Here is a 111,924-nt window from a genome sequence, read left to right as displayed (position 1 = left end):
AGCAAGGATTTCAGCGAGGCGTCGAAAATCTCGGTGGCGCGTTGGGTGCTGAGACCGACCGCGGTCAGGTTGCGGGCGTTGATGTCCCGCGTCTTCATCAGATCGTTGATGGAGTTGAGGTAGTCCCGGCCCAGCGCCGTATTGAGCTGGCGGTTGGCATCGTCCTGCACACTCGCCTTGATGCGGGCGCGGGTCTCCGCCTCGATCTGATCGACAGTGGCAGCCAGGGCTGGGTTGAGCTGCTGATAGGCCTCCCGCAGCGCCTGGAACTGGCCGGTCAGGGCGGCCATGTCCTGTTCGGCCTGGGTATAGTCCGGCGGGTTGCGGAGCTGGTCGAGGTAAGCGTTCAACTGATCGGTGGCGAGCCTCACATACTCGCTGCCCAGGTCCAGCCCCTTCGCCCGCTCCAGTTCGTCCAGCATCGGCTTCAGCGATTCGGCGGTCGCTTCCTTGGCCGCCTTGGTGAAGCTGGCGAGCGACTTGTCGAGGGCGGCCAGGGCGGTGGTGCCGGCATCGATGCCGGCACCCAGCGCGATGTCCTTGGCGGCATCCTCGTAGCTGGTCGCCTTGGTGTTCCGAATGGCCTTGGTGACGGCAGCCCCGGCGTTGGTCAGGCCGCCGGCTTCAAGCAGGGTGTAGCGCAGCAGGTTGCCCAGCGCGTCGTCCCCTGTGCCGAACTCCTTGTAGGGTACGCTGCCGCCGACGTAGAGGCCCTTGGCCGCGGTCTGGCCGATGCCGAAATCCTGCTTCAGCGTGCCGCCGCCGGCCGCTGCCGCGGTGAAGATCGTGCTGAAGGCGGTGCCCAGCTTCTGGGCATCTTCGATCTTGCCGTCGTTGTCGACCTGGAAGTTGCCCGCCGTGGCGCTCTTGCCGCCGGCATTGATGGTGATGTCCGCCGATGCGGTGGGACCGACGGATGCCTTCTGGGTGCCGATCATGCCCATGATCAGACCGACCACGGCACCGATGGCCGCTCCCACCGGCCCGCCCAGCGACGACAGGCCGATGACGGTCGAGAGGTAGCCCGCCCCGGCACCGGCCAGAGCGCCAGCAGCCCCGCCCACGACCTTGCTGTTGGTCTTGGTGCCGAGCCAGCCGCCGACCAGACCGCCGCCCAGGGCACCGGCCCCGGCGGCACTCAGGTAGGCCGAGAGGCCGCCCGTGATGCCGCCGACCGTGGTGCTTCCGGTCGCCGCCGCGTTGCTGACACCGCCCAGCGTCGGCATGACGCCGATGTCGGCAGCCAGCCCGCCGGCTGTGGTGGTCATCATGGTTCCCTGGGTGCCGGCCATCGTGCCGATTCCCAGGGTCGAGTAGCCGAACTTGTCGATGGCGTTGGTAATGCCGCCAGTCAGCCCCAGCTTGTCCATAGCCCAGCCGCCGGCCTTCGACACGGCGGTGTTGGTCAGGCTGCCGGTCAGGCTGTTGGTGGCAGTGCCCGCCGCGCCCGTAGCCCCAGACGGCGCGGTGATGCCGAACAGCGACGGCATCGCGCCCACGACCTGGGTGACGATGGGCAGGACGATGTTGGCTTCCAGGGCGGCGATGGCGATGCGCTTGAAGATGGACTTGAAGACGTCCACCACGCTGGTGGCCTTGCCTGGGTCCATCAGCCGGTCGTACAGCGCCTCCGAGATGTCGCCGCTGATTTCCTTGGCTGTGGCTTGGACCGCCTTCAGATAGTCGATCATCGCCCGCTTGTCGGCGATCTGTTCCTGCCACGCCAGCCACTGCCGCGCCCCATCCTCGCCCAGTTCCGCCACCTTGCGGGCGGCTTCCTGCTGGTTGCGCAGGGCGGTCATGGCCCGCTCACGCACCGGCTCCGCCTGCCCCATCAACTCCAACTCACGCTGGGCAAGGGCAAGGTTGTCGTTGGCGCTCTGGCGTTCCTGCTGAAGCCGGTTGTTGTCGTTGGCCGCCCGGTTCTTCCGGTAGGCGTCCATCGCATCGTTCAGCGCCTTTTGGGCTTCGGTGCCGGCGACAGTGGCGTCGGCGCCGAGCTTGCGGATCAGGGCGAGCTTGTATTCCTCTTCCTGCGCCACCCGCACCGCCGCACCGCCGGACGCCATGGCAAGCGTCAGCGCGTTGGTGTTCGCCGTCTCCAACTCCAGCGTCCGGACCGTCTCATTCCGGATCTGAACGATGGCCGCGGCCTCTTCCCGGCGGTTGGCGGCGGCAACCGCCATGACGTTGCCGTTCCCCTTGGCGGCTTCCTGGGCCAGCTTGGTGGCATAGGCCGCCTGTCGCGTTGCAGCCTCGCCCAGCCCGGCGGCCTGCGCCATGACCATCTGGGCATCGGCGGCCAGCAAGATATCCTTGCCGGCCTGACCGGCGGCTGCACCGGCTTCGGCGATGGCGACGGCGTAATCCTGGGCGGCATTGGCTTCGGCAACCTTCCGGTCTGTACCGCGGGCCACCATCTGCTCCACCGCCTTCTGGCGGTTCAGATCGGCAACCTGGGCAGCGTTGCCGGCGGCCTGCGCCCGTGCGATCTGCTTGTCGAGGTCAAGCACCTTGGCGCGGGCGGCGGTGGCGGCTTCCACCCGCTTGGTTTCCACCTCCTGCGCCTTGCCCAGCAGTTGCAGATACTCCGGACTGACCGTGGTCAGCGGGGCCTTGCCTTCCTTCTCCCGCTGCTGATTGATGCCCTGAAGCACGGTCAGCGCCGTGCGGGCGGCACCCTCCGCCGCCCCGGCCTGGGCCAGTTCGCGGTTCATGTCGGCGATGGCCGATGCGACGGGATCGATCTTCAGCTTCAGCGCGGCCATGATGCCGGCGATCTGCTGGGCATCGGTGCCATAGGTGCGGAGGAGTCCCGACCCGGCCTTCAGCGCCTGCCCCAGTGCGGTGACCGCCTTTTCGGTTTCGGCCTGCTCGTTGGTCATCAGCCGGCCCGACTGGACGGTCAGCCCGGCCTGCTTCAGCGCATCCCCCGTTGCGGTATTCAGCGCGTTGAAGGCGGCGGTGCCGCGGGACAGCTTGCTCGCCAGCTCCAGCCCAACCGCGTCGCCGGTCTTCTGCGACACCGACATCATGCCGTCGAGCACGGCGGCAGTGGCTTCCACTTGCTTGCGCGCGGCGGCGAGTTGCGCTTCCAACCTCTTCAACCCTGCATCGCCGTTGCCGAAGAGGTTGGAGAACATGCCAGCGGTTCCGCCGGCTTCGGACGGATCGGCAGAGGCGCGCTGTTCGGCAATCAGCGCCTGAAGGGCAGCGACCTTTTGCGCAGCAGCATCGGCCGCCGCCTGCGCCGCACTCAGTTCGTTCCGCTGCTCTTCCCTCAACTGGTTGGCCCGCTCGCGCGACGCGCCGGTCAATTCGTCGATGCGGCGGCGACCTTCGGTCAGCGTGCGATTGTAGAGTTCCTGCGCCTTGTCGGCTTCCGACGTCCGGGTCGCCAGATACGCGACCGCTGCCCCCGCCGCCAGGAAGGCCGCACCCCATGGGCCACCCACCAGCCCCAGCAGTGAGGACAGCCCGGCCCCCGCCCGCGACAGCAGGGTCGCGGCAGCGGTGGTGCGGGCGATGGCGGAAGCCTGCGCCTGCGACGCCATGTTGACGGCGATGGAGGTCTGCGCGACGCGTTCGTCGGCAGCGGCGCGGGCGAGGCGGGCCGCTGCCAAAGCCTCTTCCGCCTGGACGAGGCGGGCGGTCTTGCCGATGGCGGCATCCAGCGCCACCGCCGCTTCATACTGAGCGGCACGGGCGGCCAGATCGGATCGGGCCTTGACCGCAGCCGCTTCGGCGGCGGCCAGATCGGCGGCGGCGGCCTGGGCGGCAGCAGCAGCCCCGGCCCGAAGCGCCGCCTCCTTCTGAAAGATATGGCCGGTGTTCCGCACCAGCTCGCCGCGAAGCGCAATCTGCGCCTTGGCGAACTCCAGCCCGGCGGCGATTGCCGGCACCAGCCCGCGCGCCACATAGACGCTTGCCATGGCCGTGCCGACCGCCGTCACCCCGGTGGCGACGGCGTTCAGGTTCTCGCCCAGCGCCTGGATGCCGCGGGCCAAGGTCGTGGTGGCACCGCCTGCTTCGTTCGCCTCGCCGATCAGCTTGCCCATGGCGTTGTCGAGGGTGGCGAGCGACCGGGCAATGGTCGGCACCGTCTTGTCGAACTCCGCCTGGATTTTCGGAATCTGCGCAAGGAAGGCGTCGAAGAACTGCTTGTTGGTGACCTTGCCGTCGTTGATGAGCTGTTTCAGCCGCGAGACGGAGCCACCCGCTTCGGTCAGCCCATCGGCGACCGCCTTCGCCACCCGCGGGGCACCATCAAGGATGGAGTTGAATTCCTCCGCCTGGACGCGGGTGGAGCCGAGCAACTGCCCGAGCTGCTGCGTCGCCCCGGATGCTGCGTCGGCACTGGTGGCGGAAACGGCAAGCGCCTGGGCGACGCCACCGGAGAAGCGGGTCAGTTGTTCCTGGGACGCGCCCAGCTCGCCCGCCGCCTGGGAGGCGCGGCTGTAGACGTCCACCACTGATGCCATCGACACGCCCGCCTTCTGGGCGGCCTGAAAGAGCTGTTCCTGCGTCGCCTTCATCTGGCCGGCATCCTGCGACACCAGCCGCAGGCGGTTGCCGACCTGGGTCCAGGCTTCGGCATAGGTGAGGGTCTTGGCCGCCATGGCAGCGAGGCCGCCAACCCCGATCACGGCGGCGAACTGGGTGAGCCGCTGCGTCACCAGGGACGCGGAGCGGTTGACCTGCGCCATCGCCTGATCCATCCGGCCGGCGGAAGCCGTCAGCGCCCGTTCGGCGCGGGCAACCGACTGCTCCGCCGACCGCATGCCGCGGTCCAGCCCGCCGGTATCGGCGGTCAGAGAGACGGAAAGGCCTTCGAGTTCAGCCATGGATGGATTCCGGATGGAGGAAGGGCGCCACGGCATGACCGGGCGCCCTGCGGGTCGGACTCAGGCTGTCGGCTTCCGGTAGCGTGGACTGCTCCGGAGGATGGCGATCAGCCGGTCGGCGGCTTCTTCCTCGGAGGCGGCGGCAGGGGTTTCCTCCTTCGCCGCGCCCCAAGGGTTGGTCTTCTTCAGGAAGTCGACGCGACCATCCAGGGCCAGCTCGATCTGGGGAATGGGAGTGTCCCAGAAGACATCCGGCACCCATCCGAGCCATCCCGTCGCGTACTTGAAGAGTTGTTCCAGATACGCGTCGAGGGTCAGGCCTCGCCGTTTCCCTCATCGTCCTCGTTGTCCTCGGTGGACGGCATGTCGTCCGGGCGCTTGCCGCCGTTCATCAGGATGACGATGAACTCGATCAGGGGGGCGGCCAGATCGCTGATGCCGGCGGTGAAGACCTTGTCGTTCAGGCCCTTGGCAGCCTCGCCCTTGATGCCGGCACCGGCCGCGATGATGAAGGAGGCGGCGGCGATGTCATGGCCGGCGACGCGCGGCACGGCACCCTGAAGGCCGGTGAAGTGGTTGCTGATCGCCATCGCGGCGCGCGGGGTCGGCTTCAGCACGACCTTTTCGCCGTCGAGGGTGATGGTGACGGTGCCGGAGTTCAGCTTGGACATGGTCGAATTTCCTCTTGGTCAGGGGGAAGAGTGTCAGGGCGGATGAAAAAGGCCGGTGGCGCCCTGACACGCCACCGGCCCGCTGAACCGCCACCGGAGCGCTGCCCCGGCCGGCGGTGTGCCGTCAGGCGACCCCGCGGGCGCCTTCGATGATCCCGCCGTCGATGCCGATATTGATCACGGCCTTCACGACCTGATTGGCGTCGCCGAACTGGTTCTTGTAGGAGAAGATTTTCGCCGGGAAGAAGAAGCGGGTCGGCTTGGCACCTGCTCCGGCCGGCTTGTCGTTCATCTCGACCTTGATGTTCACGTTCTCGTAGCTGTCGAGACCGACCAGCACGTCGCCCTGACCTTCGTCTTCCGGGTTGCGGGCGACGGTGATGGAGAAGGTGCCGTTGTCCAGCGCGCCCTTCAGGCGGCGAACGATGCCGTCGTCGATGGTGGTGTAAGTCACTTCCTGGAACTGCGCGCCGAACTCGCCGACGTCCAGTAGGTTGCCGACGCGCACCCAGGTCAGCGCATCGAACTCGGCCAGCGTGTCGGCGGCGGTACCGGCTTCGATGAAGACCTTCATCTTTGCGGTGGAAATCGCACCCATGGGGGTTCTCCTCAGAAAAAGAGCCGCCCCATGGGCGGCCCGGAAGCTCCGGCAATGCCGAAGACGGTCAGGCGCTCTGAAGCAGAGCGCGGAAGCGGATCACGCCGTGACGGGTCAGCCCGTCCGGCTCCAAGAAGACGGCTTCGAAGGCGAAGCGCAGGGTCACCAGTTGCGGACCGTCGACCGGGAGCGGCTGCTGGTGCAGCGCTGCCTTGATGGTGCCCATCAGCTCCTTCACCTCACGCTTGCCGGAGTAGCGGCTCCAGACGTGGATGACGGTGTCGATCTCTTCGGCTTCGTCATCGCCCAGCATCGGCCAGTCGGTGACGGTGTCTTCGCCGATCACGACATAGGGGAAGGCCTGCCCTTGCGGCACGTCGTCCAGCACCGGCACGGCATCGCCCAGCGCCGCCGTCAGCGCGGTGAACAGGGCCTTCTGGAGCGGCCAGGATGCGGCGCTCACGGCTTGCCCCCTTGCCGGGCGGCGGCACGCGACAGCGCCTCGTTCACCGCGGCGCGGATCAGCTTGACGCTGTGCGCCCGGTGTCGGCGGTAGGCCGGGAACAGGAAGGGCTGGGCCGGCGCACCGGGATGGTGGATCACCCCGCCGTCCGGCATCCGGATGTCGTGCGGGGCCGCACCGAACTCCACCAGATGGATGTGCCGGGCGCGGCGCTTGCCCCAGGACCCGACGCGGGCTTGAAGGCCGTTCCGGCTGATCATGAGCCGCAGCTTCCGCTTCAGCTCGCCCGTGGCATAGGGATGTTCCGGGCCGGGAGCGGCAGCCAGGGCATCGGTGAAGATCGCGGCCCCAGCCTGGGCAATGGCCTGGGTGACGCCGTCCTTGATGTCGATCGGCAGCTTGCGCAACGCGGCGCGGAGCGCCCGGCCGCCCGACACGGCGGATTTTCTAGCCATCAGATCGCGACCCCTGCTTCGGCGTCGATGGTGAGGAAGCCGGAGCGCGGCCCGGCATCGGCGATGAAGCGGACGTTGTGCGCCCGCCCGTTCCAGACGATCCGCATGCCGTCGGTCAGGTCGCGGCGGTGGCGCAGCTTGAAGCGCATCATGGTGGCGGCTTGGAGCTGCTGCGCATCGGCGCGTTCCTGCCCCGACACCGGCCAGACCTGCGCCCAGACAGTCGCCACCGGCACCCAGGCTTCGACGGCACCGCCGCCGCCATCGGCGACCCGGCTCTTGGTCTCGATGCGGATGCGCTGGTCGAGAGCGCCCGCACCGGTCTTGGCCCCAGTCATGCGAACGACCACTTGCGGTAGGGGGACAGCAGCCATTCAACGGTTTGGTTTTCCGTGCGAATGGTTCCCGTCACCGCCGCCTCTCTGGTGGCGTAGAGGTCGCCCAGGATCAGCAGGACAGCGGCCTTGACCGGGGCAGGAACAGGCACCTCCGCGCCGGCCTCGTCCGTCCAAGGCACAGATCGGTTCAGCGACTCCGCTACGGCACCTTCGGCCGCCATCAACTTCAGCGTGATGTCTGCGTCGTCGGCGTCGCCGTCGACGCGCAGATGTGCCTTGGCTTCATCCAGGGTGATGATCGTCATGGAGAGCGCTCCAAGAGAAACGGGGGTGCCGGACAGCACCCCCACACAGATCAGACCGGCGGATTGGGCGTCGGGACGAGCTGCGGATGCCCCAGAACGGCGATGGCCGCCAGATAGACGTTGCCGCTGTCGTTGCCGGAGGGGGTGACGGTCAGGCGGACATACCGCTTGCTGCCCAGGTAACCGATCTTGCGGGTCTCGCTGTCGTCGGCATAGGTCATGTCGGCGAGCACTTCGGTTCCCAGCAGGTTATCGTCGGGAACCGCCATGGCATCCGACAGGGCCGCGTCATCGCCATGCTCGACCAGCACAGCGAAGGTGGCGTTCGTGTCCGTCAGCGCTCCCGAGAGGATCACGAACGTCAGGCTGTCAAAGCCCTGCACGTCGATGATCTGGGAGACGAAGGCGGTGTTGTCCGTCCCAGCAGCCTGCGGGCTGATGGCCCGCAGGGGGTGGATATGGTTCATCAGGTCGCGCATGCGTTGGCCTCCTTCAGGCCGGAAAGCGAAGCGGCGCCACGAAGGGCGCCGGCTTTGCAGAGATAGCGGTGATGGGGATGGATCAGCTTGCCGCGAACTTCAGCAGCTTGATCGCATCGAAGTTTTGAACGTCGCCGCCGACGCGCTTGGTCGTGTAGAACTTCACGAACCGCTTGTCGGTGTAGGGATCGCGCAGCACCCGGATGCCCTGCCGGTCCACGACGATGTAGCCGACCTTGAAATTGCCGAAGCCGATGGGGAAGGCGTTGGCGGCGATGTCTGGCATATCCTCCAACTCTTCGATGCCATACCCCAGCAGCGACTGAGGCTGGCCGGCGGCGATGTTTCCCATCGACCACAGATAGTTGCCGTCACCGTCCTTCAGCTTGCGCACTTCCGCCACAGTCGCCCGGTTCATCGTCCAGACAGCCCCCGTCCGGTAAGCCGGATGGAGCGCATGGACGAGATCGATCATCTTGTCACCGGGATTGGTGTCGGCAAAGCCACCCGCCTTCCCGGTCGCGATGTACTGAAGCTTGCCCCACGGCCGGCTGGTGTCCTTCGTGGTCACCGCATTGGCACCATAGCTGAGGAAGCCGCGGGGCTTGCCGACGCCGTCGCCCAGCACGAACGCGGTGTTCTCCACCCGGATCAGCTTGTCCGCGATCTTGCCCGACAGCCACGCCTCGACGTTCACCGCCGCATCGTCCAGCAGGCGCTGGGTGATGTGCGGCTCGGCATACTGCTCATGCACCGGGATGCGGTGGGAACCGACCTGCGGCGTGCCGGTCTCCGAACGGCTGTCCTTCTCGCTGACCCAGCCCCCGGTGGATGCCTCGTCCTTGTCATACGGGAACTCATAGGCATCGGTGGTGATGGTGATGTTGTCGGCGATGCTGCGAACGGGGGAGGTCTCGAACAGCCGGGTGCGGACATTGCTGTCCATGCTGGCCGGAACCCACAGACCGCCGTCCGGGTCCGAACCGTACGACAGCTCATTGCGCATGCCTTCCGGCAGCAGCTCGCCATTGGCACCGCCCCGGCGGACATGGGCGAGGAAGGCAGCGGTGTAGGCGTTGTAGCGCTCCACGTCGCCTTCGGGCACAGCCTCGACCGGCTTGCCGGTGCGGGCGGCGATGAACAGGCGGGCTTCGTTGCGCAGATCGTTGCCTTGCGGATCGCCGTTGCCGCCACCGACGGTCAGACGGCCGATGTCCTTTGCCTGCTTGTCCAGCGCCGCCTGAAGCTCGGTGATGGCAGCGTTGATCTTGTCCACCTTGGCGAGGGTCTCGGGAAGGGCCTGTCCGCCCTTCTCAATCTCCGCAAGGCGCTGATCGTTCGCGGCCTTGAACTCTTCGAAGGCCGTCCCGATGGCGGCAACCAGTTCCACCGGATTGGTCGGGTTGTTGTGCGGGGCAGCCGGGCCGGCGAAGACGGCGAGCGAACTGCCCCGCTTGATGTCGAGAAGCGTCTGCATGGGTTCTTACCTCTTGATGGTCGCGTGGAGCCGCGCGAGGGCGGCGGTCAGTTCAGCGTCGTCTTCACCAGCGTCCTGCATGGCTTCGACGGCAGAAAGGCCGGAGCGCAGCAGCGCCCGAGCCTGGGAGCGGGACAGCCCAGCGTCACGCGTGAGCACCCGCTCGAAATCCCGTTTGGTGTTGGCCGGGCCAACCTGAAGCGCCCGAAGCGCGGCCGGCACGTTGGCGAAGACGGTCAGATCGAAGGCCGCCTGGGCGGGGGTCTCGCCACCCTTGGCCTGGGCAAAGCCCAGCTCGACGGCCTGATCGCCGCTCATCCAGGTTTCCGCATCCATCATGGCGCGAACGGCGGCAGCGTCCTGACCGGTTCGCTCCGCATAGGTTTTCGCCAGAGCGGTATCGATCTGCTCCAGCACCCCGGACGCTTCGGTCATGGCCCTGCGGTCACCGGCCACCACGGTCCAGGCGTTGTGGATCATCAGGAAAGCGTTGGATGGCACCGTGATATGGTCGCCGGCCATCGCGATCAGGCTCGCCGCCGAAGCGGCAAGACCGACCACCTCGACTTCGACACGGGCCGGATGGGCCTTCAGATCGTTGTGCATGGCGATGCCGTCGAACACGTCACCACCGGGCGAATTGATCTTCAGGTGGATCGTGCCACCCCTGATGCCGGCGAGCTGGGCGCGCAGATCGGACGCACTGACCCCCCACATGCCGATTTCGTCGTAGAGGGTGATTTCGGTTCGGTCGCCAGATGCGTTGACCGCAAAGTCACGGCCGGCAGCACGATTGAAAAAGGGCCTGCGCGTTTGCGTCAGACCCTCGGGAGCGTCGATGCGGTTGAAGATGGCGAAGTGATTCATGACTGGGTGCCTCCGGGTTCGACCGGCATGCCGCCGGTTTGCCGGACCATGTTCCCCTCGACGATGAATTCGTCGCCGCCCAGGTCCGTTCGCGGGTTGCGGTCTTCCAGCGCCCGCCACTCGTTTGCATTGATGACGCCGTTGCGACGCTGGATTTGCAGAGCTTCGGCCCGGCTCTTGCTGTCGCCACGCAACAGGGCATCGACGTTGTGTTTCACGTACAAAGACGGGTCGTTGTCGAGCAAGTCACGTCCAATGCATTGCTCCCAGCAAACCAGCCAGGGGGCCAAGCTGTCGGTGACGAATTCAAGCGCTTGGTGCTCGATGTTGTTGTTCGTGGAACGGTCAAGGTCCGCGATCTTGTGCGGCGGAACGCCGAAGATGCCTGCGATTTCCGAACGGTTGAATTTCCGGCCTTCAAGATACTGCGCGTCTTCCATGGAAATGCTGACAGGCTTGTACTCAACCCCTTGATCCAAGATCGCCACCCGGTGCGCGTTCTGCCCACCGGCATAGAGGGATTCGAAGTCCTGCCGCATCTCCGCCTTGTTGCCGATCTTTCCGGCGGCCTGAAGGATGCCAAGGGGCTTTGCCCCGTTTGAGAAGAAGCGCGACCCGTGCTCACGCATTGCCAGACCGTCGCCGATGGTCTCGCGATGGAGCCGAATTGGGTTAAGGCCGGTCACGCCATCATCACTGTCCGACCAGAGATGCAGGACGTCCTGACGCGCCAACTCCACCCGCCGTCCATCGGCACGGGTGTAGACGTAGGAAACGGCGAGGGTGCGCTCGTCTTGCTTGGGCTGGACACGATCCGGATGCAGGCGTAGCAGCTCTTGGACATCACCCCGGAAGCCACGGACCTTCAACGAGAAAGCATTGCCCCGGTACAGCAAATCGCGCTGCTTCAGCTTCCGCCACTGGAAGCTGGTCTGCCATTCGTTCGGGCGGTCGTGCAGCAGGCGGTAAACCGGCAGGTCGGTGGCCGGCTGCCGCTCCGAAGAGGTTTTCCGGAACAGCACCAGGGGAAGGTGCGCGATGCTGTTGGTCAGCACACGCACACAGGCGGCCACCGCGGCGAAGCGCTGGGCGGAATCCACCGTTACGGCAGCGCCCGACGCCGACGTGTAGCCCCCCAGAAGCTGACTGATCACGGTTTGCAGATCCGTGGGTTCGGTGATTTCGGCCCGGTGGCGGCGGGGGCCGTTCCGCTTCGTCTTCTTCATGCGGCTTCTGCTCCCATCACCCGAACATGCCACCGGACTGGTAGTCGATCTCTGTGCCGCCATCGGCGTGGAAGACGATGGCGCGGCCAAGCGCCATGACGGCGGCGACAATGCCGTCGATGCGCTCGCCGCTGGTCGCCTTGTTCGGCTTGATGTTGTCGGCGGCGTCCCGGTCGATGGCGACGTTCTCCGCCATCCAGTCCAGCACCGGGTGGCCGCCGTGCGCCAGCTCGTGCCCCACGACCATGGCTTCGAAGCGCTTGGCCGGAGCCGACATCGATGCGAAGCCCTGCCCGAACGGCACCATCGGCAGACCGTCCGCCGTCAGGTTGGTGACGAGCTGGGTCGCGTTCCAGCGGTCATAGGGGGCTTCGATCAGGCTGTAGGCGCCCGCATCCTCGCGGATCGCCGCTTCGACCGCGCCATAGTCCACCACGTTGCCGGGGGTGGCGGTCATGGCCTTATCCCGCGCCCATAGGTCATACGGCACCCGGTCCCGGCGAGACCGCAGGTCGATGTTGCGTTCCGGCACGAAGAAACGGGGCACGACGAACCACGGATCGTCGTCGCCCTGCGGCGGGAACAGCTTCAACCAGGCGGTGATGTCGGTGGTGCTGGACAGGTCCAGCGCGCCGAAGCACGGACGGCCAAACAGGAAGCGGGGCAGTTCCTTCCAGCCGACCGGGCCGACGCATTGCCGCCAATCGGCCATCGGCAGCCAGCGGGTGTCCTGCTGCGTCCACATGTTCAGATGCAGGCGCTTAAAGGTGTTCTCGTAGCCCGGCACCCGCTTGGCGTGGGCGCATTCCTGCATCAGGTATTCGAGCGACACGGCATCGCCCACGGACGGGTTGGCCTTCGCCCAGGTGCGCGGATCGGTCCAGTCGTCCGCCTCGTCCGCCATGAACAGGATGGGCAGCAGTGACGGATCGTCATCGACGCCGTCACGCACCCGCACAGCCTGTTCATGCACCTCCCAGCAGATGCCCTGACGGCGGGAACCCGCCGTGGTCATCAGCGCCTCCAACGGCTCTTCGCGGGCGCCCACCGCGGTGTGCAGAACGTCCAGCAGATCCCGGTTCGGCTGGGTGTGCAGTTCGTCGAAGATGATGCCGGAGGGGTTCAGCCCGTGCTTCGTCTCCGCGTCGGACGACAGAACGCCGTAGCTCGCCATCAGCCGGGCGCAGATGACGGACCGCTTGAACACCTCGCAGGCGCGCGAAAGCTGGGGCGAAGCCAGCACCATGCTGGCCGCCTCGCGGAAGACGATGCTGGCCTGTTCGCGGTCTGCGGCGGCGGAATAGATTTCGGCCGACCGCTCGCCGGCCAGCAGCAGCAGCAGCGCCAGACCGGCGGCGAAGGTGCTCTTGCCGTTCTTGCGGGCGATGAACAGGTACGCCCGCCGCACCACCCGCCGGCCGGTGGATGCCCACTTGAAGCCGAAGATGATGCTGACGACGCGGCGCTGCCAGTACTTCAGGTGGAAGGGCTTGCCGGCCAGCCGGCCCTTCGAATGCCGCAGGAAGGTGGGGAAGAAATCGCATGCCTTGTCCGCCGCAGCCTTGTCGAAGACGAAGCGGGGATCGTTGGCATAGCGCTCCCAGAGCCGGTCCACCACGGCGGCGGCGTGGGCTTCCGCAAACGCGATCACCTCCGCCTCAGTGGGCGGGGTGACGGTCACGGCATCACTGGAGCCAGCCGACTGGATCGTCATGATTCGCCTGGGGCTTGGGGGCATCGGACGAATGCGCCGTGGGGGACGGCGCATCGGGGAGCGGCAACTGGTACTGGCGCGCGGCGCCGAGCTGCGCCGCGGTGCTGATCCGGGCCTTGGTGTTCTGGGTCAACTGGTCGCTGTACTTCGCCATCAGCCGGGCTTGGGCGTTCATCACGCCCACCTCCGGCCGGGTGCGCACATAGCCCGTCTCGGTCGTGTAGGTGATGCCCTTGCGGTCGACCACCTTCTTGCAGCGCAGATACAGAGCGCGGGCCTCGCAGTAGGCGCGGAAGGTGGTCAGGTCGGACGGACGCCCCAGGCCGGTGGACAGGAAGCGCGGCAGCTCTTCCAGCCACACCTCCCGCTCGCCCTTGGTCAGGGAGGCGGGAGGCGCGAACTCCGATGCCGGCTCCGTCGACGCGACGGCAGGCGGGGCCTCCGTCGCCGGGGCCGCCGCTCGCTTGCGCCGTCCGGGGTTGCCGGCGAGGGCATTCAACGCCTCCGCCTTTGGCTTCCTTCCTCTCGTCACCGCCTTGGCTCAGAAAAAAAAGTTATTTCCCAATTTCGCGAACGTGCGCGCGGGGTTAAGGCACCGGTCCGTGGGGCGAAAGGTCCCAAGGATCAGACTCCCCCCATCCGCCGGGGGCACCGGCCGGGAGCCGGCTGCCCAGCGCGGGCCGCCGCCCGCTCCGCCGCCTGTTTCGGCCCGTCGTGGCAGGGCTTGCACAGGCTTTGGGTGTTGTCGCGGCTGAAGAACAGCGCGCGGTCGCCGTGGTGCGGCTTGATGTGGTCGACCACAGTCGCCGCGACGGTTAAGCCGTGCTCCCCGCACATGCGGCACAGCGGCTCCACCGACAGCCGCCACGCTCGGATGTCCAGCCACGACTTGACCTTGTACCAGCCGCGCCACGGCTGCGCTTCTTGACGGGCGCGGTCGTGGCGTTGGCGGTCTTCGGCAGCGTGGGCATCGCAGAAGCGGCTATCGGTCAGACGACCGCAGCCGGGACGGGCGCAGGGTTTTTTTGGCTTCCAGGGCATATCGGGGAGGGTTGAAACGCAGTGCGCCCGGCTCGGGTTACCCCGGCCGGGCGCACTAACTCAATCTAGTGGGGAAGCTAACAGAAAACCGCCCGTGTCCGTCAAGAGGGATTTTTTGGCACAGCGAGACCAAATGTTGCGGCGTAGCCCGCCAGCACCTTCAACACCGCGTCGCGGGTCCGGTCTTCCCGCACACCCAGAAGCTTGTCCAGCGCGGCCGGTGACGCTTCACCGGTCAGCACCTTGACCGTGACCACGTCGAGATAGAGCGCGTCATGCCGGCCGCGCAGCAGCCCCGCCTTGCCGGATGCGCGCACCGCCGCCCGCCACTCCGCCACCCGTCGCGCCGGAGCCGACACCGCCCACGATACGGTGCCGCCGGACGGAGCCAGCGGCGGGCTGGTGCGGTTGCCGCCGTCGACCGCCAGCCGCGACGGATCAATCGCCCGCAGCCCCGACGCCGTCCCGATCTCGGTCGCCAACCCACGGCCGATGTCGACGGCAGCAGCGAGCTGCGCCACGTCCATCCGGCCACGGGCATACATCAGCGCCACCCAACCGCGCCCACACACCAGCCCCGGCACCGCCGGGTCGCCCCGCTCCGGCAGGTCGCGCAGCCGGCCGGTGATCAGCCCGTCACTGTCGCCTTCACCCCTGCCCGGTATCACCGCTCCGCCATCCATGCCCGAATGCTCCCTGTTGCTCCCCGCCCGGCGGGAATGCTCCCTCTCTGAACCCCTTGGAAAATCTCGTTTTAGGGAGGATAGGGAGGATAGGGAGCAATAATCGGAGGTCTGCCATACGCGCCCGCACGCCCCCGCGCACACACATATGTGAGACCCCCGAAAATCGCTCCCTATCCTCCCTATGCTCCCTAAACCCAGCATTTCCGCGCCTTTCCCCAAGGTAGCCATGCCCGCGATTGCTCCCTCTGGGGTCGATTGCTCCCTGTCCCGTCAGAGTTCGGGGGGCGGGGCATCGACGTTCTGGGGCAGCCCGTCCAGCAGGCACAGCCCCACATACTCGTTCACGCCGCAACTCTTGACTGTGCGGAAGCCGCGATCCTTCATTTTTCGCCCGAACCCGTTTTGTTTGAGAGGTTCTTGTGCATTTCTTTCGCACCACTTCGTGTAGGCTTCGTACAGCGCCGTAGCCGTGACGCGCCGATCCCGCAGGGCCGCCGTCTCCGCTTCGAGGAAGTCGCCCAGCGGGTCCTGATCGCGCCGGTACTCTTCGACCGCTGCCATGATCTTCTCGGGCGGGTCCAGGCCCTCTTCCAACCACAGCCACAGCCCATCCAGCAGCCAGTTCAAGACCCCGTCCTTCTCCGCGACCAGCTTGTCAAGGATGTGCGGGTCGCGCTCATCCGGGGTGATGAAGACTTCGAACGGCACCAGGATCACGCGGCGCCAGATGCCCACGTCCTGTCCCCGGATGATCGGCCGATGGTTGGTGACCATGATCGGCGTGAACTCCGGCCGGAACTCGAACGGGTCCTTGTTGAGCTTGCGCGTCTCCATCGGTTCGCCGCCGGTCACCTCTTTGACCAGACCTTCCGACAGGGCCTCACCCTTGTCCGGCTCGTTCATCAGCACCAACCGCACGCCCGGCAGCTTGGCGATGGAAGGCTTCGGCCCGTCCGCCTTCTTGTCCTTTCCGTCGAGGAAGACGCCCACCGGGATGGTGGCGGCATAGTCCCCGAAAACCTTCCGGATCAGGTCAACCAGCTTCGACTTGCCGTTCTTGCCGGTGCCGTAGAAGATGACAAATATCTGTTCAGATGTGTCGCCCGTTAGGCAGTATCCAAGCAGCTTTTGCACGAATTTCCTCACATCTTCATCTGGAAGAATGCGCTTGATGAAACGGTCGAACTGCGGCGCACTCGCCTGTGGGTTGAAGGCGGCACCGGCAAGCCGGGTGATCAGGTTCGCCTTGCGGAAGCCGCCCAGGTGCATCTGGTCACGGCTTTCCGGCTTCTGGCGCAGGTCCAGCGTGCCGTTCTCAGCCGTCAGCAACCAGGGGTGCGCGTCCATCGCCCGCATCGGCTTCGACAGGTAGGGCTTGGCCTGTTCCAGCGCGCCCTTCACCTTCGGCGTGTCGCCGCTCTTCACGGCGAATTGCTCGAACGCCTTCAGGCCGCGTTCCCAGTCCTTGATGCGTTCCAGCCGCAGCTTGCCCTGGACATTCGGATCAAGCTCTTCGGTCTCGGTCGGAGGTGCCGGCGGCGGCCCCAGGTCGCGCAGCTCCTTCACCTCGTCCCGCAGCTTCTCCACCATGCGGTGGCACAGCTTCGTGGCTGCCGCCTCGCCCAGCTCGTAGCCGAAGCGCTTCCCGTCCCAGACCGCCCAGCCGTTCTGATCGACGAAGACAAGGTCACGGCCGAACCGCTGAATCAGCCGCTCCCCATTGCCCTTGTCAGACTTATCGTAAGTTGCAAGCTCTCGGTCAGGCGGCGGTTCACCCTCGTCATCGTCCGGCGGCTGGGCGACGCCACTGCCGCCCGTGCCGGCATCGACCACGACCGCGCCGTCGATCTGCTGTCGCAGGTCTTCCAGCGTGTCGGGCAGGTCCGCCGGCACGATCTTGGAACCGTCATCGGGCATCACGCACCTGAAAGCCTCTGGCACGCCCATCGGGCGCCCAATTTGTGAGGGGGGCGGGGGGAGGCGCGGAGGGGTGCCAGCGGGTCATGAACCCACCTCCCCGGCGTCCGCCGTGAATTTGTCCGTCTGGTTCCCCCAGACGTCGAAGCCCAGCCAGGATTGGCGGGCGAATAGCTCGCACGCGGGACCGCTGGGGATCAGCCGGCGCGCCATGGCGTATTGCTCATCAGGCTTCCGGGAATGCTCGCGCGTGACCGCGTCCAGAGCGTCGCCACCGTCCAGCAGGATGCCGCGTTCCGACGTGCAGCCCGGCCCATAAGGCGGTTCACCGATGGCCCACAAGGTGACATGCTCGGTCGAGACCCGGACGACATAGCCGGGGCCGAAGGCCAGCTTGCCGGAGGGGGTGCGCTTCACCCAGGGGAAGCCGGTGACGTACCGGAAGCCCCACACCTCCCCCACGGCGATGGCCTGGGGCAGCATCGCCCATGTGCCCCACATCCACAGCAGGCAGCCCCGCGGGTTGGCGAGCTGCTGCACCGGCAGAGCCTTGATGGCGTCCACCGGCATGCAGGCGTAATGCGCCACCGGGTTCTTGCCCTCGCCCTTAGCGGAGCGGTTGTAGAAGCGCCACGGCGGGTCGGCCATGATCAGGCGATACGCCGCGGGGGCGAGGTTGCCCCACTGCCACGATGCAGGCTTGCCCGACAGCGATACCGCCCGAGAGGGAGCATCGCCCCCAATCGCAGGAAGATCGAACAGGAGGGGGCCAGGGGAGGTTGACTTGGTCACGCGGCGGCCCTCGTTCGGTCTTGGTCGAATGTCACCGCAAGCTGTTCAGCGGCAGCCACCTGCCGGGCGATGCCGGCGGCGAAGGTCTCGGAGTCGGCGATCAGCACGACCAACAGGTCGAAGGCATCCGACCACAGGGCGGCGCAGTCGCGACGGCGCTCACGGTGCCCCAGCAGCCGGCGACACCAGCAGTAGACGTCGGGCGCACGGCGTGCGGTCGTGCTCATGTAGCGGAAGGCCAGCAGGCGCGCGGCGGCGTCATCCATGGCCGCCCCCATTCCGCGCCCGGCGGGGAGGGAAGCGCACCGTCACCCGGCCATCACCGCCCAGCGCCCGCGCCACCCGGCCGCGCAGCTCGTCCGACGCGGCGTCCGCGCCGATCACGATCACGTCCCGCACCGTCTCCGGCAGCGCCAGATGCAGCAGCGCCGACACCGGCCCGCCGATCCACACCGGCACGCCCGGATAGGCGTTGCGGGTCTGAAGCCCGATCACGGCCCCAGTGGTCAGGTGCAGCCGCTCGCCCGAGACCTTGCCCAGGCGCACCGCCGCGCCCTGCCAAGCGCCGATCAGGCGGCGGGACGGCAGCACCTCCCCTGTGCTGGGATCGGCGATGGTCGCCATCCGGCCATCCGGCGACAGAAGGGTCGCCAGCACGGCGCGCACCTCCGGCTTGCCGTCCCGGTCAGGCCACCGCGCCATGCCGGCCAGCAGAGCGGGCCACCGGCCGATGCACACCGGCTCCGCCCCGTCCGGGCCATGCAGGTATTCCACCTCTCCGAAGCCGAACCACGGGCCAGCGGTCGCCGGGTCCACGCCGCTGGCAGCGAGGAAGGTGGTGGCGGGCGTATCGGTCAGCGATGCGGCGCGGGCATTCCACACCGCCCGGCCGGCGGCCATCTGCACGCCCAGGGCAGCCGGAGACGGGGCGCCGCCACGGTGCCGGCGCTGGGGCTGATAGCGCCGCTGTTGCCGCTCCGGGCGTTCTGGCACGTCGCGCGGGTGGTTCCGTCCGGCCGCAATGCCGCCGTCGATGATCTTTTCCAGATGCGCCGGGTCCCACCCGCCTTTGCGCGGGTCGATGCTCCATTGCAGAGCTGCCGCCATCAAATGCTGGCGCACCAAGTCTTCCGGTAGGGCGTTCGTCGCCACCAGCCCGCCCAGCTTGAAGGCGGCTTCGTTCAGCGCGTTGTTCTGGTTGCCCGGCCCGGTCTGGCGGACGGTCTTCACCTCGTCATCAAGCGCGGCGCGGGCATAGGCGGAGATGCGTTCGGTCTTGGTCGAAGGGGCACGTGCGGCAGCCTTCGGCACCGGCTGGCCGATGCGCTTGGCGAGGAAGGCCGGCAACTCGCGCCCATCGAGGCGCAGGCGCAACCAGTCAAGGTCTTCCGGCTCTCCCATCAGCAGCCGGATCACCCATTCCGGGGCTGGCACGACGGGGGTGGAGTCTGGGCTGCCGATCCAGGCATATCGCCCGCCGTTCGGATGGATCGACGGGGCGGCGAGGATGTACCCGCCGGTCGACCGGGTGTCAAGACCCGGCCCCAGGCGCGACCGCGCGCTGTTCTTCACCGGGCGGCCCGGCCAGCGGAACAGCCAGTGCCGCCCGCCGCTGGGGGTGTTCTGCCCCAGCGTCTGCGGCAGCGGCTCCCCGAACAGCTCTTCCAGGATCTGCAACGTCTCGAAGCCGTTCTCCGCCGGCTTGTCGCCCACCGCGTCCTTGATGTCGGCGTCCATCACCCAGAAGCCGGACTGTTCGCCAGCAGCCAGCCCGACATTTGCCCGCGGCCAACGGGTCCAATACTGTTTCACCCAATAGGGGGAGGTCTTGGCGTCATTGACGCCATGTTCGAAGAAGTCCTTTTCCTTGTAGGGCAGCTTGTCCCCGGCCACGCACGGGAACACTGCCCAGCCGCGGGCTGCGTAGGCCGCCGCCGCCTCGAACAGTTCCGGCCCGGCAACTTCGGTCATGGCCGGTTACCCTCCGCCCGCTCGCCCGCACGCAGGCGGTAGGACACTGCGGCGATACCGAACACGCACCCGCGTACGGCATCGTCCATCGGCTTCGTCGGCTGCCAATCCTCCGGTTCCAGCGGCCACGAGTCGGACGGCTGACCCGGCGGGAAGTCGTCCCGGCGGTGATAACCGGCATGGGACAGATATTCACCACCGGCCGAGTCCAGCGTGCCGGGCGACAGTTCGTCATCGGCCGCCGCGCCGTCGTCTACCGCTTTCTGAGCGGCGGCCAGCTCGCGCACCACGATGGACAGAGCGTTAATGTCGGACCCCGTCAATCCCTCCGGCAGCGTCAGCACCAGGCGGCTCTGCACCTTCGGCAGGCCCGGCAGTGACCGGACACCGATCCCCGACACCCAGGTGTGGCCCTGCTGATCCAGCTCGGGCTTATAGCCGTGACGGGACAGGCTCCGGCCGAAATTGGCCCGCGTCAGGGGGCGCAGACGCTTGCTATTGCAGAAGACGGAGTAGGCGTTGAACAGATCGCGGACACGAACGGAGGCTTCGCGTCCCTCGCATGCACTGCGGAGGAACGCGTTCAACGTGGCGGGCATGGGTCAATCCTCCAGGGCTTGGGCCACTCTCGCGGCGTGGGTTGCGGGCGCGAACAGCGGCATGTCATCGACAGCGCGTTGCGCCGGATCGAGGCGCCGGTTGGCGCAGAAAGGGGCGTTGAAGTTGGCGAGCGCCACGGCCAGAGCGTGGTTGTCGAGACCGCCGGCCAGCCAAGCGGCGGCGACCTGGGCCAGTCCGCGCGCGGCGCTGTCGATGTCCGGCACCGCGGCGATTGCTCTAACCAGGGCGTCGCGGTCGGCGTCCTGGGGACGGCCGATCAGCACCCGGCCGCAAGCCAGCGACAGGGCGATGCCGGGATCGAGATCACGGGAGCCGGCCGGGGCGGTCATGCAGGCACCTCTTGCGCCGCATGATCCGGCCGGCAGGCTTCCAGATGGCCGGCGAGCGCCGACACCATGCTGTCGGCGTCAGCCCAACCGGACGCCCAGCCCCAGCCGCTGACGGTGTCGGGCAGATAGGGATTATCGGTCAGGGGACGACCAGAGAGGCAGGCGGCAGAGCCGTCCCCCCAGGCCGTAAGGAACCGCACGTCGGTCGGATGCTCCATCCTGCCGGACAGCATCATGGCAACGCCCCCGGTGGTCAGCAGCGCGGTCATCACGCCACCTCTACGGCACGGGGGCCAGCCGGAATGGAGGCGGTCACGTCCCTCTCCAGGGCGTCGAGCACCCCGCGCAAGACGGCCAGCTCGCGCAGCACCTCGCGGCCTTCTTCCGCCGTGATCTGCCTGCCGCCGTCACTCTTGGGGCAGCGGGCCTGCCGGACGGCTTCGGCCACGTCGCCCAGCTCCACCATGGCTTCGGCAAGCCGCGCCATCGGGTCGCCCGGCACCGCGGCACCATCGGCCGAACGGCGCAGCTCCGCCTTATAGGCGGTCAGGATCGGCGGGGCCTCGCCACGGCCAATCATGGCACGATCCAGGCGCAATGCCTGGAACAGGGGAATGCGGTGCGCGTCGTCGTCGGGGTCCGACCACATGCGAACGAGGCGCGCGCTCTTGCTGGTAACGGCCTCGACCTGGGCGTCACCCAGAGAGGCATGGACGAGAAACACCGCGTCCTCTAGGGACAGCGGATCACGGCGCTTGGTCATTGTCCGGTACTCGCGTGTCGATGGAACAGGATATTTTTAGTTCGCGCGTTCATACTGCGGTTCTGTCGACAGCTGCTCTCCACCCAGGACAGGGGCGGCGCAACGCGGCGCAAGTCGCCGTGTTCGCAGCAGCTTCGAGACGAAGCGTCGTCGCGAATGGGAGCCGTGGTGATGCGAGGCGATAGCGTCGGTTGGAGCAGCGGCGGCCATGTAAGCTTCAGCGCGCTCAATCACGGTCAGGGTGATGCCTGCACCTTCGGTGAGACGCTTCACAAACTTGTGGTCGCCTACGGCATCGAGTCCGAAGCGGGCTGCGGTGAGTCCGTGCAGACGCAAAAACGCCTGAACACGAACCAATATGTGCTGTCGCGTATGCATGGTCCCGGATGTTCGGATAAATTTACCCCTTTTGGCAAGGGTAAATTTATCCGTTCGGGTATCGAGGATGCTCGGGTAAGTTTCCCCAATGGCTAAGAATCAGGTTAGACCTTCCGAGACACCCATTGGCCGCGAAATTAGGCGCCGAATGGATATCTTTGGCTGGAGTATCGCAGAGTTAGAGCGCCGGGCCGAGTTGAGTGAAGGCGGCGCTAAGAACATTATTTACGGAAAGTCTAAGAACCCCCGCGCAGATACGTTAAAGAAGATTGCAAAAGCGCTGGGCTGCACGACTAATGACTTATCTCGCGATGATATCGGCGAGGACACTATTGCTAATACTCCAGATGTTCCTGCGGATGTATTTGGCGGGTCGAGCGACCACATCTTAAACGGCGGGATGCCCATTACTGAACTTGATGTTCGGGCTGGAGCTGGCCCAGGAACTCTAACCGAGGAAAATACTGCGACGCACACATGGCGTGTGCCCACGGAAGTAATTCGCGGGTACACGTCTGCTCCATCTGAAGAACTCAAGATCATTACGGTTTATGGTGACTCAATGGAGCCAACCTTGATGCCAGGGCAGCGCATCATGGTTGACATCGCTGACAGAACACCGTCACCACCAGGGCTATTTGTTGTTTGGGACGGTCTTGGCCTTGTGGTGAAGCGGCTGCAGGTTATCCCTCACAGCGATCCCGTTTGCGTCCGCATTTCCTCGGACAATCCCCGATACGAACCTTATGAACGCACGCTAGAGGAAGCTCATATCCAGGGACGTGTCATTGGTGGCTGGCGTTGGATGTAGTGTGTTCACCGGTAGAGTTGATGGTTTTGAAGGGGCGTGGAGAGTCAGATAATGGATTCTCCACACCCAGATTTAAATTTAAGCTTTAGACACTCCGACGATTTCTGCAACTTTATCCACAAAACACACCGTTCCATCGTCGATGGAATACCGTAGTAATCGGATTCCTAGTTGATGCAGAACCTCGCGGTCTAACGGTGTGGGGTCGCCGGGTAATACAACAACGAGGACGCCAGGACTGCTAAGTAGGGCTTTGTAGAAAAATAATTGTCCAATAGCAGTGTATATCGAATATGGCGTTACCTCCGTTTTCACTTCAAACAAACCAATCGCTTTTCCCTCGTCTCCGTAAAAGAGGTCAGGCCCACGCCGCATCTGGCGTTCATCAGATGGGGAAAGGCCTATTATTGTTAGCTCCTCCGCTAGAGCATTAACAACAACATCGTGAACTGGATCGACAGTTCTAGGATCTCTCGCCGGAATTTCATATCTCTTCGGCAATTTGGCTTGAAACAAACTGTGGTTTGTTTTTCCCTCTGCACCCGCTTCAATGTCTTCCCAATAACGCCTTACGCGGGCGCAAGCTTTAATATAGTCTTCTATATCATCAAGAAAGTTTTCATCATCTAAGCATGCAACTTTGTAGTATTCTCTCGAAACTTTGCTGCTAAGCTGGACATTTTCTCTCTTTGTCCCAAGGTCAAATGCCCTATCGAACATATCTGTTTTGATCGCCTTAGGTTTAGCTTTTAGGTACCCCCAGTGCAGTAACCAGCGTTTAGCGCCATCCTGAACAAGCTGGCCCGTAAAACCTTCGCGAGTCCCAGAAAATGGCATATTGATCTGAACAACACGTTTAGTAGGCTCATTACCGCGTAGGAGACCGAACTCAAACCAGTGCTTTTCACCATTCTTGTCTGCCCAATAGTCCATCCAGATTCCACGATCTGGTACCCCAAAACGCCCGCTGCGGCCAAAGCGGAATGCACTTGGAGCGGTGCGGAAAAGGGATTTCAGATCATCAGCGGCCTTAATCAGGCTTCTTTCTGCGCTCACGGGCTTCAACATGCTGCATTTACCTATTCTGAGTTGCTATTAACGAGATAGGTACACATTAATTTGCTTTCTCTTGTCCGTCTACTCCAACGATGTAATCCGTTGGCTCGCACGATCTGTGCGTGCTGTAGCGGTCTGATAGGCTCAAGCCTTATATCTCGAACACACGAGCTGGCAAAAATTGGGTATAGATACCCCAATCACGCTTGACAGGGTATATTTACCCGAATTAGACCTTGCTTGGTCGCTCGGCTTAGCCCCGATGCGTATCGGCTCTGAGACCACTCATAGATATCAGGACATTCAGCATGAAGCACCGCCGTATAATGCGCAGCCCTTCCGCCCTACATGCCACCGCCCGCGCCATGGGCCGCAAGATTGCCGACCTGGGCGGCTCCGGCGACGCGGTGACGGAAGCCGACCTGCTGACCGACTTCAGCGCCGCCGACATCGCCGCCCATGCCGAAGCCGCCCGCGGCTACGCGCGGTCAATACTGGGCAGTCGCTCCGTCGCCTGACCAGGCCGGCGACCCGAGCGGGTGCGGTTCAGCCGCGCTCCCTCTGACCGCCGCCGCAGCAGGCAGCGTGCGCGGTCGGCGCTATCCGGCCATACGAGTGCCCCAGCGTGAGACCCCCGGTTTTCGGCGAAAGTGCCGGGGGTCGCTGGGACCATCCCCGAGACATCGACAATGACCGACGCCACGGTTCCGGTGGACGGCGGAGCTTTGCCCGCCGTGCCCCAGACGCACCACCCCGACTTTGAAGCGATTTACCGCCTGTGGATCGACATCATCCGCGAGGCGCGCATGCTGGGTGGCCGCGACGCCGCCCGCCGACTGTGGCGGTCTTCGCCCCTGCCGCCGTTGGACGCGCACAGCAAAGGGAAGGACACCCCTGGCTGGGTCGAGTCCTTCCTCTCCGACAGCACGGAACCGGCTTCTGGTGCCCGCCTGAAGGCGGAGGCGCTGTGGACCGCCTATGTCGCTTGGTGCCAGCCGCGCGGCCTGGAACCGATCACCCGCGCCGGGCTGATGCGCCAGCTCGCCCGCCATGGCCTGCGGCGCCAGAAGGCAAGCTGCATCTACTTCCTGAACCTGCGTCTGCGGGTCCAGTGATGCCGAAACCCAGCAAATCCGCGGCGTGTACACGCGTTCCGTCAGATGCCCCAGGAGTGGCCTCTGCGCGCCCGGCCTGTGGATCGGTCTGCCGCGAGTGCGGAGCCATCTACACGGCCTCCGATCTGGCGCAGGAATTCTGCCGACCCGCCTGCCGCGTCGCCTGGAACAACCGGGCGCGGCTGCGCGGAGCGAAGCTCTACGAAGCGGTGATGACGTGGCGCGTCCTTCGCCAGCCCGGCGGCTTTGCCGCGGTCACCGCACTTGTCTCTGCCTTCCTCGACGAAGACCGCACCGCCGGCCGGCGGTGGCGGCCCCGCACCTACGACCCCAAGACCGGCCGCCGCACGCGCCGGAAGTGAGGAACCATGACTGTGATCGGCCATTGCCATGACTGCGGCGAATACACTCTGATCAACCGCACCACGCGCTTGTGCGACGTGTGCACTGAGGAGGCGGAGTTATTCGCCGCCCTCCCGTCGCGCGAAGACACCATCGCCCTGATCGGCCGTCAGTTCCTTCCTAAGAGGGGCGATCACCATGCCTTTTGAGCTTCTGCCCGCCCTGATCTTTACCGCGATCCTCGCCGGCAGTGGTGGCGGTTTCGTGCGGTTCATGCGTGCGTGCGGGCGGTGAAGCCATGACCGCCGCCAAAGCACGCCCTTCCGAGTTGCCCGGCTGGCCGCGCCTGCTGTCGCGCGAGTTGGCAGCGGCCTACATCGGCCAGTCGCCGAACGTGCTGGACCGGCTGGGCATCACCTTTCACAGGATCGGCTCCCGGCGGATGTACGACCGGACCGATCTGGACCGCTGGGTGGACGATTTGGCGGGCCACCGGCAGGATGGAGCACCTCAATCCTGGACGGAGCGAATTTCCCAATGCGGAACGTGAAGCGGGTCACCGCCAAGGGGCGGGCCTACTACTATCACCGGGGCACCGGCATGCGCCTGCCGGGCGAACCCGGTAGTGCTGAGTTCGAAGCCGAATACCGGCGGCTGGAAGGCATCGCCGTCGAGAACAGCGACGCGGCTGCCCCGGTGGTCTGCAAGACGCTAGGCGCGCTGCTGATCGCCTATCGGGGCAGCCCGACCTTTGCCGAGAAAGCCGATTCAACCAAGGCCGACTATCACGAAGCGATGGATTGGTTGAAGCCGCTGCACGACATGCCGTTGGACCGGATTGACACCCCGACCATGACCCGGCTGCGCGATCAGGCGTACAAGACGCGCAAGCGGTGGTTCGCGAACCACCTGCTGCGCTTCATGTCGGCACTGTTCAACTGGGGCCGCCCCTACGGCTACATGGACGCGAACCCCTGCGAGAAGGTTCCGAAGATCCGAAAGCCGCGCGGTGAACGCGTGGTCAACCGCCCGTGGACCGACGAAGAGTTCGCCAGGGTTATGGCAGCGATGCCGCCGGAGCTGCGCGTCGCTGTGGCGCTGGGTGCACATGCCGGCCTGCGCGAGGGCGACGCCATCCGCTTGACGTGGTCAGCCTACCGTGGCGGCGTGATCGAGTCGCGACAGGCGAAGACCGACGACCCGATCTGGGTGCCGGTGCATTCGGAGCTGAAGACGATCCTCGACGAAGCACGCGCCCGCCTGCCGGCTCTGTCGGCGAAGCTGGCGGCGAAGAACCGCCCGGTGCCCATGACCATCGTCGTCGGACAACGCGGCGAGCCGTTCACGGAATCTGGCTTCCGTGCCCGGTTCTTTAAGGTGATTCGGCAGCTGGTGGCTGAAGGCAAGGTCCAGCCCGGCCTGACCTTCCACGGCCTGCGGCACACGGCTGCCACAAAGCTCGCGGATGCCGGCTGCGACACCCGCGACATCATGGCGATCACGGGGCACAAGACCGAAGCGATGGTCGCCCGATACACCCGGTCGGCAGACCAGAAGCGGCGCGCGACTGCGGCGATCATGAAGCTGGAAGGGGTGGGGAGGAAGGCGTGACCAGAGCCAGAACAACGGTGGAAAACCGTTTGGAAAACTCTGGAAAACTAGGTCAGAAGCGCTGACCGTTCGACACCATCCAACCCGCTGATTTTAAAGGAGGGAGGGTGGTGCCCAGGGACGGAGTCGAACCGCCGACACGGGGATTTTCAGTCCCCTGCTCTACCAACTGAGCTACCTGGGCATCTCTGCGCCGCTTGGTGGGTGACCGTTTCGGTCGGTGCGGCGCGTCGTGTGGGGCGCTTTTTAGAGAGGTTCGGACAGGCTGTCCAGAGAAAAATTCAGAAAAATTTGGACCCCCTTACGGCTCGTCGTCAGGGTCGGAATCGCGGGGCGGAAGCGGGGATTCGGAGCCCGGAATGCGATAGCCCTCGCCCAGCCAGCGCGACAGGTCGATATCGGCACAGCGCTTGGAACAGAAGGGGCGGGTGGCCGGTTCGGTCGGGCGGCCGCAGATCGGGCACTGGGTGCCTTTCTCGCCGATGGAGCCCGCCTTGGCGCCGGCATGGGAATGCTCATGGGAATGGGGGCGCTGTTCGGCGCCGAGGGATTGGGGATCGGACAAGGGACGGTCTCCGTAACGAACTACTGCTGTAAGCGGCTAGGGACGCAGCAGGGCGGCCAGCGGCGTGCCGCGGCGGGCGCGGGTCAGCTCCACCAGGCCAAGCTTCGACATGCCATACACTTGGGTCTGCACCGGGTCGCTTTCCACCGCATGCGACAAGGCGGCCAGCACGCGCTCGGCATCGCCGCGGCCGCGCATGTTGACGAAATCCACCACCACGATGCCGCCGACATTGCGCAGGCGGAGCTGGCGGGCGATCTCCGCCGCGGCGTCGATGTTGACGTCCACCGGGTTGCCGCGCTCCCCGGCATTGACGTCCACCACCGTCAGCGCCTCCGTCCGCTCGATCACCAGCGAACCGCCGAGCGGCAGCGGCACCCGGACGTCCAGAAGCTCCGCAATCGCAGAGTCGAGGTCGCGCAGGTCGAACAGGCGCTGGGAGGCCCTGTGGGCGGTCAGCCGTGGCAGCAGGTCGGGGGCGTGGCGGTCGCACCAGCCGCGCAAGGCCGACAGCAGCGGACCCTCTCCGACGGCGATGCCGCCGGCCGGGGCCGGGTCGTCGACGATGATCGACTCGGGTGCCGCGGCGCCCTGCTCGATCAGGGCGCGGGTGGGGGCGTCGGGGCCGGGATGAAGCAGGCGTGGGGCGGAACCGGCGCGGGCGTCGTCGCGGATGGCGCGCCATTGCAGGTGCAGCGCCTCCGATTCGGCGGCCAGAAGATCGTCGGACACTTGGGCGGCCCCGGCGCGGACGATCCAGCCGGCGCCGGTGACAAGCTCTTCGATGCGGCGGCCGAGCGCCGCGCGCTCCGGCCCGCTGCCCAGGCGCTTCGACACCGCGATGTCGCGGCCGAGCGGCGCATGCACCAGAAAGCGGCCGGGCAGGGTGACGTCCATCGTCAGCGACGGACCCTTGGCCCCCGCGGCATCGGCCTTCACCTGCACCACCACCGGCTGGCCGGCGCGCAGCAGCGCGCCGATGGCGGCCGGCTTCGACCCCGGACGGGGATGGGAGCGCGATTGGGGGGAGTCGTCGTCGAGAACGGGGCGGCGCACGTCGGTGGCAGGCAGCAGGCCGGACAGACCGCCGCCAAGATCGATGAAGGCGCCGTTCAGGCCGGTGGCGATTCGCTCCACCCGGCCCAGGATGACGGCGCCCAGCAGCGACGGGCGGTCGGCATGGTCGATGTGCAGGTCGGTCAGGCGGCCGTCGGCCAGCACCGCCGCCCGCGTCAGCGGACCGTCGCGGTCGACCAGCAGCTCAAGCCTGTTCATTGCTCAGGCGGGGCAGGGGGAGAAGGCGGGAAGCCGGCGCCGTGCAGCATGCCGGCGACCTCGTGGAGCGACAGCCCGACGACATTGCTGTAGGAGCCGCCGATCCAGCGCACCAGCGCACCCGCCCGGCCCTGGATAGCATAGCCGCCGGCCTTGCCCTTCCATTCGCCGGACGCGATGTAGGCATCGGTTTCCGTCCGGTCGAGCACCTTGAAGGTGACGTCGGTGCGGACCAGCCGGTCGATCCTGCGGTGGCCCTCTCCGCCAGCGTCGGGGACCAGCAGGACGATGCCGCCCAGCACCCGGTGCCGCCGGCCGGACAGCAGGGACAGGCAGCGTCGCGCCTCCTCCTCCCGCTCGGCCTTGGGCAGGATGCGGCGGCCGCAGGCGACCACGGTGTCGGCGGCGAGAATCCACGAATCGGGATGGCGCGCAGCAACGCACGACGCCTTCTCCGCCGCCAGACGCATGGCGTGCTGGGGCGGGAGTTCGTCGCGCAGCGGCGCTTCGTCGAGATCGGCGGGATCGACCGCGTCGGGCACGATGCCGATCTGGCGCAACAGGTCGAGCCGGCGGGGCGAGGCCGAAGCCAGCACCAGCCGGGGCGCCTTGGACGGGATCGTCACGGGGAACCGCGATGCAGCAAGGATGCTACTTGAACCGGAAGGTGATGCGGCCCTTGGTCAGGTCGTACGGCGTCATTTCCACATTGACGCGGTCGCCAGCCAGGACGCGAATCCGGTTCTTACGCATCTTGCCCGAGGTGTGCGCGAGAACCTCGTGATCGTTGTCGAGCTTCACCCGGAACATCGCGTTCGGAAGCAATTCGACGACGGTCCCGGAAAACTCGATCAGATCTTCCTTTGCCATAGGCCCTTATGTCCGTCCTAATAGTTTCGCGGCAATAACTGACCTTCCAAAGCCGCCGGGTCAAGTGGGATTCCCACCGCCGATGCGTTCGGCCGCAGCCCAGCCGCGCGGGGCAGCCCCGCGTTGCGGGTCGGACAACCCTCCGGCACCGCTTCCGCTGGCCCTTCGGTCAGACCGACTGATGGGGGTTGAGCGGCGATGCGCTGCCCTCGTCCAGGCGGCGCGGCCGTTCCAGCGCTTGGCCGATGGCCGCGAACATCTCGCGCTGGTCGATCTCCATGCGCCGCGTCAGGCGGCTCACGGTTTCCGCCGCGCTCAGGGCGCGGCCGCTGGACCGGTCGTGAAACAGGTTGTGATTCGACTTCGCGGCGCTGGGCAGCAGGTCGGCGGCGACGGCGCCCGGCGTCGATTCGGCGGCGCGAATCAGCTTCGCCGCCCCGCCGGAGCCCAGAACATAGGCCATGCGGCTCTCCGATTCGCTGGCCTGGCGGCCCAGCCGCTTCTCCAGCGCGTCCCGCCCCTCGGCCAGATAGCGGGCGGCCATGCCGGCCGACAGGTCGACATCGTGGCGCAGTTCCAGGATCTGGCGGCGGATCGCCGGGTCCTTGACGCTGGACACGCCGTTGCGGACCTGGATGTGCGAGGCGAGTTCACCTTGCCCATAGGCGGCGCCATGGCGGCGGAACAGGTCGAGCCAGGTGGATTCCAGGAACTGGAACGGCCCGGCGGCGGAGCTGCGGCTGTTCTTCGCCGCGCTGTCCAGCCCGCTTTCCTGCGTCGCCTGGGCCAGGATGGCGGTGAAGCTGTGGCCGGACAGGCCGGCGACCTGCTGCGAGGCGACCAGCACCCGCGCTGCGGTCGGATTGTCGGAGGTCACCGCCTCCACGGCGTTCGCGACCCTGGCGGAGCTTGGCACCGGGGCCGGAACCGCCGGTTTAAGTCCGGGCAGTGGCGCGCGCGGCGCCCCCGCGGTCGCCGGGCCGGCCTCGGCAGCCAGCAGGACGGGTGCCGCGGGCTTGGCGGCGGGCACCGGCACGGCCGTGCCGTCGGCCAGCCGGATGGGTGTCACCGGCTTCGCCGCAGGAAGGGGAACCTGGGTGCCGTCGTCCAGCAGGACCGGGGCCGCCGGCTTGCCCAAGGGCATGGGCGGTGCCTTCTGGCCGTTGACGAGCCGGCCGACCGGAACGCTCGCCGAACGGCCTTGCGAGGTCTGGGCCAGCGAGTCGCGGAAGGACGGCTCGGCGCCGGCACCATCGGCCGGCGGCGGAAGGATTTCGGGCTTGCGCTCCGGAACAGAGCCGAGAGGGGGCTGCGCAACCTTCATGGCACACACTTCGCTGCAGGCCGGCAGAGCCTGCCGGGGTCGAGGCCCGCCCGGCCGCGCATCGGGAGCGTGAGCGCGGCCGGGACGGTGCAGGCACTATAACACCGACTCGTCAGCTGTGTGCGATCAACTGCGGGCGCTGGGCATCGGGACCTTCCCCATCCCTGGCCCCATCCCGGGCCCCATCGCGCCCCCCATCACGCTCATGGCCGAATTCGCCGCCGCCGGACCTGTCGTTTTGGCCGTCATCGGGGCGGGCCCAGCGGCCGACGGCGGCCAGAAGCTTCGACTTTTCGAGCGGCTTTGCCAGATGCGCGTTCATGCCCGCCTGCAGGCAGCGCTCGACCTCCACCTGCATCACGCCGGCGGTCAGGGCCAGGATCGGGATCCTGCCGACCGGAGCGGGCAGGGCGCGGATGCGGCGGGTGGCCTCCAACCCGTCCATCACCGGCATCTGCACGTCCATCAGCACGATATCGTAGGTCTGTTCCTGCACGGCGGCGACGGCGGCGGCGCCGTCGACCACGGCGTCGACATGATGCCCCGCCTTGGTCAGCATGGTCATCGCCAGATCGCGGTTCATCGCCAGATCCTCGGCCAGCAGGATGCGCACGCCGGGGCTGCCCGGCTCGATGCTGGAGACGGCGGTGCTGTCGGGCTGGACCGCGGCGCTGCCGGCTGACAGCAGCGGCAGCGAGAACCAGAAGGTGCTGCCGGCGCCCACCTTGCTGTCCATGCCGATCTCGCCGCCCATCAGCTCCACCAGACGGCGGCAGATGGCAAGGCCCAGCCCGGTGCCGCCGCGCCCGCGCTCCAGCTGGGTGAAGCGCTGGAACAGGTCGCGCTGCCGGTCGGCGGCGATGCCGATTCCGGTATCCGTGACGGTGAAGGTGCAGATGCGGTTCCCGCCCGGCCGGCCCCCGGACTTGCTACCCCCCAGACTGCTGCCGTCGTCCTCCACCGCCTTCACGGTCAGCCGGACGGACCCGCGGTCGGTGAATTTCACCGCATTGCCCAGCAGGTTCAGCAGGATCTGGCGCAGCCGGTCGGGATCGCCCATGACGAAACCGCGGGCGGTGGCGGAGATGGTGGTCTGGATCTCCAGCCCCTTCTGTTCGGCGGCAAGCCGGACGATGGCGACGCAGCGGTCGGCCAGATCGTCAAGCCGGAACGGCACGCTGACCAGATCGAGCCGTCCGGCCTCCAGCTTCGACAGGTCGAGCACGTCGTTGATGACGGTCAGCAGCGACCGGCCGGCATCGCGCACCTGCGAGGCATAGCGGCGCTGTTCGGTCGTCAGCGGCGTTTCCAGCAGCATTTCCGCGAATCCGATCACGCCGTTCATCGGCGTGCGGATCTCGTGGCTCATTGTGGCGAGGAATTCCTCCTTGGCGCGGCTGCCGGCCCGCGCCTCCTCCATGGCGGAGCGCAGTTCCTGTTCGCGCTGCTTCAGGCGGCGCGACATGTTGTTGAAGGCGTGGGAGACGACGCGGAATTCGTGCGGGGCGCGGTCGGCCTCGATCATGGTGCCGCCGCCGCCGTCGCCGATGCGGGTGGCGGCACTTCCCAGCTCCCACACCCAGCGCAGGACGGAGGCGCGCAGCAGCACCCACAGCGCGATGACGCTGACCAGCCCGGCGATGGCGAGCAGGCCCAGGCTTTGCCACAGGTCGCGCCGGGCCTCCGCGATGATCGGGGCGGTCGGCATGCCGACGGCGAAGACGGTGTCGGTCTCGCTGGAATGGCGGAAGGCCCACAGCCGGCCGCGGCCGTCGGCGCTTTCGGAATCGAAGGCGCCGTTGCGCTCGCGCAGCATGTGCTGGACATGCTGCATGTGGAAGACGTTGCGGTTCAGCCAGCCTTCCGGGTCCGGCTGGCGGGCCACGATCACGCCGTGACGGTCCAGAACCATGACGCGGGCGTCCGGCTGCTTCAGCACCTTCACCAGATCGGTCAGCCAGGTGAGGTCGACCGCCACGCCGATCACGCGGACGATCCGTCCATTCTCCATGATGGGGCCGGCGACGATGATCAGTGGCTTCAGCGAGCGCTTGCCGATGATGAAGTCGCTGACCACCCAGTTTTTCGTGTCGAGGACGCGCTGGAAATACTCGCGTTCCCTGAGCGAGATGCCGGCGCCGGGGCCGGTGGTGTCGCAGATGATGTTGCCTTCGGCGTCGGTCAGCCAGACGCCGGTGGTCCAGCGGTGCTGGCGCGGCATCGGCGACAGGGTGGCGACGCAGGAATCGGTGTCGATCGGCGTCGCATCACGGATCGCCGGAACCAGCGACAGCACGCCGAGCAGGTTGCGCGCCTCCCCGATCAGGTCGCGCTGGCGCTCCACCCCGTCGTCGGCGAGGTGCAGGGCCAGTTCGCGCGCCGCATCGATGCGGTCGTCGAGCTGCTGGTCGGCCAGATAGAGCGCACCCGCCAGCGGCAACGCCAGCGATGCCAGCACGACGCCCATCAGGCGTGCACGCAGGCTGCGCGGACTGAAGGCGCGGAGAAGGCGGGGCAGCAGACCGGCGGGCATGGATCAGGGGCTCTCCGCGGGAACGGGCGTCGACACACCCGAGCCTAGGCCGGCACGCAGTGCGTTGCGATGACACAGCTCAATAGCATTGCGCGGGACGCCATGGGAACAGGCTGCAGCGCAAAAAGTTGCAAAATGCCAAAATTATTACCGACCATGCCGTGTGTCCGCGCGGCGGCATTTGACGGCCGTCAAGGCCGGCCGGCGGGGCTTCCGGGATGGTTCGCCCACCGCACCGATCATCCTTGCACCGATCCATCCGTCAGGAGGCCCGCCCGATGCAAACCCACAGCGACTGCGTCATGACCCCGGCGAGACCGTCCGGCCGGGGCGCCGGCATGGCAAGGCAGCGAATCCGGCGGATCGTGCTGACCCTGCATCTGACGCTGGGGCTCGTGGTTGGAGGACTGCTGGCCCTGACCGCGCTGACGGGCAGTCTGCTGGTCTTCTACGTCGACATCGACCGCATGCTGACGCCGGAACTGGTGGTCCCGGCCGGGCAAAGGGATGGGCGGACGGCCCCGGCGCCGCTCGACCGGGTGGTTCAGGCGTTGCGCGAGGCCCATCCGCATCGGACCGGCGGCTGGCGTCTGGAACTTCCCCATGGCCCCGACCATCCGATCATGGCGCGCTACATGAAGCCGGAGGAGACGGCGGGGAAATCCTTCGCCCCCCTGATGGTGGCGGTGAACCCGTATAGCGGGGAGGTGCTGTCCTCCCGCTTCTGGGGGCGCACCGCCATGACCTGGACCTATGATCTGCATTACCTGCTGCTGGCCGGCGACACCGGCCGGATGGTGCTGGCGGCGGGCGGCATCGCCAGCCTGCTGATCCTGGCCAGCGGGGTCTATCTGTGGTGGCCGGCCGCCGGGAGATGGGGACGGGCGCTGATGCCCCGCATCCGCTCCGGCTTCGTCCGGCAGGTGTTCGACATCCATGTGCTGGCGGGCGTCTACGGCCTCGTCGTCCTGCTGCCGCTGATCGTCACCGGGGTGGTCATGGAACAGCCGGACTGGGTGAAGCCGATGGTCGAGAGGCTGTCGCCGCTGACCCCGCCGCCCGCCGTCGCGTCGGCGAAAGCGGGGAGGGAGGTGGGGGCCGACGCCGCTCTGGCCGCGGCCCTCGCCCGCTTCCCGCAGGCCGAGCCGCGCTGGGTCGAGGTGCCGGCGCAAGCGGGCGGCGCCTACCACATCCGCTTGTTCCAGGCCGGCGAGCCCGGCTGGCGCTTTCCGAAGACCAGCGTCTGGGTGGACGGCGGCGACGGCACGATCCTGGACCTGCGCGACCCCACCCGTTGGACCTTCGGCGACGCCTTCTTCGGCTGGCAGCATCCGCTGCACAACGGCGAGTGCTTCGGCCTGTGCTGCCGCATCCTGGTGGCGGTGGCCGGCCTGCTGCCGACAGTGCTTCTGGTCACCGGCGTGCTGCGCTGGCGGCAGAAGAAGCGGACGCGGCCGGTGGCGGCGCGGGCCGGAGGGTGATGCTTGCCTTGTCTCGTTTGGCCGCCCGCTTTTCTTTCGCTTCGCGCCATGGTAGTTCGCGGATACCTTTCTATCTCCAGGGCAGGCTGTGGCAGACGACCATGATCTGGAAAGTGGCAGGGGACGTGGTGTCCTGCCTCGGCATATTGCGGCAGCGCTTCATCACCATGCCGATGATTGCCATCCTAAACTGGATGGCGACGCCAGGAGCTATGTCGTCGGACACGGGAAAGCAACGGGATACGAGCATCTGTTCGCGTATGACCTCGATGCGGAAAAGGAGATCTGCCGTCATAGCGATGGCGAGCCCGAGCGGGTCGGTATTCCGGAGACCCTTGCCTGTGCCGGTGCGGACGCTCACCGCCGCATCGTCATCCACCACAATCATCCCAACGGCTCCTCCCTGAGCGCGGCCGACCTCCGGCTTTTCGATTATTTCCCAGGAATTGCCACGATTTTTGCTCATGGTCATGATGGCATCGCATACAGAGTGACCATTCTGCAGCGGGGGAACATCGGCAGGGCCCTGCGGCAGGTGCAGGGTGTTGTCACCGACTGGCATCGCTCCAACGCGCTGGTGGCGCCGGCAACCCGACTTGACGGTGCATGGATCACAACCCACGTGCTGTGCCTGATCTTGCAGGCTGCCGACATGATCGACTATCGTTTCCGCAAGGTCGCGGAGCGGCGCAAGGGGTACGAGTTCGCAACCCTCGCGGCGGACTTGCTGGTATCGAGGTCGGCAGCGGAGTTGCGGAATTCACTGGGGAGCAGAAGATGAGCCTGGGCGTCCCATCACCTCCCGACGATTTCTTCCATGTCGAACCCTGGCAGCAGTGGCGGGAGACGCTCGTCCGACTGCATGATGGAGCCGACGGCATTCAGAAGCGCCTGCTCTCCGATGCGATTGCCGACGCCGATGCCGAAATCGGTCGGATCAAACGATATCGAGCCGGGATCGGACCGTATAGGGCTGTTGCCGCCGGCTGACCGCCGTTACACCGTCGGTCCGCGCGTCAGCGGAAAGCGCTGCTTGACCTTGGCCAGCAGGCCGTCGCGGACGTGACGGTAGGCTTCCAGCATGGCGTCGCGGGTGCCGTCGACCAGGGTGGGGTCGAAGGTGTTCCAGAACTCCACGTCGCAGGCCATGGTGCGCGTCATCTCGATGGCGCGGTGCTGCGCCTCCGGCGACAGCGAGACGATCAGGTCGAAGTTGGTGTCTTCCAGATCCTCGAAGGTGCGGCAGCGGTGCTTGGACAGGTCGATGCCGATCTCCTCCATCACCGCGACGGCGAAGGGATCGACCTCGTCGCCCTCGCGGACGCCGACCGAATCCACATAGACGCGCGTGCCGTGGTAATGGCGCATCATCGCCGCCGCCATCGGCGAACGGATCATGTTGTAGGTGCAGGCGAACAAGACGCTCGTCACCGGCAGGGGGGTGAGGACCGGGGTCGCCGCCATGGCCTTGCGCCGCCCGTGTCCGTCAACCGCGGATATGCAGGACGCAGATCAGCGTGAACAGCCGGCGCGCGGTCTGCAGGTCCATCTCCACCTTGCCGGCCAGCCGTTCGCGCAGCATCTCGGACCCCTCGTTGTGCAGGCCGCGGCGGCCCATGTCGATGGCCTCGATCTGCGAGGGCGTCGACCGCTTGATGGCGGCGTAATAGCTCTCGCAGATCAGGAAGTAATCGCGGACGATCGACCGGAAGCCGGTGATCGGAAGCATCAGCCTGTCGAGTTCGCTGTTGTCCTCGCGCCGGATGTCGAAGACCAGCCGGTTGTCCTCGATCGACAGGTGCAGGTGGTACGGCCCGTCCTCCGCGAACTCGCAGGGGCAGAACTCGTTGTCTTCCAGCAGATCGAAGATGGCGACGGCGCGCTCATGCTCCACCTCGGGCTTGTGGCGGACGACACTCCGCTCGTCGAGCGTCACATGGGTGATGCGCCGCTTGCTTTTCGCCGTCGTCACGCCCCGCCTCCCCTGCTTCTTACGCTTTATAACCCGGCAGCCGCTGAGCGACGGAGCGCGCATGCGCCTCCAGCCCCTCGGCCATCGCCAGCGTCACCGCCGCCGGGCCGATGGCCCGCAGGCTTTCGGCGTCGCAGGCGACGAAGGTCGTCCGCTTCATGAAGTCCAGCACGTTGAGGCCGGAGGAGAAGCGGGCGCTGCGCGCCGTCGGCAGCACATGGTTCGGCCCGGCCACATAGTCGCCAATGGCTTCCGGCGTGTAGCGGCCGAGGAAGATGGCACCGGCATTGCGGATCCGGGCCGCCAGCGCGTCCGGATCCTCGACCGCCAGTTCCAGATGCTCCGGCGCCAGACGGTCGACCAGGGCCGGCGCATCGGCCGTCAGGTCGCCGACCAGGACGATGGCGCCATGCTCGCGCCAGCTCTCGCCGGCGATTGCCGTGCGTGGCAGCGTTTCCAGATGCTTGTCGACCGCCGCCGCGACCGCGTCGGCGAAGACGGCGTCGTCGGTGATCAGGATCGACTGGGCCGAGGTGTCGTGTTCGGCCTGCGACAGCAGGTCCATGGCGATCCAAGCCGGATCGTTGTGGCCGTCCGCCACCACCAGGATTTCCGACGGGCCGGCGATGCTGTCGATGCCGACAAGGCCGTAGACCTGCCGCTTGGCGGCGGCGACGAAGGCGTTGCCGGGGCCGACGATCTTGTCCACAGGCCGGATCGTCGCCGTGCCGTGGGCCAGCGCCGCGACCGCCTGGGCGCCGCCGATGCGGTAGATCTCGTCGATGCCGCAGCGCTTGGCGGCGGCCAGCACCAGCGGGTTGATCGCCCCGTCCGGCGTCGGCACCACCATGACGACACGCTCGACGCCCGCCACCTTGGCCGGCAGGGCGTTCATCAGCACCGACGACGGGTAGGAGGCGGTGCCGCCCGGCACATAGAGGCCGACGGCGCCGACCGGTGTCCAGCGAGCGCCCAGCCGCACGCCGGCGGCGTCGCGGTAGTCGGTGACCTCCGGGATCTGGCGGCGGTGGAACTCTTCGATCCGCGCGGCGGCGAGGTCGAGCGCCTCCAGCGTCTCGGCCGAGCATTTGGCCGTGGCGGCGTCGATTTCGTCCCGGCCGATGCGCAGGGTGTCGGCCGTCAGGGTCTGGCGGTCCCAGCGGGCGGTGTAGTCGATCAGGGCATCGTCGCCGCGCGTGCGCACCTGTTCGATCACCCCGGCGACCAGCGTCTGGACATCCTCGCTGGCCTCGCGCTTGGCGTGCAGCAGGGCCTGGAAGCCGGCGGCGAAGTCCGCGTCGCGAATATCAAGCCTGACGGGCATTCACCGCCTCCCGGAACTTGTCGATCCACTGAGAAATCTCGGCCGTCCGCGTCTTGAAGGCGGCGCGGTTGACGATCAGGCGCGAGGTGACGTCGGCGATATGCTCCACCTCCACCAGCCCGTTGGCCTTCAGCGTCGATCCGGTGGAGACCAGATCGACGATGCGGCGGCACAAGCCCAGCGTCGGGGCCAGTTCCATCGCGCCGTTCAGCTTGACGCACTCAGCCTGGACGCCGCGGGCGGCGAAGTGGCGCTTGGTAACCTCCGGATATTTGGTGGCGACGCGCACATGGCTCCACCGCGACGGATCGTCGCCCTCCATCATCTCCACCGGCTCGGCGACCGACAGGCGGCAGGCGCCGATGCCGAGGTCGAGCGGCGCGTAGATCTCCGGATAGTCGAACTCCATCAGCACATCGTTGCCCGCCACGCCCAGATGGGCGGCGCCGAAGGCGACGAAGGTCGCCACGTCGAAGGAGCGGACGCGGATGATGCTGAGGTTCGGCACATTGGTGGCGAAGCGCAGGAGCCGGCTCTTGTCGTCGTCGAAGGCCGGCTCCGGATGGATGCCGGCATGGGACAGCAGCGGGCGCAGCTCCTTCAGGATGCGGCCCTTGGGCAGGGCCAGCACCAGTTGGTCATCGACCGGTGCGGCCGTCATCGCTGCGGCAGTCACCCCTTGGGCGCTGGGATCGGCGGACAAAACACTCTCCTCGCATCGCTCGCCGGGGCGGTGTGCAGGCCCCGGATGAACCATCGACGCGATAGATAGCACATTCCGCGCGCCCGTCACCTGTCGGTGTCACGCCCCGCATCGTCCGCGTGGCCCGTTGGTCGCCGGCGGCTGCGGCACGACGGCGGCAGGTTGCCGGGATATGGTTACAATTTGACTCAGAAAATCCATCCGTAGGTGCATTGACAGGATTTATACAATTTTCGCCCATTCACTTTAAGGAACATCAAAGCAATGATTGCGTCTCTCCATCCCATTTCCCAAGGCGCCATCCGGCCGGCTATTCTGACGGCCTTGGCCCTGGCGCTCTCCGCCGCCCCCATGGCTGGCGCCCTTGCCGCCTCTTCCACCTCCTCCGGCAATTGCACCTATCCGCAGAGCGGTTCGGTGTCGCTGGCGCTCAGCTCGGGCGCATCGTCGGTTCTGAACGGGTACATGATCGACGTCGCGGTGCTCGACGCGAACAACGCGGCATCGGCCGGCGTTCAGCCGGTGATGGTCGACACCGGCTCCACCGGCCTCGCCCTGCCGTCCGGCAAGGTTCCGGCCAGCGTCTGGAACGCCTCCACCCAGACGACCCAGATCGCCTATTCCAGCTCCGGCAATTACTACGCCGGCAAGAACGTCAAGGCGGCGATCGCCCTGCCGCTGAGCGGTGGCGGCTATACCAACACCACGCCGGTCGACATCATCGCCACCAGCTGCCATTGCCAGGTGACCTCCAACCCGCCGACCAGCACCGCCACGGTGGATCCGAACAACTGCGCCAGCTATGAGGGCACCGCCCCGGTGAACGGCAAGAGCGGCACCAGCTTGGCGAACTGCGCCAAGGTCAGCGACGGCTTCGGCATGATCGGCGTCGGCTTCGACCGCGGAACATCCCCGACCACCACCAACAACCCCTTCCTGAACGTGCCGGCCGCGGCACATGCCGGCTATGTCTTCACCCAGCAGGGCATCGACATCGGCCTGACCCAGGCGAACGCCAACGGTTTCCAGACGGTTCAGCTGACCCAGGTGTCGCCGCAGCCGACGACCGGCGGCACGGTGTGGAACGGGGCAACCGCCTGTATCACGCTGAAGGATTCGAAGGGGACCGCGCTGGGCGCCCCGCTCTGCGGCAGCACGCTGGTGGATACCGGCCTGGACTACATGTTCATGGCTTTCAGCGACAGCGCCCGCCCGGCCGGTTCCGTGGACACCGTCACCGTGAACGTGCCCCAGCCCGGCGGCGGAACCAAGCCGGTGAAAGAGACGATCGTCACCCCCGGCCTGACCATGGAACTGACCGTGGCGGGCACCACGCTGAACCCGACCCTGACCGCACAGCTGAATCCGCCGAAGGTGGTGCTGCCGCTCGACCAGTCCCAGGCGACCTGGATCGAGCCGAGCAACGGCAACTTCATCAACACCGGCCGGCATTGGCTGAGCAAGGTTGACTATCTGTTCGACCAGTCCTGCGGCCAGATCGGCTTCAAGCAGCTGTCTCAGTAACCGGTACCATATCGTGCGCGGCGGTTTCCGCAGACCGCCGCGCATTTACCATTAGAAAAATGTATAAACGTGGAAAGTACACTTATTTGCGAAAAAGCCGGTTGACTGAATACCGATATCGGCAGTAGACATTATCCATCGGACGCCCCGCCGGGGCATCCCGCGGCAATTTGACTTCTGCAGCTTGCGCCGCGTCACCAAACGCTAAAGCGCCACGATACCGGTCGTGGACCTCTTCAAGAAGGAGAGACCGGAATGACATCGCGAGTTTCCGTTCCCCCATCCGTGCTTCGGACCGCTTTCCCGGCCTGCATGATGCGCCCGGGCCTGTGTTGCCGCTGACCTTGCGGCCCCAAGACACAGCGCCCATTCCGCACATCCGCCAGTCCTGAACGCATTTGCGCCGCCGTCCCGCCCCGCCCCAGTGTGCCGAGGGCCCGGCCGCGCCAGGGGGAGTCCTTCGCCATGTCCCACGCCAGCGCCTACGCCATCGAAGTCCAGGGCCGGTCCGCCGGCATCGTCGTCGCCGAGCGCGGCGGCTTCACCTTCTTCGTGTCCGACTGGGCTTTCCGCGATCTCGACCGCCGCGTCTTCCGCAATGTCGGACAGGCCCAGCGCGCTGCCCACCAGCATTACAGCCGGCTGCCCGACACCCGCCGCCGCTGAGCCCCGATAAATGCCCGCTGCCAAGAAACCCTGAGGAAAGACCCGATGAAGCGCATCCTGATGTCGGTGGCCGTCGCCGCCGGCCTGCTGACCGCCGCGACCTCTGCCTTCGCCGCTCCGCTGAAGCTGGGCGTGTCGGCCGGCCCCTATGGCGAGATCCTGGAATTCACCGCCAAGCTGGCCGCCAAGGAGGGCATCGAGGCGCAGGTGATCGAGTTCACGGACTGGAATATGCCCAATGCCGCGCTTCAGGCCGGCGACATCGACGCCAACAATTTCCAGCACCAGCCCTTCCTGGACAATCAGGTGAAGCAGCGCGGCTACGACATCGTCTCCGTCGCCAAGAGCGTCGTGGTGCCGATGGGCGTCTACAGTGCCAAGGTGAAGGCGCTGGCCGACCTGAAGCCGGGTGCGTCGGTGTCGATCCCCAACGACCCCACCAACGGCGCCCGCGCCCTGTTCCTGCTGGCCAAGGCCGGCGTGATCGGGCTGAAGGAGGGAGCCGGCCTGAACACCACCATCGCCGACGTGGTGAACCCGAAGGGCATCAAGCTGGTGGAACTGGACGCCGCCCAGCTTCCCCGCTCGCTCGACGACGTGGATGCGTCGGTCATCACCCTCAACTATGCCGTGCTGGCCGGGCTGGAGCCGAAGAAGGCGCTGGTGCTGGAGGATGACCAGTCGAAGTGGAACCTGGTCTGGGCGGTCCGCAAGGATCGCATGGAAGACCCGACGATCAAGCGCTTCATTGCGCTGTATCGTTCGCCCGAAGTGCGGCAGTTTATCGAAACGCGCTTCAACGGTTCCATCATTCCGACTTGGTGAGGGGGCTGGGGGGACGCTGGACGTCCCCTTTTGCCGAATAAAAGATGATAACGCTAACAAACATTCGCAAGACTTACGCCGCCCGCGGCGGCGGGGCTCCGGTCCACGCGCTGGCCGACATCGACCTCTCCATCGAACGCGGCGAGGTCTTCGGGATCATTGGCCGGTCGGGTGCCGGCAAGTCCACTCTGCTGCGCACGGTCAACCTGCTGGAAAGCCCGACGGCGGGCAGCGTCACGGTGGATGGGGTGGAGATGACCACCCTGTCGGCGGCGGAACTGCGGCAGGCCCGCCATTCCATCGGCATGATCTTCCAGCACTTCAATCTGCTGTCCTCGCGCACCGTCTTCGACAATGTGGCGCTGCCGCTGGAACTGGCGGGCATGGCCAAGGCGGAGATCGGCCGGACGGTGGAGCCGCTGCTCGACCTCGTCGGGCTGGCCGACAAGCGCAACCGTTATCCGGCGGAGCTGTCGGGCGGGCAGAAGCAGCGCGTCGGCATCGCCCGCGCTCTCGCCAGCAAGCCGAAGGTGCTGCTGTCGGACGAGGCGACCTCCGCGCTCGACCCGGAAACGACGACGCAGATCCTGCATCTGCTGGGCGACATCAACCGGCGGCTCGGCCTGACCATCGTGCTGATCACCCATGAGATCGCCGTCATCAAGGAGATCTGCCACAAGGTGGCGGTGATGGAAGGCGGCCGGGTGATCGAGCAGGGGCCGGTCTTCGACATCTTCGCCCATCCCAAGCACCCCACCACCCGCAGCTTCGTCGATCCCGTAATCAACCGCGGGATTCCCGACAGCCTGCGCGACCGGCTGTCGCCCCAGCCCGGCCTGGGGAGCAACCCGGTGCTGCGCATCACCTTCACCGGCGAGAAGGCGACCACCCCGGTCATCAGCGCCATCAGCCGCCACTTGAACCTGGACCTGAACATCTGGCACGGCCAGATCGACGAGATCCAGGGCGCCCCCTTCGGCACGCTGGTGGTGGAGGCGCTGGGCGACACGGCCAAGGTCGATGCCGCCATCGCACTGGTGAAAGAGAACAATCTGGGCGTCGAGGTGTTGGGCCATGCTCTCCCCGCAAATCATTGACCTGCTGATCAAGGGGCTGATCGACACGCTGCACATGGTGGCGGTGTCGGGCGCCATCGGGACGCTGATCGGGCTTCCCATCGGCGTGATGCTGGCCGTCACCGGGCGGGGCGAACTGCTGCAGAACTTCGCCTTCAACAAGGTGATGGGGGCGGTGGTGAACATGACCCGCTCCACCCCCTTCATCATCCTGGTGGTGGCGATCATCCCCTTCACCCGGCTGATCGCCGGAACCTCCATCGGCACCAACGCGGCCATCGTGCCGCTGACCGTCGCCGCCGCCCCCTTCATCGCCCGTGTGGTGGAGAATGCGGTGCGCGAGGTCGACCGCGGCCTGGTCGAGGCGGCGCAGGCGATGGGCGCCACGCCCTTCCAGATCATCCGCAAGGTTCTGCTGCCGGAAGCCCTGCCGGGCATCGTCGCCGGCCTGACCCTGTCGGCGGTCAGCCTGATCGGCTATTCCGCCATGGTCGGCGCGGTCGGCGGCGGCGGCCTGGGCGACCTCGGCATCCGCTACGGCTACCAGCGCTTCCTGCCGGAGGTGATGCTGGCGGTGGTGATCGTGCTGATCGTGCTGGTGCAGATTGTGCAGTCGACGGGCGACCTGATTGCCCGCCGGGTCAACAAGCGTAATTTGAAATCCTGACCCTGAAATCCTGGCCCTGAAATCCTGATTCAAAAAACCCGAGGAGTGTTCGAGATGCTGCGCTTCCGTTCGCTGGCTTCCCTGCTGGCCGGCGCCGCCACCATGGCCATCGCCTTCGGTGCTTCCGCCGAGACCATCAAGGTCGGCGTCACCGCCGGCCCGCATGCCCAGATCCTGGAAGCGGTGAAGCCCATCGCCGCCAAGGACGGGCTGGACATCCAGATCCTGGAATTCACCGACTACGTCATCCCGAACCAGGCGCTGGCCGGCGGCGACCTTGACGCCAACAGCTTCCAGCACCAGCCCTATCTGGACAACCAGGTGAAGGACCGCGGCTTCGATCTGGTCAGCGTCGGCAAGACGGTGGTCTATCCGATCGGCATCTATTCCAAGAAGGTGAAGAGCCTGGAAGAGCTGCCGGCCGGGTCCAAGTTCGCCATCCCCAACGACCCGACCAACGGCGGCCGCGTCCTGCTGCTGCTGCAGGCCAAGGGGCTGATCAAGCTGAAGGACGGCGGCACCCTGAAGGCCTCGCCGATCGACATCGTCGAGAACCCGAAGAAGCTGGAGATCGTCGAGCTGGACGCCGCCCAGCTGCCGCGCTCGCTGGACGACGTGACCGCCGCCGCCATCAACACCAACTTCGCGCTGGAGGCCGGCATCGACCCGGTCAAGGACGCCATCGCCCGCGAGGCGGCCGACAGCCCCTATGCCAACGTCATCGTCGTGCGCAAGGCCGACAAGGACAAGCCCTGGGTCGCCAAGCTGGTGAAGTCCTACAACAGCCCCGAGGTGAAGGAGTTCATCCTCACCAAGTTCAAGAACGCCGTGGTTCCGGCATTCTGAGACTGCTGAGGGCACGTCCGGCGGCGCCCAGCGCGTCGCCGAGCGTCTCGCCCGGTTTCGGGCAGACCAGCCGCATCGACGGATACCAGGGCCGGCACGCGGTGCCGAGCGCCGTCCAGTCCCCCGCCGGCCCGACCCGCCAGACCGGCACCCCAAGCGCGCCGGCCATCTCCGCCACCGACGTTCCGGCGGAGATCACCAGGTCCAGCGCCGCCGTCAGGGCGGCGGCTCCGTCGAGGTCGTTCTTCAGGTCGAGCGGCGGGCGGTGGATGGTGATGCCGAAACGCTGTTCGGCGTCGGCGAGTTCGGCCTCGCAGTCGTCGTATTGAAGAGTGATCAGGCGCAGGCCGGGCAGGGTGAGGATCGGCGCCCAGTCGGTCAGCGGCGCGTAGTTGGCGTCGCGCAAGGCACTGCGCAGGCCGCTACGCCAGCAGAGGCCTATGGTGAGGGGGGAGTTGGCTCCTTGTAGCGGTTGCCCCCTCCCCATCCCTCCCCCGCCTTTGGCGGTGGAGGGGGTAGGATGCTTGGCGGCGTGACTTGATTGCGAAGCGGCGGCAGTCCCCTCTCCCGCCAAAGGCGGGGGAGGGTTAGGGAGGGGGCCGTCATCGCCACCCAACTCCCCCAACCACCCCCGCCACCGCTCCATCGCCGCCTCGTCCGCGCGCAGCCAGCCGCTCCGCGCCGGAAAGCCGCCCAACCCCCAGCCCAGCCGCAGCGGCAGCGACCCCGCCGGGACGTGGCAGTCGGCATCCACCGGCTCCGCCGTCGCCGCCCGCACCAGCGCCTGCGGGAAGGAGCGCGCGAACAAATCCATTAGCCGCGGCTCGCACTCCACGATCACCCGGCCGCCCACCTGTTCCGCGCGCCCGATCAGGTCGGCGTAGCAGGCGCTGTACATCAGCTCGTCGCCCACCCCCTGTTCGCGCCAGACCAGCACCGTCTTCCCCGTCAGGTCGCCGCCGTCCCAGGCCGGGATGCGGAAGCGGCGGTCCGGCAATGCCTGTCCGGCGGCGAAGCGGGCCTCCAGCCCGGTCCATCCGGTGCCGAGTTCGCCGCGCGCCAGCGCCGCATAGCCACGGTTGAAGGCGGCAAGCGTCAGGCTCGGGTCGTCCTCCACCGCCTGCCGATAGGCCGCATCGGCCTCCTCCGGCCGGCCGGCGGCGTGCAGGGCGTTGCCCAGATTGTAGCGCCATTCCGCCCGCGTGGACTCCAGCGCCAGCGCCCGGCTCCAGCCCTTCAGCGCGGCATCCAACCGGCCTTGGCGCTGCCGCAGGTCGGCCAGACCGGCCCAGCCGGCGCCGATGCCGGGAGTCAGCAGGATCACCCGCCACCATGCCAGCCCCGCCGCGGCGCCGTCGCCCGCCCGTTCCAGCGCCAGGGCGAGGTTGCCGATCGTACCGAGGTCGCCCGGACGGCCCTGGAGTGCCAGACGCAGATGCCCCACCGCCTCCGCTGGGCGGTCGAGCGCCAGCGCCGCCAGCCCGAGATTGCCGACCGCCGACGGGTCGCCGGGCCGCAGGCGCAAGGCTCGCTCCGCCGCGCGATCCGCCTCGGTGGCACGCGCGGCGTCGCGGAGCGCCTCGGCCGACAGGGCGGTCCAGGCCTCCGCCAAAGCGGGATCAAGGACGAGCGCCCGCCGGAAGAACGGCACGCCGTCGCGGCCCATCGCCTGCCGGGCGAGTCCGGCATTGGCCCACAGCCCGGCATGGAAGGGGGCAAGGCGCAGCGCCGCCTCGGTCGCCTCCGCCGCCTCGACCGCCGCGCCGCGGGTCAGGCGGAGGGCGCCGAGATTGCCGAGCGCCTCCACATCCTCGGGGGCGAGGGACGCGGCGGCCTGCCAGTCGGCCTCGGCCTCCGCCATAGCGCCAATCTCCTGGTGGGCCAGTGCGCGGCGCTTGTGGCGGCCGGCACTCGGCTCCGCGGTGATGGCGCGGGTCAGCAGGGTGACGGCGATGTCGGGACGGCCGGCCTGATGGCCGAGCAGGCCGTAGCCTTCCAGCGCCGCGGGCACCTCGCCTCCCTGGTCGAGGATGCGCTGATAGGCTTTCTCCGCCTCCGGCCAGCGGCCGGACTCGTGCAGGTCCCGCGCCTCCGCCAGCCAGTCGGCGATGGGCAAGGCGGGCGCCAGACGGCGCAGTTCCGCCGCCATGCGCACCAGCACGTCCGCCAGCCCTTCGCCGGGCCGCGCGCTCCACAGCCGCATCGATGGGAACCAGGGCCGCACCGCGCTGCCCAGCGCCGTCCAGTCGCCGGCAGGGCCGAAGCGCCAGACCGGCACGCCGAGCGCGCCGGCCATCTCGCCGACCGAACTCGCCACCGTCACCACGAGGTCGAGCCCGGCGATCAGCGCGGCGACACTCTCCAGGTCATTCTTGAGGTCGGTATCCGGCCAGCGGTGGATGCGCAGGCCGAGGCGCTCCTCGGTCGCGGCGATCTCCGCCTCGCGCTCGTCATATTGCAGGGTGACCGGGATCAGGCCGGGCAGGGTCAGCAGCGGCGCCCAGTCGGCGAGCGTCGTGTAGGCGGCCTTGCGCTCCCCCAGCATGTTCTGGCTGCCCCAGCAGATGCCGACGCGCAGGCCCGGCCCCAGCGCCGCCAGCCGGTCGCGCCAGTCCGCCAGCCGGGCCGGGTCGGGCGCCAGCCAGGACCGCCGGTCGGGAAAGGCGGACAGCGTCGGCCGCAGCAGCCGGGGCAACGATCCCATCGCCAGATGCCTGTCGGCATTGATCGGGGCGTCGGTGGGGTCGGTCGTCTCCGCCCGCACCGTGAGGCCGGGCAGGGCGCGGCCGACCAGCCCGGTCAGCCGGGCATCGACCTCCACCACCAGGTTGTCCGGACCGATCCCGGCGGCGAGGTCGGGCAGGGCGGTGCCGAACATCAGTTCGTCGCCCAGCCCCTGTTCGCGCCAGACCAGCAGGCGCCCGCCCGCGGCACCGTCCCAGGGCGGCAGCGTGAAGCTGCGTCCGGCCGAAACGCGGCGGGAGGCGAAGCGCGCCTCATACTCGTCCCACCCCTCCGCCAGCCGGCCCTGGCCGAGCAGCCGCAGGGCGAGATTCCAGCGCGCCAGCGCGAAACCGGGAGACAGGGCGAGCGCTTGGCCGTAAAGCGCTTCCGCCTCCCCGCCGCGGCCCTGGGCCTCACGCAGCAGGGCGAGGTTCACCATGGTTTCGGCATCGCCGGGGGCAAGGCGCAGCGCCTCCCGATGCGCGGCCTCAGCCTCCCCGATGCGGCCGGTCTCCTTCAGTACGACGCCGAGGTTGGTTAGCGCCGTGGCATGGCCGGGATCAAGCCGCAGGGCGTGGCGCAGCGCCGTCTCCGCCTCGCCATACTCGTCCCGCGCCCGCAGCAGCGTGCCGAGATTGGCCCAAGCCTCGGCATAGCCGGCGTCGAGGTCGAGCGCGCGGCGGTAATGGACGGCGGCATCATCCAGCCGGTCCTGCTCCTGCAACGCGCTGCCCAGGCTGTTGTGCGCCTGCGGATAGGCCTCGCGCAGGGCGAGCGCCCGGCGGTATTCCGCCTCCGCTTCACCCAGCCGGCCGAGCGCGTGTAGGGCGAGGCCGAGGTTGGCGTGCTGCTCCGCCATCCGGGGGCGCCGCGCGATGGCCTGGCCGATCAGCCGGACCGCTTCGGCATCTTCCCTGCGCTGGTGGTGCAGCACGCCCAGCAGGTGCAGCGCATCGGGGTTGCCGCGGTCGGTCGCCAGCATCGCGCGGTAGGCCCGTTCCGCCCCATCCAGGTCGCCGGCGCGGTGATGGCCCAGCGCTTGGCCCAACAGGGCGGCCAGTTCGGCGGCGGATGATGATGACGGCATGGAACGGGGGCCGGATCGAAGGAAGCGGTCCGTCTCGATAGCATGAGTCGGCCGGCCGCCGCGCCCGCAAAATCCCGACGCCTATTCCCGGCTGCGATCAAGGGGACTGGCGTGACGACATTCATTCTGTATACTTGCGCACAATTCGGCTCTGCCGGTCGAGCTCTATCCAAAAGGCCTATATCTTGGGTAAGACTGTAATCATTGTCGACGATAGCAAGCTTTCGCGCATGCATGTGCGGGCGATGGTCTTGCGCAACAAGCCGGACTGGTCGGTCGTCGAGGCGGCGAACGGCGATGAACTCTTCAAGACGCTTCAGGACACGCCTGTGGATGTTGCGATCATCGATTACAACATGCCCGGCGACAATGGCGTGGAGAGCGCGGCCAAGCTGCGCCAGAGCCACCCGAACGTCCATGTCGCCATCATCACCGCCAACGCGCAGGACGCGGTGGTTTCCGGCATCCGGGCGGTCGGCGCCGCCTTCATGCCCAAGCCGCTGGAGGAGGAGCAGGTCGCCCGCTTCCTGAACTCCACCGCCCTGCCGCCCCGCCGTCCCTCCCAGGCCGCACCGGAGTGACCGCCGCCCCCATGCTGAGCGAGCTGGAGCGCGATGCCCTGGCCGAACTGGGCAACATCGGGATCGGCAAGGCATCGACCGCGCTCGGCCGCATGCTGGGCGGTCTGGTGACGCTGTCGGTGCCGTCGGTGGAGATGGTGCCGCCGGAGGAGGTGGCCGGGCTGCTGGACCGGGCGCTGACACCGCCGCTGGTGGGCGTTTCGGAAAGGCTGGACGGCCTGTTCGCCGGCTGCGCCCTGCTGGTCTTCCCGCAGGCCGGCAGCCTGCCGCTGGTGCGCGCGGCCCTGCCCCCGGGCGTTCCGCCGGACGACGTTCCCGAACTTGAGGACGAAGTCCTGGCGGAACTGGGCAACGTCGTTCTGAACAGCGCGCTGGCGCTGGTCGCCAACCTGCTGGGCGAGCCGGTGGACACCGGCCTGCCCGTGGTGATCCGCGGCAGCGGGGCGGAGATCCTGCGCAGCTGCGCCGTGGTGGCGCCGGCCATCGTGGCGGAGGCCGGTGCGGCCCAGTCCGGTTTGGGGGCTGCTGCGGTGCTCTTCCACATCGATCTGCACACCAGCCTGCCGGACGGCGATGGGGACGGGGCCTCGGTCGGGGCCTCGGTCGGGGTCGGTGGGCGGGTGGTCCTGCTGCTCGATTCTGGCTCGGCGGGCACGCTGCAGGCCACGCTCGGCCGCTATATCGGGCGGATGGTGACGTAAGAGCATCAAGAAGAACCGGCGCAGAAGAATCGGCCAACAAGAACCGGCCAAGAAGAACCGACTGGAAAGGCGGGGAAGGACAATGACACTCATCAAGAAGACCAGGATAGACACGGCACGCACGGCCCGGAACAAGGACGGCGGTGCCGATGCCGGTCCGGATGGGGGCGCAGTCGAAACCGCCGAAGCGGCCGCCGTCCCGACCATGAAAGCCGCTTCGCCGGAAGGTGCCGGTCCGAACGCTCCGCAGCGCCGCCGGGCGCGTGCCGACTCGCGCCGCCGGCAGGCCGCCAGCGGCATCGCCGCCGCCTCAACCGAACTGGCGAGCGGCGTCACCCAGGCGGCCTCCGCCGCCGAGGAACTGCGCCGGGCGATGGAGCAGATCGCCGCCGGGGCCGAGGAGTCGGCCGGCGCCACCCAGCAGTCGCAGCGCATGATCGGCCGCGCGTCGGAACTGCTGGCTCGCTCGCGCGCCACCGCCGAGCAGGCGGTGCTGCGGGTCGAGGCGCTGCAGGGCACGCTGAAGGACGTCAGCGGCCAGATCCTGTCCTCCATCGACGGCATCGTCCGCGCCGCCGAACGGCAGGAGGCCTCGGTCCGGCTGGTGCGCGACCTGGAGGCCCAGGCGCGCGAGATCGGCGCCATCGTGCAGAGCGTGGCCGCCATCGCCGACCAGACCAACCTGCTGGCCCTGAACGCCGCCATCGAGGCCGCGCGGGCGGGGGAGGCCGGCAAGGGCTTCGCCGTCGTCGCCGACGAGGTCCAGGCGCTGGCCGAACGGTCCGAACGCAGCGCCAACGACATCCAGGGGATGGTCGGCGAGATCCAGGAGGCGGTGGCCGCCATCGCCGCCGGCATCGTCGCCTCGTCCGATGCCGCCAAGGCCGAGGTGGAGCGCGGGCGCACCATCGTTAAGCAGTTGGAAGGCGTGCGGTCGGACATGACCGCGCTGGTGCAGGGCGCGCAGGAGACGATCCGCGCCGCCGTGGAGGCCGATCAGGCCGCGCGCGAAGCCCTGCGCGGGGCGGAAACCATCGCCGCCAGCGCCGAGGAGCAGTCCGCCGCCGCCGAGGAGGCCCTGAAGACCGCGGGCGAGCAGGCCGTCGCCCTGAACCAGAGCCAGCGCGCCGCAGGCCAGCTGTCGGAACTGGCCGAGGATCTGGAGGGCACCGCCGACCTTGCCGCCACCGCCGACGAGCTGGCCTCGGCCGCGGAGGAGCTGTCTGCCGCCATCGAGGAGATCAACCGCGCCGCCGCCCAGATCATGACGGCGATCGGCCAGATCTCCGGCGGCGCCCAGTCGCAGAGCGCCGCCACCCACCAGCTCGCCTCCGCCATCGCGGAGATCGACGCGGCGGCGACGCTGGCCGCCGGCCGGGCGCAGGACTCGGTCGAGCGCTGCTCCTCGATGGAAGCCCTGCTGGGCGAGACCCGCGACACCATCGGCCGGCTGGCCGACGGCATGCTGGAGGCGGTGGACTCGTCCCGCCGGGCCGGCGAGCGGCTGGACGCGCTGGAGCGGATCGGCCGGCGCATCGACAAGGTGGTCGACGCCATCGCCACCGTCGCCATCCAGACCGGCATGCTGGCGGTCAGCGGCTCCATCGAGGCGGCGCGGGCGGGCGAGTTCGGCCGCGGCTTCACCGTGGTCAGCGGCGACATCCGCAAGCTGGCCGGCGACAGCGCCGAGAGCGCCGAGCGGGTCAAGGACATCGTCCGCAACATCCAGGATCAGATGCTGCGGGTGCGCCGCGACATCGACGACGTCTCGGCAACCGCGCTGGCGGAAACCGCGCGCCACCGCGCCTTCGGCGTCACCCTGACCGCCGGCGCGCAGGAGCTGCGGGTGGTCACCGCCGGCAGCCGCGAGATCCTGGACGCCGCCGCGGAGACCACCGTTGCCCTGCGCGAGACCCGCACCGGGGTGGAGCAGGTGGCCACCGCCGCCGCCGCCGCCAACCTTTCCGCGACCGAGGCGGCCAAGGCCGCCCGCGAGCAGGCCAAGGGGGCGGAGGAGCTGGCGTCGGCGATCGAGGAGATCGCGGCGATGGCCGACAGCCTGCTCGGCGCGGTTTGATCGCCGTGGCGACGGAAGCCGCAGCCGGAGGGGCATCCGGCGGGGCATCCGACGGTGGCGGGGCGGGCAGCCTCGCCTTCGTCACCATGACGGTCGGCGACCTGCGCCTCGCCCTGCCGATGTCGTCCGTGCATGCGGTGATCCGTCCGCCGGAGCTGGTGCGCATCCCGCTGGGCCCGCCGGGGCTGGAGGGGCTGGCGCATTGGCATGGCGACGCGGTGCCGGTGCTGGACCTCGCGATGGCGCTCGGACGGGACGGCGGATCGCCCGACACGCGCGAGACCCGCGTGGTGCTGGTCGGGCATCGCGGCCAGCCGGTCGGCCTGCGGGTGGACGCCATGGCCGGCATCCTGCGCAGCGATCCCGGCCGCATCGACCCGGTGGCCGCCGAGGATGGCGGGCTCGACCCCGCCATGCTGGACGGCCTGCTGCGCGACGGCCCGGCCACCATCCTGAAGCCGGACGTCCTGATCGACCGGCAGTTCGGCGACTTGGGCGAGACCGACCGGGCGGCGACCGCGGGCGGGCTGATCGGCGGTTTCGGTCGGTTCGCAGGCCCGGGCAATGACCGGAGCGCCGGCGGCAAGGCCGCGGGCGGAATCGACCGGCTGGCGCTGCTGGTCTTCGAAGTCGCCGGGCAGGAATTCGCCCTGCCGGTGGAGCGCGTGCGCGAAGTGCTGCCGGCCCCGCGCGAGATCGCCCGCATGGCGCGGTCCAGGGCGCATCTGCTGGGGGTGATGTCGGTGCGCGACCGGCTGCTGCCGCTGGTGGGCCTGCGCGCGCTGTTCGGGCTGGACGGCGTTCGGGAACAGGAGGCTGGGGGGCAGGCGGCCGGGGGACAAGCGCTCGGACGACGGGTGGTCGTGGTGCGGCCCGGCCAGGGGCAGGCCCCGGTCGGCGTCCTGGTGGACGAGGTGCGGGAGATCCTGCGGCTCGACCCCGCGCAGATCGACCCGGTTCCGCCCTTTCTCGCCCGCGAACCGGAGTTCGAGGATTTGGACGGCATCGCACGTGCGGATGGCGGGCGGCGGCTGGTCTCCGTGCTGTCGGCCGGGCGGCTGTTCCGGCATGGCGCGGCGATCGGCGCGGATGGGGAGAGGGACGGCATGGAACCGGCAAGGCCCGCGGATGCGGGCAGCACGGGCGGCATGGCGGAGCGTTTCGTCGTCTTCAGCCTCGCCGGGGCGGAATACGGCCTGCCCGTCGCAGCCGTGCGCGAGGTGCTGCGCCGGCCCGACAGCATCACGCCCCTGCCCAACGCCCCCGATTTCGTCAGCGGCGTGCTGACGCTGCGCGGCGAGGTGCTGCCGCTGATCGACCAGCGCCGGTTGCTGCATCTGCCGGCGGCGGGCGGGGCCGCTCCCGGACTCGCGCGTGGCCGGGTTGTGGTGGTTGGCCGTGATGGGGCCGATGCCGCGCGGGTCGGGCTGCTGGTCGACGGGCTGTCCGGACTGGTGACGATCCCGGCGGAGCGGATCGGTCCGGCTCCGGCGGTGTCGGCGGCGCAGCGCCGTCTGATCCGCCGGGTCGCGACCCTGGTGCCCCGCGAACCGGAATTGGCGGGGCAGGGTGCCGGCGGCGGCGCGCGCCTGATCCTGCTGATGGATGCGGAAAGCCTGCTCGACATGGACCGGCTGGCCGGCCTGCTCGTTACCCAGCAGTGACGGCTCGATGGGGGACGGCGTGCTGACGGTGCTGGTGGTGGACGATTCCGCGTTGATGCGCCGGCGCATCGCGGAGCTGCTGAGCGAGGCCGGCTTCCGGGTGGAGACCGCCGCGACGGGGGAGGAAGCCCTGGCGCGCCTGCCGGCCGTCGATCCGGACGTGGTGACGCTCGACGTGACCATGCCCGGCATGGACGGGCTGGCCTGCCTCGCCCGCATCATGGTGGAGCATCCGAAGCCGGTGGTCATGGTCTCCGCCCTCACCGGCGCCGGCGCGGAGGAAACGCTGGAGGCGCTGCGGCTGGGAGCGGTGGAGGCGGTGCAGAAGCCGGCCGCCGGTGCCATCGGCCGCATCGGCGAGGAGCTGGTGGAGACGGTGCGCGCCGCCGCGTCGTCGCGCCCGCGCCGGGTGCATGGCCTGCGCGAGCGGCTGCGGCTGGCCCGCGCCCGCATCGCCGGGGAGGATTTCGTCGCGCCCCCATCACTTCCCGCTCCGCTGCCGGCTCCGCCCACGGGAAAGACCGCTGCGGGCGCGGAGGGAGACGGGGTGGTGCTGGTCGGCGTGTCCACCGGCGGACCCAGCACGCTGGAGGACATCCTGCCCCTGCTGCCGCCCGACTTCCCCTGGCCGGTGGTGGTGGCCCAGCATATGCCGGCCGCCTTCACCGCGACGCTGGCGCGCCGGCTGGACGAGATGTGCGCCCTGCGCGTGCTGGAGGTGGAGCGGGCGACGGTGCTGGAGCCGGGCATGGTCTGCATCGCCCGCGGCGGCGCCGATGTGGAGCTGGCGCGGCGCGGCGGGCGGCTGCAGGCGGTCTGCGTGCCCGCGGCGGCCGACCGGCCCTGGCACCCCAATGCCGACAGGCTGGTGACCAGCGCCATGCGGCTGCTGCCGGCGGACCGGCTGGTCGGGGTGCTGCTGACCGGCATGGGCAACGACGGCGCCGCCTCGATGGCGGAGCTGCACGCCCGCGGCGGACGGACCATCGCGGAGTCGGAGGACAGCGCCGTCGTCTTCGGCATGCCGCAGGATTTGATCCGGCGGGGCGGTGCCGGCATCGTGCTGCCGTCGGACCGCATCGCCGGCCAGCTGATCCGCTGGCTGGCGCCCGCCCAGCGGCGGGCCGGCGGGCATTAGGGAGGACGCCATGGGACTGGTGAAGAAGAAGGCCGGCGCCGCGCCATCCGGTCCTCCGGCACCCGACGCGCAAGCCGATCGGATGGCCGATCCGCTGGCGGCGCTGGAGGATGCCGACGCATCGGTCCGCCGCGACGCTGCCCACGGACTCGGCCATACGGCCACTCCGGGGGCCGTCGCGGCGCTCGCCCGCCGGCTGGAGGCGGAGGGCGATGCCGGCGTGCGGGAGGCGATCCTCACGTCGCTCGCCCGCATCGCGACGGACGAGGCGGCGGCGGCGCTGCTCCCCTTCCTCGACCGCGAGGACGCGGCCCTGCGCAACGGCGTGCTGGAAAGCCTGCAGCAGATGCCGGCGGAGGTCGCCGCTCCGGCCCTGCTGCCGCTGCTCGGCCATGCCGACCCCGACCTGCGCATCTTCGCGGTGCAGGGGCTGGGCGGCCTTGCCCATCCCGGCCGGGCGGACTGGCTGGCCGCGGTGATGGAGCGCGACGCCGACGTCAATGTCGGCCTCGCCGCGGTGGAGGCGCTGGCCGAAGCCGGCAGCCCGGAGGCGCTGTCCAGCCTGGAGACCCTGGCCCGGCGCTTCCCCGACGATCCCTTCGTCGCCTTCGCCGTCGATGCCGCCCGCTCCAGCTTCCGAGGCGGGTGAGCGCGTGAGGGAGAGCGAACCGGACGGCCTGTCGCCGGAGGACTATGCGACCCTGTGCGATTTCCTGCGGGATCGCACCGGCCTGTCCTTCACCGAGGCCAAGCGCTATTTCGTCGACCGCCGCGTCGCCGCCCGTATGCAGGCGGTCGGCGCGACGGGCCTGCGCGCCTACCTGAACCTGCTGCGCTTCCAAGCGTCGGGGGAGGAGCTGCAGCGGCTCGTCAACCTGATGACGGTGAACGAAACCTATTTCTTCCGCGAGAAGTACCAGTTCGACTGCCTGGTGAACTCCGTCCTGGACGAGCTGGTGCGGGACAAGCCGAAGGGATCGCGGCTGCGCATCTGGTCGGCCGGCTGCGCCACGGGGGAGGAGCCCTATTCCATCGCCATCATGCTGCTGGAGAACTGGCGGCGGGTTGACGATTACGAGATCGAGCTGCTGGCGTCGGACATCGACAGCGCCGTGCTGGAACGGGCGCGCGAGGGCATCTATGACGAGCGCGCCCTGCAGGGGCTGCCGGCCCATCTGCGCGCCAAGTATTTCCAGCCCATGCGCGGGACGGCCGAGGCCGGAGGGCCGCGCTGGCGGATCATCGAGGACTTGCGGGAGTCCGTCGATTTTTCCCTGGTCAACATCGCCGACCCGCAGCAGGTGCGTGGATTCCGCGGGATCGACGTGATCTTTTGCCGCAACCTGCTGATCTATTTCGACGACCTTGGCCGACGGGAGGCGGCGAGCATGTTCCACGATGCCCTGGCGCCGGGCGGCTTCATCTGCCTCGGCCATTCGGAAAGCATGAGCCGCATGTCCTCGCTGTTCGTTCCGCGCCGCTTCCCCGACGCGATCCTCTACCAGAAGCCCGTGGACGGAGGTGCGCCATGACGGATGGACCGCGCATCCTGGTGGTGGACGACGCCGTGACCGTCCGCGCCTTCAGCCGCCGCGTGCTGGAGGCCGACGGCTTCGTGGTGGACGAGGCGGTGAACGGCATCGAGGGGCTGGAACGGGCGATGGCCGACCCGCCCGATCTGGTTATCGTCGACGTCAACATGCGCAAGATGGACGGCTACACCATGCTGCGCGTCCTGCGCCGCGACCCGGCGTTGCGCAACGTGCCCGCCATCATGATCAGCACCGAATCCAAGGACAGCGACCGCGAACAGGCGCTGCTGGCCGGGGCCAACTGGTACATCGTGAAGCCGCCGCGGCCGGAGATGCTGGTGGAGGCGGCACGGCTGCTGACCGGCCGTCCCACGGGACCGGAGGGGGCGCCATGAGCGAGCTGTTCGACCAGTTCATCGTCGAGGCGCAGGACCTGCTGGAGACCGCGGGCGGCGCGCTGCTGGCGCTGGAGCGCGACCCGGCCGACCGCGCGTCGGTGGACGAGCTGTTCCGCGCCTTCCACACGCTGAAGGGGGCGAGCGCCCTGTTCGAGATGGCGCCCTTCACCCGGCTGGTCCATGCCGGGGAGGACACGCTGTCGCTTCTGCGCGACGGCCGGCGCGCCATGACGCCGGACTTGGCCGACCCGCTGTTCCGCGTGCTCGACCAGTGCGCCCGCTGGGTGGCGGCGCTGGAGACTGCCGGCACGCTGCCCGACGACGCACCCTCCGCAGCCGAAGCGCTGGTCCGCGGGCTTGCGGGGGAGGGGGCAGCGGAGAATACGGCCGCCGTCGGTGGGGAGACCGGGACATTCCCCTGGCTGGTGGCGCTGACGGGGGAGGAGAGGGTGGCGGCGGGCGAGGGGCGGCTGACCGCCATCGACTACCGGCCCGATCCGGAGTGCTTCTTCATCGGCGACGACCCGCTGGCGCTGTTCCGCCGGGTGCCCGACCTGCGGCTGCTGCGCATTGAGCCGGCCGAACCGCTGCCGGCACCGGCGGAGATGGACCCTTACCGTTGCGTCCTGCGCTTCCACGCGCTGAGCGGTGCCGAGCCGGAGGCGGTGCGGTCGGCCTTCCGCAGCGTGCCCGATCAAGTGCACATCGCCGCCGTCACGCTGAAGCCGGCCGAAAAGCCGGCCGTGACTCCCATTGCCGTGGCCCCACCGGATTCGCTGGCAGCGCGCATGCTGGAGGAGCAGGGGCGGATTCTGGAGTTGCCCGGCAGCGTCGTGGAGCGCGACTCCCGCCGCGCCGCGGTGGCGCGGGCGGTCGCCGCGATCCTGGCATCGCTCGGGCGTCCGGCCGACCGGCGCATGATCGAGGCCGCCTGTGCCGATGCCGGCACGCTGCACCGCTTCCTCGCCGAAGGTCCGGCCCGTCCCGCGACGCCCGAGGCGCCGCCGGCAGCCATCCCCGCCGCCCGCCGCGCCCTGCGGGTCGAACCGGAACGGATGGACGCGCTGATGGCCCTGGTGGGCGAGCTGTCGGTGGTGAAGGGGCAGCTGGGACCGCTGCTGCGCCGTGCCGAAGACGCTGAACTGGCAGCGGAGTTGCGGCGCGATCTGAAGGGCTTTTCCGCCCGGCTGGACACGCTGGTCGGCGATTTGCGCCATGCGGCGTTGCGCCTGCGGCTGCTGCCGCTGGCCCGTGTCTTCGATCCGCTGCCGCGGCTGGTGCGGGACACCGCCCGCCGGCTGGACAAGACGGTGGAGCTGGTGCTGGAGGGGGCCGAGACGGAGGCCGACAAGGACATCCTCGATGTGCTGGGCGAGCCGCTGCTGCATCTGGTGCGCAACGCCCTGGACCACGGCATCGAGCCGCCGGACCGCCGCACGGCCGCCGGCAAGCCGCCCGGCGGCACCCTGCGGGTCGGCGCCTTCCAGGACAAGGGCGGGGTGGTGGTGGAGGTGTCGGACGACGGCGCCGGCATCGATCCTGCGGCGATGCGCCGTGCCGCCGTCGCCAAGGGGCTGCTGGTGCCCGACGCTGCCGCGGCGCTGTCGGACGCCGACGCGGTGCGGCTGGTCTTCTCCCCCGGCTTCAGCACCGCAGGCACCGTCTCCGACCTGTCGGGCCGCGGCGTCGGCATGGATGCGGTGCGGGCGGCGGTCGAACGGGCCGGCGGCCGGGTGGAGATCGCGTCGACCCCCGGAACCGGAACGCGGGTGCGGCTGTCCCTGCCGCTGACGCTCAGCATCACCCGCGTGGTGGTGGTGGAGGTGGCGGGCGCGCTCTACGGCATTCCCGTGGCACTGGTCGGCGGTATCCAGCGGGTGCCGCGCGCCGCCATCCGCGCGGTCAAGCGGGCGGAGAGCGTGGTGCTGCGCGACCGGGTGGTGCCGCTGGTCCGGCTGCGCCGCCTGCTGGGCCAGCCGGAGGACGGCCGCGTCCGCGAGGCGGATTGCGTGGTTCTGGCCGAACTGGGCGACGGCCCGGTCGCGGTCGCGGTCGACGATGTCGGCGAGCGTGCCGACGTGGTGTTGCGCCCGATGACCGGCGTGCTGCGCAGCCTGCGCGGCTATGCCGGCACCGCCGTGCTGGGCGACGGCCGCCTGATCCTGGTGCTCGATTTGCGGGAGCTGCTGTGATGCCGGTCCGGTTCGACGCCGACCTCGCCCGGTTCGAGGCCGCCTGCACGGCGGAAGAGGCGCTGCCGCTCGCCGAATGGCTGGAGACGGCGGCAGAGCCGCGGGTGGATTTGTCCGCCTGCACCGAACTGCACACCGCCCTGCTGCAATTGCTGCTGGCGGCAAGGCCGGCGCTGGCGGCAGCGCCGGAGGATGCCTTTCTGGCCCGCTGGGTCGGGCCGCTCCTGGCGAAGGCCGGGTGAGGCCCGCTTACCGCTCCACCGCCGTCGGGACGTTCAGGGCGTTGCGCTTCGCCACCGCCTCATAGACCGGCGGGAAGGCCGGGCGGTTGACGTAGCGGCCGGCGCCGCGCACGGCGCGGCTTTCGCCCAGCGCGTGGACGATGCGGCCCTGGCTCAGCGTGTAGGCCGGGGTGCCGGTGACGGTCATGCCTTCGAAGATGTTCAGGCCGACCTTCTGCATCTGGGTCTTGGCCGAGATGGTCTTGGTCGCCTTCGGGTCCCACACCACCAGATCGGCGTCGGCCCCGACGCTGACCGAGCCCTTGCGCGGGTAGAGATTGAAGATCTTGGCGGCATTGGCGGAGGTGACGGCAACGAACTCGTTCATCGTCAGCCGGCCGGTGTTGACGCCGTGCGTCCACAGCGCGGTCATGCGGTCCTCGATGCCGGCCGTGCCGTTCGGAATCTTGGTGAAGTCGTTGCGGCCCATCGCCTTCTGCTCGGCGCAGAAGCAGCAATGGTCGGTGGCGGTGGTGTGCAGGTGCCCGGCCTGAAGGCCGCGCCACAGCGCGTCCTGGTGCTCCTTCGGGCGGAAGGGCGGGCTCATGACATGGCCGGCGGCGAAGTCCCAGTCGGGGTTGCGGTAGACGCTGTCGTCGATCAGCAGATGGCCGGCCAGCACCTCGCCGAACACGCGCTGGCCGCCGCTCTGGCCGCGCTCGATCGCCTCCAGCGCCTCCTTGGCGGAGACATGGACGATGTAGACCGGCACGCCGAAGACCTTCGCCACCTGGATGGCGCGGTTGGCGGCCTCGCCCTCCACCTCCGGCGGGCGGGACAAGGGATGGGCCTCCGGACCGGTCAGGCCCTGGGCCAGCAGCTTCTTCTGCAGCTGGAAGACCAGTTCGCCGTTCTCGGCATGGACGGTGGGGATGGCGCCCAACTCCAGGCAGCGCTGGAAGCTGTTCACCAGCGTCTCGTCGTCGGCCATGATGGCGTTCTTGTAGGCCATGAAGTGCTTGAAGCTGTTCACCCCATGGTCGGCGACCAGCGTGCCCATGTCCTGCCGCACGCTCTCGTCCCACCACGTCACGGCGACGTGGAAGCTGTAGTCGCCGGCCGCCTTCTCCGCCCAGCCGCGCCAGGTGTGGTAGGCCTCCATCAGGCTCTGTTTCGGGTTGGGGATGACGAAGTCGATGATCATTGTCGTGCCCCCGGCAAAGCCGGCGGCGGTGCCGCTGAAGAAATCCTCGGTCGTCACCGTGCCCATGAAGGGCAGTTCCATGTGGGTGTGCGGGTCGATGCCGCCGGGCATGACGTAGCAGCCGCCGGCATCGACCACCTCCGCCCCTGCCGGCACGTCCGGATTGTCGCCCACCGCGGTGATGATGCCGTCCTGGCAGAGGACGTCGGCGCGGCGGGTGTGCTCGGCGGTGACGACGGTACCGCCGCGGATCAGGATGGTGGACATGCTCGGGCGCTCCCTCAGAGGTTTTGTGGGACGGAGTCGGTGGGCGTTTCGGAAATCTGCGGTTCCGGCAGGCCGGCGGCGCGCAGGACCAGCCGAAGCACCTCCGCCGTCATGGCGGTGAAGTCCTGGCGGCTCAGGCTGCGGCGGCCCAGCACCTTGCGGATCTGGACGTCGAAGTCGGCGTAATGCTGGGTCACCGCCCAGATCATGAACAGGAACTGGCGGGCGTCCACCGGGGCCATGCGGCCGGCGGCGACCCAGCCGTTGATCACCGCCGCCTTGGCGTCGACCAGCGATTTCAGGTCCTCCGCCAGGAAGCGTTCGACCTGGGTCCCGCCATGCAGGATTTCGTTGGCGAAGACCTTGGAGGCATGGGGACGCGTGCGCGACGCCTCCATCTTGGCGGTGACATAGGCGGTCAGCGTCGCCGCCGGATCGGCATCGGGGGTGAAGGAGGCGATCGGCGCCAGCCACATCCGCAGGATGTTGTCGAGCACGGCGCGGTAGAGGTCCTCCTTGGTGCCGAAATAATAATGCAGGTTTGCCTTGGGCAGGCCGGCCCGCTCGGCGATGTCGGCCATGGTGGCGCCGGCACAGCCGGCCTCGGCGAAGACGCGCTCGGCCGCCTTCAGGATGCGCTCGACGTTCTCACGCCGGATGCGGCCCTGGGGCGACGTTGTATCGGTGGTGTCGGCAGCCGTTCGCGCCATCGCTTTGATAACCACTCATTCATTGCCGGGGCTAATCCCCTCTCCCCCCGCTCACGCGCAAACTTTGTTTGCGCTGACGCGACAGGCGGACCTTTGGTCCGCCGAAAGCGGGGAGAGGGTCAGGGTGAGGGGGATGCGTTGCGGGACTCTCCAAGAATCCACGCTGTGCGTCCCCCTCACCCAACCCTCTCCCCGCTTTCGGCGGACCTATGGTCCGCCTGTCGCGTCAGCGCAAACAAAGTTTGCGCGTGAGCGGGGGGGAGAGGGGCAGTTTGCTCGGCCATGGCGTTGGCTCGGTCGAGCACGGCGTGCAGCAGCACCTCGCAGCCGGCGGTCGACCATTCCGGCGTCGTCTCCTCGACCTCGTTGTGGCTGATGCCGTCGATGCAGGGGATGAAGACCATGGCCGTCGGCGCGATCTTCGACAGGTAACAGGCGTCGTGCCCGGCGCCCGATACGATGTCGCGGAAGCTGTGGCCGGTGCGCTCCACCCCCTTGCGGACGGCGGCGACGCAGGTCTCGTCGAACTTGATCGGGGCGTAGTACCAGATCTGCTGGAAATCGCTCTCCAGCCCGATCTCGCCGGCGATGCGCTCCACCTCGGCGCGCAACTCGCCGTCCATGGCGGCGAGGATGGCGTCGTCCGGGTGGCGGAAATCGACGGTGAAGAAGACGCGGCCGGGGATGACGTTGCGGCTGTTGGGGTGGATCTGCATCAGCCCGACCGTGGCGCAGGCCAGCGGGCCGTATTTCAGGCCGATGCGGTTGACCGCATCGACGACGCGGGATGCCCCCAGCAGCGCGTCCTTGCGGCGGACCATCGGGGTCGGGCCGGCATGGGCCTCCTGGCCGGTGAAGGTGATCTCGTACCAGCGCTGGCCCTGGCAATCGGTGACGACGCCGATGGTCTTGCCCTCGATCTCCAGGATCGGACCCTGTTCGATGTGGGCCTCGAAATAGGCGCCGACCTTGCGGCCGCCCACCTCCCGGTCGCCGGCATAGCCGATGCGGGCCAGCTCCTCGCCCATCGTCTTGCCGTCGAGGTCGGCGCGCGACAGGCCGTACTCCAGGTCGAACACCCCGGCGAAGACGCCGGACGAGACCATGGCCGGGGCGAAGCGCGAGCCCTCCTCGTTGGTCCAGACCGCGACCTCCACCGGGGCCTCGGTGACGTAGTTCATGTCGTTCAGGCTGCGCACCACCTCCAGCCCGGCCAGCACGCCATAGACACCGTCATATTTGCCGCCTGTCGGCTGGCTGTCGAGATGGCTGCCCATGACGACCGGAGGCAGGCTGTCGTCGCGGCCGGGGCGGCGGGCGAAGATGTTGCCCATCTTGTCGACCGACACCGTGCAGCCGGCCTCCTCGCACCAGCGCACGAACAGGTCGCGGCCCTGTTTGTCGAGGTCGGTCAGCGCCAGCCGGCACACGCCGCCCTTGGGCGTGGCGCCGATCTGCGCCATGTCCATCAGGCTCTGCCACAGGCGCGAGCCGTTCACGGCGACATTCTGCGGGGTGGACATGTTGCTCTCTCCTGAACGGAACGGCGCCCAATCCTTCTTCGGTCGGGCTGGCGCCATTTCTGTTTCGACGTCATCCCCGCGAAGGCGGGGATCCAGAGTTTCGGAAGCGGCCCCTTTGGCAAAGCCTGGATCCCCGCCTTCGCGGGGATGACGGCCGAGGGGGCGTCATTCGGCGGCTTCGGGAACGCGCATCGGGTTGCGGGCGTCGTTGGGCCAGGTGACGTAGGGCAGGTCGGTCTGCTCCGGCACCATGGTGATGCAGTCCGGCACCGGGCAGATGTGGCTGCACAGGTTGCAGCCCACGCACTCCTCGTTGACCACGGTGAAGACGCGGCGGCTCTCACCCGCGTCGATGCGGATCGCCTGGTGCGAGGTGTCCTCGCAGACGATGTGGCAGCGGCCGCAATCGATGCACAAGGCGGGGTCGATCACCGCCTTGGTCGAGAAGTTCATGTTCAGGTCGTTCCAGTTGACGACGTTGCGCACGGCACGGCCGCTCAACTCGTCCAGGGTCCGGTATCCCTTCTCGTCCATCCAGTTGGACAGGCCGCCGATCATGTCCTCGACGATCTTGAAGCCATAGGTCATGGCGGCGGTGCAGACCTGGACGTTGGTGGCGCCCAGCGCCAGGAACTCCGCCGCGTCGCGCCATGTGGTGACGCCGCCGATGCCGCTGACCGGCAGGTGCCTTGTCTCCGGATTGCGGGCGATCTCCGCCACCATGTTCAGCGCGATCGGCTTCACCGCCGGGCCGCAATAGCCGCCGTGGCTGCCCTTGCCGTCGACCACCGGCGTCGGCGCCATGGCGTCGAGATCCACTGCGACGATGGAGTTCACCGTGTTGATCAGCGAGATCGCATCGGCGCCGCCGCGCTTGGCCGCTTCCGCCGACCACAGGATGTTGGTGATGTTGGGGGTCAGCTTGACGATCACCGGCAGGTTGACGGCGTTCTTCACCCAGCGGGTGACCTGCTCCACCATCTCCGGCACCTGCCCGATGGCGGAGCCCATGCCGCGCTCGCACATGCCGTGCGGGCAGCCGAGGTTGAGTTCGAGCCCGTCCGCTGCCCCGGTCTCGGCGATGCGGCGGGCAAGGCCGGCCCAGGCCGTCTCCGTCATGGTGGCCATCAGCGAGACGACCATGGCGCGGTCGGGGAAGTCGCGCTTGACCTCCATGATCTCGCGCAGATTGACCTCCAGCGGCCGGTCGGAGATCAGCTCGATGTTGTTGAAGCCGATCATCCGGCGGTCGGTGTCGAGATGCGCGCCGTAGCGGCTGGAGACGTTGACCACCGGCGGGTCCTCGCCCAGCGTCTTCCACACCACGCCGCCCCAGCCCGCCTTGAAGGCGCGGACGACGTTGTAGGCCTTGTCGGTCGGCGGGGCCGAGGCCAGCCAGAAGGGGTTGGGGGAGCGGATGCCGGCGATGGTGCTGCGAAGATCGGCCATGATGTGGCTCCCTTTCCTCAGGCGGTCAGGTGGCTGTGGATGGCGAGCGCGGCGAGTTTGCCGTCCTGCACGGATTGGACCGTCAGATCCTCGCCCGTGCCGACGCAATCGCCGCCGGCCCAGACCTTGGCCAGCGTTGTGCGGTAGGCATCGTCGATGGCGATCTTGCCGCCGGTGACCTGCAGGCCATTCAGCGCGTCGGCCGACAGCTTCTGCCCGACCGCCTTCAGCACCATGTCGGCCTGGAGGGTGAAGGTCTCGCCGGTGCCGATCAGTTTGCCGTCGGTCAGGCGGGTGCGTTCGAAAGTGATGGTGGTGTCGCCGATCTCCTTGGGGGCGGCGAAGGTCTTGAGGACGACGCCTTCGGTCTGGGCCAACTCCTGCTCCCAGGCGGTGGCGCCCATCTGGGCGCGGCCACGGCGATAGACCAGGGTGACGTCCTCCGCGCCCAGGCGCTTGGCCTGGATGGCGGCGTCGATGGCGGTGTTGCCGCCGCCGATCACCACGACGCTGCGGCCGACGGCCGGCGGCTGGCCGGGGGGCGCCTGACGCACGCGCTCGATGAAGGCGGTGGCGTCCTCCACACCCGCACGCTCCTCGCCGGGGATGCCGAGCCGGTTGTTGGCGCCGAGGCCGAGCCCAAGGAACACCGCGTCGTAATCGGCGCGCAGGCTGTCCAGCGACAGGTCGGCGCCCAGTTTGCGGCCATGCTCCACCGTGATGCCACCGACGCCGAGGATGAAGGCCACCTCGCGCTGGGCGAAATCGTCGGCCATCTTGTAGGGGGCGAGGCCGTATTCGTTGAGGCCGCCGGACTTCGCCTTTGCCTCGAACACCGTCACCTCATGGCCGAGCGTGGCGAGGCGATGGGCGCAGGACAGGCCGGCCGGGCCGGCACCGACCACGGCCACGCGCTTGCCGGTGGCGGCGGCGCGGGCGAAGGGGTGGGCCGGCTCGCCATCGATGAGGCGGTCGGTGGCGTGGCGTTGCAGCCGGCCGATGGCGACGGGGCGGTCCTCCGCCCGGTTGCGGACGCAGGATTGTTCGCACAGCGTCTCGGTCGGGCAGACCCGGCCGCAGGTGCCGCCCATGATGTTCTCCGACAGGATCGTCGTCGCGGCACCCTTCAGGTTGCCGGTGGCGATGGAGCGGATGAAGGCCGGGATGTCGATCCCGGTCGGACAGGCCTTGATGCAGGGGGCGTCGTAACAGAACAGGCAGCGGTTGGACTCGGCCAGCGCCTGCACCGGCGTCATCGCCGGCGTCAGGTCGGCGTAGGGCGAGGGCGGACGGTCTTCAGTATCGGCAAGCGTAGCGATCAGGGTCATGGCGGATGGCTTCCCTTCGGTCGCAGAGCGGCGTGTCTACCGAAGCGTCAGCAACCCGCGTGCCAAGAGAACCAACCAGCACTGCCAAGGCACGGAGGCGGCGGAAAAGCTGACTGTTCGGTCAAGAACTGACGGTATGGACAGGCATGTTCCGATCATGCCAGCCATGCGGATTGCACGCAACTCAGCCTTTTGGAGCCTCTTTTGGCGGCGATGCGCAAGAAAATCCGTTGAGCGGCGCAGGTCGAGGACAGGAAATTGCGCCCTATCAAAGAGTTGCGTCGCAAAGGCGGTGCCTTCATTTTCGGCAGCGCGCCTATGCATCAGGGATAGGGGTGTCGCCATGTCCGCTGTCTCCAGCCTGCTGATCGACCGCACCGCCACGCCCATCGGCGAGTTGATCGTCGTCGCGGATGAAGAGGGCGCCTTGCGGGCCATCGACTGGACGGACCACGAAGACCGGCTGCACCGCCTGCTGCGACTTCATCATCGCGGCGGGTACGAATTGCGGCAGGCAGCCGATCCGGGCGGGCTGACCCGTGCGATGAATGCCTATTTCGCGGGCGAGCTTGCGGTGATCGACCGGTTGCCGGTGCGTACCGGCGGGACGCCGTTCCAGCGTGCGGTGTGGGCGGCGCTGCGCGCCATCCCCTGCGGCGGCACCGTCAGCTACCGCGAACTGGCGGCGCTGGCCGGACGTCCGGCGGCGGTGCGGGCGGCGGGGCATGCCAACGGCGCCAACCCGATCAGCATCGTGGTGCCCTGCCACCGGGTGATCGGCTCCGCCGGGGCGCTGACCGGCTATGGCGGAGGGGTGGAGCGCAAGCGCTGGCTGCTGGCCCATGAAGGTGCGGCCGTGCGGTAGGGGAGTGGTCCATACCGCTTCTGCACAGCGCACTTTGCGGCTCCGGCCCGGTTGTTGAGGGAGGAGTGCCGCGGCCGGCCCATTTTCTGACCAGTCTGCGGTGCCGTCACCCCCAGGGAAGGAAGCGTCGATGGACAACCGGAACGACCAGAACCAAGCCGGTGGGCAGGATCAGGCCCAGGGTGGAAAGGGACGCGACGATGACCGGATGCGGGACGTGATCGATCAGGCAAAGGACAAGGCCGCGGGCGATCTGTCCGGTCACGAGCAGGAGGCGCGCGAGGGCGGCGAGCGGATCAAGCGTTCCGTCGACGCCATGTCGCCCGGCAACACGCCGCAGGCCGGCGACGACCCGCAGCACCGCACCGGCAATACCGGCCACACGCCGCTGCCGGACGCCACCGGCGGCATGGGCGCCTCGCGCAAGGATCAGCAGAAATAAAAAAACGGGGGACGAGCACCGTCCCCCGTTTTTTTAAGTGCCGACGGTCAGGCGCCGAATCCGCCGTCGATGGTCTGGAACGAGCCGGTGATCATCGCGGCATGCGGGCCGGCGACGTAGGCGGTCAGTTCGGCGACCTCGTCGGCGTGGATGTGGCGCTTGATGGCCATGAACTCGCGCATGGCCGGCGCCATCGGCCCATCGGCCGGATTCATGTCGCTGTCGGTCGGACCCGGTTGGATGGCGTTCACGGTGATGCCGCGGTGGCCGAAATCGCGGGCGAGACCGCGCACCATGCTCTGCACCGCCGATTTGGTCATGCTGTAGGCGGCACCGCCGGCGAAGGGCACGCGGTCGCCGTTGACCGACCCGATGACGATGATGCGCCCGTTGTCGTTCATGCGCCGGGCCGCTTCGACCGACGCGTGGTAGGGCGCCCGGACATTGATGTCGATCATCCGGTCGACGGCGTCGGGATCGAAAGTCAGCGGATCGCCGATGATCGCCGTGCCGGCATTGACGACCAGCACGTCGAGCGCGCCGCGGTCGGCCACGGTGGCGATCAGGGCATCGCGGTCGGCGCTGTCGGTGCGGATGGCCTCCGCGCCGGTTTCGGCGGCAAGCGCGTCGGCGGCGTCCTTCGACCCGGCATAGGTGAAGGCAACCTCGGCCCCGGCCTTGGCGAAGCGGCGGACGATGGCCTTGCCGATGCCGCGGCTGCCGCCGAGGACCAGGACTTTGCGGCCGGTGAACTCACCCATGATGCGCTCCTTGAGAAAATGTAGTGAGCGCTATATAAATTCGGACAGGGGGTTTGCGCAAGGAGAAAATATAGTGGTCGCTACAGATTTGTCCCCAAAGGACTCATCCGGGGCACGCGGACGGCGGCGGTCGTTCGATGTGGACGAGGCGGTCGAGACCGCGATGAAGCTGTTCCATGCGCGCGGCTACGACGCCGTGGGCGTCGCCGAGCTGGGGGCGGAGCTGGGGATCAAGCCGCCGAGCTTCTATGCGGCCTTCGGCAGCAAGGCCGGGCTGTTCGAACGGGCGCTTCAGCGCTATGCGGCGGGGGAGGCGAACATCTTCGCGCGGGCGCAGGCGGAGGGAGGCAGCGTGGCCGAGGTGATCGAGCGCACGCTGCTGCTGGCGGCGCGGCTCTATCCGGAGCGGAACGGGGTGGCGGGCTGCCTCGTGCTCGACGGCGCGCGCAACAGCGCCGATCCGGAGGCCTGCGCGCTGGCCGAGGCGCTGAGGAAGGCCGGCGTGTCGGCGATCCGTGACTTCATCGCCGGGGAGGCGCCGGAACGGGCCGGCGAGCTGGCAGACTTCGTGGCGATCGCGATGAAGGGGATGTCGGCGGCGGCGCGCGACGGCGCGGACGAGGCGGCGCTCACCGCCTTCGCGGAAATGGCGAGCCGCGCCTTCCGCCGCGAACTGGCGGCGGAAGGCTGATCCGGCGTGCCGGATACCGGCGGTCAGGCCGGCATGGCGTCGCGCGGGATGATGGCGCCGCGGTGCTGGATGACGGCGGCGGCCAGCGTGTGGGCGGCGCGGGCGGCATCGACCGGGCCTTCGCCGCGCAGGCGGGCGGCGAGATAGCCGGCGCTGAAGCTGTCGCCGGCCGCCGTGGTGTCCACCACCGTGGCGACCTTCTGCGCGGGGACCTCGACGGCTTCGCCGTTCTCGATCACCACGCAGCCGGGCTGCTCCAGCTTCAGGACGATCTCGGTGACGCCGGCGTTGCGGACGCGGGCCAGCACGGCGTCGGCATCGGCGTCGCCATAGAGGTCGCGCAAGTCGGTGACGCCGGGCAGCGCTATGTCGGTCAGCCGCAGCATGCGGTCGAAGGCAACGCGGGCGGTCTCGATGTCCGGCCACAGGCGCGGGCGCCAGTTGGTGTCGAAGGCGACCTTGCCGCCGCGCGCCCGCACCCGCTGCAGCACCTCGAACAGGCGCTCGCGGCCCTGCTCGCCCAGGATGGCGATGCTGATGCCGGACAGATAGACGATGCCGTAGCCCTCCAGCGCCTTGGACAGCTCCGGCGTCTGGGGCAGGGCAAACAGCTCGCGCGCCGGGGCCTTGTCGCGCCAGTAGAGGAAGCGGCGCTCGCCGCTGGCATCCGTCTCGATCAGGTAGAGGCCGGGCAGGCGGTTCGGCACCCGCAGGACATGGGACGTGCCGACACCTTCCGCCGCCCAGGCGGCCACCATGCCGTCGCTGATGCTGTCGTCGCCAAGCGCGGTGACATAGTCGACCGGCGTGCCCAGACGCGCCAGATAGACCGCGGTGTTCAGCGTGTCGCCGCCGAAGCCCATGGTCAGCGACCCGTCCGGCCGCCGGAACATCTCGATCATGCATTCGCCGAGCGCGGCGACGCGGTTGGGCGTGTCGGTCATGTTTCTTCTCCACAAGCCGGGGATCGCCCCGGCAAATCAGTCATGACGCCGCAAGGCGGCGTTCGCGTGCCCGCATCCGTTCGCGGTGCGCGGTGTAGAGGCCGCTGGCGATGATCACGCCGGTGCCGACGAAGGTCCAATGGTCGGGAACCGCGCCGAAGACGAGGAAGCCGAGCGCGGTCGACCAGATCAGCTGGACATAGGTGAAGGGCGCCAGCACCGATGCCTCGCCCTGGCGGTAGGCCAGGATCAGCAGCCATTGCGACAGGGTGTAGACCAGCCCGATGAAGACCCCGAGCAGCATCTCCCACGGCGTCGGCCATGCCGCGTGTAGGGGAAGCAGCGCCGTCAGCACGATCAGGCCGGTGAGCGCGCTCCACACCATGGTGGTCAGCGGGTTCTCCTGCACCGTCATCTTGCGCGTCGCCACCAGCCCCAAAGCCCAGCTGAAGGCGGTCAGGATCGGCAGAAGCGAGGCGGGCTGGAAGCCGTCCGCCCCCGGCCGGATGACGATGATGACGCCGGCAAGCCCGACCAGCAGCGCCACCCAGCGGCGGATGCCGACCGTCTCCTTCAGCAGCAGGATCGACAGCACGGTGACGAAGACGGGCGAGACGAAGCTGATTGCCGCGGCCTCCGCCAGCGGCAGATGCTGCATCGCCATGATGAAGAACAGGGCCGAACCCAGCATGCCCATGCCGCGCAGCACCTGCAGCCCCGGCCGCGTCGTCTTCAGCACCCGCAGCGAGCCGCCGCGCAGAGCCAGCGGCATCACGAGCGCGGTGAAGACGACATAGCGCATCCAGGCGATCTCGGCCGGCGGCAGGGTCCGGGCGAGATATTTCGCCGTGGCGTCGGAGCAGGACAGGCAGGCCACAGCCAGCACCACCAGCAGGATCGCCCGCATCGGCTCCGTGCCCCTGGCCCCCGATCCAGTTGGCTGGATCGGGGTCTGCGGCGCATTCACCGGTTCGGGACCGGATTCAACACTGGTGCGCGGGGGGGAACTGTCAGGCATGGCGCCGGCTCGTCATCGGTCATGAAAAAGGGGGCGGACCCCTTACATAACCGCTCCCATCTGCCAAGGAGCGAATTCATCGGCGCCGACGCCGAGTTCCTCGCTCTTGGTCTTGCGGCCCGACGCGGTGTCGAGAACCAGCTGGAAGATCGCGCGGCCGACCTCCTCGATCGAGGCGTCGCCGCTGGCGATGGCGCCGCAATCGATGTCCATGTCGTCCGGCATCTTGCGGAACAGCTCGCTGTTGGTCGCCAGCTTCAGGCTGGGCGTCGGCTTGCAGCCGAAGACCGAACCGCGGCCGGTGGTGAAGCACAGCACATTGGCGCCGCCCGCCACCTGGCCGGTCGCCGACACCGGGTCGTAGCCGGGGGTGTCCATGAAGACGAAGCCCTTGTCGGTGATCGGCTCGGCATAGCGGTAGACGGCGGTCATCGGGGTGGTGCCGCCCTTGGCGACCGCGCCCAGCGACTTTTCCAGGATGGTGGTCAGGCCGCCCTTCTTGTTGCCGGGCGACGGGTTGTTGTTCATCTCGCCGCCGGTGCGGCTGGTGTACTCCTCCCACCAGCCGATGCGCTCGACCAGCGCCTCGCCCACCTCGCGGCGGACGGCGCGGCGGGTCAGCAGATGCTCGGCGCCATAGACCTCCGGCGTCTCGCTCAGCACGGCGGTGCCGCCGTTGCGGACCAGCAGGTCGACGGCATAGCCCAAGGCCGGGTTGGCGGTGATGCCCGAATAGCCGTCGGAGCCGCCGCATTGCAGAGCCAGCGTCAGGTGGCTGGCCGGCAGGGTCTGGCGCTCGACGGCGTTGATCTCCGGCAGCAGAGCCTCGATCCGGCGGATGCCCTCGCGGGCGGCGGCGGCGGTGCCGCCCATGTCCTGGATGCCGATGGGGATGACACGGGCGCCCGCTTCCAGGCCGGTGGCCTCCATCAGCTTGTCGATCTGGTTCACCTCGCAGCCGAGACCCAGCAGGATCACCGCGGCGAAGTTGGGGTGGCGGGCGTAGCCGGCGATGGTCCGGCGCAGCGTGTCCATCACCTCGCCGCTGCCGGCCATGCCGCAGCCGTAGCCGTGGGTCAGCGCGACGACGCCGTCGATGTTGGGATAGGCTGCCAGCGCGGAGCCGCGGAAATGGTCGGCGATCATCCGCGCCGCGGTGGCGGAGCAGTTCACCGAGGTCAGAACGCCGATGTAGTTGCGGGTGGCGACGCGGCCGTCCGGGCGAACGATGCCCTGGAAGGTGGCGCGCTCGGCCTCCGGGATCGGCTCGACCGGATGCACGTCGGCGCCGAAGGCATAATCGCGCTCGAAGTCGCTGCCCATGCCCATGTTGTGGACGTGGACATGGTCGCCCGGCTGGATCGCCGCGGTGGCGAAGCCGATAACCTGATTGTATTTGCGCACCGGCTCGCCCAGTGCGATGGCGCGCACCGCGACCTTGTGCCCGGCCGGCACCGGCCCGGTGGTCGCGACGTCAGTGCCGGGCAGAATGGTGCCGGGCTCCAGGTCGGCGCCGGCGACGACGACGTTGTCGGCGGGGTGCAGGCGGATGGTCAGCGATGCCATGGAAAGATGTCCTTGAGGCGCGGGAGACTTAAGATCCCCTCTCCCCCCCGGGGAGAGGGTTAGGGTGAGGGGGAAGCGTGGCGGGACCTTTGGGAAAATCCTGCGGTGCATCCCCCTCACCCCGACCCTCTCCCCGCTTTCGGCGGATCTTCGATCCGCCTGTCGCGTCAGCGCAAACTTCGTTTGCGCGTGAGCGGGGGGAGAGGGGGATCTGGGCGTTACAGCTCAACCAATCACAGCTTGTAGGCGTTCTTGGCGAGGCGGTAGGCGAGGTCGACAGCCAGTTCCGCCGCTTCGTCCTCTGCCAGCCGGTGTTCGGCCACCAGGCGGGCGAGGAAGCTGCAGTCGACGCGGCGCGACACGTCGTGCCGGGCCGGGATCGAGCAGAAGGCGCGGGTGTCGTCGTTGAAGCCGACCGTGTTGTAGAAGCCCGCGGTCTCCGTGATCATCTCGCGGTAGCGGCGCATGCCCTCGGGGCTGTCGTGGAACCACCAGGCCGGGCCGACGCGCAGCGCCGGGTAATGGCCGGCCAGCGGAGCCAGCTCGCGGGAATAGCTGTCCTCATCCAGGGTGAACAGGATGATGGTCAGGTCGCGCTCGTTGCCGAAGCGGTCGAGCAGCGGCTTCAGCGCCCGCACATACTCGGTGCCGCTGGGGATGTCCGCACCCTTGTCGCGGCCGAAACGCTCGAACACCAGGTTGTTGTGGTTGCGGAAGGAACCGGGGTGGATCTGCATGACCAGACCGTCTTCCAGGCTCATCCGCGCCATTTCCGTCAGCATCTGGGCGCGGAACAGTTCGGCTTCCTCGGCCGTCGCGCCGCCGCGGCGGACGATGTCGAACAGCTTCTCGGCCTCGGGGCGGGCCAGATCGGCGGTCGCCGCCGTCGGGTGGCCGTGGTCGGTCGAGGTGGCACCGAAGCTCTTGAAATACTGGCGGCGGTCGGCGAGCGCGGCGAGATAGCCGTCCCAGGTCGCGGTGTCCTTGCCGGTGATGCGGGCCAGTTCGGCGAGGTTTTCGCGGAAGCCCTCGAACTCCGGATCGACGACCGGGTCGGGACGGAAGGCGGTGATGACCCGGCCCTTCCAGCCGCTCTCGCGGATCGCCTTATGGTGCTCCAGCGTGTCGAGCGGCGATTCGGTGGTCGCCAGCACTTCGAGGTTGAAGCGCTCGAACAGGGCGCGCGGACGGAATTCCGGCTTGCGCAGGCACTCTTCGATCTGGTCGTAGATGCGGTCGGCGCTGGCGGCGCTCAGACGCTCGGTGACGCCGAACACCGTCTCGAAGGCGTGGGTCAGCCACATCGACGTCGGCGTGCCGCGGAACAGGTGCCAGTTGGAGGCCAGAAGGCGCCAGATGGCGCGCGAGTCGGACGAGGTTTCCCCGCCGTCCTTGCGCGGCACGCCCAGCTGCTCCAGCGGAATTCCCTGGCTGTACAGCATGCGGAAGGCATAATGGTCGGGCTTGACGAACAGGCTCGCCGGGTCGGGGAACGCCTCGTCCTTCGCGAACCAGGACGGATCGGTGTGGCCGTGCGGGCTGATGATCGGCAGGGCGCTGACTTCGCCGTAGAGGCGCCGCGCGATGTCGCGCTGCGTCGGGTCGCTCGGGAACAGACGGTCGGGGTGAAGCATCGGAAGCCTCTGCGCTGCAAGAGAGTGACAAAAGCAGGGTGGGGAGAAGGCGGGGTCCGTGCGGGGGACCGTCCCTACCGGCTGGCCGTATAATATTAATATATCAGATATGATTGCAAGCCCAATCATGCTCCCGACCACCTCTTGAGCCGCCTATGGCCTGCGCCCAGTCGCCGCACCCGAACCGGGCAAAAGGTCGGGCATGATGCTGGCGATGGGTTTGACCTTGGTAAAGCGGGGCGGGTAGATTGCGGGAAACAAGGAACGCCCCAGGGGCGGAAGACTGCCGCCCCGTTACACGCCTGCCGGAATGGAGTCATCGGTGAAGAAGGTCGCGACGACAGACGATGAAGGCGGCCTGGCCTCTGCAACCGCCCGCCGCGCTGCGGTGCCGGCCGCGACGGTCCGCCCGCCGCGCCGTGCCGCGACGGTGGCGTCGCGCATCTACCGCGACCTGCGGGCGGAGATCGTATCGCTGAAGCGCAAGCCCGGCGACGCCATCGCCGAAAAGCAGATCGCCGAGGCCTACGGCGTCAGCCGCACGCCCGTCCGCGAAGCCGTGCTGAAGCTGGCCGACGAGGGGCTGATCGAGATTTTCCCGCAATCCGGCACCTTCGTGGCGCGCATCCCGCTGGACGTCCTGCCGGAAGCCTTCGCCATCCGCAAGGCGCTGGAAGAGGCGACGGTGCGCTATGCCGCGGCGCGTGCCACGCGCAGCCAGATCGCAGCGCTGCGAGCCAATCTCGAGTTGCAGAAGGAGATGCAGGAGGCCGCGGATTTCGTCGGCTTCCACCAGGCCGACGAGGCGTTCCACGCACTGGTCGCGGAGATCGCCGGCTATCCCGGATTCTGGACGCTGATCCAGCAGACAAAGGTGCAGATCGACCGCTACCGCCTGCTGACCCTGCCGGTGCTCGGCCGCGTCGCCGAGGTGATCGCCGAGCACACCGCCATCGTCGATGCGATCGCGGCCAACGATCCGGCCGCCGCCGCCAAGGCGTTGGATGAACATCTGGACGACCTGCAGATCTCGGTCGCCGACATCCGCCGCGACTATCCGCGCTACTTCACCGCACCCGGCGATCTCGCCTGAGCCGAGGACAAAAGGGGGCCGGCCCGGCCCCCGTTGCCCACTGGCGCTCAAGCCTGGATGGCGTCGGCCGCGGCGGCGTAGGCCACCGGCTCGCCCAGGAAATCCTCGCGGATGGGCGTGAAGATGTCGAGCAGCACGCCCGGCTCCAGCGCCACCACGCCATGCAGCACGTTGGACGGCACCATATAGCCGTCGCCGGTGTTCAGGCGCTTGGTGCGGCCGTCGATGGTGACGTCGAAGGAGCCCTTCTCGACCACGGCGCACTGGACATGCGGGTGGCGGTGCTGCGCGCCGATGGCGCCGGCCTCGAACTCCACCCGCACCATCATCATGGCGTCGTTGTAGCCGAGGATCTTGCGCCGCACCCCGGCGCCGAGATCCTGCCAGGGGATATCGTCCGCGGTCACGAACACGTCGGTGGTCATTGGTTTTCTTCCTTCTTCCCCTGAGATCCCGCCGCCGCCCCGGACAGGGGCGGGAGCGGGGGTTGGTTCACGTCAGCGCGCCAGCCAGCCGCCGTCCACCGGCAGGGTGATGCCGTGGACATAGTCCGAGGCGTCGGAGGCCAGGAACACCGCCGGGCCGGCCATGTCGGACGGCAGGCTCCAGCGCCCGGCCGGAATGCGGCCGAGGATCTCGGCATTGCGCGCCTCGTCGGCACGCAGCGCCGTGGTGTTGTTGGTCTCGACATAGCCCGGCGCGATGGCGTTCACGTTGATGCCCTTGCCCGCCCATTCGCAGGCCAGAAGCTTGGTGACGCCGGCGATGCCGCTCTTGGAGGCCGTGTAGGACGGCACCCGGATGCCGCCCTGGAAGGACAGCATCGAGGCGATGTTGATGATCTTGCCCTTGGCGTCCTCACCTGCGGCCCGGCGCGCGAAGACATGGCGGCCGAACGCCTGACAGAGGAAGAACACCGACTTGATGTTGACGTTCATCACGTCGTCCCAGTCGGCTTCGCTGAAGTCGATGGAATCGGCGCGCCGGATGAGGCCGGCATTGTTGACCAGGATGTCGACATGGCCGAGACCTGCGACCACCTCCTCCATGATCCGGGGGACCGGTTCGATGCTGGTGAAGTCGGCGGAAATGGCGACGAAGCGCCGGCCGGTGCGCTCCACCATCCCTTGAGTTTCCACCGGCGGGGTGCGGCCGGCCACCGCCACGTCGGCGCCGGCCTCGGCCAGCGCCACGGCGATGGCCTGGCCGATGCCGGTGTTGGCGCCGGTGACCAGCGCCGTCCGGCCGGTCAGATCGAAGGACTTGGTCATGGCTGCGTCGGGCCTCAGCGCAGGCGGTCCATGGCGATGAAGTCCATGTCGGTGAAGTCCTGGTTGTCGCCGCCCATCGCCCAGATGAAGGTGTAGTTGCGGGTGCCGACGCCGGAGTGGATCGACCAGGGCGGGGAGATCACGGCCTGTTCGTTGGCGACGACGATGTGGCGGGTCTGCTCCGGCTCGCCCATCAGGTGGAAGACGCGGGCATCCTCCGGCAGGTCGAAGTAGAAATAGACCTCGCAGCGCCGGTCATGGGTGTGGCACGGCATCGTGTTCCACATGTTGTTCGGCTTCAGCACGGTCATGCCCAGAACCAGCTGCGCCGTGCGCACCACGTCCGGGTGGATCATCTGGTAGATGGTGCGCTCGTTCGACTGGGCCGGGTCGCCCAGATGGACGGCCTTGGCCTGCCCGATGGAGATCTTCATCGTCTCGAACCGTGCATGGGCCGGCGTGCTGTTCAGGTAGAACTTGGCCGGCTCGCGGCGGTCCAGGCTTTCGAAGGTGACGTCCTTGCTGCCCATCGCGACATAGAGGGCATCGCGCGGCGCCAGTTCGAACACGGAGCCGTCGACGGTGACGCGGCCGGGACCGCCGACATTGACCATGCCCAGTTCGCGGCGGTCGAGGAAGTTGGGCGAGCCGATCTCCTTGGACGACACCAGCTTGACCGGGCCGGCGACCGGCATGGCGCCGCCGATGACGAAACGGTCGATGTGGCTGTAGGTGAAGACGGTCTCGTCCGCCTCGAACAGGGTCGGAACCAGGAAGTGGTCGCGCAGCGTCTCGGAATCGAAGTTGCGCACCGCATCGGGGTGGGAGGCGTGGCGGACGGAGATTTTCATGTCGATCGGGTCCTTCGATTTCGGGTGGGCCGGCGATTCGGCAAGTCTGCCCCGATCATACTAATATACTAGTAAGATGGGCAAGCTCTAATGATGGAAAGCCGGACATTTCAGCCAACGGAGAATGCGCGACAAAATCACGGAATTCATGCGCCGGGCCGGCCGGACGGGGCGCCCGCGTTGCGCCTGTGGCCAATCTAATATATCAGTAGAGAGGCATTTCCCGGAGACCAAATCCATGACCGCCCAGCAGCCGCGCAAGCACATCGCCCTCGTCGCCCACGACGCCCGCAAGGCGGATCTCATCACCTGGATCGGCGCCAACATCGCCACGCTGGACGGGAACGCCTTCTGGGCGACCGGCACCACCGGCCAAAAGGTGCGCGCCGCCCATCCCACTCTCGACGTGACCCCGCTGAAGAGCGGGCCGCTCGGCGGCGACCAGCAGATCGGCGCCATGATCGCAGAGGGAAGGATCGACCTGCTGGTCTTCTTCGTCGATCCGATGACCGCGCAGCCGCACGACGTGGACGTGAAGGCGCTGACCCGCCTCGCCACGCTGTACAACATTCCGATGGCCTGCAACGAGGCCACCGCCGACATGATCGTGTCCTCGTCCCATTTCGCCAGCGGTTACATACCGCGCAAGGCGAGCTTCACCGACTACGAAACGCGGACGGTGTGAGGGCGGCTCGCCACCGCTTTCTCCGCTGCAATCAGTTGGTGAAATAGTGCGGATTGGTCCGCTGGACGTCGGCGATGCCCAGCTGAAGGTCGGTCAGGTGGCGGCGCAGCTCGGCGACGGCGCGGTCCGGGTCGCGGGCGGCGATCGCCTCGACGACGGCGCTGTGTTCGGCAAGGGCCTTTTCCATCCGGCCGGTGACCGGCAGCGTCAGGTGGCGGTAGCGGTCGACCTGCCGCTTCACCTGCTGGGTCAGCGTCCAGAAGCCGGGATAGCCCGACATCTCCGCCAGCAGCGCGTGGAAATCCTCGTCGGCATCGTGGAAGCCGTCGAAATTGCCGGCCTCCTGCATTTCCCGCTGCAGTTCCAGATTGGCGCGCAGGCGTGCCACCTGACTGCCGGTCGCCTGTTCGGCGGCATAGCGCACCGTCGCCTCTTCCAGCGCACGGCGGATGGCGATGGCCTCGGGCAAGGCGCTCAAGGGGATACGGGCGACGAAGGTGCCGGATTGCGGGAACACCTCCACCAGCCCTTCGTCGGCCAATTTCAGCATCGCCTCGCGCACGGGTGTGCGGCTGACGCCGTAGGTATCGGCCACCTCCTTCTCGATCAGGGGTTCGCCCGGCTTGCGGCGCAATGAGACGATGTCGTCGCGCAGATCGCGGTAGATCGTACCCGACACGGTGGTGCCGCGATGGGCCGGCCGTGCCGTGGCGCTGGCGGGCCGGCGGCGACGGCGGCGCGCCGGTGCGGTCGCATCCGCCAGATTCATATCGCCCGCGTTGGTGTCCATGTTCGATCCGTTCATGTCAGCGGCGTGACGCCGTGCTTACTAATATATCTCTTACACTCCTCATGCGGAAAGTCTTTTGCCGATAGAAATGCACGCCTGTCTTGTGCGGGCAAGATCTGGGAGGAGGGGGCGTGCGCGACGCCTCCCTCCCCTCCGTAACCCGCGACTGGGCCTTACAGCTTGGCCGCCGCGTCGAACACCGCGTGGCTGTAGGCACCCTCCGGCTTCTTGGAGATCACCGGCGCCGAGGCGCCCGACATCAGGATGTCCACCGTCCGGTTGAAGTCGGCCGGGTCGAGATAGCCGGTTCCTTTGGCGCCGCCGTTGACCAGCTTGGCGACCTCCTGCATCATGGTGGTCTGGTGTTCCTCGGTCTGGGCGCCGGTGGTGTCGTTCTCCAGCACGATCTTCACCGCCTCCGCCTGGTTCTTGGCGGCATATTCCCAGCCCTTTGCCGAGGCCTTCACGAACTTCGCCAGCTTCGCCACGATCTTGGGATCGGCCAGCGACTTCTCCGTGGCGTAGAGGCCGTCCTCCAGCGTCGCGACGCCCTGGTCCTGGTATTTGAAGACGGTCAGCTCGTCGGCCTTCATGCCGGCCTCGATCAGCTGCCAGTATTCGTTATAGGTCATGGTGGAGATGCAGGCCGCCTGCTTCTGCAGCAGCGGGTCGACGTTGAAGCCCTGCTTCAGCACCTTCACGTCCGGGCTGGAGCCGGAGGTGGAATAGCCGAGCTTGCTCATCCAGGACAGGAACGGATATTCGTTGCCGGAGAACCAGACGCCCAGCGTGTTGCCCTTGAAGTCCTTCGGATCCTTGATATTGGCGTCCTTGCGGCAGGTCAGCATCATGCCCGACTTCTGGAACATCTGGGCGATGTTGACCAGCGGCACGCCCTTTTCCCGGCTGGCGAGCGCCGACGGCATCCAATCGACGATCACGTCGGCGCCGCCGGCGGCGATGACCTGGGTCGGGTTGATGTCGGGACCGCCGGCCTTGATGGTGACGTCCAGCCCGGCGTCCTTGTAGAAGCCCTTGGCCGCCGCGACGTAATAGCCGGCGAACTGGGCCTGGGTGACCCATTTCAGCTGCAGCGTCAGCGGATCGGCGGCGGCGGCCGGCGCACCCCAGCCGGCGAGGCCGGTGAGCGCGGTGGCGGCGAGCAGGACGGCGGAGGCAAGGGTCTTCATCGCGTTCGATCCTCTTCTGGCTGGAGTTTGGTTTGGCTTGAAGGACGGAAAGTCGGTCAGCGTTTGCGCAAAGACGGGTGCCAGGCGGTGACGCGCCGCTCCGCCAGCGCCAATGCGCCGTAGAGCAGCGATCCGGTGAGCGCGGCGACGGCGATGGTCGCCCACACGACATCCAGATTCATCCGGGCGACCTGGGTGGAGATGCGGAAGCCCATCCCCACCACCGGCGTCCCGAAGAACTCGGCGACGATGGCCCCGATCAGGGCCAAGGTTGAGTTGATCTTCAGTCCGTTGAACAAAAAGGGCAAGGCGCAGGGAAGCCGCAGCATCGCCAGCGTGCGCCAGTAACCGGCGCCGTAGGACCGCATCAGGTCCAGTTGGATGCGCTCGGCGCTCTGCAGCCCGGCCAGCGTGTTGATCAGCATGGGGAAGAAGGTCATCACCACGATGACGGCGGCCTTGGACTGCCAGTCGAAGCCGAACCACATCACCATGATCGGCGCGATGCCCACCACCGGCACCGCGCTGGCGAGGTTGCCCAGCGGCAGCAGCCCCCGCGCCAGGAATGGCACCCGGTCGGCCAGGATCGCCACGAGGAATCCGGCGCCGCAGCCGATCAGATAGCCGCGCAGGACGGAGATCAGCACCGTCTGGCGGAAATCGTCCCACAGATCGGCGGCATGGACGGCGAAGGCGGACAGCACCGCGCTGGGCGGCGGCAGCAGGATGGTCGGCACCTGGAAGCCGCGGGTCAGGATCTCCCACAGCATCACCAGCGCCAGCCCGAACAGAGCGGGCCCGGCCAGCCGCGCCGGACCGCTGACCTCCGCCAGCAAGGCCAGCACCCGCCACAGCAGCAGCGTGGCGCCTGCCAGCCAGACCCACAGTCCGCCGGCCTGGGCGAGCCCGTAGCCCTGGTTCAGCAGCACCAGCGGTGCGGCATAGGCGGCGGCGACGCCTACCAGCAAGAGCAGTGCCTCGCCCAGGGTGGAGCCGGGCAGGCGGCGGGCGAGGATCGTTGTAACGGTCAGCGCGAACAGGGCCAGCGCAATGGGAAGCTGCGGCAGGAACAGGGTGGCGCCCTCCTGTCTGGCGAAGGGCAGCAACGGGGCGGCCAGCATCACCAGCGGCCAAGGGGCCATGGTGGGGCGGGCCATGGTGGGGCGGGTTTGCGGAAGGCTCATCGTGCACCTCCCCGTCCGCCCGGCACCAGCGCCCGCTCGGCGAGGCCCACGGCGGCTACCAGCGTGACACTGAGCAGCGCGGCCATCACCAGCGCGCTCCAGATCTGCACGGTCTGGCCGTAATAGGAACCGGACAGCAGCCGGGCGCCCAGCCCCGCCTGCCCGCCGGTCGGCAGTTCGGCGACGATGGCGCCGACGACGCTGGCGGCGACCGCGATCTTCAGGCTGGTGAACAGGTATGGTAGGGAGGCCGGCAGGCGCAGCAGCCGGAAGGTCTGGGCCGTCCCGGCGCTGTAGGTCCGCATCAGGTCCAGCGTCAGCGGATCGGCGGAGCGCAGCCCCTTCACCATGCCGATGGTGATCGGGAAGAAGCACAGATACATGGCGATGATCGCCTTGGGCAGCAGCCCGGTGAAGCCCAGGTTGCCGAGGATCACCACGATCATCGGCGCGATCGCCAGGATCGGCACGGTCTGCGACGCGATGACCCAGGGCAGCAGGCTCGATTCCAGCGTGCGCGCCTGGACGATCCCCGCCGCCAGCGCCACCCCCAGAACCACCCCCATGCCGAAGCCGGCCAGCGCCGCCCCGGCGGTGACGCCGGTGTGGTAGAGCAGGTTGCGGATGCTGGTCACCGGATGGCCGGTCAGGGAGGTGTAGAGGTCCAGCGCCACCTGGTCCGGCGTCGGCAGGATCGGCCGTTTCATCGCCAGCGTGGCGCGGATCAGATCCGCGGTGGTCCAGCTTTGGCCGGCGCGGTTCAGCGCATCGGTCGCCATAGGCGCGTTCAGCCAGACGGCGCCCACGTACCACAGCACCAGCACCGCCAGCGCCATGATCGCCACCGGCAAGGAGCCCTTAGTCGTCATAGCTGTGGCCCTCCATCAGCCCTTCGCGGACACGGTGGGCGATGCGCTGGAACTCCGGGCTTTCGCGGATGTCCAGCGTGCGCTCGCGCGGCAGGTCGCCGTCGCAGTCGATGACGTCGAGGATGCGGCCGGGCCGCGGGCTCATCACCACGATGCGGGTGGAGAGGAACACCGCCTCGGCGATGGAGTGGGTGACGAAGATGCAGGTCTTGCGCGTCTCCAGCCACAGGCGGGTGAGCTGCAAATTCAGGTGGTCGCGGGTGATCTCGTCCAGCGCGCCGAACGGCTCGTCCATCAACAGCAGGTCGGGATTGAAGGCCAGTGCGCGGGCGATGGACACGCGCTGCTGCATGCCGCCGGACAGCTGCCAGGGGAACTTGCGCTCGAAGCCCGACAGGCCGACCAGCTCCAGCTGTTCGCGGGCGCGCTGATGCCGCTCGGCCTTGGGCAGTCCCATGATCTCCAGCGGCAGCATGACGTTGCGCTCCACACTGCGCCACGGATAGAGCGCCGGAGCCTGGAAGACATAGCCGTAGGCACGCTTCAGCCGTGCCTGTTCCGGCGTCATGCCGTTGACCGTCACCTCGCCGGAAGTCGGCTGCTCCAGGTCGGCCACCACCCGCATCAGCGTGGTCTTGCCGCAGCCGCTGGGGCCGATCAGCGAGATGAAGTCGCCCTTGGCGATGGACAGGCTGACGTCGCTCAGCGCGTAGACCGGATGGTCGGCGGCCTGATAGGTCAGCGTCAGGTTGCGGATGTCGACGATGGTGCGCGGCGCCGGTTCGGCGGCCGGCGGTACCAGAGTGAGCGGTGCGGGCTGGGCGGCTGGCACGGCGTTCGTCCCTTCGCGTTGGCGTCTCTCGCGGGGAACGGGAGCAAGAAGCGAGCCAGACGAAGCGAGGGGGCTGGTGTAAAGGGGCAGCGCTTTGTTTTCACTGAGGGAAAACCTGTCTGCCGGGACAGGAACTGACGGGATGGACAATGCGCGGGCCGGGTGCTGTTCCGGCAGGCGCACAATTTTCGGGCCGTGTCTGTCCGGCTGGTCAATTTTCAGGCATTGGGAGGAAAACCCTCTCCCGTCGCGGGAGAGGGCGTGACCGTCACCCCACCTCGACCATCAGCGTGGTCGGGTATCCGGCGTCCGTCATGCGGGCGATCAGCGCGTCGACATGGGTCTGGTTGCGGGTTTCCAGGACCACGTCGACCTCCGCCATCTTCACCGGCACATTGTGGAACAGGCGCTGGTGGTGGACTTCGACGATGTTGGCGCCGGCCTCGCCCAGCAGGCGGGTGACGCGGGCGAGAGCGCCGGGGGCGTCGGTGATGCCGATGCGCAGGCGGACGATGCGGCCCTCATAGACCAGCCCGCGCATCAGCACCTGGGCCATGATGCGGGAGTCGATGTTGCCGCCCGACAGCACGATGCCGACCTTGCGGCCGCGGTAGCGCTCCGGTTCCTCCAGCACGGCGGCGAGCGCCGCGGCGCCGGCCCCTTCGGCGACCTGCTTCTGCACGGTGGCGAGGCGGTAGACCGCTTCCTCCAGCCGCGCTTCGCCCACCTCCACCACGTCGTCGACCAGGGCGCGGATGATCGGCAGGGTCAGGGCGCCCGGCGCCTTCACCGCGATGCCTTCCGCCACCGTGGCGCCGCCGCAGGTGATCGGCTGTCCGGCAAGCGCCTGCCGCACCGCGGGGTAGAGGCTGCACTGGACACCGATGATCTCCAGGTCCGGCCGCAGCGCCTTGGCCGCCGTCGCCATCCCGGCGATCAGCCCGCCGCCGCCGATGGGGATCACCAGTACGTCGAGATCCGGCACGTCCTCCAGCAGTTCCAGCGCCGCGGTGCCCTGGCCGGCGGCCACCAGCGGGTCGTCGTAGGGATGGACGAAGGTCAGCCCGTCGCGTGCGGCGAGGTCTTGGGCGAAGGCGGCGGCCTCGCTCAGCGTCTCGCCATGCAGCTCGACGGTGGCGCCGAGATTCTCGGTGCGCTCCACCTTGGTGAAGGGGGTGAAGCCGGGCATGACGATGGTGGAACGGATGCCGAGCCGGGTGGCATGGCAGGCCACCGCCTGGGCATGGTTGCCGGCGGACATGGCGATGACGCCGGCGCGGCGCTCCGCCTCGCCCAGCGACAAAAGCTTGTTCAGCGCGCCGCGCTCCTTGAAGGAGGAGGTGGCGTGCAGGTTCTCCAGCTTCAGGTGCATCCGGCATCCCGCCATGTCCCCCAGGCGGGGCGCCGGCACCGTGGGCGTTCGGGGCAGATGCCCCGCGATGCGCGCCGCAGCGGCGCGCACGTCCTCCAGAGTTATGGTCATTTGTTGCTTGTCCCGGTGTTGCGTGGTGTGAGTGTCAGCACCTCCGCCCCTGCCGAGACCAGCGTGCCACGGTCGCCGGCCAGACGCAACGCGCCGCCGCCGCGCCACATCTCCACCAGATCGCCCCAATGGCGGGACCAGATGTTGCCGGACTGGCCGGTGGCGATCACGAAACGGGAATTGTCCAGGTCGGCCAGATCATAGACCGCGCGGAACCCGGACCCGTGGACATGGCGAAACGGGTTGGCGGAATCGCGGATGGTGGTCGATCCGCGGTTCACGGTGAAGTAATCGCCGTCGGTCTCCACCGACAGGTCCGCGGTCCCGCCGATCAGCGGCAGGCGGCTCAGCATCCGGTGGGCCAGCGCCACCTTGTGGTCGTCGCCCCAGCGCCAGCTTTTCGGGCTGGAACCGTGGCGCTCGGCCAGCGCCGCCACCGCGGTCTCCAGCGAGCGGCCGATCATGTCGGCGCAGCTTTCCTTCTGCGGGGTGCTGACGTCGTCGCACCAGTCCGGCCGCTCGTGGATGACCCGGCGCAGCGCCTCCGGCCGCAGGTCCCAGTAGGCGGCGAAATCGGCGCCCAACTCGTCGGCGAAGACCGCCCGCACCAGTTCCCGCAGCCACATGGTGAAGATCAGCGGCTCCGGCCGCTCGCGGTCCATCCGTCCGTCCCAGCCGCGCAGCAGCGTCCCCGCGTCGCCGGCAAGGCCCGGAGGTGTCGGGTATTTCAACAATTCCGGCAGGAAGTCGCGGGCGGGCAGCGAGACGATGTCCATCTGCTGGCGCGCCACGTCCTCGACGGAATGCCGTCCGGCGCCCAGCATCTCGACGATGCGCCTGGCGCGCGACGGGTCCGGCCATTCGGTGGCGAGGCGGTAGGGATAATCGCGCCCGACCACCGCGTTGTTGGCGTTGACGAACTGGCCCGATGGCGGGTTCACCGCCTGCGGCAACGCGTAATAGGGCAGGAAGCCGGTCCAGTCATACTCCCCGGTCCAGCCCGGAACCGGCACGCGCCCGTCGCCCTTGCGGCGGATCGGCACCCGGCCGGGGGTGATGAAGCCGACCTCCCCGGTCACGTCGGCATAGACGACGTTCTGCTGCGGGGCGACATGCAGGCGCAGCGCGTCGCGCGCGGCTTCCGCCGTCGCGGCATGGTTCAGGCGGTACAGCGCCTCGGCGCTGGTGTCGTCGTCGGCAAGGCCGGGGAAGGACAGCGCCAGCACTGGGCCCGGCGCGTTTCCGCCTGCGCCATCAGCCGGCGCGGTGTCGAGGTCGGAGATGACGGGGCCGTGGCGCGTGCTGCGCACGGTCAGCGTCTGCGACGCCTCGCCGGCGACGGCGATGGTCTCCGCCCGTGTCTCGAAAGGTTCGCTGCCGTCAGGGGTCAGATAACGGGCCGGGTCCCGCGGATCCGGCTTCTCGACGAACAGGTCCTGGGTGTCGCTGTGGGTGGTGGTGAAGCCCCAGGCGACCTTGCCGTTGTGGCCGAGGATGGTCAGCGGCACGCCCGGCACGGTGGCCCCGGCGCTGGTGAAGCCCGGCGTCACGATGCGTGCGAGATACCAGAGGATCGGCGCCTCCAGACCCAGATGCGGGTCGTTGGCGAGGATCGGCTTGCCGGTGGTGGTGCGTGCCCCGGTCAGCACCCATTCGTTCGACGCGGTGTCGAAGCCCATCTGCGGCAGGGCCGCCAGGGTGCGGCGCACCATGTCCCGCATGTCCATGCCGCGCAGCTCGCCGGCCAGCGTGGTGGGCGACCCCGGGGCGTCGGGCGGGAACAGGTCGTCGATCTGCTGCGGCGACAGCCGCTCCAGCACGCGGGAGCGGAACAGCTCGTCCCGGTAGTTGGCGGACAACTGCAGCGCCATCAACTTGGCCCAGACGAGGCTGTCGGCGACGGTCCAGGGCTCCGGCGTGTGGCGCAGAAGCTGAAATTCGAGCGGCAGCGCTTCGGAGCGCGTTTCGAGATAGGCGTTCACGCCCTCGGCATAGGCGTCGAAGGCGGCGCGGGCGTCGGGCGACAGGGTGGCGGCCATCGCCTCGGCCGAGCGGCGGACCCCCAGCGTGCGCATCAGCCGGTCGGTGCGCAGCGCGAAGTCGCCGTATTTGATGCCGATCAGCTCGGCCAGCCGGCCGGCGCCAGCCCGGCGCATCGTCTCCATCTGCCACAGCCGGTCCTGGGCGTGGGCATAGCCCAGCGCGCGGTAGGCGTCGCGCTCCGTCGCGGCGAAGATGTGGACGACGCCCTGGCCGTCGCGGGCGATCTCCGCCGGGGCGCCGCTGCCGGGAATGGCGACGGTGCCGCTGGTCTGCGGCTGCTGCGCCCGCATCCACAGATAGGTGCCGAGCAGAGCCGCCAGCGGCACCAGCACCAGCACCCCGGCGACCGCCGCGACCTTGCCCCAGCGCCCGCGCGGCAGGCGGATGCGCGGGCGGTTCGGCGGAGGCGGGGCATAGGGAGGCTGCGTGCCGTAGGCCGGCTGGCCGCCATGGGGTGGAACGGGGGGCGGAACGGGCTGCTGCGGATAGGGGGGCGGGGCGGGCGGATAGCCGCCCGGGGGATAGCCGCCCGGGGGATAGCCGTTGGACGGATGGGCCGGCTGTTGCGGCGCCTGGGGATAGGGGGCACCGGGATAGGGCGCGCCTGGATATTGGACCGGCCCCTGCTGCGTCTGGTGCGGCGGATAGCCGACGGGAGGAGGCGCGGCAGGCGGAGGAGCGGGGCGGGACAGCGCACGCGCCAGGGCGGCGCGGAGGTGGAAAGCGCAGGTCTCGCCGGCGCGGATCAGGGAACGGCGCAGCATTACGGTCCGTGGGAGAGAATGGGGCGGCGACGGGCGGGGGCCGCCGGAGGCTCGTTCGGGTGGCGGATGCTAGTTCCCGGCCGCCTGTGCGTCCAGGGCTGCATGGGTGGAGGCGAACGCTTTTTCGGGCCTGAACCCTCAGGCTGCCCCTCAGGCTGCGGAAGTCAGGATTTCCCGCAGCATGGGGGCGGACACCGGCTTGTGGATCAGGCGGTGGCCGCTGCGCTGGACCTCGGCGATACGGGCGGGGTCGGTGTCGCCGGTCAGCACCACGGCGGGGACGCGCACGCCGCAGACGCCGTAGATGTCGCGGATCGCCTCCACGCCGGTCCGGCCTTCGCGCAGGCGGTAGTCGGCGACGATCATCGCCGGCTGCCGGCCCAGATTAAGCAGCGATTCGATCGCCTCGTCGGCCGACACCGCGGCCACCACGTCGTATCCCCATTCCTCCAGCATCGCGCGCATGCTCAGCAGGATGATGGTGTCGTCGTCGACCACCACGATCAGGCCCTTGGCACGGGCCGGCTCCACCGGCAGACGCACCGGCTTCGGGATCGGGCGCGGCACCGCCGCCGGCAGGTCGAGGAAGAAGCCGCTGCCCCGCTGTGGCGTGGAGCGCACGGCCACCTCGTGCTCCAGCAGCCCGGCCAGCCGCCGCACGATCGCCAGGCCGAGGCCGAGGCCCTTGCGCCGGTCCCGCTCCGGGTTGGCGAGCTGGGTGAACTCCTGGAAGATGTCCTGGGTCTTGTCGGCGGGAATGCCGATGCCCTGGTCCAGCACCGCCAGCCGCAGCCCGCCGCCGCGATGCAGGCAGCCGAGCAGGATGCGGCCACGCTCGGTGTAACGGATCGCGTTCTCGATCAGATTGCGCAGGATGCGCTCCAGCAGGGCGGGATCGCTGCTGGTCCAGGCGGAGGTCGGGACGTGGCGCAGCACGAGGCCCGATTCGGCAGCGCGGAGGCGGTATTCCTCAGCCAGCCGGTCCAGCAGGGGGCCGAGCGCGAAATCAGTGACGCCGGGCTTCACCACCCCGGCATCCAGGCGCGAGACGTCCAGCAGGCTGTCCAGCATCACCCGCAGGCCGGTCAGCGATTCGGTCATGCTGGCCAGAAGCGGGGCGGTCGGGTGGTCCTCCAGCTTGTCCGATAACGCGTGGGCGAAGAAGAACAGCGATTGCAGCGGCTGGCGCAGGTCGTGGCTGGCGGCGGCCAGGAACTTCGTCTTGGCGCGGTCGGCGCGCTGGGCGTCGTCGCGAGCCTGCACCGCCTCGACCCTCGCGGCTTCCGCCTCGTCGCGGGCGCGCAGGATCGCTTCCTCCGCCGCCTTGCGGGCGGTGATGTCGCGCATGATCCCGGTGTACATGCGCCGCTTGCCGACATGCCATTCACCGACCGACAGGTCGAGCGGGAAGGTGCTCCCGTCCTTTCGCAACCCCTCCACCTCGCGGCCGATGCCGACGATCCGCCGCTCTCCCGTGCGGTGGTAGCGGTCGAGATAGCCGTCATGGGCGGTGCGGTAGGGCTCCGGCATCAGCATGTTGACGTTGCGGCCGATCACCTCGTCGGCGCGGTAGCCGAAGGTCTTCTCCGCGGCATGGTTGAAGGACTGCACGGTGCCGCGGTCGTCGATCAGGATGATGGGATCGACCGCGGTGTCGACGATGGCGCGGTAGCGCGCCTCCTGCTCCGCCGAGCGGTCCGCCTGCTGCCGGCGGTCGAGCAGGGAGGACAGCAAAGCGAGGCACAGAAGAAGCAGCGTCCCGAGCCCGGTCATGATGGCGAGAAGGGTGGAGGACAACGCGATTCCCTGGCCCGTGGCCGTCATCTCCGGTTGGTGTCCTGCCTGATGGGCGGGCGCCAGGACCTGTCCGGCGGCGCTCAACTCCGTAACCGGCTCCATGCCCGCCGCGGCCATGCCGGTATAATGCATCGTCACCACGCCCAGTCCCAGCAGAACGGCGCCGGCGGCGCGCTGCAGCGGGCGCCGGGTGCGGAAGGCCAGCCACAAGGCCGCGGTCGAGGCGACGATGGCGATGACGACGGAGACGGCGACCAGAAGGAGGTCGTAGGACAGTTCCATGTCCATGCGCATGCCCGCCATTCCCACATAGTGCATGCTGACGATGCCGAGACCGGTGAGTGTTCCGGCAACGCCGAGGGTGAAGCGGCGCGGCCGATTGCGGGCCACCGCGAACAGCCCGGCACCGGATACGGCGACCGCCAGCAGGAAGGAGAGAGCCGTCAGACCGGCGTCGTAGCCGATCGGCACGTCGCTGCGGTAGGCCAGCATGCCGATGAAGTGCATCGACCAGATCCCGGCGCCCAGCGCCAGCGCAGCACCGGCCAGCCGACGCACGTCGCCGCGGCCGCCACTTCGGAGACTGCCCTCGCTGACGCGGGCATGATTCGCCAAATCCAGGGCAACGTAACCGCCGAAGACGGCGATGACGTAGGATAAGGCGACGAGCAGTGGGTCGTATTGGCCGGGCACGGGGTTCGTGGTGAGTTGTACGGACTGATCGGGTTTGTAGCGATATCGTTTGCATATGTGCGGAGACAATTGGGGGGACAGTGCCAGTCCCTTCCCACGAACGAAAGGCTCGCCTTGGTGGTAGACTGCGACCTACGCCGTCCGGCGGGATATGACGGATGATCAGGCACTCCTCCTCCGGGCAGCCGCATGGCCCCGATTCTCCCGAACGGTCGGCTCCTTCGCGCTCCCATTCCGGCTCGTCGGCGGGCCGCCTGCTTCGTCCGGTGGGGACGCTGGCGGCACTGGTGTACTTCCTTCTGGATGCGCTGGCCTATTGGGTGGTGCGGCCTGTCCTGCGCCGGATCGCACGACTTCCGGTCTTCGCGCGCGTCGGCCGTTGGATCGGCGCCTGGATCGCCGGGCTGGGACCCTACCCGTCGCTGCTGCTCGTCCTGGTGCCGCTGGCCCTGCTGGAACCGGCGAAGCCGGCCGGGGCATGGCTGTTCGCCACCGGGCGGCCGCTGGCCGGCGCCGCCGTGATCGCCGGGGCGGAGTTGGTGAAGATCACCCTGGTGGAGCGGCTGTTCCACATCGCCAAGCCGAAGCTGCTGACCATCGGCTGGTTCGCGCGGGCCTACGGGTGGGTGACCGCATGGCTTGCCTGGCTGAAGGAAACTGCCCCGGTCCGGGCCGCCCGCCGCCTGCTGCGCGGGCTGCGGCGAGTCGCGCGCCGGATTTTCCTGATGGTGCGGCGGGCGGCAGGGCGGTGACGGATCGGCAGCCCAGCGGATCGGCCCAGCGGATCAACCAAGCAGCGCCAGCACCAGCGCGCCGCCGACCAGCAGACCGCAGGCGCGGCGGTAGAGCGCCAGGGCGCGGCCGATGTCGGACGGGGTCGCTGCGGTGCGGCCGGCGCCGAGCCAGACATCCTCGATGCGGGTGGCGCCATAGACGCGCGGACCGCCCAGCCGCAGGTCGAGCGCGCCGGCCATCGCCGCTTCCGGCCAGCCGGCGTTGGGGGAACGGTGGCGGTGGGCGTCCTGCCGCACGGACCGCCACGCCTGCCGCGGGTCGGCCCCCTCCATCATCCGGGCCGCCCCGACCAGCAGCAGGGCGGTCAGGCGGGAGCCCGGCAGATTGACCAGATCGTCCAGCCGGGCCGCCGCCCAGCCGAAGGCCTCGTGGCGCGGCGTGCGGTGGCCGATCATGCTGTCGGCGGTGTTGATTGCCTTGTAGAGCGCCAGTCCCGGCAGGCCCCCCACCAGCAGCCAGAAGGCCGGCGCAACCACCCCGTCTGAGAAGTTCTCCGCAAGGCTTTCGATGGCGGCGCGGGCGACGGCCGGCTCATCCAGCGTGGCGGGGTTGCGGCCGACGATCATCGACACCGCCTTGCGGGCGCCCTCCAGACCGCCGGTGTGGAAGCCGTCGGCGACCGCCGCCACATGATCGTGCAGGCTGCGCTGGGCCAGCAGGGTGGAGGCGAGCGCCGCCTCGATCAGCCAGCCGAAAGGCAGCAGCCGGCAGGCCCAGGCCACCGCCACGGCCACACCCCCCACCGTCAGCAGCAGCACCGCCAGCGCCAGCACGCCGAATGCCTTGCGTCGTCCGAAACCGTCGTCCTCGCGGTTGAGTGCGCCGTCGAGCTGCGCGATAAGCGCACCGATCCACACCACCGGGTGGCGGATGCGGGTATAGAGTGGGTCCGGATAGCCGGCCACCGCCTCGATCACGAGCGCGGCGGCGAGCAGGAAGGGATGAAGCGGCACGGGCGGGACGTTCCAGCGGATGGGGCGGCCGGCTGGCCGCGCGAGGGTGGGTGTGAAGGAGGCGCGATCATGGCCGAAGACAGCACGGTGACCAAGCCGCGCGTGACGGGTGGGGGCGGGGCGGGCGGAGGCGGCAAGCTGCTGCATGGCGGCGACCTGGACGGCGCCCGCGCCGCCTTCCCGTCGGCGCCCGAACCTTGGGTCGACCTGTCCACCGGCATCAACCCGTGGGCCTACCCGCTGCCGCCGGTGCCGCCGCAGGCCTGGACCCGGCTGCCCGGCCGGGCGGAAGAGGAGGCGCTGCGCGTGGCCGCCGCCGCCTGCTACGGCGCGCCATCGGCGGAGCTGGTGGCTGCCGCCTCCGGCTCGCAGGCGCTGATCCAGCTGCTGCCGCGCCTGCTGCCGCCCGGATTGGTGGCGGTCATGGAGCCGACCTATGCCGAGCATGCCCGCTGCTGGACGTTGGCCGGCCATGAGGTGCGCGGCGTCGATGGCGTGGATGGGGTGGGCACTTCCGCCGCCGACGTACTGGTCGTGGTCAACCCCAACAACCCGGATGGCCGGCTCCTGCCGCCGGAGCGGCTGCTGGAGCTGGCACAGGCGCAGGCGGCACGCGGCGGCTGGCTGGTGGTGGACGAGGCCTTCGCCGACATGGAACCGGAGCAGAGCGTCGCCCGTTTCGCCGGCCGGCCGGGGCTGGTGGTCCTGCGCTCCTTCGGGAAGTTCTTCGGACTTGCGGGCTTGCGGCTGGGGATCGCGCTGGCGCCGGCCGGGCTGGCGGCGGCGTTGCGCGACGCCGTCGGCCCCTGGGCTGTGTCCGGCCCCGGCCTGTCCATCGCCACGGCGGCGCTCGGCGACGGCGACTGGATCGCAGGGACGCGCGGCATGCTGGACGATGCGATGGCGCGGCTGCGCCGCCTGCTGTCCGGTGCCGGCCTGACGGTGGTCGGCGGCACCGCGCTGTTCTGCCTCGTCGAGGATCGGCGGGCGCCCGGTCTCTATCGCGCGCTGGGGGAGGCCGGGATCCTGGTGCGCCGGTTCGAACGGCGGCCGGACTGGCTGCGCTTCGGCCTGCCCGGTCCGGAGGAGGCTTGGCAGCGACTTAGCGTCGCACTCGACCGGTACGGGACCTAAGAACAAGGTGGGGACAAGGTTGGAGCGGTGCAACCAAGCAAAAAGTCAGCACCTTGAACAATCGCCGAAAATTTTATACACTCAACTGTTTTTAGAAGTCTGTCCGGAGCACTTCGACCCCTTAGGGTCGCGCCGACGTTGCAGGGAAATAAAATTCTATGGGACACTGTGTGCCATGCTGGTTTCGGATAGCATGGCAATGATCTCCGACCGTGGCGTGCAGGACATGCGGGACTCCGCATGGTCGGCCTACGACCGTTTGCCGGTCGGGGTTTGCATCGTCACGGCCTCGGGGATGATCCGCTACGCCAACCCCGCGCTGCATGGGCTGCTCGGCTGCGAGCTGGGCGGGCTGCCGGGGCGGAGCCTGTGCAAGTTCGACTTGGACCGCGGTCTGCCGCAGGCATGGCCGGCGCGGCGGGCCGACGGCGCCGTCCGCTGGGTGACGGTGGCGGAAACGCCCTTGCCCGCCGACCCGTCCCCTGATCCCGACGCCGACGGTCAGGGTGCGGACGCGCTGCGGATGCTGACGGTGACGGATGTCGACGCCCTGTGCCGTCAGGAGAAGGTGGCCGGCGATGGGGCCCCCTCCCGCCCCGGCCCCGCCGGAATGCCGATGGTCGATGCCCTGCTGGAAGCGGCGCCGGTGCCGCTGTTCGTCAAGGATGCCGACGGCCAATACATCGCGGTCAATGATGCCTTCACGCGCCTCACCGGCATCAGCAGGGCGGACATGCTGCGGCGGACCACCTTCGCGCTGACCGGCCCCGACATGGCGAGGGAGCATGTCGGCCAGGACCGCGCCGTGATGGAGCGGGAGGGCAGCATCCAGTACGAGGCGCCGGTCCGCACGGCGGAGGGCGCGATGCGCATGGTCAACCTGACCAAGGCCGCCTTCCGCGACCAGTCCGGCCATGCGATGGGCATTGTCGGCGCCATCCACGAACTGACGGAAACCCGTCCGAACGAGGAGCGGCTGGAAGCGATCCTGGAGCAGAGCCCGATCGGCGTCTCCGTTTCCCGCCGCGACGACGGGCGGATCATCTTCGTCAACACCCGCTTCGCCGAACTCATTGGCCTGCCGCGGGAGAAGCTGATCGGCAGCCGCGCCCGCGACTATTACCTGGACAGCCACCAGCGCCTGCGCGTCCTGGAACGTCTGCGCGGCGGCGGCGGGGTCACCAACATGGAGGTCCAGTTCAAGCGGGCCGACGGGTCGCCCTTCTGGACGCTGTTCACCGTCAATCAGGCGGTGATCCAGGGCGTGCCGGTCAATCTGGCCTGGATCTACGACTACACCGAACGCCGCAGCATGGAAGAGGCGCTGCGCGACATGGCCTCGCGCGATCCGCTGACCGGCATCTACAACCGCCGCTCCTTCATGGAACTGGCCCGCTCCCAGTTGGCCCGCGCTCACCGCTTCCACGAGCCGCTGTCGGTTTTCGTGCTGGACGTCGACCATTTCAAGCGGATCAACGACACCTTCGGCCATGCCACCGGCGACGACGCGCTGCGCATGGTCGCCGCCGGCTGTCAGGCGATCTTGCGGGAATACGACCTGCTGGGCCGGCTGGGCGGGGAGGAGTTCGTGGTGGTCCTGCCCGGCGCCACCGCCGACGAAAGCCGCGTGGTGGCCGAGCGGGTGCGCCGTCACCTCGCCCGCATGCCGATCGAGGCGCCGGACGGCACCTTCCGCCTGACCGCCAGCATCGGCATCGCCGGGCTGGAGGGAGCCACCGACACGCTGGAGCGGGCGATCCACCGCGCCGACCTCGCGCTCTACCGCGCCAAGCACCTCGGCCGCAACCGGGTGGCGGTGTTCGAGCCTGGAATGTAGGCTCAGGGTTGGTGCGCCGCGGCTGTTCTGCTAACGTGGCCGTGACGGGCTCCGCCACGCCCGGGTGTGTGGATGGGGCCGGATGCAACGGCGGATCGGGGCATGGACTACACGGTGCATGACAGCGGCGGACTGCGTGAACTGGAGCTTCGCGGCCAGATGACGTTCGAGGCCGATTCCGGGTTCCGCGAGATCATCGCCGGCTGGGAGACGGGCGTCGTGGCGGACTGCGTCCTGAACCTCGCCGCCGTCGATTACATCGATTCCGCCGGCCTCGGGCTGCTCGTGCTGGCGAACAATGCGGCAAGGCGGACGGGCGTCACCTTCCGGTTGAAGCATCCTCGTGGACAGGTGCGCGAGCTGATCGAGAGCTCGGAGTTCCACACCATCATCCCCTGCGAGTTCTAGAGTCCATCAGATGCTTAGTGGAGCATCTGATGGACTCTGGCCTTTCAATTTTCCGTGCGATCACGCTTCAGACGTTTCCGTCCGAACCGATCGCACTCCAACCGCTACTCCCCGCCCTGGCTCCGGTCCAGATTGACGATCCCCACCACCCGGTTGCCGGTGCCGACGAAGGTCAGCTGGTCGAACCCGACCATGCGGGCCAATGCGATGCCGCGGCCGTGGGTGGCGTGCGATTGGGTGGCATCGACCGACAGATAGCGGTTGAAATCGAAACCCGGTCCCATGTCGGTGACGGTGAAGATGACGCGGCTGTCGCTGCGCTCCACATGCAGGGTGGCGTATTTGTCGCGGTGCTCGGACGAGGCCAGCCGGGCTTCGATCTCGCGGGACAGCATGCCGCTGGCCTTCAGCCGGCCCTTCGCCTCGAACCCGATGCCGAGATTGCCGTGCTCCACCGCGTTGACCAGGATTTCCGACAGGCCGAAGGTCAGGCTGTGCCCGGTGGAGGCGACCGACGACAGGGCGATGGCGAGGTTCTGCGCCTCCTGCGGGGTGCGGAAGCGGAAACGCGCGTCGCGCAGCAGCGCGATGGCGTCGGAGCGGGAGCGCAGGTCGCCCTGCAGGCTCTTCAGCCGGCCGGTCGTCTCCTCCGCCGCGCGGACGACGGACCGCAGCAGCGCCCCGTCATAGGGCTTGATCAGGTAATAGAACACCCCGGCGCGGATCGCCGCCGCGATCTCCGCGCTGCTGTCGGAGATAGTCTGCACGATGACGGGGATGCCGGCCAACTCCGGCACGCCCTTCATCCGTTCGTACAGCTCGAGCCCGTCGCCGTCGGACAGGCGGCGGTCGAGCAGCACCACATGGATCGCCGCCCCGTTGGCCGACAGGATCTCCCAGGCTTGCGCCACGGTCTCCGCCTCCAGCGTCCGGTAACCGATGCGGGACAGATACCCGGCGACGATGGCGCGGGTCATTTCCTCGTCATCGACGACCAGAGCGGTGACGGCATCGGCCATGGTCGGCTTGGCTCCAGCGGTTCTCGACAGGGAGAGGATGAAATCCGCTGCATTTTACTGAAACTGCGCCTATCGCACAATCACCGGCGGCATTGCGCCGCAGCATGATTCGCGATCCGGGTAAGGCGCGTTTCAGCCGACGGGTACCTCCAGCGCCGCCGCCGCCCGCCGGGCGGCCTCCAGTTCCTCCGTGACGCGGGCACCGGCGGCGGGGGTGAGCGCATCCTGGTCGCGGCGGCGGGCGGCGGTGACCAGATGATGGGCGGTGGCGGCCAGCCGGTCGAAGCCGACATTGGCGGCGGAGCCCTTCAGGATATGCGCCTCCCGCTCGATGTCGGTGCAGTCGCCGCGGTCGATGGCGCCGCGCAGCAAGTCGAGATGCATGGGGCTGTCGCTGAAGAAGGTTTCCAGCAGCAGAGCAAAGCCGTCCTTGCCCAGGGCGTCGCGCAGTTCCTCGATCTTCTCCGCGTTGACGGTGGCCGGTTCCGGTTCGGCCGGCGGAGAGGATGGCGGGCCGGCGGTCTCGCCGCCGGGGCCGCCATCCTCCCCCCCGGCCGGCTTCACGAAGCGGGTGATGGTGTCCAGCAGCTTGCGGGCATTGATCGGCTTGGACAGATAATCGTCCATGCCGGCCTCCAGGCAGATGGCGGCGTCGCCCTGCATGGCGTTGGCGGTCAGCGCCACGATGGGAATGCGCGTGGCCGGGCCGGACAGCCGGCGGATGCGCCGCGTCGCCTCCAGCCCGTCCATCACCGGCATCTGGACGTCCATCAGCACCAGATCGTAGCGGCGGGCCTCCACCGCCTCCACCGCCTCCTCGCCGTTGGACACCGCCTCCGCGCTGTGGCCGGCACGGCGCAGCAGCGCCAGCGTCAGCTGCTGGTTGACGGGATTGTCCTCCGCCACCAGCACGCGGACCCGCGGCTTGCCGTCGGGCTGAGCCGCCGGACCGGCCGGGGTCCGGGTGGGGAGAGGGACGACATTGCCGTTCCGCGCGGGTGCCGGCCAGTCAGGCACCGGCTCCGCGGCTTTCGCCTCCGATCCTGATCGGCCCAGCCCCGATTGCGGCTCCAGCAGGCGGGCGAGGCACTGGCAGAGCGTGCTGAAGCGGATCGGCTTCGGCAGATGGGTGTCGACGGGTGCCCGCTCCGGTTCCTGCCCCTCCAGCCTTTGGGAGGAGGCCAGCGCCAGACGGATCCCGGCCAGCGCCGGGATGGAGCGGATGCGTTGCGCCACCTCCGGCCCGGTCAGGCCCGGCATGCGGTGGTCGAGGATCGCGGCGTCGAACGGACGGCCCGCAAGAGCGGCGGCGACCAGACGGTCCAGCGCCTGCTCGCCGTTCTCCGCGGTCTCGGTCACGATGCCGAAGCCGTCCAGCTGCCGGGTCAGCAGGTCGCGGTTGACCGCGATGTCGTCGACCAGCAGCAGGCGGCGCCCGGCCCAGTTGCCGGCGGGAGTCGGGGGATGGGCGCTGCCGGCGCCGCGCTTCAGCGGGATCGACACCCAGAAGGTGCTGCCGGCGCCCGGCTGGCTCTCCACCCCGATGCGGCCGCCCATCAGTTCCACCAGCCGCTTGCAGATCGCCAGCCCCAGGCCGGTGCCGCCATGACGCCGCGCGGGGGACGAATCGACCTGGGTGAACATGGCGAACAGGCGGGGGCGTTCCTCCTCGGGGATGCCGATGCCGGTGTCGCGCACTTCGAACCGGACGCGGACGCCGTCCCCCGCCGGCTGGCCGGGATCTGCCGGCTCCTCGCCCAGCAGGATGGTGACGCTGCCGCTGTCGGTGAACTTCACCGCGTTGCCGGCGAGGTTCAGCAGGATCTGCCGCAGCCGCCCGGCATCGCCCAGCAGGGTGCCGCGCAGGCCGGGCGGCACGAAGCTGGCCAGGTCCAGCCCCTTGGCCGCCGCGCGCGGCGCCAGGATTTCCGCCACGCTTTCGACCATCGGCACCAGTTCGAATTCGCCGACCTCCAGATCCAGGCGGCCGGCATCGATCTTCGAGAAATCCAGGATGTCGTTGATGATGACCAGCAGCGATTCGGCGGAATCGCGGATGGTTTCGGCATAGGTGCGCTGCTCCGCCTCCATCGGCGTGTCGAGCAGCAGCCCGGCCATGCCGATCACCCCGTTCATCGGCGTGCGGATCTCGTGACTCATCGTCGCGAGGAATTCCATCTTGATGCGCTGCCCGTCCTCCGCCCGCTCCTTGGCGTCGCGCAGCGTGTGCTCCAGCCGCTTCTCTTCCGTCAGGTCGCGCAGGATGGCGGCGTAGAGCGGCCCGGCCGCGGTCTTCACCAGCGCCATGGAGTAGGCCAGCGGGAAGCTCTCTTCGCCCTCCGCCTTCTCCGCTTGCGCCACCGGCCTCATCGCCATGGTCTCTCCGCGGATGGAGGTGTCCATCGGGCGGCCGCCTCGCGCGATCTCCGACAGGGTGCGGGCGGTGGCCTCGCGCTTGTCGGCCGGCAGCAGGCCCGTCACCGGCCGGCCGACCAGCCCGCCCGGCGCGCAGCGGAAGATGGCGTGGGCGGCCGGATTGGCGGCTTCGATCACCCCGTCGGGCCGGGCGGTGACGATGCCCTCCGCCGCGGTGTCGACGATGGCGGACAGGCGGGCGTTCGCCTCCTCCAACTCCTCGCCCTGGCGGCGCTGGGCGGCCAGCGACCGCGCCAGCAGCAGGCCGAACAGCCCGAGCAGCAGGATCATGCCGCCCGACAGCAGGGTCGCCATCCACAGATTGTCGCGCCAGCTCACAAGCACGGCGTCCTGCCGCACGCTGACCGTCAGCACCAGCGGCCAGACCGGTGTCGTCCGGTAAGCGACGATGCGCGTGTCGGGACCGGCGCCGATATCGGTGCCGGAATGGCGGAACACGCCGTACTCGGCCTGCGGCAGGCGCTCGCGGAACAGCGGCGTCGCGGCGAAGGAGCGGCCGATCTCCTCCCCCGCCTGCGGCTGGACGGTCAGCAGCGTGCCGTCATAGCGATAGAGCGCGATGCGGTCGCCCACCCCGGCCGCGTCGCCGCCCTGGACCGCGCGGTACAGCCCCTGGAAATAGTCGGGATTGACGGTGGCGACGACCACCGCCTGCAGCATGCCGTCGGCATCGCGGAGCGCACGGCTCATCGGCAGCAGCCAGCGCCCGGACCGCTCGCCCCCCGCCGCACGGTCCAGCAGGCCGCGTCCCGGCCGCGGATCGCCGATCACCAGCCCGCTGCCCTGGCCGGCGGCCTGCAGGCGGAAGGCGTCCAACTCCGTCAGGTAGGCGTCGGCGGGATGCGCGCCCTCGGTCGTGGCCAGGATGCGGCCGGTGCGGTCCAGCAGGGTCAGGCCCCGCAGGTGCGGCGACCGCCGCAGCCGGTCGGTCAGAAGCGCCGCCAGATCGGCACCGGGCAGGCCATCCTCGCCCGTCCAGCTGGCGTCGGACAGGGAATCGACGATCGCCGACAATGTGACGTCAACCGACTGCACCGTGCGGGTGGTCGACACCTCCAGCGCCGCGGCGAGGCTGGCGAGATTGATCTCCGCGGTGTCGAGCGCCGCCTTGCGCGCGGCGCTCAGCTGCTGTCCCTGGTTGACCAGCAGGGCGAAGACGGCCAGAAGGGCAAAGGCGATGATGCCGCCGCGCTTCTGGAAAAGACCCATCAGATCCGCTTTTGCTGGGGGCGAGGACAGGGCTTGCGTTCCGGACGGTCAGGTGTGGTCGAACGGTTGGGTCGGGCAGGCGCGGTCATCCGCACACGGCCCGGTGCCTGGCCGACGTTGGCACTCGTGACAATAGCAGGTACGCGGACCATACGCCAAGCATCCACTGCCGCTTGCAACCGGTCGATGCTAAGATGCCGCTCCCGCCGCATGGCATTGCGCGGCGATGATGAAGAACAGGGTCGAGTGGTTAACGAAAGGTGTGACATGGCGACGCGGATCCTTTGGGCTGTCTGCTGCACAATTCTGGTCCTTCTGGCTGTCGGCAACACCGCTCCGGCAATGGCGCAGGATGGGAGACTTCAGAAAATTGCAGCGCAGAAGCAACTTCGTGTCTGCTCTTGGCCTGATTACTACGCGATCTCGTTCCGGAATCCGCGGACCGGCGCGCTGGAGGGGCTGGACGCCGAACTGGCGCAGGCCTTTGCCGACGATCTCGGCGTGCAGCTGGCGGTGGTGGAGAGCAGCTTTCCCCGCTTCATCGACGATCTGCTGGCCGACCGCTGCGACATCGGCATGTTCGCCATCGGCGCCACCCCGGCGCGGGCGCAGCGCGTGGCCTTCAGCCAGCCCTATCTGCGCAGCGGCATCTATGCGGTGACCACCCAGACCAACGACACCATCCGCCGCTGGGAGGATTTGGACCGCGGCGGCAATGTCGTGGCGGTGCAGAAGGACACCTATATGGACGGCTACGCCCGCAGCGCGATGAAGGCCGCCCGCATCGTCGCCGTCACCCGCCCGCAGGAGCGCGAGGAGGAGGTGCAGGCCGGCCGCGCCGACGCGTTTCTGACCGATTATCCCTATGGTCAGCGCATGCTGGCCTTCCATCCCTGGGCACGGCTGATCGTCCCGGACATGCCGGTCCAGCCGACGCCCTATGCCTATGCGGTGGCGCCGGGCGACGCGGCGTGGCTGGAGCGGGTCAACGCCTTCGTCGCCGCCATCAAGGCCGACGGCCGGCTGGAGACCATCGCCGCCCGCTACAAGCTGACCCCCATCGTGGCGCGGGACTGAACCGCGCCATCAGAATGCGTCCGCGGGAACGATCCGGTTTAGGATATGTGGCGTGGTCCAGCATCACCCTGGGGAACCGTCGATGATCCTGATCGGACAGTATGACTCGCCCTTCGTCCGCCGCGTCGCCGTCGCTCTGCGGCTCTACGGCATGGCCTACGAGCACCGGCCCTGGTCGGTCTTCTCCGACGGAGCGGAGCTCGCGCGCTTCAACCCGTTGAAGCGCGTGCCGACGCTGGTGCTGGACGACGGGGAGGTGCTGATCGAGAGCGGCGCCATCCTCGACCATCTCGACGAGACCGCCGGGCCGGACCGGGCGCTGATCGCCCGCCGGGGTGCGGAGCGGCGCCGGGCGCTTAAGCTCTGCGCGCTGTCGACCGGGCTGGCGGACAAGGCGGTCAGCCTCGTCTATGAACGGGTCCTGCACAAGGAGCGGTCGGATTTGTGGGTGGAGCGCTGCACCGGCCAGATCGGCGCCGTCCTCGACGTTCTGGAGGCCGACCGTGCCGCCGCGGCGGGACCCTGGTGGTTCGGCGAGCGGATCGGCCATGCCGACATCGCCGCGGGATGCGCGCTGCGCTTCGTCGGCGAAGCGCATCCGCAGGTCTTCGACCGCGCGCGCTGGCCGGCGATTGCCGCCCATTCCGACGCCTGCGAGGCGATGGCGGAGTTCCAGGCGGTGGTGCAGCCCTTTTCGATCAGCGCCTGAGCCGGTGCCCCGCCCCTCCCATGCGTCAGCATGGGAGGGGCGGGGGCTTGCTTCCCACCGCCGCGCCTTACCGGTGCCCGCTGATCTCCGCGTGCAGCGGCTTGGTGTCCTCGAATTTCTGCTGCTGTTCGGGGGTGGCGTCCTTCTGGTGCTTCTGCTTCCATTCGGAATAGGGCATGCCGTAGACGGCGATGCGGGCGTCCTCGTCGGACAGCGCGACGCCGCGCTCCTTGGCCGCCGCCGCATACCATTTGGACAGGCAGTTGCGGCAGAAGCCGGCGAGGTTCATCAGGTCGATGTTCTGCACGTCGGTGCGCTTGCGCAGGTGCTCGACCAGGCCACGGAAGGCCGCGGCTTCCAGTTCGATGCGGGTCTGGTGGTCCAGATCGGCCATGGGGTCTCTACTCCTCCGGTTTTCTTGTTCTGTTAAGAGTGGGGTGGCCGGTGCAGCGTGACCATCCGGCCATGGGGATGAAAATCGCGCGAGCCGCCGCCGCAGGCGATGGTGCGGACCACCGCTTCGCGGTCGATGGCGACGAAGCCGGCCAGCACGTCGACGCCGTAGTCGAACAGGCGCGGGGTCAGCGGCGTGCCGGGGCCGATCATCGCCACCCGCGCCCCGGCCGACACCCGCAGCAGGCGGGGCAGGGTGCGGTTGGCGAAGGCCGACGCGGTAACGGCCACCGCCTCCGCGCCCGGCAGAAGCCAGTCGCAGGCCGCCTCCGGATGCTCGCCCTCCTGCGGGGTCATGTCGATCACCTGGGCGCGCGGCATCCGGCGGGCGACCTGCGGGAAGCCGCCGACGACCACGACGCGCCCCTCCACCGAGGCGAACAGGTCCAGCCCATTGCCGGGCACGCCGGTCACGTCCGGCCGATTGTAGTGGGCGTTCAGGGCCGCGACGCCCACCGCGATCTCCAGGGGATCCCAGGATTGCGCGGCCATGGCGGCGAGATCGCGCAAGGACCGGCCGGTCCAGCGCCGGGCATCGCCGTCAGCCGCAGGCGCCTGCCGGGCGGCAACGCCGAGCCCTTCGTCGGTTTCCACCAGGACCCACTTGTCGCCGGTGACGACGCGGCGGACCTCGGCGTCGGCGACGCCCCGCGCCAGATCCGGGTACATCCGCTGCGGCCCCCACCAGCGCCACAGCGCGTCGGCGGTCGGCGACAGCAGGTCGCAGAAGCCGCCGGTGGCGGCCTGCCATTCGTTGAGATAGCGGCTGCCGACGCTGGTCAGCAGCGGGATGCCTTCGGCGATGGCAGTCAGCATCTCGTCCGACAGGCCGTCCCCATGCGATTCCAGCCCGGCGAACTTGTTGACCACCAGCAGGTCGACATTCGAGGCGACCGCATCGCGGATGGCCTGGCTGGCCTCCGCGACCCCTGTCGGATCGACGCGGCAGGACTGCGATTCCCGCCCCAGCCGCTGGGTGATGTCATAGGCGTGGCCGGTCGCGACATCGACCAGCTCCATCCGTTCCGCGCAGTCGTCGCCCGGCCCGTGGTTGCGCTGGATCAGCCCGCCGACGCGGAAGCCGCGCCGCTTCAGCTCCGCCGTGAAGCCGTCCAGCAGCGCGTCGACGCCGTACGAACCGGGGCCGTGGATCACGGCGCCGGGACGCAGGGGCGGCGGGGAGGCGGGGGGAAGCGGCATCGGGGTGGAACCTTTCGCGGATCGGCGGGGAGGGGAAGAACGGATGCCTCAGCCGCCCCGGCGGATGCGGTAGACGAAGACGGTCTTGTGGACCTCGTCCGGCTGGGTCTCGTGCGACAGCAGCGCGTTGTCGGTCGTGTTGCAGAAATGCTTGAAATCGATGACTGAGGCCGGGTCGGTCGCATGGACCACCAGTTCCTCCCCCGGTTCCATGCGGTCCAGCAGAGCCCGGGTGCGCAGGATGGGCAACGGGCAATGCAGCCCCTTCACGTCAAGCTCTCTCGCCGGCACCGGGCCCGCTCCACGATGGTTGAGGACGAAATCCTTACTCCGCCTGTGACTGTAGCCGGTTCGCGCCAGCTTCTCCAGACCCCGAGATTTTCCTCAAGCCGCGCTGTTGTACGGCCCAACGACGGGATTTCGACGAAAGGATTGCGGTCATGGCGAAGCGTCTTGACGACAAGGTGGTGGTCATCACGGGCGCGTCCAGCGGCATCGGGCGGGCGACCGCGCTGGAGTTCGCGCGCCAGGGCGCCGCGGTGATCCTGGCTGCCCGGCGGATGGCGGCCTTGCACGAGGTGGCGGAGGAATGCGTGGAGGCCGGCGGCCGGGCGATGGTGGTCCCGACCGACGTCACCGACCAGCGCGCCATGCAGCATCTGGCCGACCGCGCCGTCGAGGCTTTCGGCGGCATCGACATCTGGGTGAACAATGCCGGCGTCATCGCCTTCGGCCGGTTCGAGGACATCCCCGAGGACGTGTTCGAGCAGGTGGTGCGCACCGATTTCCTCGGCACCGTCCATGGCTGCCGCGCCGTGCTGCCCCATTTCCTCGACCGCGGGGAGGGGATCATCATCAACACCGCGTCGATGGTGTCCAACATCGGCCAGCGCTATGCCACCCCCTATACCGCGGCGAAATTCGCGGTGCGCGGCTTCACCGAATCGCTGCGCCAGGAACTGGTGGACGAGCCGGACATCCATGTCTGCATGGTCATGCCCGCTTCCATCGACACGCCGCTGTGGCAGCATGCCGCCAACTACACCGGCCGTGCGGTCAAGCCGCTGAACCCCATCCATCCGCCGGAGGAGGTCGCCGCCGGTATCCTGTCGCTGGCCCGCAACCCCGAGCGCGAACGCTTCGTCGGCACCGAGGGCCGCATCGCCGCCGTCAGCAACGCCATGGCCCCGCAGCTGACCGAGCGGGCTCTCGCCCACACCATCGAGCGGGACATGTTCCAGAACCGCTCCGCCCCCGCCACGTCGGGCGGCGTGATGACCGCGATGCCGGAATATCAGGGCGCCAGCGGCGGCTGGATCGAACCGAAGCCGCCGCGCCGTCCCTTCTCCTGGACCAACCTGACCCTGTTCCTGCTGCCGGTCGTGCTGGCCAGCCGTCCGCTGGGCAACGGGCGGACGCGGCACGTCTGGTGATGCCGCATCCGGTAGTCCGGCAGGGTGCTTGATCCCGCGGTCGGGAGCCGTTATACGCTCGCCCCTTTTCCGGTGCGGCGGGTGGCCGCAGCGGTCATCCGGGCAGGAGGCGGGACATGACGGCGTGCGGACTCGATTTCGGCACCTCGAACACGACGCTGGGCGTGCAGGACGCCGGCGGCTTCCGGCTTCTGGCGCTGGACGGCGTGCGCACCACCCTGCCGACGGCGGTGTTCTTCGATTTCGAGCATGACCGGACCACCATCGGCCAGGAGGCCATCGACGCCTATGTGTCGGGGGTGGAAGGGCGGCTGATGCGCTCCATCAAGTCGATGCTCGGCACCGACCTGATCGACGCCGACACCGCCTTGCGCAAGGGCCGCATCAGCTTCCGCGCGGTGATCGGCACCTTCCTCGATCTGGTGAAGGCGCGGGCCGAACAGGCGCTGGGGGGAGAGCTGGGCGACGTGGTGGTCGGGCGTCCGGTCCATTTCGTCGACGGCGACCCGGCCGGCGACGCCGCGGCGGAGGAGACGCTGGGTCAGATCGCGCGGGCCGCCGGATTCCGCAACGTCTCCTTCCAGTTCGAACCCATCGCCGCCGCGCTCGATTACGAGCAGCAGGTGGCGGGGGAGGAACTGGCGCTGATCGCCGACATCGGCGGCGGCACCTCCGACTTTTCGGTCGTGCGCATCGGGCCGGAGCGGCGCGGCAAGGCCGATCGGGCCGGCGACATCCTGGCCAACGACGGCATCCGTGTCGGCGGCACCGATTTCGACCGCGACCTCAGCCTTGCCACCGCGATGCCGGAACTGGGGCTGGGCAGCGCCATGAAGCGCGCCGGGCTGCTGGCGCCGCGCAGCATCTATTTCGATCTGGCGACCTGGTCGAAGATCAACTTCCTCTACACAGCCAAGGCGATGGCCGAACTGGAGCGCCTGCAGCGCGACTCCGCCGAGCAGGACAAGATCGAGCGCCTGATCGGCGTGGTCGAGCACCGGCAGGGCCACGCGCTGGCCATGGCGGTGGAGCGCACCAAGATCGCCTTGTCGGACCACGACGCGGCGGATCTGGCGCTGGACTGGGGCGACGGCGAACTCGCCCTGGCGGTGGACCGGGAGGCGCTGAACCGCGCCACCGGCTCGCTGGCGGCGCGCATTGGAAGCCGCATCCGCGACTGTCTGGCCGAGGCGGGGGTCACCGCCGACCGCATCGACGCGGTGTTCCTGACCGGCGGCTCCACGCTGCTGCCGCAGGTGCGCGCGGCGATCCTGGCCGAGGCGCCGGGCGCACGGGTGGTGGAGGGCAACATCTTCGGCTCCGTCGGCCTGGGGCTGACGGTGGAGGCGCTGCGTCGGTATGGGTGAGGGTCGGCTTCGATTGCCCCCACCCTAACCCTCCCCCTCTTCGAGGGAGAGGGAACTACCGCCGCCCTTTGCAAAGCTCCTACCCCCTCCACCGCGATCGGACCGGCCTTCGGCCGGCCGAGGGCGGGGGAGGGATGGGGAGGGGGCACCCGGTGAAGCACCCCCGCGCCCCTCACTCCACCACGATGCGCGGCGCGGCACGGCCGCCGGTGCCGCCGCCGATCTTTTCCCACAGGCGGGTGGCGATGCGGCGGTAGGACTGGGCGTGCTCGGACTCCGGCTGCGACACCACGATCGGCTGGCCCTGGTCGGAGGTCTCGCGGATCGACAGGTGCAGCGGGATCTCGCCCAGGAACTCCATGCCCAGGGTGTCGGCTTCCTTGCGGGCGCCGCCGTGGCTGAAGATGTCGGTGCGGTGGCCGCAGTTGGGGCAGCAGAAATAGCTCATGTTCTCGATGATGCCCAACACCGGCACATCGACGCGGCGGAACATGTTCAGCCCCTTGCGGGCGTCCAGCAACGCGATGTCCTGCGGGGTGGAGACGATCACCGCACCGGCCAGCGGCACCTGCTGGGCCATCGTCAGCTGGGCGTCGCCGGTGCCCGGCGGCATGTCCACCACCAGGATGTCGAGCGTGCCCCAGTTGACGTCGCGCAGCATCTGCTGCAGCGCGCTCATCACCATCGGCCCGCGCCAGATCATCGGCGTGTCCTCGGCCACCAGGAAGCCCATGGACATGACCTTGACGCCGTAATTCTCCATCGGCTCCAGGCGCTTGCCGTCGGGGCTGTTGGGGCGGCCGGCGATGCCCATCATGCGCGGCATCGACGGGCCGTAGATGTCGGCGTCGAGCAGCCCGACCTTCAGCCCGTTGGCGGCGAGCGCCAGCGCGAGGTTGGCCGAGGTCGTCGATTTGCCGACGCCGCCCTTGCCCGAGGCGACGGCGACGATGGCCTTCACGCCGGGGACCAGCGGCTTCTGCGGATCACCCTGCGGCGCCGCGCCATGGGAGTGGCCATGGGAATGGCCATGCCCGCCATGCGAATGGCCTTGCTGCGGTGCGGCCTGGGGAGCCGCCCGGTGGGCGGTCAGCACGGCGGTGACCGACAGGACGCCGGGCAGCGCGTCCACAGCCTTCTCGGCGGCGTGGCGCAGCGGCTCCGCCTGGGCGCCGCGCTTGGGGTCGACCTCGATGGAGAAGGCGACATGGCCGTCACGCACCACGAGGCCCGACAACATGCCCAAGCTGACGATGTCGCCGCCCCGGTCCGGGTCGACGACGGTCTTCAGCGCCTGCATGACTTGAGCTTCGCTGATCTGCGCCATGGTTGAAAACTCCGCTATCTTCCCGATATTGGCGGATATCCGTTGGTGGAATCCTTGCCGAAGGGTATGGGGGACTATAGGACCGACGGAGGACATCGGTAAAGGGAGGCGCGGGGCCATGCCATTGCGCTTCCACATCATGGGACGAATCGCAAAGTAAGGGGGACTCACTCGGATGCCGTGGAACAATCAAGGAGGGGGCGGCGGTGGCGGTCCCTGGGGTCCCCCGCCGGGCAACAACGGCCCGGGCAACCCGTGGGGCCGGCCCCAGGGCGGGGGAAATGGCGGCGGTGGCGGCGGCCCGCAGCCTCCCGACCTTGAGGATCTCCTGCGCCGGAGCCAGGACCGGCTGCGCCGCGCCATGCCCGGCGGCTTCGGCAGCGGCCGGGGCGTGGCGCTGGTCGTGGGCGTGCTCGCGCTGATCTGGCTTGCCAGCGGCATCTATCGCGTCGAGGCGGACGAGCAGGGCGTGGTCCTGCGGTTCGGCGAATGGACGCGCACCGAACAGCCCGGCCTGCGGTATCGCCTGCCGTCGCCGATCGAGACGGTGCTGCTGCCGAAGGTCACGCGCGTCAACCGGATCGAGGTCGGCTACCGCTCCTCCGCCGGCGGCGGCCGCAACGACCGCGACGTGCCGGACGAATCGCTGATGCTGACCGGTGACGAGAACATCGTCGACATCGATTTCACGGTGTTCTGGGTCATCAAGGACGCCGGCAACTACCTGTTCAAGATCCGCGATCCGGAATCGACGGTGAAGAAGGCCGCCGAAAGCGCGATGCGCGAGGTCATCGGCCGCACCGACCTGCAGCCCGCCCTGACCGAGGCCCGCCAGCAGATCGAAACCTCGACCCGCCAGCTGCTCCAGACCATGCTGGACGAATACCAGTCGGGCATCGAGATCACCCAGGTCCAGCTGCAGAAGGCCGATCCGCCGCAGCCGGTCATCGACGCCTTCAACGACGTGCAGCGCGCCCGCGCCGACCGCGAACGCGCCCGCAACGAGGCGGAAGCCTACCGCAACGACATCATCCCGCGCGCCCGCGGCGAGGCGGAACGACTGGTGCAGGAGGCGTCGGCCTATCGCGAGCAGGTGGTCAGCCTGGCGCAGGGTGACGCCGACCGCTTCCGCAAGGTGTACGAGGCCTATGCGCTGAACAAGGACGTCACCGCGCGGCGCATGTATCTGGAGACGATGGAGGAGATCTTCCGCGGCCGGAACAAGATCATCGTGGACGGGTCGGCGCAGAACGTCGTGCCCTACCTGCCGCTGAACCAGCTGGCCCCGAACGCCACCCCGGCCCCGCAGCAGGCTCCGCGCCAGGCTCCGCCGGCCAATTCCGGCGGCAACCAGGGCGGGCCGCGGCCCGGCACGCAGACGCAGCCCCAGCCGCTGTCGTCGCTGCCGCAGAACCCGCTGATGTCCGGCCAGTGAGGAGGATCGCATCATGAACCGCACCCTCGCCATCGCCGGCATCGGCATCGTCGCCCTCGGCATCATCGCCTCGTCGTCCCTGTTCACCGTCAACGAGGCCCAGCAGGCGCTGATCCTGCAGTTCGGCGAACCGCGCCGGGTGATCCAGGAGCCGGGCCTGCAGGCCAAGATCCCCTTCATCCAGGAGGTCCGCCTTCTCGACCGCCGCGTGCTCGATCTCGATCCGCCGGTGGAGCAGGTGATCCTGGCCGACCAGAAGCGCCTGGACGTCGACGCCTTCGCCCGCTACCGCATCCAGGACCCGCTGCGCTTCTACCAGACCGCCGGGACCGAGGCGGTGGCCGAAACCCGCCTGAACTCCATCGTCAACTCGGCGCTGCGCCGCGTGCTCGGCAACGTCACGGTGCTGGCCGTCCTGTCGGACGAGCGTGCCCGCATCATGACCGACATCAAGGGGCAGGTGAACGACGAGGCCAAGCGCTTCGGCATCGAGATCGTCGACGTGCGCATCCGCCGCGCCGACCTGCCGGAGGAGACCAGCCAGTCGATCTTCGCCCGCATGCGGTCGGAGCGCGAACGCGAGGCGTCCGAGGCGCGAGCCCAGGGCCAGGAGCAGTCGCAGCAGATCAAGTCGCGCGCCGAACGCGAACGCACGGTGATCATCGCCGAGGCCCAGCGCGACGCGCAGATCCTGCGAGGCGAAGGCGACAACAGCGCGTTGAAGCTGATCGCCGAGGCGACGTCGCAGGACCCCGGCTTCTACGGCTTCTACCGCTCGCTGGAGGCGTACCGGAAGTCGCTGAACGGTAACGACACCACCATGGTGCTGTCGCCGAACGGCGAGTTCTTCCGCTACTTCAGCGGTCCGGGTCCGCAGGCGGGGGGCGCTCCGGCCGCCGCGCAAGCGGCTCCCCAGGCGGCTCCGCCTGCCGCTGCGGCCGCTCCGGCGCAGTAAGGCCGAAGGTCCGCATACGAACGGCAAGCGGCCGGGTCGGGGTTTCCCCCGATCCGGCCGTTGCTTTGCCGGGCCCAAGGTGCGCGGCAGCTGTGGAAAGAAATCGGCGGGCCTGTGATTTCCGCTGGTGCCGACTGGACCGGCACGCCATCTTGCGGCCATACTCTTGGACCAACACATATATGGCCCAGAACTGGGCGGCCGCTCCCGTCCATGGAACCGGCCGGACGTCTGGTAGGGAGACCACGTTGATTCGCATACCCAAATTCGAACCCGCCGCGCGGGGCGCCGTGGCCGGGGCCCGGCCGCGTAAGGCGGGCGTCCGGCCGCTGGTCGCCGCCATCGTCTGGGGCATGACGTCGGTCATCGGCGGCGGCGCCGTCATCGGCGCCTTCGCCGGTGCCGCACCGGCCCAGGCCCAGGCGGCGACGCCCAACCGCAACGCGCCCGGCAGCTTCGCCGATCTGGCGGAAAAGCTGCTGCCGGCGGTCGTCAACATCTCCACCAGCCAGAGCGCGCCGCAGCGTCCGCAGGGGCCGCGGCCGGAGATCCCGCAATTCCCGCCGGGCTCGCCCTTCGAGGATTTCTTCCGGGACTTCTTCGACCGTCAGCAACAGCAGGACCAGCCGCAGCGCAAGGCGACCTCGCTGGGTTCCGGCTTCGTCATCGACGCCAAGAACGGCTATGTGGTCACCAACAACCACGTCGTTCAGGACGCCGACGAGATCACCGTCATCCTGCAGGACGACACCAACATCAAGGCGGAGCTGGTCGGCAAGGACAGCAAGACCGACCTCGCGCTCCTGAAGATCAAGACCAGCCACCCGCTGGTCGCGGTGCCCTTCGGCGACAGCGACGCCATGCGCGTCGGCGACTGGGTGCTGGCGATCGGCAACCCGTTCGGCCTGGGCGGTTCGGTTACCGCCGGCATCATCTCGGCGCGCCAGCGCAACATCGATGCCGGTCCCTATGACGATTTCCTGCAGACCGACGCCTCGATCAACCGCGGCAATTCCGGCGGCCCGATGTTCAACCTGAACGGCGAGGTCATCGGCATCAACACCGCCATCTTCTCGCCGTCGGGCGGGTCGGTCGGCATCGGCTTCGCCATCCCGTCCAACCTGGCCAAGCAGGTGGTGGCGCAGCTGAAGGAATACGGCAAGACCCGCCGCGGCTGGCTGGGCGTGCGCATCCAGGCGGTCACGCCGGAGATCGCCGAGAGCCTCGGCCTGCCCGGCCACAAGGGCGCGCTGGTCGCCTCCGTCACCCCGGACGGCCCGGCCGCCAAGGCCGGCATCCAGGCCGGTGACGTGGTGACGAAGTTCGACGGCAAGGAAATCGACGAAATGCGGCGCCTGCCGCGCGTCGTCGCCGAAACCTCGATCGACCGGGCCGTTCCGGTCGAGGTCTGGCGCAAGGGCAAGGCCCAGACCATGCAGGTCAAGGTCGGCGAACTGGAAGCCGCGGAAGAGCAGGGCCTGCTCGCCGCCAATCCGGACGAGAAGCAGCAGCCGAAGGACAAGGCCCCGGCCCAGAAGCCGACCGAATCGCTCGGCATGAAGCTGACCGGCATCACCCCGGAACTGCGCCAGCAGTTCGAGATCAAGCCCGACCTGAAGGGCGTGGTCGTCACCGAGGTGGCCGGAAACTCCACCGCCGCGGAGAAGGGCCTGCGCGCCGGCGACGTCATCCTGGAAGTCGGGCAGGAAGAGGTCCGCAAGCCGGAGGACGTCACCGCCAAGGTCCAGAAGGCCAAGGAGCAGAGCAAGAAGTCCGTCCTGCTCCTGGTCGACCGCAAGGGCGACCTGCGCTTCGTGGCGATCCCGCTCAGCTGATCGGCTGCGGGCGAAGAACAGGGGCGTCGGCGGGAGACCGCCGGCGCCCTTTTCGTTTGTGCGGGTTCGTATGTGCCTCGAGGGGGTGGTGCGCTTCTCTACGTCCGGTCCAGCATCATCGCCACCGCGACCGTACCGGCCAACAGGGCGCAGAGGACGGCGACGATGGCGAGGCTGCGCAGGAACTGGCGGAATTCCCCCTGCTTCCAGGCGCTCCGCCCCAGCAGCGCCAGATAGCCCGCCACTGCGGCGGCGATGATCTGCCAGCCCATTCCAGTCTCGACCCTGCCCAACATCGTCTTCGGCCCATCCCCGCCATCGGGGAGGCAGCATGGAAAAGCGCATGCGCGGCCGGTCCTGGTCAAGCCGTACGACCATGGCCGGGTTGTTCCCTATATCGAATGGTGGGGGTCTCCATTCGGGTTATCTGTTGGCATCACCACCGCAGGAGCCGTGACTTCAACTTCGTGTGAGAAAAATGCGGCATAGCTCGCTTATGAGGCGCAGCCATACGCAAATAAGTGGTGGTTAACAAAACAGTTAACGCTTTCGCACACTGTAATGTTCGCTGCTGTGATATCTTTGGATCCGGAAATCTTGGGGAGGCTTTGCGCATATGCCCAATGCGTTCTTCTTTTAACTCCGGAGAGTGGTACCGTAGGACACGACACGGGGGTAACCTCCCCCTAAATAACGGCCTGCCGAAGCTGTCGAGGGGTAATCGGCCAGTCGCCAATGCGTCGGGATCTTCCTTCGTGCAGCGGCCACCACCGGCCCAACCGTCGGCCATCACCTGATGATGCTCGGTTCAAAATTGCGGGAGCGGACAATGGACACAGTGCGCGCTTTTCTTATCGACTCGAACAAGCTGTTTCGCGAGGGGCTGAAGCGCCTCCTTGACGATTCGCCCTTCCAGATCCTCGCGGAGGCGGGAAATCTGCGCGAGGCGCTGGGTTCGGTCGAAAACGGCCTGAAGCCACAGCTCCTTCTCCTCGACCTGCAGAATGGCGGCGACGAGGAAGCGGAAGGGATGCGCCGTCTGCGTGCCCTGCTGCCGGACACCCGCATGGTCATCCTGACCAGCGACCTCTGCACCCGCCGCCTCGCGAATGCGCTGGAGGCCGGCGCCGACGGCTATCTGATGAAGGATCTGTCGTCCGACGCGCTCGCCCAGTCGCTGAAGCTGGTGATGATGGGCGAGAAGGTGTTCCCGACTCATCTGGCAGCTCTGCTGATCTCCGGCCGCGTCAACGGCAACGGCACCGAGATGCCGGTGTCGCGCAAGGGCCTGTCCCAGCGCGAGGTGCAGATCCTGCGCTGCCTGCTGAACGGCGACAGCAACAAGATGATCGCCAACCATCTGAACATCACGGAAGCAACCGTGAAGGTTCACCTGAAGAGCCTGCTGCGCAAGATCAACGCATCGAACCGCACCCAGGCCGCCATCTGGGCGCTGAACAACGGCATCGGCGGCGAGTTGGCCGGGGCCGGCGCGGTCGCGGCTGCCGCGAACCAGTAACCCGCCTGTCCATTGCGCTCACCTGACCCTCCCCCGCCAT

General features: G+C 68.5%; 109 protein-coding genes and 1 tRNA gene (1 of these 110 running past the window's edge). 44 read left to right on the top strand and 66 right to left on the bottom strand.

Features of this window, described 5'->3' with window-relative positions:
• The 24 genes from VD964_RS13560 to VD964_RS13445 form a co-directional block, all read right to left on the bottom strand.
• A protein-coding gene (locus VD964_RS13560; protein WP_324869099.1) for a tape measure protein crosses the window boundary here: on the bottom strand, window positions 1–4,844 show its 5' portion. The gene continues 1,597 nt to the left of window position 1, outside the view; only the first 4,844 of its 6,441 coding nucleotides appear in the window; its start codon is at window positions 4,842–4,844; the stop codon falls past the left edge of the window.
• A gap of 60 nt (window positions 4,845–4,904) precedes the next feature.
• Window positions 4,905–5,102, bottom strand: a complete 198-nt coding sequence (locus tag VD964_RS13555) for a hypothetical protein (protein WP_324869098.1) — start codon at window positions 5,100–5,102, stop codon at window positions 4,905–4,907.
• A 56-nt stretch (window positions 5,103–5,158) separates the two neighbouring features.
• Window positions 5,159–5,515 (bottom strand): hypothetical protein, encoded by a 357-nt coding sequence (locus VD964_RS13550; RefSeq protein WP_324869097.1) that lies wholly within the window; start codon window positions 5,513–5,515, stop codon window positions 5,159–5,161.
• Between the two features lie 124 nt (window positions 5,516–5,639).
• On the bottom strand, window positions 5,640–6,113 hold the full coding sequence (locus VD964_RS13545; RefSeq protein WP_324869096.1) for a hypothetical protein: 474 nt from the start codon (window positions 6,111–6,113) through the stop codon (window positions 5,640–5,642).
• A gap of 67 nt (window positions 6,114–6,180) precedes the next feature.
• Window positions 6,181–6,576, bottom strand: a complete 396-nt coding sequence (locus tag VD964_RS13540; RefSeq protein ID WP_324869095.1) for a DUF3168 domain-containing protein — start codon at window positions 6,574–6,576, stop codon at window positions 6,181–6,183.
• Window positions 6,573–7,031, bottom strand: a complete 459-nt coding sequence (locus VD964_RS13535) for a hypothetical protein (protein WP_324869094.1) — start codon at window positions 7,029–7,031, stop codon at window positions 6,573–6,575. Before VD964_RS13535 ends, VD964_RS13540 begins: the two co-directional genes overlap by 4 nt.
• Window positions 7,031–7,369 (bottom strand): phage head closure protein, encoded by a 339-nt coding sequence (locus VD964_RS13530; RefSeq protein WP_324869093.1) that lies wholly within the window; start codon window positions 7,367–7,369, stop codon window positions 7,031–7,033. The genes VD964_RS13535 and VD964_RS13530 overlap by 1 nt, the downstream gene beginning before the upstream one ends.
• A complete protein-coding gene (locus VD964_RS13525; protein ID WP_324869092.1) occupies window positions 7,366–7,674 on the bottom strand; it encodes a head-tail connector protein in 309 nt (102 codons plus the stop codon). Before VD964_RS13525 ends, VD964_RS13530 begins: the two co-directional genes overlap by 4 nt.
• Before the next feature lie 50 nt (window positions 7,675–7,724).
• A complete protein-coding gene (locus VD964_RS13520) occupies window positions 7,725–8,153 on the bottom strand; it encodes a hypothetical protein (RefSeq protein ID WP_324869091.1) in 429 nt (142 codons plus the stop codon).
• An 82-nt stretch (window positions 8,154–8,235) separates the two neighbouring features.
• A complete protein-coding gene (locus VD964_RS13515) occupies window positions 8,236–9,630 on the bottom strand; it encodes a phage major capsid protein (RefSeq protein WP_324869090.1) in 1,395 nt (464 codons plus the stop codon).
• 6 nt (window positions 9,631–9,636) lie between these two features.
• Window positions 9,637–10,497 carry a head maturation protease, ClpP-related gene (locus VD964_RS13510; RefSeq protein WP_324869089.1) on the bottom strand — a complete coding sequence of 287 codons (861 nt, stop codon included), beginning with the start codon at window positions 10,495–10,497 and terminating at the stop codon, window positions 9,637–9,639.
• On the bottom strand, window positions 10,494–11,723 hold the full coding sequence (locus VD964_RS13505) for a phage portal protein (RefSeq protein WP_324869088.1): 1,230 nt from the start codon (window positions 11,721–11,723) through the stop codon (window positions 10,494–10,496). The genes VD964_RS13510 and VD964_RS13505 overlap by 4 nt, the downstream gene beginning before the upstream one ends.
• Before the next feature lie 16 nt (window positions 11,724–11,739).
• Complete coding sequence (locus VD964_RS13500) at window positions 11,740–13,437, bottom strand: terminase large subunit (RefSeq protein ID WP_324869087.1); 1,698 nt, start codon at window positions 13,435–13,437, stop codon at window positions 11,740–11,742.
• Window positions 13,409–13,936, bottom strand: a complete 528-nt coding sequence (locus tag VD964_RS13495) for a P27 family phage terminase small subunit (RefSeq protein WP_324869086.1) — start codon at window positions 13,934–13,936, stop codon at window positions 13,409–13,411. The genes VD964_RS13500 and VD964_RS13495 overlap by 29 nt, the downstream gene beginning before the upstream one ends.
• Window positions 13,937–14,061: 125 nt before the next feature.
• Window positions 14,062–14,478 (bottom strand): HNH endonuclease, encoded by a 417-nt coding sequence (locus VD964_RS13490; RefSeq protein ID WP_324869085.1) that lies wholly within the window; start codon window positions 14,476–14,478, stop codon window positions 14,062–14,064.
• 101 nt (window positions 14,479–14,579) lie between these two features.
• Window positions 14,580–15,161 carry a hypothetical protein gene (locus VD964_RS13485; RefSeq protein ID WP_324869084.1) on the bottom strand — a complete coding sequence of 194 codons (582 nt, stop codon included), beginning with the start codon at window positions 15,159–15,161 and terminating at the stop codon, window positions 14,580–14,582.
• A gap of 273 nt (window positions 15,162–15,434) precedes the next feature.
• Window positions 15,435–17,081 (bottom strand): phage/plasmid primase, P4 family, encoded by a 1,647-nt coding sequence (locus VD964_RS13480; RefSeq protein WP_324869113.1) that lies wholly within the window; start codon window positions 17,079–17,081, stop codon window positions 15,435–15,437.
• 84 nt (window positions 17,082–17,165) lie between these two features.
• Window positions 17,166–17,729, bottom strand: coding sequence for an MT-A70 family methyltransferase (locus VD964_RS13475; protein WP_324869083.1), 564 nt, complete (start codon window positions 17,727–17,729; stop codon window positions 17,166–17,168).
• A 140-nt stretch (window positions 17,730–17,869) separates the two neighbouring features.
• Window positions 17,870–18,139, bottom strand: a complete 270-nt coding sequence (locus VD964_RS13470; RefSeq protein ID WP_324869082.1) for a hypothetical protein — start codon at window positions 18,137–18,139, stop codon at window positions 17,870–17,872.
• Window positions 18,132–19,844: a bifunctional DNA primase/polymerase gene (locus tag VD964_RS13465; RefSeq protein ID WP_324869081.1), complete on the bottom strand. Its 1,713-nt coding sequence runs from the start codon at window positions 19,842–19,844 to the stop codon at window positions 18,132–18,134. Before VD964_RS13465 ends, VD964_RS13470 begins: the two co-directional genes overlap by 8 nt.
• Entirely contained in the window at window positions 19,841–20,443 is a 603-nt protein-coding gene (locus tag VD964_RS13460; RefSeq protein WP_324869080.1) for a hypothetical protein, read from the bottom strand. Before VD964_RS13460 ends, VD964_RS13465 begins: the two co-directional genes overlap by 4 nt.
• Before the next feature lie 3 nt (window positions 20,444–20,446).
• The gene (locus VD964_RS13455; protein ID WP_324869079.1) at window positions 20,447–20,794 is read right to left on the bottom strand and encodes a hypothetical protein; all 348 of its coding nucleotides are present in this window, start codon (window positions 20,792–20,794) and stop codon (window positions 20,447–20,449) included.
• Entirely contained in the window at window positions 20,791–21,063 is a 273-nt protein-coding gene (locus VD964_RS13450; protein WP_324869078.1) for a hypothetical protein, read from the bottom strand. The genes VD964_RS13455 and VD964_RS13450 overlap by 4 nt, the downstream gene beginning before the upstream one ends.
• Window positions 21,063–21,557 carry a hypothetical protein gene (locus VD964_RS13445; protein WP_324869077.1) on the bottom strand — a complete coding sequence of 165 codons (495 nt, stop codon included), beginning with the start codon at window positions 21,555–21,557 and terminating at the stop codon, window positions 21,063–21,065. Before VD964_RS13445 ends, VD964_RS13450 begins: the two co-directional genes overlap by 1 nt.
• A gap of 171 nt (window positions 21,558–21,728) precedes the next feature.
• Here VD964_RS13445 and VD964_RS13440 point away from each other — a divergent pair, with 171 nt between their 5' ends.
• Together VD964_RS13440 and VD964_RS13435 are read left to right on the top strand one after the other, a co-directional pair.
• A complete protein-coding gene (locus tag VD964_RS13440) occupies window positions 21,729–22,031 on the top strand; it encodes a hypothetical protein (RefSeq protein ID WP_324869076.1) in 303 nt (100 codons plus the stop codon).
• A 52-nt stretch (window positions 22,032–22,083) separates the two neighbouring features.
• Window positions 22,084–22,746, top strand: a complete 663-nt coding sequence (locus VD964_RS13435; protein WP_324869075.1) for a S24 family peptidase — start codon at window positions 22,084–22,086, stop codon at window positions 22,744–22,746.
• Window positions 22,747–22,824: 78 nt separating this feature from the next.
• Here the strand turns inward: VD964_RS13435 and VD964_RS13430 are convergent, their stop codons facing one another.
• Window positions 22,825–23,814: a hypothetical protein gene (locus VD964_RS13430; protein WP_324869074.1), complete on the bottom strand. Its 990-nt coding sequence runs from the start codon at window positions 23,812–23,814 to the stop codon at window positions 22,825–22,827.
• A 296-nt stretch (window positions 23,815–24,110) separates the two neighbouring features.
• Between VD964_RS13430 and VD964_RS13425 the strand changes: the two genes are divergently transcribed.
• The 6 genes from VD964_RS13425 to VD964_RS13400 all read left to right on the top strand — a co-directional run bounded on the left by VD964_RS13425 (window position 24,111) and on the right by VD964_RS13400 (window position 26,870).
• Window positions 24,111–24,320, top strand: a complete 210-nt coding sequence (locus VD964_RS13425; RefSeq protein WP_324869073.1) for a hypothetical protein — start codon at window positions 24,111–24,113, stop codon at window positions 24,318–24,320.
• 171 nt (window positions 24,321–24,491) lie between these two features.
• Window positions 24,492–24,917, top strand: a complete 426-nt coding sequence (locus tag VD964_RS13420; protein ID WP_324869072.1) for a hypothetical protein — start codon at window positions 24,492–24,494, stop codon at window positions 24,915–24,917.
• 56 nt (window positions 24,918–24,973) lie between these two features.
• The gene (locus tag VD964_RS13415; protein ID WP_324869071.1) at window positions 24,974–25,279 is read left to right on the top strand and encodes a hypothetical protein; all 306 of its coding nucleotides are present in this window, start codon (window positions 24,974–24,976) and stop codon (window positions 25,277–25,279) included.
• 6 nt (window positions 25,280–25,285) lie between these two features.
• A complete protein-coding gene (locus VD964_RS13410) occupies window positions 25,286–25,468 on the top strand; it encodes a hypothetical protein (protein WP_324869070.1) in 183 nt (60 codons plus the stop codon).
• Window positions 25,469–25,557: 89 nt separating this feature from the next.
• Window positions 25,558–25,809, top strand: coding sequence for a hypothetical protein (locus tag VD964_RS13405; protein ID WP_324869069.1), 252 nt, complete (start codon window positions 25,558–25,560; stop codon window positions 25,807–25,809).
• Window positions 25,797–26,870, top strand: a complete 1,074-nt coding sequence (locus tag VD964_RS13400; protein WP_324869068.1) for a tyrosine-type recombinase/integrase — start codon at window positions 25,797–25,799, stop codon at window positions 26,868–26,870. The genes VD964_RS13405 and VD964_RS13400 overlap by 13 nt, the downstream gene beginning before the upstream one ends.
• Window positions 26,871–26,978: 108 nt before the next feature.
• Here VD964_RS13400 and VD964_RS13395 read toward each other — a convergent pair.
• The 7 genes from VD964_RS13395 to VD964_RS13365 form a co-directional block, all read right to left on the bottom strand.
• A tRNA-Phe gene (locus VD964_RS13395) sits at window positions 26,979–27,054 on the bottom strand.
• Between the two features lie 117 nt (window positions 27,055–27,171).
• Window positions 27,172–27,435 carry a DNA gyrase inhibitor YacG gene (locus VD964_RS13390; RefSeq protein WP_414637143.1) on the bottom strand — a complete coding sequence of 88 codons (264 nt, stop codon included), beginning with the start codon at window positions 27,433–27,435 and terminating at the stop codon, window positions 27,172–27,174.
• Between the two features lie 36 nt (window positions 27,436–27,471).
• Window positions 27,472–28,710 carry a ribonuclease E/G gene (locus tag VD964_RS13385; protein ID WP_324869067.1) on the bottom strand — a complete coding sequence of 413 codons (1,239 nt, stop codon included), beginning with the start codon at window positions 28,708–28,710 and terminating at the stop codon, window positions 27,472–27,474.
• Complete coding sequence (locus tag VD964_RS13380; protein ID WP_324869066.1) at window positions 28,707–29,336, bottom strand: Maf family protein; 630 nt, start codon at window positions 29,334–29,336, stop codon at window positions 28,707–28,709. The genes VD964_RS13385 and VD964_RS13380 overlap by 4 nt, the downstream gene beginning before the upstream one ends.
• A 25-nt stretch (window positions 29,337–29,361) precedes the next feature.
• Window positions 29,362–29,580: a translation initiation factor IF-1 gene (gene infA / locus VD964_RS13375; RefSeq protein ID WP_012977999.1), complete on the bottom strand. Its 219-nt coding sequence runs from the start codon at window positions 29,578–29,580 to the stop codon at window positions 29,362–29,364.
• A gap of 169 nt (window positions 29,581–29,749) precedes the next feature.
• On the bottom strand, window positions 29,750–30,904 hold the full coding sequence (locus tag VD964_RS13370) for a lytic transglycosylase domain-containing protein (RefSeq protein ID WP_324869065.1): 1,155 nt from the start codon (window positions 30,902–30,904) through the stop codon (window positions 29,750–29,752).
• Window positions 30,905–31,016: 112 nt separating this feature from the next.
• A complete protein-coding gene (locus VD964_RS13365) occupies window positions 31,017–33,437 on the bottom strand; it encodes a hybrid sensor histidine kinase/response regulator (RefSeq protein WP_324869064.1) in 2,421 nt (806 codons plus the stop codon).
• Between the two features lie 278 nt (window positions 33,438–33,715).
• Between VD964_RS13365 and VD964_RS13360 the strand changes: the two genes are divergently transcribed.
• The 3 genes from VD964_RS13360 to VD964_RS13350 all read left to right on the top strand — a co-directional run bounded on the left by VD964_RS13360 (window position 33,716) and on the right by VD964_RS13350 (window position 35,908).
• Window positions 33,716–34,918 (top strand): PepSY-associated TM helix domain-containing protein, encoded by a 1,203-nt coding sequence (locus tag VD964_RS13360; RefSeq protein ID WP_324869063.1) that lies wholly within the window; start codon window positions 33,716–33,718, stop codon window positions 34,916–34,918.
• Between the two features lie 88 nt (window positions 34,919–35,006).
• The gene (locus tag VD964_RS13355; RefSeq protein ID WP_324869062.1) at window positions 35,007–35,699 is read left to right on the top strand and encodes a hypothetical protein; all 693 of its coding nucleotides are present in this window, start codon (window positions 35,007–35,009) and stop codon (window positions 35,697–35,699) included.
• Window positions 35,696–35,908, top strand: coding sequence for a hypothetical protein (locus VD964_RS13350; RefSeq protein ID WP_324869061.1), 213 nt, complete (start codon window positions 35,696–35,698; stop codon window positions 35,906–35,908). The genes VD964_RS13355 and VD964_RS13350 overlap by 4 nt, the downstream gene beginning before the upstream one ends.
• A gap of 6 nt (window positions 35,909–35,914) precedes the next feature.
• On the opposite strand, the gene VD964_RS13345 is transcribed toward VD964_RS13350, so the two are convergent.
• From VD964_RS13345 to hisG, 4 genes are read right to left on the bottom strand one after another with little or no spacing between them, the layout of a single operon-like run.
• Complete coding sequence (locus tag VD964_RS13345; protein ID WP_324869060.1) at window positions 35,915–36,382, bottom strand: low molecular weight phosphatase family protein; 468 nt, start codon at window positions 36,380–36,382, stop codon at window positions 35,915–35,917.
• A gap of 22 nt (window positions 36,383–36,404) precedes the next feature.
• Window positions 36,405–36,890, bottom strand: a complete 486-nt coding sequence (locus tag VD964_RS13340; RefSeq protein WP_149222878.1) for a UPF0262 family protein — start codon at window positions 36,888–36,890, stop codon at window positions 36,405–36,407.
• Between the two features lie 19 nt (window positions 36,891–36,909).
• On the bottom strand, window positions 36,910–38,214 hold the full coding sequence (hisD, locus tag VD964_RS13335; RefSeq protein ID WP_324869059.1) for a histidinol dehydrogenase: 1,305 nt from the start codon (window positions 38,212–38,214) through the stop codon (window positions 36,910–36,912).
• Entirely contained in the window at window positions 38,198–38,875 is a 678-nt protein-coding gene (hisG, locus tag VD964_RS13330; protein ID WP_149223079.1) for an ATP phosphoribosyltransferase, read from the bottom strand. Before hisG ends, hisD begins: the two co-directional genes overlap by 17 nt.
• A 306-nt stretch (window positions 38,876–39,181) precedes the next feature.
• Here hisG and VD964_RS13325 point away from each other — a divergent pair, with 306 nt between their 5' ends.
• The 6 genes from VD964_RS13325 (at window position 39,182) to VD964_RS13300 (ending at window position 44,521) form a co-directional block, all read left to right on the top strand.
• Window positions 39,182–40,441, top strand: a complete 1,260-nt coding sequence (locus tag VD964_RS13325) for a hypothetical protein (protein ID WP_324869058.1) — start codon at window positions 39,182–39,184, stop codon at window positions 40,439–40,441.
• Between the two features lie 465 nt (window positions 40,442–40,906).
• A complete protein-coding gene (locus VD964_RS13320) occupies window positions 40,907–41,107 on the top strand; it encodes a hypothetical protein (protein ID WP_149222881.1) in 201 nt (66 codons plus the stop codon).
• A 45-nt stretch (window positions 41,108–41,152) separates the two neighbouring features.
• Entirely contained in the window at window positions 41,153–41,932 is a 780-nt protein-coding gene (locus VD964_RS13315; protein WP_324869057.1) for a MetQ/NlpA family ABC transporter substrate-binding protein, read from the top strand.
• 44 nt (window positions 41,933–41,976) lie between these two features.
• The gene (locus tag VD964_RS13310; protein WP_324869056.1) at window positions 41,977–43,029 is read left to right on the top strand and encodes a methionine ABC transporter ATP-binding protein; all 1,053 of its coding nucleotides are present in this window, start codon (window positions 41,977–41,979) and stop codon (window positions 43,027–43,029) included.
• Entirely contained in the window at window positions 43,007–43,675 is a 669-nt protein-coding gene (locus VD964_RS13305) for a methionine ABC transporter permease (protein WP_108548565.1), read from the top strand. Before VD964_RS13310 ends, VD964_RS13305 begins: the two co-directional genes overlap by 23 nt.
• A gap of 54 nt (window positions 43,676–43,729) precedes the next feature.
• Window positions 43,730–44,521, top strand: coding sequence for a MetQ/NlpA family ABC transporter substrate-binding protein (locus VD964_RS13300; protein WP_324869055.1), 792 nt, complete (start codon window positions 43,730–43,732; stop codon window positions 44,519–44,521).
• Here the strand turns inward: VD964_RS13300 and VD964_RS13295 are convergent.
• Window positions 44,493–48,332, bottom strand: a complete 3,840-nt coding sequence (locus VD964_RS13295) for a tetratricopeptide repeat protein (protein WP_324869054.1) — start codon at window positions 48,330–48,332, stop codon at window positions 44,493–44,495. The two genes, VD964_RS13300 and VD964_RS13295, sit on opposite strands and share 29 nt — an antisense overlap.
• A 134-nt stretch (window positions 48,333–48,466) precedes the next feature.
• Here VD964_RS13295 and VD964_RS13290 point away from each other — a divergent pair, with 134 nt between their 5' ends.
• The 10 genes from VD964_RS13290 to VD964_RS13245 all read left to right on the top strand — a co-directional run bounded on the left by VD964_RS13290 (window position 48,467) and on the right by VD964_RS13245 (window position 58,857).
• A complete protein-coding gene (locus VD964_RS13290) occupies window positions 48,467–48,913 on the top strand; it encodes a response regulator transcription factor (protein ID WP_324869053.1) in 447 nt (148 codons plus the stop codon).
• Complete coding sequence (locus VD964_RS13285; protein ID WP_324869052.1) at window positions 48,910–49,614, top strand: chemotaxis protein CheC; 705 nt, start codon at window positions 48,910–48,912, stop codon at window positions 49,612–49,614. Before VD964_RS13290 ends, VD964_RS13285 begins: the two co-directional genes overlap by 4 nt.
• An 82-nt stretch (window positions 49,615–49,696) precedes the next feature.
• Window positions 49,697–51,691 (top strand): methyl-accepting chemotaxis protein, encoded by a 1,995-nt coding sequence (locus VD964_RS13280; protein ID WP_324869051.1) that lies wholly within the window; start codon window positions 49,697–49,699, stop codon window positions 51,689–51,691.
• A gap of 5 nt (window positions 51,692–51,696) precedes the next feature.
• Window positions 51,697–53,355: a chemotaxis protein CheW gene (locus VD964_RS13275; RefSeq protein WP_324869050.1), complete on the top strand. Its 1,659-nt coding sequence runs from the start codon at window positions 51,697–51,699 to the stop codon at window positions 53,353–53,355.
• A 19-nt stretch (window positions 53,356–53,374) separates the two neighbouring features.
• Window positions 53,375–54,493 (top strand): chemotaxis-specific protein-glutamate methyltransferase CheB, encoded by a 1,119-nt coding sequence (gene cheB / locus VD964_RS13270; protein ID WP_324869111.1) that lies wholly within the window; start codon window positions 53,375–53,377, stop codon window positions 54,491–54,493.
• 10 nt (window positions 54,494–54,503) lie between these two features.
• Window positions 54,504–55,142, top strand: a complete 639-nt coding sequence (locus tag VD964_RS13265; protein ID WP_324869049.1) for a HEAT repeat domain-containing protein — start codon at window positions 54,504–54,506, stop codon at window positions 55,140–55,142.
• A gap of 4 nt (window positions 55,143–55,146) precedes the next feature.
• Window positions 55,147–56,025 carry a protein-glutamate O-methyltransferase CheR gene (locus tag VD964_RS13260; RefSeq protein WP_324869048.1) on the top strand — a complete coding sequence of 293 codons (879 nt, stop codon included), beginning with the start codon at window positions 55,147–55,149 and terminating at the stop codon, window positions 56,023–56,025.
• Window positions 56,022–56,420, top strand: a complete 399-nt coding sequence (locus tag VD964_RS13255) for a response regulator (RefSeq protein ID WP_324869047.1) — start codon at window positions 56,022–56,024, stop codon at window positions 56,418–56,420. The genes VD964_RS13260 and VD964_RS13255 overlap by 4 nt, the downstream gene beginning before the upstream one ends.
• Window positions 56,417–58,615: a chemotaxis protein CheA gene (locus VD964_RS13250; RefSeq protein WP_324869046.1), complete on the top strand. Its 2,199-nt coding sequence runs from the start codon at window positions 56,417–56,419 to the stop codon at window positions 58,613–58,615. The genes VD964_RS13255 and VD964_RS13250 overlap by 4 nt, the downstream gene beginning before the upstream one ends.
• A complete protein-coding gene (locus VD964_RS13245) occupies window positions 58,615–58,857 on the top strand; it encodes a hypothetical protein (protein ID WP_324869045.1) in 243 nt (80 codons plus the stop codon). Before VD964_RS13250 ends, VD964_RS13245 begins: the two co-directional genes overlap by 1 nt.
• 7 nt (window positions 58,858–58,864) lie before the next feature.
• Here VD964_RS13245 and hydA read toward each other — a convergent pair whose 3' ends face one another.
• From hydA to VD964_RS13220, 5 genes are all read right to left on the bottom strand, one after another.
• Window positions 58,865–60,307, bottom strand: a complete 1,443-nt coding sequence (gene hydA / locus VD964_RS13240; RefSeq protein WP_324869044.1) for a dihydropyrimidinase — start codon at window positions 60,305–60,307, stop codon at window positions 58,865–58,867.
• 14 nt (window positions 60,308–60,321) lie between these two features.
• Entirely contained in the window at window positions 60,322–61,017 is a 696-nt protein-coding gene (locus VD964_RS13235) for a TetR/AcrR family transcriptional regulator (protein WP_324869043.1), read from the bottom strand.
• 176 nt (window positions 61,018–61,193) lie between these two features.
• Entirely contained in the window at window positions 61,194–62,540 is a 1,347-nt protein-coding gene (locus VD964_RS13230; protein ID WP_324869042.1) for a Zn-dependent hydrolase, read from the bottom strand.
• A 165-nt stretch (window positions 62,541–62,705) separates the two neighbouring features.
• Window positions 62,706–63,989 carry an NAD-dependent dihydropyrimidine dehydrogenase subunit PreA gene (gene preA / locus VD964_RS13225; RefSeq protein WP_324869041.1) on the bottom strand — a complete coding sequence of 428 codons (1,284 nt, stop codon included), beginning with the start codon at window positions 63,987–63,989 and terminating at the stop codon, window positions 62,706–62,708.
• A 17-nt stretch (window positions 63,990–64,006) separates the two neighbouring features.
• Window positions 64,007–65,317 carry an NAD(P)-dependent oxidoreductase gene (locus VD964_RS13220; protein WP_324869040.1) on the bottom strand — a complete coding sequence of 437 codons (1,311 nt, stop codon included), beginning with the start codon at window positions 65,315–65,317 and terminating at the stop codon, window positions 64,007–64,009.
• 343 nt (window positions 65,318–65,660) lie between these two features.
• Here VD964_RS13220 and ogt point away from each other — a divergent pair, with 343 nt between their 5' ends.
• Window positions 65,661–66,182: a methylated-DNA--[protein]-cysteine S-methyltransferase gene (gene ogt, locus VD964_RS13215; RefSeq protein ID WP_324869039.1), complete on the top strand. Its 522-nt coding sequence runs from the start codon at window positions 65,661–65,663 to the stop codon at window positions 66,180–66,182.
• Window positions 66,183–66,312: 130 nt separating this feature from the next.
• Window positions 66,313–66,624, top strand: a complete 312-nt coding sequence (locus tag VD964_RS13210) for a hypothetical protein (RefSeq protein ID WP_324869038.1) — start codon at window positions 66,313–66,315, stop codon at window positions 66,622–66,624.
• Window positions 66,625–66,671: 47 nt separating this feature from the next.
• Here the strand turns inward: VD964_RS13210 and bdcA are convergent, their stop codons facing one another.
• On the bottom strand, window positions 66,672–67,385 hold the full coding sequence (gene bdcA / locus VD964_RS13205; RefSeq protein WP_324869037.1) for an SDR family oxidoreductase: 714 nt from the start codon (window positions 67,383–67,385) through the stop codon (window positions 66,672–66,674).
• Between the two features lie 163 nt (window positions 67,386–67,548).
• Between bdcA and VD964_RS13200 the strand changes: the two genes are divergently transcribed.
• Window positions 67,549–68,076 (top strand): helix-turn-helix domain-containing protein, encoded by a 528-nt coding sequence (locus VD964_RS13200; protein WP_324869036.1) that lies wholly within the window; start codon window positions 67,549–67,551, stop codon window positions 68,074–68,076.
• Between the two features lie 23 nt (window positions 68,077–68,099).
• Here VD964_RS13200 and VD964_RS13195 read toward each other — a convergent pair whose 3' ends face one another.
• The 4 genes from VD964_RS13195 to uxaC all read right to left on the bottom strand — a co-directional run bounded on the left by VD964_RS13195 (window position 68,100) and on the right by uxaC (window position 73,238).
• The gene (locus tag VD964_RS13195; RefSeq protein ID WP_324869035.1) at window positions 68,100–69,020 is read right to left on the bottom strand and encodes a sugar kinase; all 921 of its coding nucleotides are present in this window, start codon (window positions 69,018–69,020) and stop codon (window positions 68,100–68,102) included.
• Window positions 69,021–69,060: 40 nt separating this feature from the next.
• On the bottom strand, window positions 69,061–69,927 hold the full coding sequence (locus tag VD964_RS13190) for a DMT family transporter (RefSeq protein ID WP_324869034.1): 867 nt from the start codon (window positions 69,925–69,927) through the stop codon (window positions 69,061–69,063).
• A gap of 153 nt (window positions 69,928–70,080) precedes the next feature.
• A complete protein-coding gene (locus tag VD964_RS13185) occupies window positions 70,081–71,604 on the bottom strand; it encodes an altronate dehydratase family protein (protein ID WP_324869033.1) in 1,524 nt (507 codons plus the stop codon).
• Between the two features lie 233 nt (window positions 71,605–71,837).
• A complete protein-coding gene (uxaC, locus tag VD964_RS13180) occupies window positions 71,838–73,238 on the bottom strand; it encodes a glucuronate isomerase (protein ID WP_324869032.1) in 1,401 nt (466 codons plus the stop codon).
• A 310-nt stretch (window positions 73,239–73,548) separates the two neighbouring features.
• Between uxaC and VD964_RS13175 the strand changes: the two genes are divergently transcribed.
• Window positions 73,549–74,331 (top strand): GntR family transcriptional regulator, encoded by a 783-nt coding sequence (locus VD964_RS13175; RefSeq protein WP_324869031.1) that lies wholly within the window; start codon window positions 73,549–73,551, stop codon window positions 74,329–74,331.
• A gap of 47 nt (window positions 74,332–74,378) precedes the next feature.
• Here the strand turns inward: VD964_RS13175 and VD964_RS13170 are convergent, their stop codons facing one another.
• From VD964_RS13170 to kduI, 3 genes are all read right to left on the bottom strand, one after another.
• Window positions 74,379–74,756, bottom strand: coding sequence for a cupin domain-containing protein (locus VD964_RS13170; protein WP_324869030.1), 378 nt, complete (start codon window positions 74,754–74,756; stop codon window positions 74,379–74,381).
• A 72-nt stretch (window positions 74,757–74,828) separates the two neighbouring features.
• Complete coding sequence (gene kduD / locus VD964_RS13165) at window positions 74,829–75,602, bottom strand: 2-dehydro-3-deoxy-D-gluconate 5-dehydrogenase KduD (protein ID WP_324869029.1); 774 nt, start codon at window positions 75,600–75,602, stop codon at window positions 74,829–74,831.
• 14 nt (window positions 75,603–75,616) lie between these two features.
• Window positions 75,617–76,453, bottom strand: a complete 837-nt coding sequence (gene kduI / locus VD964_RS13160) for a 5-dehydro-4-deoxy-D-glucuronate isomerase (protein WP_324869028.1) — start codon at window positions 76,451–76,453, stop codon at window positions 75,617–75,619.
• Window positions 76,454–76,691: 238 nt separating this feature from the next.
• Between kduI and VD964_RS13155 the strand changes: the two genes are divergently transcribed.
• Window positions 76,692–77,138 (top strand): methylglyoxal synthase, encoded by a 447-nt coding sequence (locus VD964_RS13155; RefSeq protein ID WP_324869027.1) that lies wholly within the window; start codon window positions 76,692–76,694, stop codon window positions 77,136–77,138.
• A 31-nt stretch (window positions 77,139–77,169) separates the two neighbouring features.
• Here the strand turns inward: VD964_RS13155 and VD964_RS13150 are convergent, their stop codons facing one another.
• From VD964_RS13150 to VD964_RS13115, 8 genes are all read right to left on the bottom strand, one after another.
• A complete protein-coding gene (locus tag VD964_RS13150; protein WP_324869026.1) occupies window positions 77,170–77,928 on the bottom strand; it encodes a GntR family transcriptional regulator in 759 nt (252 codons plus the stop codon).
• Between the two features lie 173 nt (window positions 77,929–78,101).
• Window positions 78,102–79,118, bottom strand: coding sequence for an ABC transporter substrate-binding protein (locus tag VD964_RS13145; RefSeq protein ID WP_324869025.1), 1,017 nt, complete (start codon window positions 79,116–79,118; stop codon window positions 78,102–78,104).
• 56 nt (window positions 79,119–79,174) lie between these two features.
• Window positions 79,175–80,302 carry an ABC transporter permease gene (locus tag VD964_RS13140; RefSeq protein ID WP_324869024.1) on the bottom strand — a complete coding sequence of 376 codons (1,128 nt, stop codon included), beginning with the start codon at window positions 80,300–80,302 and terminating at the stop codon, window positions 79,175–79,177.
• On the bottom strand, window positions 80,299–81,171 hold the full coding sequence (locus tag VD964_RS13135; protein ID WP_324869023.1) for an ABC transporter permease: 873 nt from the start codon (window positions 81,169–81,171) through the stop codon (window positions 80,299–80,301). Before VD964_RS13135 ends, VD964_RS13140 begins: the two co-directional genes overlap by 4 nt.
• Window positions 81,161–81,973: an ABC transporter ATP-binding protein gene (locus tag VD964_RS13130; RefSeq protein WP_414637145.1), complete on the bottom strand. Its 813-nt coding sequence runs from the start codon at window positions 81,971–81,973 to the stop codon at window positions 81,161–81,163. The genes VD964_RS13135 and VD964_RS13130 overlap by 11 nt, the downstream gene beginning before the upstream one ends.
• A gap of 298 nt (window positions 81,974–82,271) precedes the next feature.
• A complete protein-coding gene (locus VD964_RS13125; protein WP_324869021.1) occupies window positions 82,272–83,486 on the bottom strand; it encodes a threonine ammonia-lyase in 1,215 nt (404 codons plus the stop codon).
• Window positions 83,483–86,293 carry a penicillin acylase family protein gene (locus VD964_RS13120; RefSeq protein ID WP_324869020.1) on the bottom strand — a complete coding sequence of 937 codons (2,811 nt, stop codon included), beginning with the start codon at window positions 86,291–86,293 and terminating at the stop codon, window positions 83,483–83,485. The genes VD964_RS13125 and VD964_RS13120 overlap by 4 nt, the downstream gene beginning before the upstream one ends.
• 150 nt (window positions 86,294–86,443) lie before the next feature.
• Window positions 86,444–88,783: a hybrid sensor histidine kinase/response regulator gene (locus VD964_RS13115; protein ID WP_324869019.1), complete on the bottom strand. Its 2,340-nt coding sequence runs from the start codon at window positions 88,781–88,783 to the stop codon at window positions 86,444–86,446.
• A 158-nt stretch (window positions 88,784–88,941) separates the two neighbouring features.
• On the opposite strand from VD964_RS13115, the gene VD964_RS13110 reads away from it, so the two are divergent.
• Window positions 88,942–89,535, top strand: coding sequence for a hypothetical protein (locus VD964_RS13110; RefSeq protein ID WP_324869018.1), 594 nt, complete (start codon window positions 88,942–88,944; stop codon window positions 89,533–89,535).
• A 33-nt stretch (window positions 89,536–89,568) separates the two neighbouring features.
• Here VD964_RS13110 and cbiB read toward each other — a convergent pair whose 3' ends face one another.
• Window positions 89,569–90,531 carry an adenosylcobinamide-phosphate synthase CbiB gene (gene cbiB / locus VD964_RS13105; RefSeq protein WP_324869017.1) on the bottom strand — a complete coding sequence of 321 codons (963 nt, stop codon included), beginning with the start codon at window positions 90,529–90,531 and terminating at the stop codon, window positions 89,569–89,571.
• A gap of 69 nt (window positions 90,532–90,600) precedes the next feature.
• Here cbiB and cobD point away from each other — a divergent pair, with 69 nt between their 5' ends.
• The 3 genes from cobD (at window position 90,601) to VD964_RS13090 (ending at window position 93,910) form a co-directional block, all read left to right on the top strand.
• Window positions 90,601–91,665, top strand: coding sequence for a threonine-phosphate decarboxylase CobD (cobD, locus tag VD964_RS13100; RefSeq protein ID WP_324869016.1), 1,065 nt, complete (start codon window positions 90,601–90,603; stop codon window positions 91,663–91,665).
• Window positions 91,666–91,858: 193 nt separating this feature from the next.
• Window positions 91,859–93,502, top strand: coding sequence for a diguanylate cyclase (locus VD964_RS13095; RefSeq protein ID WP_324869015.1), 1,644 nt, complete (start codon window positions 91,859–91,861; stop codon window positions 93,500–93,502).
• Window positions 93,503–93,604: 102 nt separating this feature from the next.
• Window positions 93,605–93,910, top strand: a complete 306-nt coding sequence (locus tag VD964_RS13090) for an STAS domain-containing protein (protein ID WP_324869014.1) — start codon at window positions 93,605–93,607, stop codon at window positions 93,908–93,910.
• A gap of 104 nt (window positions 93,911–94,014) precedes the next feature.
• Here the strand turns inward: VD964_RS13090 and VD964_RS13085 are convergent, their stop codons facing one another.
• Both VD964_RS13085 and VD964_RS13080 read right to left on the bottom strand, forming a co-directional pair.
• Window positions 94,015–94,929, bottom strand: a complete 915-nt coding sequence (locus VD964_RS13085; protein WP_324869013.1) for a response regulator — start codon at window positions 94,927–94,929, stop codon at window positions 94,015–94,017.
• Window positions 94,930–95,061: 132 nt separating this feature from the next.
• A complete protein-coding gene (locus VD964_RS13080; protein ID WP_324869012.1) occupies window positions 95,062–98,574 on the bottom strand; it encodes a response regulator in 3,513 nt (1,170 codons plus the stop codon).
• 267 nt (window positions 98,575–98,841) lie between these two features.
• Between VD964_RS13080 and VD964_RS13075 the strand changes: the two genes are divergently transcribed.
• Window positions 98,842–99,651, top strand: a complete 810-nt coding sequence (locus VD964_RS13075; protein ID WP_324869011.1) for an ABC transporter substrate-binding protein — start codon at window positions 98,842–98,844, stop codon at window positions 99,649–99,651.
• Between the two features lie 82 nt (window positions 99,652–99,733).
• A complete protein-coding gene (locus VD964_RS13070) occupies window positions 99,734–100,360 on the top strand; it encodes a glutathione S-transferase family protein (RefSeq protein ID WP_324869010.1) in 627 nt (208 codons plus the stop codon).
• 67 nt (window positions 100,361–100,427) lie between these two features.
• Here VD964_RS13070 and VD964_RS13065 read toward each other — a convergent pair whose 3' ends face one another.
• Genes VD964_RS13065 through VD964_RS13055 form a run of 3 tightly spaced genes read right to left on the bottom strand, consistent with a single transcriptional unit; the run spans window position 100,428 to window position 102,283 of the window.
• The gene (locus tag VD964_RS13065; protein ID WP_014189699.1) at window positions 100,428–100,754 is read right to left on the bottom strand and encodes a DUF1244 domain-containing protein; all 327 of its coding nucleotides are present in this window, start codon (window positions 100,752–100,754) and stop codon (window positions 100,428–100,430) included.
• 32 nt (window positions 100,755–100,786) lie between these two features.
• Entirely contained in the window at window positions 100,787–102,013 is a 1,227-nt protein-coding gene (locus VD964_RS13060) for a DUF2478 domain-containing protein (RefSeq protein WP_324869009.1), read from the bottom strand.
• Between the two features lie 48 nt (window positions 102,014–102,061).
• Window positions 102,062–102,283: a sulfurtransferase TusA family protein gene (locus tag VD964_RS13055; protein WP_310115298.1), complete on the bottom strand. Its 222-nt coding sequence runs from the start codon at window positions 102,281–102,283 to the stop codon at window positions 102,062–102,064.
• Between the two features lie 170 nt (window positions 102,284–102,453).
• Between VD964_RS13055 and VD964_RS13050 the strand changes: the two genes are divergently transcribed.
• The gene (locus tag VD964_RS13050) at window positions 102,454–103,446 is read left to right on the top strand and encodes an SDR family oxidoreductase (RefSeq protein ID WP_324869008.1); all 993 of its coding nucleotides are present in this window, start codon (window positions 102,454–102,456) and stop codon (window positions 103,444–103,446) included.
• Window positions 103,447–103,562: 116 nt separating this feature from the next.
• Complete coding sequence (locus VD964_RS13045) at window positions 103,563–104,813, top strand: Hsp70 family protein (RefSeq protein WP_324869007.1); 1,251 nt, start codon at window positions 103,563–103,565, stop codon at window positions 104,811–104,813.
• 172 nt (window positions 104,814–104,985) lie between these two features.
• Here VD964_RS13045 and apbC read toward each other — a convergent pair whose 3' ends face one another.
• A complete protein-coding gene (gene apbC, locus VD964_RS13040; protein ID WP_324869006.1) occupies window positions 104,986–106,140 on the bottom strand; it encodes an iron-sulfur cluster carrier protein ApbC in 1,155 nt (384 codons plus the stop codon).
• Window positions 106,141–106,315: 175 nt separating this feature from the next.
• Between apbC and hflK the strand changes: the two genes are divergently transcribed.
• The 3 genes from hflK (at window position 106,316) to VD964_RS13025 (ending at window position 110,365) form a co-directional block, all read left to right on the top strand.
• A complete protein-coding gene (gene hflK, locus VD964_RS13035) occupies window positions 106,316–107,575 on the top strand; it encodes an FtsH protease activity modulator HflK (protein WP_324869005.1) in 1,260 nt (419 codons plus the stop codon).
• 13 nt (window positions 107,576–107,588) lie between these two features.
• On the top strand, window positions 107,589–108,530 hold the full coding sequence (gene hflC / locus VD964_RS13030) for a protease modulator HflC (protein ID WP_324869004.1): 942 nt from the start codon (window positions 107,589–107,591) through the stop codon (window positions 108,528–108,530).
• A 353-nt stretch (window positions 108,531–108,883) separates the two neighbouring features.
• Entirely contained in the window at window positions 108,884–110,365 is a 1,482-nt protein-coding gene (locus VD964_RS13025) for a DegQ family serine endoprotease (RefSeq protein WP_409017840.1), read from the top strand.
• Window positions 110,366–110,463: 98 nt separating this feature from the next.
• On the opposite strand, the gene VD964_RS13020 is transcribed toward VD964_RS13025, so the two are convergent.
• Window positions 110,464–110,661: a hypothetical protein gene (locus VD964_RS13020; protein ID WP_324869003.1), complete on the bottom strand. Its 198-nt coding sequence runs from the start codon at window positions 110,659–110,661 to the stop codon at window positions 110,464–110,466.
• 533 nt (window positions 110,662–111,194) lie between these two features.
• On the opposite strand from VD964_RS13020, the gene VD964_RS13015 reads away from it, so the two are divergent.
• Window positions 111,195–111,884, top strand: a complete 690-nt coding sequence (locus tag VD964_RS13015) for a LuxR C-terminal-related transcriptional regulator (protein ID WP_014189689.1) — start codon at window positions 111,195–111,197, stop codon at window positions 111,882–111,884.
• The last annotated feature ends 40 nt before the right edge of the window (window positions 111,885–111,924 follow it).

This window comes from Azospirillum sp., assembly GCF_035628975.1.
Taxonomy (GTDB): Bacteria; Pseudomonadota; Alphaproteobacteria; order Azospirillales; family Azospirillaceae; genus Azospirillum.
The sequence above is the reverse complement of the archived record's forward strand: the minus strand, read 5'-3'. Positions and strand labels throughout refer to the sequence as shown.

What these genes read in the sequence shown, in the direction of transcription:
- VD964_RS13550 (WP_324869097.1), bottom strand. Translation starts at nt 5,515, where the DNA reads ATGTCCAAGCTGAACTCCGGCACCGTCACCATCACCCTCGACGGCGAA.
- VD964_RS13510 (WP_324869089.1), bottom strand. Translation starts at nt 10,497, where the DNA reads ATGAATCACTTCGCCATCTTCAACCGCATCGACGCTCCCGAGGGTCTG.
- VD964_RS13525 (WP_324869092.1), bottom strand. Translation starts at nt 7,674, where the DNA reads ATGACGATCATCACCCTGGATGAAGCCAAGGCACATCTGCGCGTCGAC.
- preA (WP_324869041.1), bottom strand. Translation starts at nt 63,989, where the DNA reads ATGGCCGATCTTCGCAGCACCATCGCCGGCATCCGCTCCCCCAACCCC.
- VD964_RS13385 (WP_324869067.1), bottom strand. Translation starts at nt 28,710, where the DNA reads ATGAACAGGCTTGAGCTGCTGGTCGACCGCGACGGTCCGCTGACGCGG.
- VD964_RS13070 (WP_324869010.1), top strand. Translation starts at nt 99,734, where the DNA reads ATGATCCTGATCGGACAGTATGACTCGCCCTTCGTCCGCCGCGTCGCC.
- VD964_RS13170 (WP_324869030.1), bottom strand. Translation starts at nt 74,756, where the DNA reads ATGACCACCGACGTGTTCGTGACCGCGGACGATATCCCCTGGCAGGAT.
- VD964_RS13445 (WP_324869077.1), bottom strand. Translation starts at nt 21,557, where the DNA reads ATGACCAAGCGCCGTGATCCGCTGTCCCTAGAGGACGCGGTGTTTCTC.
- VD964_RS13315 (WP_324869057.1), top strand. Translation starts at nt 41,153, where the DNA reads ATGAAGCGCATCCTGATGTCGGTGGCCGTCGCCGCCGGCCTGCTGACC.
- VD964_RS13265 (WP_324869049.1), top strand. Translation starts at nt 54,504, where the DNA reads ATGGGACTGGTGAAGAAGAAGGCCGGCGCCGCGCCATCCGGTCCTCCG.
- VD964_RS13455 (WP_324869079.1), bottom strand. Translation starts at nt 20,794, where the DNA reads ATGACCGCCCCGGCCGGCTCCCGTGATCTCGATCCCGGCATCGCCCTG.
- hydA (WP_324869044.1), bottom strand. Translation starts at nt 60,307, where the DNA reads ATGTCCACCATCCTGATCCGCGGCGGTACCGTCGTCACCGCCGAGCAC.
- kduI (WP_324869028.1), bottom strand. Translation starts at nt 76,453, where the DNA reads ATGAAAATCTCCGTCCGCCACGCCTCCCACCCCGATGCGGTGCGCAAC.
- VD964_RS13305 (WP_108548565.1), top strand. Translation starts at nt 43,007, where the DNA reads ATGCTCTCCCCGCAAATCATTGACCTGCTGATCAAGGGGCTGATCGAC.
- VD964_RS13500 (WP_324869087.1), bottom strand. Translation starts at nt 13,437, where the DNA reads ATGACGATCCAGTCGGCTGGCTCCAGTGATGCCGTGACCGTCACCCCG.
- VD964_RS13405 (WP_324869069.1), top strand. Translation starts at nt 25,558, where the DNA reads ATGACCGCCGCCAAAGCACGCCCTTCCGAGTTGCCCGGCTGGCCGCGC.
- VD964_RS13300 (WP_324869055.1), top strand. Translation starts at nt 43,730, where the DNA reads ATGCTGCGCTTCCGTTCGCTGGCTTCCCTGCTGGCCGGCGCCGCCACC.
- VD964_RS13155 (WP_324869027.1), top strand. Translation starts at nt 76,692, where the DNA reads ATGACCGCCCAGCAGCCGCGCAAGCACATCGCCCTCGTCGCCCACGAC.
- VD964_RS13470 (WP_324869082.1), bottom strand. Translation starts at nt 18,139, where the DNA reads ATGGATGACGCCGCCGCGCGCCTGCTGGCCTTCCGCTACATGAGCACG.
- VD964_RS13370 (WP_324869065.1), bottom strand. Translation starts at nt 30,904, where the DNA reads ATGAAGGTTGCGCAGCCCCCTCTCGGCTCTGTTCCGGAGCGCAAGCCC.
- VD964_RS13515 (WP_324869090.1), bottom strand. Translation starts at nt 9,630, where the DNA reads ATGCAGACGCTTCTCGACATCAAGCGGGGCAGTTCGCTCGCCGTCTTC.
- VD964_RS13120 (WP_324869020.1), bottom strand. Translation starts at nt 86,293, where the DNA reads ATGCTGCGCCGTTCCCTGATCCGCGCCGGCGAGACCTGCGCTTTCCAC.
- VD964_RS13235 (WP_324869043.1), bottom strand. Translation starts at nt 61,017, where the DNA reads ATGGCGCGAACGGCTGCCGACACCACCGATACAACGTCGCCCCAGGGC.
- VD964_RS13485 (WP_324869084.1), bottom strand. Translation starts at nt 15,161, where the DNA reads ATGGATGGCGGAGCGGTGATACCGGGCAGGGGTGAAGGCGACAGTGAC.
- VD964_RS13460 (WP_324869080.1), bottom strand. Translation starts at nt 20,443, where the DNA reads ATGCCCGCCACGTTGAACGCGTTCCTCCGCAGTGCATGCGAGGGACGC.
- VD964_RS13185 (WP_324869033.1), bottom strand. Translation starts at nt 71,604, where the DNA reads ATGGCATCGCTGACCATCCGCCTGCACCCCGCCGACAACGTCGTCGTC.
- VD964_RS13310 (WP_324869056.1), top strand. Translation starts at nt 41,977, where the DNA reads ATGATAACGCTAACAAACATTCGCAAGACTTACGCCGCCCGCGGCGGC.
- VD964_RS13440 (WP_324869076.1), top strand. Translation starts at nt 21,729, where the DNA reads ATGCGAGGCGATAGCGTCGGTTGGAGCAGCGGCGGCCATGTAAGCTTC.
- VD964_RS13230 (WP_324869042.1), bottom strand. Translation starts at nt 62,540, where the DNA reads ATGTCCACCCCGCAGAATGTCGCCGTGAACGGCTCGCGCCTGTGGCAG.
- VD964_RS13210 (WP_324869038.1), top strand. Translation starts at nt 66,313, where the DNA reads ATGGACAACCGGAACGACCAGAACCAAGCCGGTGGGCAGGATCAGGCC.
- VD964_RS13400 (WP_324869068.1), top strand. Translation starts at nt 25,797, where the DNA reads ATGCGGAACGTGAAGCGGGTCACCGCCAAGGGGCGGGCCTACTACTAT.
- VD964_RS13110 (WP_324869018.1), top strand. Translation starts at nt 88,942, where the DNA reads ATGATCAGGCACTCCTCCTCCGGGCAGCCGCATGGCCCCGATTCTCCC.
- VD964_RS13360 (WP_324869063.1), top strand. Translation starts at nt 33,716, where the DNA reads ATGCAAACCCACAGCGACTGCGTCATGACCCCGGCGAGACCGTCCGGC.
- apbC (WP_324869006.1), bottom strand. Translation starts at nt 106,140, where the DNA reads ATGGCGCAGATCAGCGAAGCTCAAGTCATGCAGGCGCTGAAGACCGTC.
- VD964_RS13220 (WP_324869040.1), bottom strand. Translation starts at nt 65,317, where the DNA reads ATGACCCTGATCGCTACGCTTGCCGATACTGAAGACCGTCCGCCCTCG.
- VD964_RS13365 (WP_324869064.1), bottom strand. Translation starts at nt 33,437, where the DNA reads ATGCCCGCCGGTCTGCTGCCCCGCCTTCTCCGCGCCTTCAGTCCGCGC.
- hflK (WP_324869005.1), top strand. Translation starts at nt 106,316, where the DNA reads ATGCCGTGGAACAATCAAGGAGGGGGCGGCGGTGGCGGTCCCTGGGGT.
- VD964_RS13325 (WP_324869058.1), top strand. Translation starts at nt 39,182, where the DNA reads ATGATTGCGTCTCTCCATCCCATTTCCCAAGGCGCCATCCGGCCGGCT.
- infA (WP_012977999.1), bottom strand. Translation starts at nt 29,580, where the DNA reads ATGGCAAAGGAAGATCTGATCGAGTTTTCCGGGACCGTCGTCGAATTG.
- VD964_RS13085 (WP_324869013.1), bottom strand. Translation starts at nt 94,929, where the DNA reads ATGGCCGATGCCGTCACCGCTCTGGTCGTCGATGACGAGGAAATGACC.
- VD964_RS13175 (WP_324869031.1), top strand. Translation starts at nt 73,549, where the DNA reads ATGGAGTCATCGGTGAAGAAGGTCGCGACGACAGACGATGAAGGCGGC.
- VD964_RS13545 (WP_324869096.1), bottom strand. Translation starts at nt 6,113, where the DNA reads ATGGGTGCGATTTCCACCGCAAAGATGAAGGTCTTCATCGAAGCCGGT.
- VD964_RS13045 (WP_324869007.1), top strand. Translation starts at nt 103,563, where the DNA reads ATGACGGCGTGCGGACTCGATTTCGGCACCTCGAACACGACGCTGGGC.
- VD964_RS13195 (WP_324869035.1), bottom strand. Translation starts at nt 69,020, where the DNA reads ATGACCGACACGCCCAACCGCGTCGCCGCGCTCGGCGAATGCATGATC.
- VD964_RS13245 (WP_324869045.1), top strand. Translation starts at nt 58,615, where the DNA reads ATGCCGGTCCGGTTCGACGCCGACCTCGCCCGGTTCGAGGCCGCCTGC.
- VD964_RS13025 (WP_409017840.1), top strand. Translation starts at nt 108,884, where the DNA reads ATGACGTCGGTCATCGGCGGCGGCGCCGTCATCGGCGCCTTCGCCGGT.
- VD964_RS13095 (WP_324869015.1), top strand. Translation starts at nt 91,859, where the DNA reads ATGGCAATGATCTCCGACCGTGGCGTGCAGGACATGCGGGACTCCGCA.
- VD964_RS13425 (WP_324869073.1), top strand. Translation starts at nt 24,111, where the DNA reads ATGAAGCACCGCCGTATAATGCGCAGCCCTTCCGCCCTACATGCCACC.
- VD964_RS13090 (WP_324869014.1), top strand. Translation starts at nt 93,605, where the DNA reads ATGGACTACACGGTGCATGACAGCGGCGGACTGCGTGAACTGGAGCTT.
- VD964_RS13140 (WP_324869024.1), bottom strand. Translation starts at nt 80,302, where the DNA reads ATGAGCCTTCCGCAAACCCGCCCCACCATGGCCCGCCCCACCATGGCC.
- VD964_RS13135 (WP_324869023.1), bottom strand. Translation starts at nt 81,171, where the DNA reads ATGACGACTAAGGGCTCCTTGCCGGTGGCGATCATGGCGCTGGCGGTG.
- VD964_RS13520 (WP_324869091.1), bottom strand. Translation starts at nt 8,153, where the DNA reads ATGCGCGACCTGATGAACCATATCCACCCCCTGCGGGCCATCAGCCCG.
- VD964_RS13480 (WP_324869113.1), bottom strand. Translation starts at nt 17,081, where the DNA reads ATGCCCGATGACGGTTCCAAGATCGTGCCGGCGGACCTGCCCGACACG.
- hflC (WP_324869004.1), top strand. Translation starts at nt 107,589, where the DNA reads ATGAACCGCACCCTCGCCATCGCCGGCATCGGCATCGTCGCCCTCGGC.
- VD964_RS13200 (WP_324869036.1), top strand. Translation starts at nt 67,549, where the DNA reads ATGAAGCTGTTCCATGCGCGCGGCTACGACGCCGTGGGCGTCGCCGAG.
- VD964_RS13475 (WP_324869083.1), bottom strand. Translation starts at nt 17,729, where the DNA reads ATGGCCGACCCGCCGTGGCGCTTCTACAACCGCTCCGCTAAGGGCGAG.
- VD964_RS13295 (WP_324869054.1), bottom strand. Translation starts at nt 48,332, where the DNA reads ATGCCGTCATCATCATCCGCCGCCGAACTGGCCGCCCTGTTGGGCCAA.
- VD964_RS13015 (WP_014189689.1), top strand. Translation starts at nt 111,195, where the DNA reads ATGGACACAGTGCGCGCTTTTCTTATCGACTCGAACAAGCTGTTTCGC.
- ogt (WP_324869039.1), top strand. Translation starts at nt 65,661, where the DNA reads ATGTCCGCTGTCTCCAGCCTGCTGATCGACCGCACCGCCACGCCCATC.
- VD964_RS13505 (WP_324869088.1), bottom strand. Translation starts at nt 11,723, where the DNA reads ATGAAGAAGACGAAGCGGAACGGCCCCCGCCGCCACCGGGCCGAAATC.
- VD964_RS13145 (WP_324869025.1), bottom strand. Translation starts at nt 79,118, where the DNA reads ATGAAGACCCTTGCCTCCGCCGTCCTGCTCGCCGCCACCGCGCTCACC.
- VD964_RS13530 (WP_324869093.1), bottom strand. Translation starts at nt 7,369, where the DNA reads ATGACTGGGGCCAAGACCGGTGCGGGCGCTCTCGACCAGCGCATCCGC.
- bdcA (WP_324869037.1), bottom strand. Translation starts at nt 67,385, where the DNA reads ATGGGTGAGTTCACCGGCCGCAAAGTCCTGGTCCTCGGCGGCAGCCGC.
- VD964_RS13065 (WP_014189699.1), bottom strand. Translation starts at nt 100,754, where the DNA reads ATGGCCGATCTGGACCACCAGACCCGCATCGAACTGGAAGCCGCGGCC.
- VD964_RS13450 (WP_324869078.1), bottom strand. Translation starts at nt 21,063, where the DNA reads ATGACCGCGCTGCTGACCACCGGGGGCGTTGCCATGATGCTGTCCGGC.
- VD964_RS13255 (WP_324869047.1), top strand. Translation starts at nt 56,022, where the DNA reads ATGACGGATGGACCGCGCATCCTGGTGGTGGACGACGCCGTGACCGTC.
- VD964_RS13250 (WP_324869046.1), top strand. Translation starts at nt 56,417, where the DNA reads ATGAGCGAGCTGTTCGACCAGTTCATCGTCGAGGCGCAGGACCTGCTG.
- VD964_RS13075 (WP_324869011.1), top strand. Translation starts at nt 98,842, where the DNA reads ATGGCGACGCGGATCCTTTGGGCTGTCTGCTGCACAATTCTGGTCCTT.
- VD964_RS13420 (WP_324869072.1), top strand. Translation starts at nt 24,492, where the DNA reads ATGACCGACGCCACGGTTCCGGTGGACGGCGGAGCTTTGCCCGCCGTG.
- uxaC (WP_324869032.1), bottom strand. Translation starts at nt 73,238, where the DNA reads ATGCTTCACCCCGACCGTCTGTTCCCGAGCGACCCGACGCAGCGCGAC.
- VD964_RS13020 (WP_324869003.1), bottom strand. Translation starts at nt 110,661, where the DNA reads ATGTTGGGCAGGGTCGAGACTGGAATGGGCTGGCAGATCATCGCCGCC.
- VD964_RS13345 (WP_324869060.1), bottom strand. Translation starts at nt 36,382, where the DNA reads ATGGCGGCGACCCCGGTCCTCACCCCCCTGCCGGTGACGAGCGTCTTG.
- kduD (WP_324869029.1), bottom strand. Translation starts at nt 75,602, where the DNA reads ATGACCAAGTCCTTCGATCTGACCGGCCGGACGGCGCTGGTCACCGGC.
- VD964_RS13435 (WP_324869075.1), top strand. Translation starts at nt 22,084, where the DNA reads ATGGATATCTTTGGCTGGAGTATCGCAGAGTTAGAGCGCCGGGCCGAG.
- VD964_RS13430 (WP_324869074.1), bottom strand. Translation starts at nt 23,814, where the DNA reads ATGTTGAAGCCCGTGAGCGCAGAAAGAAGCCTGATTAAGGCCGCTGAT.
- VD964_RS13350 (WP_324869061.1), top strand. Translation starts at nt 35,696, where the DNA reads ATGAGCCTGGGCGTCCCATCACCTCCCGACGATTTCTTCCATGTCGAA.
- VD964_RS13190 (WP_324869034.1), bottom strand. Translation starts at nt 69,927, where the DNA reads ATGCGGGCGATCCTGCTGGTGGTGCTGGCTGTGGCCTGCCTGTCCTGC.
- VD964_RS13490 (WP_324869085.1), bottom strand. Translation starts at nt 14,478, where the DNA reads ATGCCCTGGAAGCCAAAAAAACCCTGCGCCCGTCCCGGCTGCGGTCGT.
- VD964_RS13465 (WP_324869081.1), bottom strand. Translation starts at nt 19,844, where the DNA reads ATGACCGAAGTTGCCGGGCCGGAACTGTTCGAGGCGGCGGCGGCCTAC.
- VD964_RS13060 (WP_324869009.1), bottom strand. Translation starts at nt 102,013, where the DNA reads ATGCCGCTTCCCCCCGCCTCCCCGCCGCCCCTGCGTCCCGGCGCCGTG.
- VD964_RS13150 (WP_324869026.1), bottom strand. Translation starts at nt 77,928, where the DNA reads ATGGACACCAACGCGGGCGATATGAATCTGGCGGATGCGACCGCACCG.
- VD964_RS13410 (WP_324869070.1), top strand. Translation starts at nt 25,286, where the DNA reads ATGACTGTGATCGGCCATTGCCATGACTGCGGCGAATACACTCTGATC.
- VD964_RS13320 (WP_149222881.1), top strand. Translation starts at nt 40,907, where the DNA reads ATGTCCCACGCCAGCGCCTACGCCATCGAAGTCCAGGGCCGGTCCGCC.
- VD964_RS13280 (WP_324869051.1), top strand. Translation starts at nt 49,697, where the DNA reads ATGACACTCATCAAGAAGACCAGGATAGACACGGCACGCACGGCCCGG.
- VD964_RS13125 (WP_324869021.1), bottom strand. Translation starts at nt 83,486, where the DNA reads ATGACCATAACTCTGGAGGACGTGCGCGCCGCTGCGGCGCGCATCGCG.
- VD964_RS13080 (WP_324869012.1), bottom strand. Translation starts at nt 98,574, where the DNA reads ATGGGTCTTTTCCAGAAGCGCGGCGGCATCATCGCCTTTGCCCTTCTG.
- hisD (WP_324869059.1), bottom strand. Translation starts at nt 38,214, where the DNA reads ATGCCCGTCAGGCTTGATATTCGCGACGCGGACTTCGCCGCCGGCTTC.
- VD964_RS13050 (WP_324869008.1), top strand. Translation starts at nt 102,454, where the DNA reads ATGGCGAAGCGTCTTGACGACAAGGTGGTGGTCATCACGGGCGCGTCC.
- hisG (WP_149223079.1), bottom strand. Translation starts at nt 38,875, where the DNA reads ATGACGGCCGCACCGGTCGATGACCAACTGGTGCTGGCCCTGCCCAAG.
- cobD (WP_324869016.1), top strand. Translation starts at nt 90,601, where the DNA reads ATGGCCGAAGACAGCACGGTGACCAAGCCGCGCGTGACGGGTGGGGGC.
- VD964_RS13535 (WP_324869094.1), bottom strand. Translation starts at nt 7,031, where the DNA reads ATGGCTAGAAAATCCGCCGTGTCGGGCGGCCGGGCGCTCCGCGCCGCG.